Below are 86165 nucleotides of genomic sequence, written 5' to 3'. Positions count from 1 at the left end.
GTGGTGGAGGTGGTGCGGCCTCCGTTGGGGTCGCGGCTCCAGTTGCGGATCTCTTCGTCGCGTTCGCCGCAGACGGCAGCGAGGTCTTGGAGATCGCGGGGTTGAGCGGAACCGCCGAGGATGAGGCGCAGGGTGGCGGCGTCCCACATGGCTGCAGCGGCTTGTTCGCCCCAGCGTTCGCGGGCTTGTGCCAGGGATTGGATGACGACGTGGGTGGAGATGCCGGTGCCGCCGCCGTCTGCCATGAGGGATGGCAGGGAGGGTACGGCGCAGAGGTTGGCGATCTCGTCGAGGACGAGGGCAAGTGGTGGTTCGAGGCGACCGCCGGGGTTGTGGGCGGCTAGTTGGCGGGCTGATTCGGTGATGTCTTCAAGGAGCGCGGCAATGAAGGCCGAGGTGGCCGACGCGCCTGCGCCGGTGCCGAGGAGGTAGATGGTGCCGTGCTCGCGGATGAAGCTCGCGGGGTCGAAGCCTTCGCCAGGTGGTGGGTCGAAGGATCGGCGCACGGCGGGATCTGCGAGTGCGGATAGCGCGGAGCGGACGCCGGCCCAGATGGCGTCGCGGGTGCGGCCGTCCATGCGGACGATGCCGTCGAGAGTGTCGCCCCAGCCTTCGGCGGCGTCGTTGGAACGGTTGAGGATGCCGACGGCTTCGATGGCCGAGGCAGGTTCGAGGCCCCAGCGGTAGAGCTGGCCGATGCCGCTGTCGTCGAGGGCGGCGGCGTGGAGGAGGCCACGCAGGGCCATTTCGGTTTGGCCATGCCAGAAGGCCGCGTCGCTGACGTTGCCTTTGGCGAAGCCGGCGCCGGCTGCGAGCCCGCTGGCGCGGACGATCGCGGTGGTCGGGTTCTCGCAGCCGCGGACGGGTGACCAGCGGATGCCTTCGACCCGGCCGAGGCCCTGTGGGTCGAAGACCGCGACTGGGCCGATCGCACGCCGCAGCTCCAGAGTCGCGGCCAGGTTGTCCGGCCGCGTCGACGTGGTGACTACCGCACCGGGTGCGTCGATGATCGCGCCGATGATCTGGTGGAGTCCTTTGCCGGATCGCGGTGGACCGACATCGATCCTGGAGTCTTCGACCGATGCCCAGCACTCGCGGCGGCGTGCGTGACCGAGGAGAGTTCCTACCGCGTACGGCGAAGTGGTCCGGGCCTGTGGTCTGGCGGATCGGCCGCGGCGGATGACTTGTGCCCGGCCAACGGCGGCCTCGATGTCGCTCCGGCTGGCGAGTCCAGGGCGGGCGGCCACGACGCGGGCGCGGTTGGTTGTCGTCGCCTTCCGGTTCTGCCACATCCGGGTTCCGGCGTACGCGAGGGCCAGCGGCGTAGCAAGCAGAACGGCGAAGATGCTCCAGTACGTCAAGGGGCCGAACTGTGCGGCCGACATTCCAAAGGCGGATGCGGGATCGCCCGCGTGAACAGGGACTCGCAAAGCATCGATCCACGGCGAGGAGACCCAGTGACCAGTGGTGCCGAGGCTCGCGAGCCCGCCGGCCAAGTAGAGAACGCCGGCGAAGGCGAAGGTGACTCCCCCGGCGATGAAGATGGTGTCGGTCAGGTCATGGCCGGAGCGTTGGTTCATCGGGTTCACATCCGGGCGTCGGTGTCGAACAGCTCGACCTCGCGAGCGTGGCGGATCAGCTGGACAACGAACGAGCGACTCGGCAACCGCCACAGTGCCCGGCCCTTTGGGAGCTTGGCGATCGTGGCGATCTCGACATCGGTCAGACCGAGAAGGCTAGCCGTCCGCCCCAGCTGGTCAGACTCCTGACGCAGCATGATCCGAGTGGAACAGTCGGCGAGAAGCCCTTCGGCCAGGGCGCGTGCTTCGGAACCCATGTCGCCTACAGCCGCAAGATCGGACAGGCGATGGACGATGAGGATGTTCGAGACGCCCCAGGCGCGTGAGAGCTTCCACTGCTCTTGCATCCGGCGCAGAAGTGCTTGGTCTCGCATGACGCGCCAGCCTTCGTCGTACACGATGTAGCGGTTGCCGCCTACCGGGTCGGCGACGGCTGCCTCGAGCCAGGAAGACGCGCAGGCAAGGGTCAGCCGGAGGGCCTGGTCATCACCGCCGGTGCTCAGCCACGATGAGTCCAAGGTGACCATCGGCAGGGTTGGATCGAACTCGGTGGTCGACGGCCCGTCGAACATGCCGGACAGGTCACCGTGGACCAGTCGCCGGATCGCGTGTGCGACCTCGCGGCCGTCGTTGACCAAGCTCGAGGTCCTCAGCCCGGCTCGTTCGGCATGACGCGGATCGGGTGTGAAGAGAGCAACGACGACGTCCGGGATCGTCGGACTCGGGTTCTGCGCCGAGACGACCTCGAGTGCGAGATCCAGCGCGGTGTGCTCGACTGCGACCAACGGCCGGCCCAACGTGGATTCAGCCAGGGTGCCGAGCAGCGCCCGTCGGCGCGACCAGACGATCCGGTTCCATTCGTCGGCATCGACGGTGCTTGGCCGTCGGCCTGCGTCGAGCGGGTTGAGCCTGGTCGGCAGCCCGGGACCGAGCTTGATCGTTGCCCCGCCCATCGCCTCAGCGACCGATGTCCACTCCCCCTTCGGGTCACACGGGACGTAGGCCTTGTGGCCGAGGGCAAGCGAACGAGTGATCAGCGCCTTTGCGGTCGATGACTTACCGCTGCCAATGACTCCGGCCAGCAGGACGTTGGGGTTGGTGATGAGGCGGTCCTGGTAGAGCACCCACGGGTCGTAGACGAATGACCCGCCGCTGAAGACGTCCGATCCGATATAGGTGCCTTGGGCCCCAATACCACCTTCGGCAAGGAACGGATACGCCGCCTGCAGGATCCGGGTAGTCGCCCGATGCTTGTCGACCAGGAGCCGCCGGGCGTTGCCACGGCCGGATACTGCCTCCATAGCTTCGGGTGCCGTGCGTCGCTGCGACGGGCCGTCCACGCGGGTACGGCGGTTGGCTCGCCGGGTCGCCCGGTCGGTTCCGTCTGGTTCGTAGTACGCGGATTGCTTCTTCATCAGAGTCCGATCCCGAACGGTAGGGCCGCGGCCATGAATCCATCGAGCTGCTGCCCAACCAGGCGCCGTACGTCGATGAAGGACTGCGTGGCGGCGATCTCGATCTCCATGCACGCGTCGTCGAGTGCTTCCTCGGTGTCGCCGGACACCACGACGAGACCGAGCCAGCGCACATCCCCGTGGCCGGCGGCCAGGTCCCGCTCGCGCTGGGCGACGTCGGCATCGAGCTGGCGGTCTTCCTCGGTCTCCAGCTGCCCGATCCTGGAACGCGTCATCCGATCAGTGACTCGCTCCACCTGGTGCCGGCGCGCATCGCGAAGTGCCTTCGCCATCGGAATCGGCTGCAGCACCAAGCTGAACGTCCGCCGAATGCCAGGCCGCAACAGCAGCGGCCCAAGGAACGACGGCGCCGCTCGGACCCGCGGCCACTCGGCGACGACATACACACGGTGGAGCGACGAATCCGTGCGGAGCTGGTCCCAGCTCTCGTCGACGGCCAGCGGGCCGGCGTCCGAGGCTTCTATCGCGGCCGAGGATGGGATCGTGCGAGTCGCCGCCGGATCGAACGCAACCCGCAGACTCATCGCCAACTCCTTGGCATTGAGCCAGACGCCGGCGACACCTGCGGCGGCAAGTGCGGTCTGGAAGGCTCGTGCCTCCGACTCGAGTACCGCAGTCGCTCCGAGGATCCCTCCGCCATGCTTTCGGACCTCGCGTGAGACCGCATCCAGGTTGATCGCGAAGCTGAACAGAGTCTCGTGTCGAGCCGCGGCCGGTGCAGCCTGCTGCAGAAGGTCGGTATAGATCGCTCCCGCCGGTGTTGCCGGGTCAACGTGTCTCTGGTTGGCCCAGGCTGTGAGCTCATCGCCCGGGTCCGGCAGGGTCCGCTCCAAGATCTGAGCGCGGGCAATCCGGTTGCTCTGACACAGCCCCGCGATCAACTGCCCGTACGCCGTGACCCGGCGATCCTGCTCGTCGGAATTCTGCAGCAGATGGGCGGGCCCCTCGATCTTCGCGACCGCGATCAGCCGCCGACGCCGAGGATCGTGCACCAGCCCGACGCCCGAGTTCGTCGCCAACATCCGCAGTACGCCGCTCTCACCGGGCAACTGCAGCCGACCGTGTTCGCGTGGCGCGAGCACATCGGCCCGGAAGGACTTCTTCCGCAGCAGGTGCATGAACCGGAGCGCCAGCCAGCGGTGCAGCGGAACCTCTTCCGCTCGCAGGAACGCCACCGCGATGCAGCTCGATGCCAGGGCCAAGCAGGACACCATCGCCACCGGTTCCAGCTGGTTGATCAGCGCCAAGGTGACGATGAGGACCGCGGCCAGAACAAGGATCACCTGGATCGGCCGAAGCCCCAGCAGTACAGCGCTGCGGTCTGGCCGTGGAAAGCGTGTTGCCAGTGAGGTGCTCATCGTCGGTCGCCTCCTTCGGACTCGCCTGCTGTGTCTGACACCTGTGTCGGCTCACCCGGCGCGACCGAGACCTGGCTGCTGGCGACAGCAGTCGCAGAGCTGCCGCCCTCAGAGGAGGGCGGAGCCGTCGCCGCGTTCGGGACGCTGGACGCGTTCTCCACAACGACAACGTCGGGTCCGCCAGCAGGCGTGAAGTCAGAGTGACCGTCGTCGGAGGAGGTCTTGTCCGGGTTGTCGTCATCGCGTCCGACAACCGGTGCAGGGCCTCCGTCGCTGGATCCGCCGAAGTGATGGGCTGCGAACTGCTGAGCCTGATCGGCTCGCTGCTTCAGCGCGGATGCACCAGCGGATCCGTGCTGCACCAACTGAATCGCCGTACCAGCGTGGTCACCCGCCCAGTGAACGAACGAGTACGTCGCAATGGGCGCGAAGGCCGCCATGGCGAACAGAAGGATGCCGGCGAGGAAGGTTCCGATGCTCGGGTCGCCGTCGTCGCCCACGTTGCCGATCGCCGAGAGGCCGAGCGTAAAGATCATGGCCATCGCGATCTTGGAGAACAACAGCGCCGCGACGATCTCGATCCACCGCCGCAGCCAGTGCCGGGTCGCTGACCAGGTCCAGCTGGCCATCGCGACCGGCGCGAACACCACAAAGGCGATCAGTGCAACCTCACGCAGGAGCATGACCAGATAGAGCCCGATGACGGCCAGGAGGCCGAGGACCACCGCGATGATGAGTGATCCGCCGAACGTGGGGATGGCCTGCAGAGCGGTGAGGTTGACCATCCGCTTGAGTGCCGTCATGGTCGCCGTACTGCCGCCAAGGATCCCGACCGAAAGTTGGTCGACAACACGGCCAAGCCCAGCGACAACAGCCACTGCAAACGGTACGCCGGCCGTCCCGATGACTGCTCCGATTACGGCTTGGCCCAGTCGGCCCGGTTCTCGCAGTATGGCGGCCGACAGACACTGGAAGATGAACATGCCGACCAGCAGCGGCAGCGTGATCACGACCATTAGGTCGAGGTTGCTGCGCCACCATTCCTGGTCGAACCGTGGCGACGTACTCTCGCTGAAGGACGTGAAGACATAGGCCGTCAGGTCGGTCAGCCCGCGGGCCATCCAGTCGACGAACGAGGCCCACATCGAGTCCGCCGCGCTCTGGGCGGCGCCTGAGGCTACACAGACGCTTGGATTCATGAGGCATTCGATCCAGCTCACGTGTCAGCCGATCTGGATGCCGCTGAAGAAGCGGACGAGGGCGTTGGCCGAGCTGATCAAGATCGTGGCGCCGAGGGCGACGAGGAAGCCGAACTTGCCCTTGCTGGCGTAGCCGGCGTTGCCGTTGATGCTCCCCAGCGCCCAGGCTGCAGCAGACACGATGAGAACTGCCACGCAGACCACCAGGCCGAAGGGCTGCAGCGCTCCGACCATGTGACGGAGTGCCTCCAGGCCAGGTAGGCCGTCGGTGTTGGGTGTGACGCCGGGGTCCTGCAGGAAGATGATGTGGCTGAACACGAGAGGTCCTTTGATCAGGTCGAGTAGATCGGCGGCGCCCAACCGAGGTAGGCCGCGTGCCACTTGGATTCGACGAGGCTGAAGTCCACGAGGTAGACACCGCCTTCGCCCGGGAAGTCGTCGCCGATGTCGTTCGAGACGACGCGTCCGTCGCCGACGTACACGGCGACATGGCCGAACACGCCGCCGGTGTCCCAGAACACGAGGGCACCGACCGGCGGCTTCCGATCACGATGTGCGTTGCCGGAGACAACCATCTGCCGCCATTGCTCGGCGGCCGAGTAGTAGCCCGAGTGCGGCCGACCCCAGATGTTGGCCGCCAGGCGGGCGCACAGCTGGTAGTAGCCGTGGCTACCCACCAGCCGCAATGCCCGCGCAACAGCCTCATCGGCGCCCGGTAGCGAACCGGAGTCGCTTCCGACCGGCTCCCGGCAACCAGCTGGCAGCGACGCTGTCGGCGTCGAGGCGCAGGTGTCGCTGCTGCTGGCCGCCACAGCCAGCGGCGCGACCAGTCCGATGCCGCTGGTCAACAGCGCACCGGCCAAGACGAGTTTGATGATCACGTCGTCGTCTGGGCCGAGGCGGACCAGAACTTGCAGGTGTAGACGCAGACCACGCTGACAGCCGCGATGCGCTCGACCGTCCTCGTCTCAGCGCCCAGGACCACGCTCTGCTTGCCGCGCACCACGTAGGCCTGCCAGCCTGGCGGCAGACCACGATTCTCCTTGAGCTTCGCCAGCTCCGGTGTGGTCTCCGCGGTGATGTCCGTGACAGTTGCGCGGGCCTTCCAGGCTTCGAGCTGCTGCCACTCTCCCGGCCCAGGCAGCATGCTCCGGGCCACTTCACCGCTCGTGCTTGCGGCGCCTGCGAACATGTTGATACCGCCTACCCAGTCGGAGTAGCTGTGCCTGCTTGCGTCGTAGGTCCAGATCGCCCGCGCGAACGCCATGGCATACGCATGCGAGTCGGCGGTAACGGGCACACGCCACTGCTCGAGCGGCGCCCGAGTCACCTGCACGTTGTCGCCCGGCACCGCCGGGCCGACTGGGTTCGCCGTCGACCGCTCGCCACAGCCGGCGAGGAGTAGTACCAGGACGGTGCCGAGCACGAGTGCTACAGGAATCACGATCTTGGACCGGATCGAGTGGTTCACGTTGTTTCCTCTCTTGGGGACTTCGGTACGCCGCAGCCACGCGAACCCGGCCGCGGCCAGGGACGGCGGCAGGATGCGCAGCGCGGTGAGGACATGCAGGTAGAACCTGAGCTGCGCGCGGTAGTACCGAACGAGCCAGTTGTGACGGGGTACGGCGGTGGAGTTGTGCGTCATGACGGGCATCAACGGATCAGCCCGGGAGACTTTTTTGGTCAGGCGGCTCGGAGCTGCCCCAGACCGACCTGTCGGCGGTGGCCGAGGCGCCCGCCTCGCCCGAAAAACCGCAGGTCACGGCCGGAAGCAGCCCAGATCCAGCGCCGCACAGCGGAATCTTGAAAAACTTCCGACGGAGGCTGCCCATCCGCCAGCCGAGCCAACGCCGACGGCCTGCCTGCTCCTCCGCGCAACAGCCAACTGAGCGCTTCCGCCTGCTCGCCCGTCGCACCCACTCGCCGCAGGCGCAGGACCATCGCTGCGCGGTAGTACGGCGGCCCGTCCGCCGCCGTACGGATCAGATTCCGAGCCGTCGTCGCGGGAAGGCCCTTACGCTCCAACTCGTCGACGATCTGATCCAGGTGATGCCCCAGCCAGGGCACCTCCACCTCACGCTCCGGAGGCTCAGTCCTCAGCGAGAGCCGGTGCCTCCGCACCAGTTCGGTGCGCAGAATGTCGGTCAGGCGCCACCTCACCAGCGTCCCGAGGTAGCCCCACGAGACGCCGCGCTTCGGCGGATTCACCGCCAGCTCACGACACCGCTCCCAAGCAATCACCCGAGCCAGCTGCCGAGCCTCGTCGTACCCGAGCACCTCCCGGAATCTGCCCGACAGCGGCGCCACGATCCGCTCCTCGATCCCCTCGGCAAGCCGCCTGGACGGACCTTCCGCCCAGTCAGAATCAGCCGCGTCGGCGATGAGTACCTCCAACTCCTCGTTCATCGAGTCACTCCATCCCGGGGGAAGGAGGAGCGGATCGCTCCGGCTCCTCTCGTCGTACTGCCGTGCCACCAATCTGCTGGCGGCGGCTCGAACTCAGAACCTGGATTACGAGATCAAGGAGTCCTGGAATTGCCTGGTTCCTCATCCAGGACCTCCCCGCTCCAGCCCGCCTGCTTCCGGTCCGCGGAGCGCCCTGATCTCGACCGCAAGGGGGTCAGCACCTCCCGCGACACGACGGCGACCTCGAGGTCCAGTCGCTCGGACAGCCGCGCGATCTGTTCTGCAACCAGGGCCGACGGCAACTGCCTAACGAACGGCGCCACAGCCCGCAGAGCGTTGACCTGACCGCTCAGGTGGTCCAGAACCGGCGCCCACTTCCCGAGCTCGACATCGATCGCGAACTCCGCCAACGGCACACCGGAGTCCAAGCAGCCCTGGAGCCGTGCGGGTGACCGCTGGAACAACTTCGCAACGTCATGGCCATCCGGTAGCGCAGCCGCCTGGACTGCCCCGAACACCCCATCCAGCGCCTTCAGGCTGCGTACCGCGCCCAGTCGGCCGCCCAGATCGGGATCGAAAGCAACCACGATCTTGTTGGCTGGCGACACCTGTCTGATCGCCAATGCGTGCTGGCGTGTGACCGCCGTACCGCAAACTGCGATCCCTGCCCAGCGACTGCCGAGTTGATCTACGGCGAGGGCATCCATCACACCCTCGACCAGGACAGGGGTCGCACCCCGCAGCAACTTTCCGCACCGCGCTATCAGCCCAACTGTGGCCTCGGACTTGCGGTAGACCTCCGTCATCGGACTGTTCAGGTATCGCACCAATCCGCCACGAGCACGCCCGACGAACCCCGTTACTTCCATGTCTGCGTTCTCGGCGGCGAACATGATCCGATCGCGAAAGCGGTCGACGAGGTACCCGTTCATCGTCGGTGTCGCGAGGCCAGCCGCCACGAGGCTCTCGTCGGTGAAGCCCGCCTTGCGGAGGTGATCGGTCAGGCCAGTCCAGCTCGCCGGCGCGTACCCGATTCCCCACGCCGGGTCGTCCAGGGCTGCGCCCAGACCGCGATCGCGTAGATGCGTTGAGGCCCAACCGTCCGGCATCCTGTGCAGCTGCCGCTGATAGAACTCCCAAGCCTGCCGATGCATCTCGAGCGTTATGTTCCGCATGGCTCATCCCAGCCCTGGTCCCTGCGCCGGCGGATCGAGATCCTCGGCGTGCAGAGCCTCGTGCTTGCCCTCGCTGACCTTGTACGTGATCAGTGGCCGGGGGCCTGACAGCAGGTCCTGCAGTTCCGCTATCGCCCCTCCACGGACGACCGCATCCGCTATGCCTATCGACATCTCGACGGCACGCACACGGTCGAAGAAGAGCGCGAGGTCGAACACATAGCCCGCGGCCTCGTGACGGGCGAGCTCATCTCCGCTCAAGACGACGATCACCTTGTCGGTCCGGCTGAACCGCCGTACCAGGCGCGCCTGAGCCGTCGAAAGCCCGCCTTCACAGACAGGGATTCCAGCCCATTGCCCGCCGGACTCGCGGCTCAGCGCAGTCACCGCGATCGCGTCCATAGGATCGTTCACGATGACCGGGACCGCCTCGCCCGCCAGCAGGTCCAGTTGCTCCTCGATACCCGCCAGGACGTTGGATGGCCGATGAATGGCGCTGACTGGACTGACGGATTTCGGCCGTCCATCCTGACCAATGCCGATAAATCCGACCGGCGACAACCGATGGTCACGCACCACGAGCATCAACTGATCCCGATGGCGGTCAACCGCATCGCCGCCTGCCGTCCACTCCACAAGTCCTGCCTGGACCAACGTCGAGTGACTGAATCCCTGAGCAAGCAGATGGTCGGTGAGACTCGTCCAACTGCCCGGTGCGTAGCCAACCTTCCAGTCCGTGTTGACCGTCAACACCGACTCGGCCCCACGAGCTCGCAGGTACTCCGACTGCCAACCATCCGCCGTACGCAGCAACTCACGCCGGTAGAACCGCGCCGCCGCTGCATTTGCCTCAAGCAACCGTTGCCGCTCCTCGAGCGACAACATGTACCCCGGCTCACTCACGAAACCTCCATCGTTGCTGTCGTGCATGACAGCTACGAAGGTGGTTTCGTCGTACCGACTTCAGAACCTGGATCACGAAATCCAGGACCTAAGGAGTGTCCAGCCCCCGATGCAACTCGGCGTCCTCCTCGACACGCTCAAGGGAGTCGTGCCTCGAAGCCCGTGTACGCCGGACAGGTCCTGCCGGCCTGGTTGCCGAGTCATCGTCGAGCCAGTCGAACTGCAATCCCTCAGACCGAGCCAGCTGTGCCCCAGCCGAGTCGATCGCAGCGTCCAGAAGTTCAATCAGGCGCGCAATCCGCCAGCTGGCCGGTCGATCAGACGTTGTCTCTGGCTGCACACCACCAACGAAATCCATATCTCGAACATCGCGACCGGCCGCCGCGGCCGGAACCTGGATTGCCAGTTCCAGGACCATGCCGGCATCACAGCGAGAGCCCAAGATCCTGCTCAGCGGAACGCTCCTGCACATCGGTTTCAACCCGAGTCGAACGAACCCGCATCGGTACAGCCTTCGACTCCATGTGCCGCTCGGCGGCACCCGCCAGCCGCCCGGCGGCCGTGACAACACGGCCGCCTATGGCATCGATCAGCCGAGCCGGCGGTCTGCTTCCAACAACCGACGCGACAGCAGCCAGCCGCTCGGACGTCGACCGGTCAACTACACAGCCGTACCTCGCAAGTACGGCGTACGCGACAGAATCAGCCTCCAACTCCACCAGACCGCAGCATCCCGAGCCACTCGGCAACTTGTGCATCCGCAAGTGAGCGAGCTCATGCGCAATCCGCCCAGCCGCACCACGAGGATCCAGACCGGGACTCAGCACAATCTGCCGACGCCGCCGATCCACCCGCGAAACGATCCCATCAGCCGACTCACCCCATCGAACCCCGTACCCAAGCTCACCGGCAACCTTCGCCAACGCATACATGACCTCGACCGCGCTCACGGCCGGCGGCAGAACGACATCTCGACCATCGGTCTGAGAGATATCCCAGACCGTCGCCACGTCGTGTCGCCTGCTCGCCCCACGGCCACCCGCAGCCTTCTCCATCGGAGTCAGCACCCGGATCCCCGCCTCACCGCGAGCCACCATGCGCCCCCTCTCCTGCCACGGCTCCCGGCCATCGACCCACGTTGCCTCAGGCATCTGCAGCCGGATCAGAACCACATTCCTGAACGACTGCCCCCGCAACACCGACGCCGCATCCAACCAACGAACCCACTGCCCCGCCGACAGCCGCCCACCCACCTCGGCCTCGAACACCCTCCGAAGGTCGTCACTACTCACCCGTAACCGGCTCATCACGCCTCCCGTAGTCCTCGTCGGAGGACTCAACGGATCGCAAGGCAAGGATTGGGCCGGTACACCACCCGCAACCGCTTGCCGGAGGGATGGTCGGCGAAGTAGCCCTGCCATATTCGCGTCCTCGCGAAACTCGTCGGGAAGAATCTCAGCTGGGTCTGTGTCATCACCATCCGGACTGAGCGTTCCGAGGTCGGCTCTGGGCTCGTCCCATGCCCGTGACAGCAAGGTGAAACTTCGTCAGGCCGAACGTGGATCGCGTCCGGCGAGCGCCCCCTCAAGTCCCGCTGGGCCTAGCCGACCTACAAATCTTCGCGACCGACAGCCTGGCCATATCGGCTATGGGGCAGCCGTCCGCTCGCCATAGCTCCGCAGCGCTCGAGCTGTGTTGATCGACTTCTCTCGACGGCGAATCAGCAAAAGATCGCGGGATCCGGGTCAGCCGAAACCGGCCAGCTTCAAGCACCGCCGACGGCCCGAATCCGCGGTTCGGTCGAAATAGTCAGGGCTAGTGGGTCGAAGGCACCTCCAAGGGCGGGAGGGAACGAGCCGTTCAGCATCGACCCCGACACGATCCGGGAGCGTAAGGCACACCCCGCCTCCCCAGATGGCAGACCAAGCCAAGGCCGGCGACGCCTGATCCGACTCCGGCCATGTCTTCACGACGGACCCCGGCGAGCCGATATACCCCGAGACGGGCCAGCCAGCGCCTCGAAGACGACGCCCCAGGGATCATCCTTATGAATGGAACCTCACCTAACGTGGTTACGTCAGATCTCTTCGTGACTAGTCCATCCCACTATCTGTGGAGGCTCCGCTTGGCAGAAATCTCGGTCGACAAAGTGATTGCTATCGTCCGCGCTTCGACTCGAAGCGGCCGAGTGGCAGCCGCTTATCGCCGACTTGCAGCGTGGCCGCTCGCTTTTCTTGTTGCGTGGTTCTCGACGCTGATCGTCGTAGCCATCATCGAGGCGATCGTGTCAGCCATCTCCGATCACAAGGTCGTATGGGACGAGGCGAGCGGGGTGCCGACCGGCAGACTCGCTCTTCCGGTGGCCATCGCAGCCGTGGTGTTGGGACGTCGACGTATCAGGGCTGCCGCGGATGCGTTGGCAGAACCGATCTTCCCCCGGCCGGCCCGGTCCGAGTGGCCAAGCTACGCGCGCGCATCCGGAGTCGTACATGCCATCATCGGTCTGCTCGCCTTCCCGATTACATGGACAGCCGTCTCTCTCGTTGTGTACAACACCGTGCGGCTTTGGAGCGATGGTCCCCCACTCAGCGACCTAGTCCTCACTGCTCCACTTGTCGTGCTGGGTCTGCCGTTGCTGATCTGGGCCTACTTTCTTGGCCGGAGCGACCGACTGAGCCAGCTTCAATCCGCTACACCACCAGCACTCCGGCGGGCTCACAGGCTGCGTGACCACGCCCAGGCGCTCGAGGACGCGATGCAAGAGGCAACGCTCATGGCGGATGAACTACAAGAAACCATCGACGCGGAGAAGCGCCTCATCGCCGATCTCCTGAGCGAATCGACCGAGGCTCGCCGGATCGTCGAAATCGAATCAGGTCAGCTGAATGCACTCCTCGCCCACCAAGAGCGACAACAGCGCCACTCAACCCGCCGCGAACGCTGGATCAACATCGCCGTCGCAGCAGTGAGCCTCTTCATCGGCTACCTGCTGAACCTAGCCAGCCCCGCCTTCTTCACCGGGTTGTTCCGTCACTGACGGTGTCAACCCGTACCGCAGAGACGAACGATCGCCAGCCTCTACGCGACGAGAAGGCTTAACGCAAGACACCTCAGGACCGCGCGTTCTGAACTTCGGGTACGGTCCACCCGATGCCCAAGGGGCGGAGATTCACGACGTCCGCGTGGTCGGCGGCTCAGCGCGCTCATCGCCGCCACTTCGGTGCTGGGACATCGCTTCAGATGGTTGTGCGGTTTCAGCCGGACGTGGTCCGATTCGACGTGTGACCTGACGCTGAATCGTGCGGTACTTCGTGAAGACGAGCGGAACATCAGCCGTGCTATCAACCAGAACATGCGAACTCTTCTGCCCGCAGGACGGTCCCTTTCACTGGGGGCTGCGCTTAGGACAACGAGCAGCGACAATGCTGGCATGGCCGATGGGAAGCAAGGTTCGCCGCCGTCGGCACGCCGACGTACGAAAGCGACCGGGGCCGCATCTGCATCAGGTAGCTCCAGGATGGGCGAAGCTGGCCAAAAGTCCACAGTGCAGCTACGTCGAGAGATGACGCCGGAGGATCTCTGGGCCAATCTTCGGCAAGGCGCGCGCAATGTTGCCGGTGTGACTTGGCAGATTAACGTTTGTGCATACCTGCTGGTTGCGTCGCGCAGTGAACACCTGTCATTCGTCGACCTGATCCCGGAAGGCTATGAGGACGCCGACTGCAGCACTGCCGACGGCAAGCGCGCCTTCGTCCAAATGAAGGAGCTCGACGGTGGCCGAGGCGAGATGGGTCCAGCCAGGTTGGCCGACGCCTTGGCCCATGCAGAGGCAAGCGCCAGGGGCAGCGAAATCATCGTGGTCACCGACGGCTCGCTCGGGTCCGATCTTTCTTTTACCGGCTGGGATTCTTGCCTCGGCGGCCAGTCCGGGGAGGGAATCCGCAGAGTCCTGGGTGGCCTAACGAAGAGAGGCTACGCCGCGGATGTCGCCGAGGACGTCCTCGCGCGAGCCCGCGTCATCCGACTGCCCTATCGAGTCCGCCAAGCCAGCGAGGTCATGTTGGCAGATGCACTGAGCCTCCATCCATCTGTCTCAGGCATAGTGGTCAGCAAGCTCACAGATGTGTTGGCACATGTGGCAGCCGATCAACGACGCAGTAGCAGCCAGACCGCGGCTCGGGTCCGGACCAGCGATATCGATGCGATCGTCGCCGAGGTTCACGAAACCGTCGATATCACTGCCCTAGATCAGGCCGTGGCCTCCGGGGTCTGCGCGCCGGTCAGTTTTCTCATGCCTGACGAGATTGCGGCTCAGAGCTTCTACCTAGGTGTTGACGGGCATCCCGGTCATGTAGCAGCCGACTTAGATGTCCTTCGCCCTGACGAACTGCTTGCCTGCAACGCGGGCTTCGAGGAGGAAGGAAGCGTCCTTCTGGTAGGGCCGTCAGGTGCAGGCAAGTCTGTCTTGCTCTGGCGCGCTGCTCGAGATCTCGTTCCTGCCGCTCGGGTTCTGCGAGTCAGTCGGGTCCAGGACGAGGACGACGCGCGGATACTCGCCCGATATATCCGTCTGCTGCGCCCCAGTGAGGCATCGCCAGTGATGTTGGTAGCCGATGATCTAGGCCGGCCGCGGTCCTCAGGCTGGCCTCTTGCCGCGGCTCTGCTCCGCGAGATCCCCTTTGTATTGCTACTCAGTGCCGCACGCGCCGAGGATTTCTCACCCGCGCTACTTGTCGGTGCCACCCGTGTCGTTGAACCGCGTCTCGATCTGCCGCTCGCCCGGGCGCTCAGCGCCCGGCTCCGAGGGCAAGGCATCCCGTTACGCATGAATACCGAGGAGGCATTCCAGCGATCCGACAGCCTATTGATGGAGTATCTGGCGCTACTGACTACCGGACAGCGGTTACGGCAGGTCCTTGCCGCTCAGGTCGCCGCCCTCCAGGGTCCGGGGCGAGAGATCCAGCGTGAAGCAGCGAGACTGGTGACCACTGCGCATACCCTCGGCCTAACGTTGAGCGCGGACGTCCTTGGCAGGGTGCTGGTTGGTGAGCTGGGCCCCATCTCTGCGGTCGCTCAAGTTGGGGATGCGCTCGGTGTACTTCGCGATGAGCACATCGCAGTCAGCGACGGCGCCGCCTGGCGGGGGCTCCACGAGCTCCGGTCCGCGGCGATCACCGAGTTGCTTCACGAAAACCCACCACCGCGCCTCGGCAGCACACTCGCACGCGTCGCGGCGCTGATCGAACCGGCAAATGCAGGGTGGATGCTACGTCGGGTTGCCGAGCGCCATCCCGAATGTGTCGATGAGGTCGTTTTGGCACTCAGGAATTCTTTCAGCACGAGGGGTGTCAGCCCTGCGGATCTGGCGTCGTTCCTTGAGGGTGCCGAGCGTGCAGACAATGCCCTTTACGCAAAAGCGACACTGCCAGTACTTGAGCAGGCGCGGCCCCGCGGACTTCCGTTAGAAACACTCGCAACATTTGTTTATCCGCGACTGAACCAAGGACTAGGCTTCGAAGGCACCGGCTCCGAGCTATTCGATAACATGGTTGGTCAGGTCAAGAAGATTGCCGACAATCTCCCTTTACGGTCCGACTACGAGACCACATTGCGGAGCGCGTGCTCAGGGAGCGCAACCGAGCGACCACAAAGCATCCTCGGAGAAACAGAGCCACTTGAGATTCTGCGGTTCGTCGAGGCTGGCTTGCCACATCTCAAGATGCCGATCGACTTTCTGCGTTCCCTGTTCATGCGCATCCCCACGCCGCACAACGTCTGGACTGCGACGATCTGGTCGCGACTGTGTGCAGCGTGCGAAGGCCAACTGACACCAGCCGAGCGCATCGAGATCCTAGGCTCGTTACAGGATCGGGTCGCCCTTCTTTGTACGGCGGATCCGTCTATCCTCGACGCTGTCATCGACGAGACCACTTACTCGGTAAAGCTGACACGACTGCTGCCCCTCGACGCGGGCGTACCTCCGCTGCCCCTTCTGCCGTGGGACATACCACGCGCCACCGATGTCGAGGCTCTCAACCGATCCACAGTCGCGTGCCTCGAGCGACTCAAGGACGCATGCTCCGAGCTGAATCGGTTCGAGATTGTCACTGTCACTGCATCAGGATCTCGTTATCAAATGCGGGGATTCGAACCCGGGCATAAAGATATGCTCCGCAAGACATTTCCGGGCCGCGTATCAGTGCGACAGTCTGTGGGATACCAGGCAGCTGTACGCCGCGCGATCTCTTCACAGACCTGGACTGAGGTAATTAACGTCCAGATCGCAGTGGCTGCCGACCTTGCAGCTGCGGCCAGCGACCTTCCGCTCAGGCTGAAACCACATGATAATGCCGCCCGGCGAGTTAGCTGGCGAGCCCGCATCGACGACGTCCGCTCCCGACTCGGCGCGCTGCACCCGCCGCCGATTCCCACAGGCTCCGGGCCGACCTCGGCACAGGCGCTCAGTGACAATATCGACCGAACTCAGGACGAGACGACGCGCCTGCTCCATACAGTTCTCGACGCGTTAGACCATGCTTGCCCGCAGGACCCCGCCAAAGCCACGCGTCATCTGGCCATCGCGATCACCTTGCGGGAAGCGGCGGACCAGGTTGATCGGCTCCGACGCGGTGGCCGGACGCTCGTGCAGGGCCAAGGCTCTGTTCTTCCAGATAACCTCAGCCAGGCGATGCGGAGGAGTGCCGACCTAGCGGTAGCTCTCCATCGCCGGCCTGCGTTGGCGAGCCGCATCAGCGGTGCAGATCCCCTCAAGTCCGCGATCGAGATCTGGGCGGAGGTTGTGAGCGCGGTGCGAGGCGAAACGGCATCCATGTTGCGGGACCTGCTCGCGCCCATCATTGCAGCCTCGTGCCACATCGCTGAGGATCCTGCCCCTGCACCGTGGGCGCTCAGTCCGCAAAGCTGGGTCGTCATGGTGCCGGCGAACGCTCTCGATGAGACTCTGACCGTGCTAGAGACGCTGTCTGATGCCGTGCGCGATCAAGTTGGAGCGCATCTGGTTGTCCTCTGCGTCGCCGAGAGAAGTGGCTTGGCCGCAGGAAACACCGCATCCGCACCACCATCGCATCTCGCAGAGTTGATATCCCTTGGAGTCGGTTACCAACTCAGCTCCACCGATCGACAAAGTGCGTTACCCCTGCCCCCGGAAATGGCGCGGGCTTGGTCCCATGCAGTTGGGCTGTCAGTATTGGACAACATCGCTTCTCCGCTGGCCGATGTAGAGCAGTTAGTGAGTCGATCTCATGAAGCCGCGCGCCGGAGGATGCGCAAATTCGCTGACCCTGGCAATGTCGGCGGGTCGGAGCAGACCGACACGCCGACAGTTGAGCGGCCGCCACACAGGTTGAGCGAAGTCAATGTCGCAGTCTCACTCCTCCAAGATCATGTGGCAGCCGAAGAGCATGGAACGGCGTCTGCCTACCTCTCCGAGGTGATTCTCAGTCCTGTAACTGGCGAACCACTCGCTCAAGACGCAGCGAAACTCTTGGACGCACTAACAGCGCTCCACTTGCACCGACTGCGTGACGCGGCGAGCGAGCAGGTTGAGGCTCGACAAGCAGCGGAAGGTGGCGCGTGACACCAGCCTCGTCAGTCCATCCAGCGACGGACATCGCAAACGTCTCATCGGATCAAGGTGCCGACGTTCCGGCGCGACGAGCGTCATGCACAGAGGTCTGAGCTACTTTGCGGTCTTCGCGGCCTCAACTTTGCGGCTGTGCTGTTGAATCACTTGATCTGCTGTCAGGCAGTGGCTCGCCAGGGCCGCGGATACCGCACTGGACCGCTCCCAACCTCTGTCGCAAGCGATTTCGTCGGCGAACGCCTGAACATCTGCTTTCAACGTAGCGAGGTCGTCCGGCGTGACAACTCTGCTACCTACGGGTGCGCTCGCCAGCTTATGAAGCCGTGCAGATCTTGCGAGTAGAACAGGCACGCACTCTGTTGTGTCCGGGTTGGCTGCCGAGTTCCAACTGACCGCACCGGACAGCTGATCGGTCTCGGACTTGATGATGTCGCTGTCGTCACGCGAAGTGCCAGTCTTGAGCTCGATCACCGCGGACCGATGTGGGGTGAGACCCCAGCAGCCATCTGGTCCTTTCCCCTGCTCCTTCTCCGGCCGCGTGGCGTCGAACCCGAGTAGTTGCCCAAGGCGCTTTACTGCCGCCTCCGCCGCGTCAACCCGATCGTCCTCTGGCGAGAACGCCAAATCGTCAAGCATCGACTGAACACCCAGGCGCAGCTGCGTGCCGTTGTCGAAGTGTTCGCTGAGGTAATCTACACACGCGACCGCCTGCTGCTGATGCCCCCGTACCGGCCTTGGCGCGAGAGGCAGAGCAGGCATAAGCACGCTCGTGTTCGCCTGCTTTGCCGCCTTGATTGTCTTCTGCGCGTCTTCAGGCGAAACCTCGTGCTGATAGGCGGCCACTTCCTCCAGTCGCCATCCCCGCTCCGCTGAGTCGACTTGATCAAGCGCATTGCGCAGAGTTGTTGCCGCAGCGGCGGGATCGCCCGCCGCTGCGAGGTCCCAGGCCTTTCGGCGCGCTTCAGATACCGCTGAGACATGTCCGTCCGGGTCATACTCCACTCCGGCGGTCGCCCTGCTGCTCGCGACTCTCCAGTCTTCGTCACGCCCCAGGAACAGCGATAACACCTCCCGAACCGAATCGAGGCCTTCGCCAGCGATCTGTGCGGCAACCTCTTTGCTGAGATCAATCTGTGCACGGGTCGCGGGAGAAAAGAGCCTTAGGTCCTCCCTGTCGACTAGCGACAGAGCAAGGTCGCTGCCAAGGAGCAGCACAGCGCAGTGGTCCTCTGCGTCGCGGATGCCGCGCCCCATACCTTGCTCAAGTCGTTGGACCTTGCGGATCCGATAGGTGTCACTTCCGATCAACGCTCCTGCCTCGCGCTGCTCGCCTGGATCGAGCGGTGTTGGAACACCATCGACGACCAACAGCCGGCAGGCGTCATGTGGCAGGTCGACTCCGTCATACTTGTTGACAAGGACCACGATGCCTAGGTGTTCACCGGCGGCCATTCGATCGACGACGGCCTTCATATCACCGACGTGGAGTGTCTCTGCCGCATACGGACTCCAGAGCTCTGATGCCCTGTCGCTCGGCACCAGGACCACAACGTTCACGGGCTCTGCGTCTCGCTCTCCGTCGCCAGTGCGGTCGCCCATTGCGAACTCCCAAGCCAGTCGGCGGATCCTGTCGCTCGTAAGGTTTGGGTTCAGCGCACCGGGAGCCATTATCAGTCGATCGCCTAGGTCCGTTGCGCGCTCAGGCGTGATCGGCCGGCGAACCGACTCGGGGTCAGCTGCCAGGTCGGTCACAAGGACGCCGTCGTCGGCTAGCGTTGCAGTCAAGTAGATGCGTCGTGTAGCCAGGTGGAATGCTGGTATCTCTTGGATGGGAGGGCACGGCGTACGCAACTGCAGGAGCCGATCCGAGATCGTCGCGACTGCTAGCCCCAAATAGTCCGCTAGCAGTGGCCAGGAGAAGAATATCCCCTTGAGCGCACTATTCCCGGCTGATGCCTCGATCTCAGCCGTGACTTCGGAGTGCTTCTTCGACCAAGCCCAGAAGGGGATGCGGAGTGGCGTAGCCCGGTCGCCACTCAGAATAGCTGTGCCATTCTTGTAGCTCTGCCGCATGAGCTCGTCGCCGAAGATTGACAGAGCCTTCTTATATGCCGGATGTTCTGCTGGCACATTAACGGTGAACTGTTTGCGCGCCGCCGCCAACGCCGCGTGCGCGTCGTCAACGACCACGGTTCCAATCCTTCGGGCGTTAGAGTCACCCGCGAGCCCGAAGATGCTACGGCCGTTGACGACCTTCTCGAAGGTACAGACAAGAATCGCGAGGCCCGAGATGAAGTCCGCGCCCCGAGGATCTGTCGTGACCGGGATCCCGAGCGCGTTCGCCTCGTCCACAACCTGGTCCACTAGGTAGGTATCTGGGACTACGTAGGCCGCAGGACCTACTCCCTCGCTCAGGCTGGACTGGGCCACGAGGAGGCCGACTACGGTCTTCCCTCCACCTGTGTTCTGCTTGATCACGAGATCGCGCTCGTGGCGCCGCTCGAACCAGCCCTTCAGGACCTGGTCCTGCTCGACTCGCAACCGAGGCCACGGCCTATGGCCCAGACTCGCAAATATGTCTCTTGGCTCAATCAGCGCGGACTTCGCACCAGCCTTGATCTTGCTCAGGTCCAAGGGCACGTTCCACGCTCCAGCGATGCCGGTCAATGAGTTGGGCGCCAAGTCGAGCCGAAGCAAAGGGCTCCTCCGACTTGGGCCGCTGCAGTATCAGAGCAGCGGGATGCCGACTTGATACAACGTCTTGAACTAGATGGCCGGAGTCGCTGCCGCCGCATCAGGAGAGACACCTGTCGGTCCTGTCATTCACACTGATGTGATGATCAGGGAACCGAGCCGACTCGCACGCCTACCTAGGGCCGCGGAAGTCGCGCCTGCGGACCGGCAGTTGGGCTGCAACCTAGACCGCGGTCGCCGTCGCTGCCGGACCGGCTGAGCAGCACTGCCCAATTTGTAGCTGCATCACTTCTGTCGTGGAGCCATGCCAGCGTCGGAGCAGTCGACCACAACAACCCGCACCAATATGCACGGCTGACTGCAGTACCTGGCCCGAGGGCGCTCGGTCAGAAGCGAGACAGCCGCAAGCCAAGCCATCCCAGACGGCAACAAAAAGTTTCGAGGTACGAGTCGCTGTCCCAGTGAGGCTGTTGGTCACCGCGGCCGCAACGGACGTCAGCTCGATCATTCGGTGAGTCTGGCGGCGACCACCGACAGAACGACTGATTGAACAACGCTAGCGATTGCCTCACCGAAGCCATCCGCCGAAGGATCAGGTTCAGCGGTCGCCCGAGCAGCGCCACCTGTCTGAACGGGCGCCTGGCCGCGCCAGACGCCGCCGACCGATCCCGATCTTCCAGCCGGAAGCCCATCCGCCACTCCCACAGGACTCGTTGCGTACGGGCGATTCGTCGTTTCCCATCTCTGCAGATCGAACGCCAGGTTCGGTGTCCATCAAATGCGGCGATCTGATGACACCCCGGACGCCTTACCGCGCAGGCTTTGTCTCTAGCTGAGGACCGCGACAAAACCCGTGGAAACGCCACCAGCATCGTGACCTTACCAAGGCGGTCACCGCCGATGCCCTCATTCTGGGATGTCAGAGCGGGCTCACCGGCTTGCTCTATCGACGGGACGTCGACACCGCGGAACCCGGAGCAACTAACAACGCATAGGCGGAGTTAGGCGCTGTCCCCGATTCTTTCGGACCGCCGGCGTCAGAAGATCATCTGCTGATGTTTGTGGACATAGCGAGCGACAGCAGTGAGGATCAATCCGAAGACTGAAGCCGCGACACCAGGCCGATGTCGCTGGCCGATCTGTGCAACTACCCTGATGGGATGGCGGTTCCCTCGGACTACGAACTAGCGGCATGGCGTGACATCCAACGTTTCAAGGGCCGACCACTGTCACGAGGGACGCGGAATGTCAGCGAGCAAGTGGCCAGCGGCGCCGCCAGTCTCGGCAAGCGTGCTATGAGGTACCTCGAGGGCCACCCACGGGCCCAGTCGGCCGTCTCGCGAGGGCAGGACGTCGCCGCCAAAGGCGTTCACGTAGTCGGCACAGGCGCTCGCCTGGCCGCCGATGCCCTCCCCGACTGGAGCGGCACTGCTTTAGAGTCTGCACGACGGACGGTGGGTCGGATTTCGCGAGTTGGACTCTCGCCCAAACGGGTGGTGGCGATGCACAAGAAGCGCGGGCACGACGTTGAATCACTTTTGGACCTGCGCCGCCTCGATCTTGAGCAGATCGACATTGTTCGCGGACGTGGAGCAAGCTGGTACTACCCAGCTGCCGCGGCACTCTCCGGAGCGGGTGCAGGGATGGTGATCTCCGGGGGCGAGCTTGTCGCCGCAGCCTCCGGCGGCGCCGCAGCAGCGCCTTCGGGCGCAGCCATCGCCGGCGCCTTTACCGGCGACGCTGCATTCGTTCTCGGCCTTGCGTCTCGTTCCGTGGGCCACGTCTCGCTGCTCTACGGCTACGATCCCGAAGCGCCTGCCGAGAAGCTCTTCGTGATGTCAGTCGTCAACGCCGGCACGGCAACGTCAGCCACCGCCAAGACCGCCGCAATGTCCGACATCTCGCGGCTCACCCAAGCACTCGTCCGCGGCAAGTCGTGGGATGTCCTGAACGAGACAGTCGTCGCGAGAGTCTCCACGCAACTCGCGAAGGCATTCGGCATCCGCCTCACCAAGCAGGGCCTCGGCAAGGTCGTACCCGCAGTCGGGATCGTCGTTGGAGGCACTCTCAACTGGGCCACCTTGGAGGCGATCGTTGACGCCGCCGACGTTGCATACAGGCGGCGGTTCCTTCTTGAAAAGTACCCACACCTCGCTGACGAGGAAGCATCCGGATCGTTGCCTGATGCCGTCTCCGCCGATGCGCACGACGCCCAGGAGGCGATCAGCGTACTCGGCGAAGTCGCAGAGGCAGGCGGACCCGACATCCCTTGAGCCCGGGCCATGGCATCACTGACCCCGTGGCTTCCGCAAGGATCAGGTTGAAGCTCTCTTGGAAGGAGTGCAGCAGCGATCCCGGCCGAGACGAGTACGGCGCGGGCTCGCCTACGCCACCACAGCCCACCGAGCCCAAGGCGCCACCGCATCGTAAAACCGGCTCGCACGAGGCGGCTGGGGCTCGCTTGCCATCATCGGACAGCTCGGAATCTGCACCGATCTCCTGAGCCTTGCGTACGGCCACAGTGAGAAGCTCGGTCCACTCTTCGTTCTAGGCGTGGCTCTGTTCACAGCATCGTGGTGGTTCGCCTTCGCGTTGCGCTCGACGGGCTCCAAGCCGGGGAGTCTGAGTCGCGCCGAGCCACTAGCCTCCTAGCAGGGCGAGTACCTGGCGTGGAACGATTCTCGCCTTCCCATCGGTATCGCCGATCAACATTCCTGCCAGGGAGCCGTCCTCCATGAGCACCGGGCCTCCAGAGAACCCTTTCTCGGTCGCCATATCGGCCTCGATCATCGGTCCTGATTGATTGATGCCGGTGAACTGTCCATTCACGACGCTGGGCGGTGCGTAAGGCCATTTGGCCCCGCCACCTAGATCCGGGTAGCCATGGCAGACCAACTCCAGACCGCCTCCGCCATTGCTCCCAACCACATCTCCAAGGTCCGCGACCTCGTACCGCTCCATCAATTTAACCGTCACACTGGCAAACTGCGGTCCGACGAAACCCATCATGTCTGCAAGCCGCCGGCCCTCGCCTTCGATGAAGGCGAAGGCCGGTTCACGACGTCCCCCCGTTCCCAGGAAGAGTGGCACCTCAATCGACTCGGTTGGAGAGAGGCAAGCGAGGATGGTCTCAGGCCAACCACGCCAGTTTGCAGTGTGGCGAGGTTGAGCGTTGGTCGGGACGTGAGCGGACGTATACAAACCAGCTTGGCCATCGACTCGGCGCCCGAGGAACCCCGTACCAATGTGGAAGTCCCCGCGGCCGTTCGCCGCTGCCACTGGGATCGCCAATCGGCTGCCATACTCCATGCATCCCCCTGGGATCAGCCCATGCCGTACATCCGTCAAGTCCACTTGGACCTACAGGTTACGAGATCGCTCGACGGTAGTCGCCGGCCGACTGAAACTGTTCCGATCGAGAAAGAGCCGAGCCCTCTACCACTCTTCCTCAGACGTCGAGATCTAGGAGTGTGGTTATGGTGCGTATCGCTCCTCGAAGGCAGATGACGCAGGATGGGCTGGCCGGAAGACCGAGCGCGCGCATGTCGTGGTTTCAGGAGAGGTCTCTGCCCTGAGGCCTTGATCAGAACTGCAGCAGTCTGATCAAGATTCCTCGGACTGGACGGTCACGCGATCCACTCGATCACGAGTGCCAACACGGATCCCTCAGTCCGGGAGATCGTCGGCTTCCTAGCCGATGGTCGAAAGGGAACCCAGACCTCGCGCCTAGTAGGCGAGCACTGTCCGACATCTCGCCCACAGCCGACCGCACGAACGACGGTACGGCGTCGCCCTCAAATCGTCCGACCGCAGGTAGTTCGCAAACCACCGTATTTACTCTAGGGTTGTGCACTCTGCGTAAGCGTGATCCGTTGGGGGTGGGGGAACTGACTACAGCCGGTCAGGCTGGACCGCCCATGCTGAGTCCACCGGTACTCCACGACATGCCGAAGCCGAAGACGCCTGCCCTGTCAGGCAGCAAGATCGCCCCTCCTCCCGTCAGCCCACAAGGCCGCATCTATCTCTATACGGACGATGACTGGGAAGAGTTCGTCCGCGAGTGGGTATCCACGCTCGCTGAGGCATACGCTCAGATCAAGAGATTCGGCGGCAGCGGCGACCGGGGTGCCGACGTTGCCGCACTCAAGACGACGCAGGGCCTCGAAGGCCCCTGGGATTGTTTCCAGTGCAAGCACTATGTCAAGCCACTCAGCTTCGGTGACGCCGCCCCGGAGATGCTCAAGGTGTTTCGTGCAGCCTGTGCGGGTTTCTGGACTCTGCCGGACACCTATCAGTTTCTTGCGCCCAAAGGATGCAGCACGCAACTCAACCAGCTGCTGAGTCAGCCGACCAGACTCAAGCAGCGCTTCCTCGACGAGCTGGCTGATCCGGACAAAGCACTCGGCAGTGACGTGGACGCGACGGAAATCGCCACGGTCATCGCATCGGCAACCTCGGCAGACTTCACGATGTTCAAATCCGTCGAGCTCGTCGACGCCATTGCACAGCTTGAGGGGACGCCGTACTACCTGCGCAATTTCGAGCCCGTGATGCCGGCTAGACCTGATCACGAGCCGCCACCCAACGAGGTAACTGCGGCGGAAGCTCGGTACGTCGCGCAACTGCTCGGGGTCTACAACGAACGCTTCTCGGACAAGCCGATCGACGCCAGCAACGTGACCGAGCACGTGAACGCGGGTCCCCATTTCAAGCGCCAACGAGAGGCGTTCTTCAAGGCCGAAGCGCTCCGTGTGTATGCACGGGACTCGGTGCACCCGGATACCTTCAGCCGCCTCCAGGATGACATCTACCACGGTGTCGTCGACCTCGCTGACGATGTCCATCCGAACGGCTGGACCAGGATGACGAAGGTCTTGGTGCACGTCGGGACACTCGACCTTCAGCAGCACACGCTGATTCAGGTCTCGGACCTGCAAGACCGAACCGGAATCTGCCACCACCTAGCCAACGCCAACCGTCTCATCTGGATCCAGGAATGACTATCAGCCCGCTGAACAGCTCGCTCGAGGTAGGTGTCCGCGTGCTGATGATCCTCACGGCGGCATATCCGGAGCGCCTCGACCTGAACCGGCTGGTCCTGCTGGACCATGGAGTTCTCCACAGTGCGGATCTCGGAGGACCGAGCAGTCTGCACCCTCCCTTGCCGATTCGATCGGGAGAGCTCGGCGCACGGCGCGCCATGGTCGAGGCAGGACTTCACGTCATGGTTCGACGTGCACTCGTCGAGATGCGCGCAGGAAGCTCCGGGATCGAATTTCTGGCCAGCGAGGACGCTTACAGCTTCGTCAGTGCGCTGGCTTCGACCTACGCCGTCACCCTGAACCAACGTGTGGTCTGGGTCCTCGACCGTTTCCCAGACCTTACGGAGGACGTCCTCAGAGCCGAGATGCGGTCGATCTTCTCGAGTTGGTCCGAGGAGTTCGCTCAGATCGACCTAGGCAGCGAGGGATGGGCAACATGACTGGACGCATCACTCTGACCCACCTCACCTTTACTGGCGCCGATGTGCCACCCGCGAGCGTGGAGTTCGGCCCTGCGGTCACCGTAGTCCGGGGTCCCTCAGACACGGGGAAGTCATTCATCGCCGACGCAATAGACTTCATGCTGGGCGGGTCGACACCTCTCGACGACATCCCTGAACGCGCAGGCTACAGCTCCGTCCTTCTAGGCCTGACACTGCCCGGCGAAGCCCACGTCACACTGGTGCGCCCGGTCAACGGCGGCCGTTTCTCTGTGTACGAAGGCGACGTGCGAACTCCGCCCGCCGAACCTGCAGGACTCGTGCTCGGGGAGAAACACGTCACCGGCAAGCGTGGAAGTCTGTCCGCGTATCTACTCGCTGCGCTGGACCTCTCCGGTCAGCGCGTCCGCAGGAACGTATACAACCAAACCAACGAACTCAGCTTCCGCAACATCGCCCACTTCTGCGTGATCGACGAGACCAGCATGCAGGCCACCCGGTCCCCAGTTCTCACTGCCGTGACAACCAGCAAAACGGTCGACATCTCGGTCTTGAAACTGCTCCTGGAGGGCCAGGACGACTCCAATCTTGTGGCGGTTCCCACCGACAAGGAACGGCGTCAGACGTCCGCGGCCCAGGAAACGGTCGTAAACAAACTGGTCGCCGATCTCGAAGCCCAACTCGAGGACGTTCCCAGCCCCACCGAGCTGAGAGCCCAACGCGACCGGCTCTCGTCATCCGCCAGCATATTCACCGACTCAATCAGCAGTATCTCGGCCGAGCGGGATCAGCTGAGTCGGCGGATTGCTGCGACGGAACGTCTGCGATTGGAAGAGTTGGAGCGCCTGACCGACATCACCGCGCTCACCGCACGCTTCCAATTGCTGGACGACCAGTACAGCTCCGATCTCCAGCGGTTGGAGATGATCTCGGAGGCGGGAAACCTCCTTGGATACTTCCGCTCTGGACCGTGTGCCTTCTGCGGCGCTGAGGTCGAACACCAGCACTACAACGAGGATCTTCTCGAAGGAACAACAGCATTCCGAGACTCGGTGCTCGCCGAGCAAGCCAAGACGACGAGCCTTCAGGCTGACCTCAGGGCGACGCTGGGTGATCTCGCAGCCGAACACGGGACACTGTCTCAGCGGATCGAGGCCATGCAACGAGCGATCGACGCGGCGCGGGTTCAACTCACAGACTTCGACTCCGCGATGGCTCCTGACCGGGACGGCTTGGCCGACCTTCTTAACAAGCGCGCCGAGGTCGAACACCTGCTGAGCCTCTACGACCAGATCGACAGCTTGGAGAGGCTACGTCGACAGTTGGCCGACGACGAGGTGAGGGAGACCGCTACGGCTGCCGAGGGCATGCAACTGGTCACCGTGGGCGCGTTCTCAGCCGCGATCGCCGAACGGCTAACCGCTTGGGGCGTACCAGACGCAGGCGACACCCGATACGACCGAAGCGAGCAGGACATCGTCTCCGGGGACCAGTTACGCGCGTCCCACGGAAAGGGGGTTCGAGCTGTCTTGCACGCGGCATTTACCTTGGCGCTCGCCCAGTACTGCTACGACCGAGACCTCCCGCATCCAGGATTCGTCGTGCTCGATTCACCGCTGGTCACCTATCGGCCGCCAGACCAAGGCGGCGATGCCGACGGCACGCTTCCGAGAAGCGTCATCGACCGGTTCTACGACGACATTCAGAACGGAGTCGACGGTCAAGTCATCGTCCTCGAGAACATCGAGCCACCCAACGGACTGGGTCCGGGCGCGGTCGAAATCACCTTCACCAAGAACCGGTCGAGAGACCGCTACGGGTTCTTCCCGCCATCAAGCTAGTGCGGGACCGACCGTGTTCCGGTAGCCGGCGGCTCGATCGCCATGTAGGCAGCGCCGCCCACCTCCGCAACACACCTCTTTACGCACCTCAATCAGCGAGAGAGGATGGGCAGCGATGAGGATCTACGAGTACCTGAAAGCTGCAGGATCTCTTGCCAGCAAGCGATCCTGCACATCAGCGGCAACTCGTGATCGGTCTCGGCTGTAAATCAGCGGGTTCGGGGTTCGAGTCCCTGGCGGCGCACAAACACCGAGGCCCGGGCACACATCGCAATGTGCACCGGGCCTTCGTGTGTCCTCCACGCACTCAAAACGCACTCAATTGATCCGGCGGCGTCGACCCCGGGCCACCTGCCCGCCTTGACCTGATCGTGACTGTGCGTCATGTCACAGCGATGCTCGTCGTTCCCCACGTTCCAGATTCTCGACCTCCGAGACCGTTGAGCACCCCAACCATCACCCGGTTGGAGGCATGACATGGCACGACCGACCATCCCACTCGGTTCCTGGGGAACCATCTCGACCTGGCCGACCAAGACCGACGCCAAGGGCAAGGCCGTCCAGCACAAAGCGCAGGCGAAGTTCCGTGACCTCGACGGGCACGTCCGTCCCGTCAGCGCCTACGGCCCCACCAAGGCCGCCGCCGAGCGCTCACTCCTGAAGAAGCTCCAGGACCGCACCAGAACCGGCCACTCGACCGAGCTGACCGCGATGCACAAGGTCGGCGACCTCCTCGACCTGTGGAGCGAGAAGTTCAAGAAGCTTGTCGACCTCGGCAAGCGCTCCCCAACTTCCTACGACACCTACGAGCGCGTGACGCGCCTCCACATCCGCCCCGCGATCGCCGAACTCCGCATCGGCGAGGCCACCACCCAGCGCCTCGACAAGGTCATCACCAGCCACCCACAACCCACCCCAGACCTCCACGAACCCCACTTCGAGCAGACCCGTCCAAGACGTCCTAGAAGCAGTCCTCAACAACCCCCGCGTAGAGCTCTCAGCCCACGAAGTCATGCGCCAAGAACTAGACAACGCCACCCGCCTAGACCGCCTAATCCCCATCCACGAACACCTCTGCCAGCTAGACGCGCGTGCCCGCCTGGCCAGAGCCATCACCGTTAGCAGTCTTGACTCGAGCAGCCAAGCAGCGCTGCGCGCCTCTCCCGCCTACGGAGCCCTCGTAGCCGAACTCCGACGCGCAGAGAACGCCGGGCTCGAAATGGCAGATGTCCTCAGAGAGGCAGTCGAGCACTCAGATCTCGACAGCGCGAACGACCTCGCTGCGGTCCTCCATACTCGGGTTGAACGGCTCATCAGCAGGAAGGCCCGCAGATCGGGCGAAGGCCCTACACGCCTAGCCGGTCTGGTGGTTGCCGCAGGCCCCACCGAGCATCCGTCCATGCACTTGCGTTTGCTCGAACTCGAGGCCGAAATTGTCCAGCGCATCGACTGGCTAGCCACCACGGCGAAGCTAGGAAGGCCGCTCTGGTACGACGCGTTCGCGAGCGTGGTAGCCGGCCAACCCAACTCGACGCGAGAAGTACGGCTCCGCGAAGTCGTCGCCTATCGCGAGCGCTATGGGATCAACAGCACATCGCCCTTTGGGCGCGAACCGACGGAAACGCAGTCACACAGCGCCATCACTACAGGAGACTGTCCGTAGCTCTAGCCCAGTCTGTTCCTCGCCACGACGTATCAGCGGATACGTCCGACCTCGCCGACTCTCACAGTCGTCGCCGCACCATGGGGACTCCGAGTGCTTGATGCAAGCTGGTGAGGTTCCGCCTCTAGGAAGACTCGTTCGCCCCAAGATGGTTGGCCGTTGCTTGCTCTTGCCAGCGTCGTCTTGATCCGATCTCGCCCGACACTGGAGGCTCGCCACCTCCGGATCTCAGGCTTACCGGCTCCCAGGCTCCTCCGAGGCATCGGTCGCGAGCGATCCGCAATTCGAGACTCACGACTCACGATGCGTACGGTAGCGAAATCGCGATCAAGGCATGAGCAGATGGGCCGCGCTCCTTAGGGGAAGGCGACGCGGTTGACTGTGGTCTGCCGTATCCGCATTTCGGCCAGGTGCGATGGGCCGGACAGCAGCAAGGATGATTCCAAAATCAGCTTGAGAGGACGAATTGCGCTCCGCAAGAATGAGAACCTCGGCATACCCACAGAGATGTCAAGCGAGACTGCAAACTAGCCTACCTGTCGCCGCCATGTACCCGATCGTCGTGCGCGCGCGTTCGAACGCACCCACGGGCACGAGGTGCATGCCGAGGGCGGATGGCAAGTACTGTTGAGATTCTCACCGATTTCTTCGCTCGACTCGAGCCAACACAGACTTTTTGCAGGTTCATGCAAAACCGTTGACTATCCGGCGTAGCCCACTTCAGGCTGACTGGTGAACTCCAGTGACAGAGCGCCCACCTCACACGGGAGACGCCCTCCGGGTGGGACCCACCGAAACTCGTCAATCGGGGGTCGATGCGATGCGTTATTATATTCTCGGGCCGTTGGAAGTAATGGACTCCCAGGGCCGACCACTACCCATCAAAGCGCGGCGACTACGCGCGCTTCTGGCTATTCTCCTCCTCCGGACCAATCAGGTCGTACCACTCGATCAGATCATCGACGGGATATGGCCGGGAAAACCACCACGGTCAGCCGTCGAAAACGTGCGGACCTATGTTTCCCAGCTGCGAGCCATCCTGACCAGTTCGGGCGCACAGCACCGATTGCGGGGGCATCCGGCAGGCTATCGGCTATTAGCCGACCACGAGGAGCTTGATCTCCTCCGCTTCTCCACCCTCGCCGACGCCGGGCGGCAGGCACTGCGGTCGAGCTCTTACAACGATGCCCGATCGCTACTCGGCGAGGCGCTACAGATGTGGCGGAGCATGCCGCTGCCGGAGATCGAACTCGGTGCCGGGATGCGAGCCCGGGTGTCAGCACTCGAAGAAGAACGATGGCAGGTCCAACGGGACTGGATCGACGCCCGTCTGGCGCTCGGTGAACGAGCAGAGCTCCTGCCCCTGCTCGAAGAACTGGTCGGTGACCGGCCGCTCGACGAGTCACTGTGGTACTCGTTGATCACCGTCCTGCACGCTGTGGGGCGGACAGGTGACGCACTCGCGGCCTATCAGCGAGCGCTGCACACGGTGCAGAATGAGCTGGGTGTCCAGCCAGGTCTCGCACTGCGCAGTGCACAGGCCGGCATCCTCGACGGCAGCCTGCGAATTCCACGCCCCGGCCTCGAGGCGGGCGCACCGGTCACACCACATCAGTTGCTGCCAGTTGGTCCAGCCATTGCCGGGCGCTCCTCCGAACTGGAGCAATTAACCGCGCTAATCAGCGCCGAACGCCCGAGCGGTCGAGTCCCGATCGCAGTGTTGTCCGGCCCGCCTGGCATCGGGAAGACGGCGACCGCTACCAGCGCGGCCATGGCGACACGCGATGTGTACGAGGACGGCGAGATCCATATTGATCTCGCCGGCTCAACCAAGACTCCCAAGAGACCGGGAGATGCGATAGGCGAGATCCTGCAAGCATTCGGCATCACTCCCGAGGCGATCCCACAGAGTGCAGACAGGCGACGAGCGCTCTATCGGTCGGTTCTGGCTGAGCGAAGAGCTCTGATCATCCTGGATGACGCGGCCAGCAGTCCACAGGTTGCCGATCTGCTACCGGGTGCTGGGCCTAGCTGCGTGCTGATCACCAGCCGCGATTGGCTCGCCGGGATCAACGCGGATCTCCGCCTCGATCTGAGACCACTCAATGAGGACGAGTCACTACAGATGCTCGCGCAGCTGATCGGTGACGATCGCATCGATGCGGAACGCGCCGCCGCACGCGACATCGTCGTGCGCTGCGCCATGCTTCCAGCAGCGATTCGGGTTGCCGGCGCTCGGCTGTCCGCCAGACCAGCGCACACCATGCGGTTCCTAGCGGATCGCCTGAAGGACACCGACCGCGTTCTCGATGAGTTGAGTGTCGGTGAAATGTCGATCCGGCGGCTGCTCGACTCCGGATTCGAGCGGATGGACCCGTTGACCCGCCGATGCTTCGGAGCACTGGCCTTTCTGCCCCCGGAGCGGATCGTCCCCGCGGCAGTCGCCGACGCGATGCTGCAGCCGACTCAGGTCGCCGACCGGCTGCTGGAACGACTCGTGCACAACGGCCTGCTGCGCTCACGCCATTCCGTCGACGGCGTACTCACCTATGAACTGCCGCCGATCCTGCATGCCTACGCCCGCATCTGCCTGGCTGCGGAAGCGGACGACGACATCCGCCGCAACGCCGGATAGGGGCCACGATGGACTTGCCATCTGCCTGGTATAACGTGCTGCCTGACCTCGGGTTCGACCTACCGCCTGACCGTCCGTCCCCCGACCGGGACCGAACCTCCTTGAGAGTCCAAGTCCCGCCGGCGCTAATCAGGCAAGAGCTGAGCCGCAAACGCTGGATCGAGATTCCGCCAGAGGTCGCCGACCGGTACGCCCAGTGGCGGCCAACGCCGTTACGCAGGGCCGAAACGTTCGAGCGCAGGATCGGAACACGAAGCCGGATCTACTACAAGTACGAAGGCGGCAACCTGTCCGGCAGTCACAAATTGAACACCGCCATCGCGCAGATCTACTACTACCAGCGCGCCGGTGCCCGTCGGCTGACCGTCGGAACCGGTGCGGGTCAGTGGGGTACCGCCGTCGCCGCTGCGTGCGCGGTCTTCGGCCTGCACTGCACGGTCTACATGGTCGGATCCAGCTATCGGGCGAAGCCTGGAAGGCGTTCGCTGATGGAGTTCCTCGGTGCCGAGGTGATCCCGAGTCCGAGCGACCGGACTGACAGCGGACGTCATGCTGCCACCAGCGACCCGGGCGGCAGCGGCAGCCTCTCCATCGCGTTGGCCGAGGCCGTCGAGGACGCCAGATCCAGCGGTGACTACTTCTGCACCGGCAGCGGGGAGACCTACTCGCTGCTTCACCAGACGGTCATCGGTTTGGAGGCGATGGAACAACTCGACCGGCTGGGCACGGTGCCCGACACCGTCGTCGCATCGATCGGCGGCGGCAGCAATCTCGGCGGGATCGCGCTGCCTTTTCTCGGCACGACGCTGCGAGGGGGCCGGCCGGTCCGTGTCATCGCGGCCGAACCCTCGGCATGCCCGAAGCTGACGCAGGGCCGGTACGAGTATGACTTCACCGACGCCTCCAGATTGACGCCGTTACAGCTGATGTACACGCTTGGACACGACTTCGCGGCCCCCCCGGACCATACCGGCGGGTTGCGATACCACGGCGCGGCCAAGCTCATCAGTGCGCTCTACCACCGGCGCCTGATGGAGGCGGTGGCCTGCTCGCAAGCGGAGGCTTTCGCGACCGCCGCCGACTTCGCCGAAGCCGAAGGACTGCTGCCCGCACCGGAGAGCGCCTTCGCAATCCACGCCACTGCCGAGGCAGCCTTGCAGGCGGACGCGGCCGGTCGGCCGGGTGTGCTACTGGTCTGCGTCAGCGGTCACGGCCTGTACGACCTGACGGCGTACCAGGCCTTCCGCGAAGGTGCCATGGGTCGTCCGAGCAGCGAAAGCAATCCTGTACACCCCCTGTAGGAGCAATCCGAAGAATCACCAGACATGACGGCGAACCCGTGCCTACTCCACGAACTGCTGGACCTGGCCGCGGACCAGGCGCCAGAACGGATCGCTGTCAGCGGCGGCGGTCGCGTCATCACCTACGCGGAACTGCGCGGTCACAGCGACCGCCTCGCCCGAAGTCTGGCAGCGGACGGCCTGCGCCGCGGCGATCACGTGGTCCTGGCCCTCGCCGAAGCGATCGAACTAGCGCCAGTGCTGTTCGCGTTGTCGCGCATCGGAGCAGTCTTCGTCGTCATCCAGGAGGAGATTCCGGCACGGCTCGCCGAACACGTCCTGGCCGACGCCGCTCCCGTGCTGGTCGTGACTCGCGATCCGCGTCTTCAGGAGCTCGCGCGTAGAGTGGGAATCCGGGTCGCAGATCCCGACCGACTCGGCGATGCCGCGCTCGGAACAGGTACGCCGCAGCCACCGATCGCGGTCGATCCTGCCTGCATGATCTACACCTCGGGAAGTACGGCGCTGCCGCGCGCGGTCGTCTGCACACATCAGCAGATGGTCTTCGCCACCCATTCCATCCAGTCGCAGCTTCGGTATCGTCGCGACGACATCGTCTTCTGTGCGCTGCCACTCTCCTTCGACTACGGCCTGTACCAGCTCCTGCTCGCCGTTTCGGCGGGCGCGGAGCTGGCCTCCGCACCGACCACTGCCGCCGGCCCTGCGCTCCTGCGCCGATTGCGCGAGACGCGTGCGACCGTGCTGCCGGCAGTACCTTCGCTGGCGGCGAACCTCGCCATGCTGCTGGCCAGGTCCGACGAGGTTCCCTCGGACCTTCGCCTGCTCACGAACACCGGAGCGGCGCTGCCGGCTCCGACATTGGCGGCACTCAGAACGCGGCTGCCGCAACTGCGCATCCAGGTGATGTACGGACTCACCGAATGCAAACGCGCGGCGATCATGCCGCCGGACGGCGATCTGGACCGTCCGGGATCGTGCGGCTGCGCGCTACCGGGGACCGAGTTGATCATCGTCGACGAGGCGGGCCACCAGGTACCGGCCGGCGTCACCGGAGAGATCGTCGTCCGCGGTCCGCACGTCATGTCGGGCTACTGGCACGCACCGGCCGCGACCGCCGAACGGTTCCGGGTTGTCGACGGGCTCTTCCGGCAACTCCACACCGGGGATTTCGGTCGGCTCGACGAAGACGGCTTCCTGTACTTCCACGGCCGCCGGGACGATCTGTACAAGGAACACGGCTTCCGCGTGAGCGCGATCGAGGTCGTCGCGGCAGCGCTCGCCGTCGCGGGCGTGGAAGCTGCCGAGGTGGTCCCGCCGGTGCAGGATTCCGACGGCGCGGTACTGGTCGTCGCCGGTCGATGCACCGCTGCCGAAGTGCTGCGAGGCATGCGGGACTTCCTCGAGGCGCCGAAGATCCCCGACCGGTGCCTCGTACTGCCGGAACTGCCGCTCACGGCCCACGGCAAGGTCGCCCGCGCGGCTCTGGTGACTCTGGTGCGAAGCCATGTCACGTGACCGGACGATGACCGCGCGGTCCGCGGCGGAGCCGTCTCTCGACGGCACCCGCTTTCCCACCCCCGCCTACGTCTACGACCTCCGGCAGGTGCGCCGCTCCCATCGCCGGCTCAGCTCGACGCTGCCGCATCCCAGCGTGCTCTGCTATTCGCTGAAGGCCAACCCGCACCCGATCCTCGTCGCCGCGCTGGCCGAGCTCGGCTGCTGGGCCGAGGTCAGCTCGATCGGGGAAGTCGTGATCGCGATCGCGGCCGGCGTACCGCCGAACCGCATCCTCTTCACCGGTCCGGGCAAGAGCACCGACGACGTGACTTCCGCCGTCCGCGCGGGAGTGCGGACCTTCTCCGTGGATTCACCGACAGCTCTGGCTCAGGTCGGACGTGCCGTCCAGGGCCCCGACGTCGACTGCCTGCTCAGACTGAACGCCACCCAGGGCCTCAGCGGGCAAGGTCTGGCCATGGCGGGCGAGACCTCGCAGTTCGGCGCAGATGCCGAATGGGTGATCAGAAGGCCGGAGCGGTTCCGGACCGGAGTGACCGGACTGCATCTCTATCTCGGCAGCAACCTCGCTTCCGAGGCGGCGTTGCTGGCGCAGTTCCAGTTGGCGATCGACACCGCACGCGCGGTGTCCGATGTGCTCGGCGGTCCACTGCGGATCCTCAACCTCGGCGGCGGCTTCGGCGCGCCGTACGCGCGGGCCGGCGACTGTCCGGCCTATCCGGATCTGGCCGACCACCTGGCATCGACGCTCGACCAGACGTTCCCTGGCTGGAGACGTGGCCGGCCACAGGTCTTCTTCGAGTCCGGACGCCACCTGGTCGCAGCAGCGGGCCAGTTGCTCACCAAGGTCGCCGACGTGAAGTACTCGTCCGGGAGGCCCGTCGTCGTACTGGAGTCGGGGATCAACCATCTCGGCGGTATGTCCGGGTTACGCCGGCTCCCACAGCTCGTTCCCGACCTACTGGCCGACGATCGCGACGGCGTCCTCGACGACGCGATGGTCACCGGTCCGCTCTGCAGCCCACTGGATACCTGGGCGACCCACACCAGGCTGCCGGCCCTCCGTCCCGGCGACACGGTCCGGATTCCCAACGTCGGCGCCTACGGCCTCTCGGCCAGCCTGATCGCCTTCCTCGGCCATCCGGCGCCATACGAGGTCGTGGTCGACGGAGCCGAGCTGATCGACATCAGCCGGCTCGTCGTCGAACGCACCGTCCAGCAGTTCCCCATCGCCGATCAGGAAGGTCAGGTGACATGACGCTACATGCCGACCTCGACGCCGTACTGCGAAAGCACTTGAAGTACGTCGACGGCGAGGCTCTGGACCCGGACCGGCCGTTGCGCGATCTGGGCCTGGACTCGATGCGAGCCATCGACTTGTTGTTCGCCTTGGAGGACACGTTCCACGTGGTCATCCCGGACGAACTCCTGACCGACCATACGTTCGCCACCGGACGCTCGCTGCAGGTGACCGTCGACCGGCTCCGGCGCCAGGCCACGCAGCCGACGGACGGCTGAGCCCGTGATCGCCGAACGCTACCGCGACGCTGTCGCCACCGTGACGGCCGTTGCGGAAGTGCATGCCGCCGGCAACGATCGGCACGCCGTCTTCCCGAAGGAAGCACTGCACGAACTGCGGGAGACCAAGCTGCTGGGGCTGCTGGTTCCGGCCGAGTACGGCGGGCCTGGCGGCGAGCTGGACGACCTGGTCGACATCACCATCGAACTCGGTCGGCACGATCTGTCGGTCGCGATGATCTTCGCGATGCACTGCCAGCAGGTCCGGACGCTGGCCTGTTGCGCCGGCCCGCGACTGCGGGCCCAGGTGCTGCCCGCGGTGGCCGAAGGCGAGCTGTACCTGGCGTCGGTGACCACTGAGCCGTCCACGGGCGCGCAGCTCCTCGTATCGGGCTCGACGACGAGTCTCGTGGCCGGCCAGGTGGTCGTGGACCGGATGGCGCCGATCGTGACCGGCGGCTCCCATGCGGACGCTTTCCTGATCACCGTCCGCAGCCCGGACGGTTCACCGAACCAGGTCGACCTCGTCTATGCGACTGCGGATCAACTGACGGCCGAGGTCACCGGCACCTGGGACGCACTGGGTATGCGAGCCACCGAGAGCGTGCCGATGCATCTGGCCGGAGCGGTGCCGGCCACGCAGATCGTCAGTTCCCACCAGGACTACCGCTCCATCGTCGCGACCGTCTTCGCTCCGGTAGCACATCTCGGGTGGGCCGCGGCCTGGCTCGGTACGGCGCTCGGCGCGTACAGCCGGGTCATCGGACATATTCGCGGCCCCGCGGGACGTCGCGGCTTCGACCCGGGCTCGGATCTGCTGAAGACCCGGCTCGCGACCTGCAGGGCCAATCTGGACGTCACGCACGCGCTGCTCCGGCATACGGCGCGGGCCATCGCGACCGACTCCGACATAGCGCGAACCGGGGTCCAGCTCCTGGTCAACACGCTGAAGACCGAGTCCGCGGTGCGCTGTTTCGAGGTGGTGCACGAACTGGTCGAACTGGCCGGTCTGCGGCACGGCTACCTGCCGGACTCGCCACTCCGGCTCGAACGGTCGTTCCGCGATCTGCGCTCGGCGTCACTGAATTTCGGCAACGACCGGCTGCGCTTGGTCAACGGTTCGCTGGCCCTCATGGACACCAGGTCGGATCTTGTCTGACACCGCGCTCCGGGTCAGGCAGGCCCTGGCCGCGTCGGCCACGCCCGATCTGCGGTCGCTCTGGCGTGTCCTGGCCGAGGCCGGCATACTCGAGGAACTCCGGCCGCTGGTGTCCGACGGAGGCATGTCCGGATCGGCCGTACTGGACGACGTCCTTGCCGAACTCGACGCACAGCTGCCGACGGGCCAGATGCTGGCGTTCTGCGTGCACCTCGCACTGGCTCTGCCGCTGCTGGAACGGCAGGCGACTGCCAGTCCGCTTGCACAGCAGGTGTTCCAGCGCGTTCTGACCGGCCGATGCCTGGTCGCCGTGGCGGCGACCGATGCCGAGGTTTCCGGATCGACGTTGGCCAGTGCGGTGACCGGTTTGACCACGACCGAGTCGGAGCTGCGAATCGTCGGCAGCAAGGACTGGATCACCAACGCGAGTCAGTGCGATTACCTGCTCGTTCTGAGCCGCCATCGACCGGCCGTCCACTTCTCCAGCTTCCGATGGGTGTTGTTGCCGGCCAGATCGGCCGGCGTCGAGATCGTCCCCCTTGCCCGCCAGACGTTCCCGGGAGCGGCCCTCGGCCGGGTCGACCTCGATGCAGTGGTCACGGAAGAGCAGCTGGTCGGTCGGTCGGGACGCGGACTGGCCGAGCTCGCTCGGCAGATGCAGACCGAGCGCCTGGTCGGCGCGATCTGGGCGCACGCCCTGTGCCGACGGGTCCTCGCCGACACCCATCGGTTCTTGGTACGCCGCAGGGCTGGCGCAGGGCCGTTGTGGGACAACCAGGTGATCAGACAGCGATTCGCCCGTTGCCTCGTCGAGTTGCGCAGACTTCAGGCGCTCCGGCGGCTGGAACCCACCCAGCCGCCAGGCACCTCGGGCATGGTGCTCAAGGTGGCCTGCGCGGATGCGGTGCAGCTGATCATCGCGGAGTGTTGCGACCTGCGCGGTGCCGACGCGTACCACGACAACGGAACGGCCCTGCTCCGATCCCAGTCGACCATGTTCGGCGTCGCCGGCGGCGCGACCGGCGCTCTCCTGGCGGGAATCGCCGAGAACGCGGACGAGCTCTTGGTGGCGCGATGACCGGCGACACCGCAGCAGATCGGCCCAGCACGGTGTCCGGGCTCAGCTGTTTCACGTCGGCGCTCCGGGACTACCTCGCCGTCGAATGGGCGGCGGACGAGTTGCTGGCCAGATCCATCGAGCTGACTCTCGTGACGGATCTGGTACCGGGACGACTCGCGTTCTCACATCACCGTCCGTCGCTGGACCGGCTCCCGGACGGCAGCCACCTGGCATACGCCGCAGCAGCCGATCCGGAAGCTCTGACCGCACTGGCAGCGGCCGAGGTCGCGACGTACGGCCGGGCAATCATCCCGGTCGATGCCGCAGAACTTCCTTGGTCCGTCCACGCTGGCCGGTCCCCTGCGCCGCATTGGCTGCTGATCGAGTCCTGCGGTCCGCGCAGCTGGCAGGTCAACGACTCGTTCTCCGCGCTCCTTCCGCACGGGCACCAGCTCCCCTACCGCGGCGAGGTACGGGTCCGCGACCTTCGTGCCGCTCTTCGTCCGTTCTCGGCGTGGTTGCCGGAGCACCGGCTGCGGATCAGGTTCGCCTTCGGCGCACCGGTCACTCCGCCGGCGGACGGCCCACTCTGGCTGCGCCGATCCTCCGAACAACCGGCCAAGCCCGCCATACTGCCGACCGGTCAGCTGGTCCTGCACCCCACGGACGTCCTGCAGTGTCTGCGCGCCCACCTCATGGCGGATTGCCGCGCGGAGTCCGGACTACTGGAGGACCTCTGGGCGGCCGCCAGCCACAAGAGCTTCGCCTATCGCTGGTACTCGGCCCACGACGCCGGCACGAACCAGGCAGCCTTGGCAGCGGCCATCCGCTGCTGGGACAACGTGCCCCGGGTACTGCGGTTCGCCGCCGAATCCGCCAGCCGCGGCAGGCCACGTTGCGACCTGGTCAGCACACTCTTCGAGCAACTCGAGCGCACCGAAGCGGATGTCCGGGGACGGCGATGACGATGCCCACTCTCTACGACTGGTTCCGGTCGAGTGCCGAACGGTTTCCCGACCTGGTCGCGCTCGAGGTCGGCGAGCAGCGGCTGACGTACGCGCAGCTCCAGCAGATCGTCAAGGCCGTCGGCGCCGATGGCCTGGCCTCCGTCGCACCCCGACGTGTCGGGTTGGTGGCCAGGCCCACCATCGCCACGTACGCGGGGTACCTGGCCGCGCAGCGCCTTGGCGCGGCCGTCGTTCCACTGTCGGCCGGCGCTCCGGCCGCCTACGTCGAAACTCTGGCCGAGCTGGCCGACCTCGATGCCGTCATCGACGCCGGCCCGGAACCCGCACCCGCACGATCAGTCGCAAAGCTCGTCTTGAGCGGCCTGACCCTGCACCGGTCCGGCCGACGGCAGCGCGCCAACGGATCCCCCGAGCCCGACGATCTCGCCTACATCTTGTTCACGTCCGGCTCGACCGGAAGCCCCAAAGGCGTCCCGATCCGGCATCGCCACCTCACGGAGTACATCCCCTACTGTGTCAGGCGATTCGACGTACAGCCTGGTGATCGCTTCGCGCAGACCTTCGAGCTGTCCTTCGATCCGTCGGTCTTCGCGATGTTCGTCGCCTGGGCCGGTGGCGCGACCGTCGTGGTACCGGACCGCGACGACATTCTGGCGCCGGACACGTTCGTGTCGCGGCGAGCGATCACGCACTGGTTCTCGGTCCCGTCGGTGATCTCGCTGGCCCACCGCTTCGGCGCCTTGCGGCCGGTCAGTATGCCGGGTCTGCGCTGGAGCCTGTTCGCGGGTGAGCAGTTCACCGTCCAGCAGGCCGGCACCTGGGCCGCGGCGGCGCCCGGCTCGGTCATCGAGAATCTCTACGGTCCGACGGAGACGTCGATCACGTGCACCGGCTACCAGCTCCCCTCGGACCGGGACCGCTGGCCCCGGACGTCGAACCACAGCGTGCCCATCGGACAGCCGCATCCCCATCTCGAAGCGACCGTTCTCGGCGACGCCGGACCGTCGGCACGAGGCGAACTGTGTATCCGTGGCTCGCAACGTTTCGACGGCTACCTCACACCGACCGAGAACCAGGGCCGCTTCGTGCGGATCACACCGGGCCGGATCGAGCGGCTCGCCCAGGCGCCGACGGCTCAGGACTGGTACCGGACCGGTGATCTCGTCGGCTGGGAGAACGGCGAGCTCGTGCACCTGGGCCGCTTGGACGACCAGCTGAAAGTCCGCGGGCACCGCGTCGAACCAGGCCAGATCGAAGGCACGCTGCGCGGCCTGACCGGCATCGAGAACGCGGTGGTTGTCGAGAGCAACGGAGCGCTGCACGGGTTCTACACCGGCCACTCGCGAGACCCGGCCGCGCTGCTCACCGAGCTCCGCCGGCTGCTACCGCCGTACCTGGTGCCGATCTCCGTCCGGCGGCTGATCAGCTTCCCGACCACCGCGAACGGGAAGATCGACCGGCATCGGCTCCGCGCGCTGGCATAGCGGCCCTGTAGTTCTGCTGTACCGGCGCGCAGCAGGCTGTGAACAACGACCAGCGCAGCCGGCCACCGGAGGAGGGATCGCGTGGTGCTCACCGAACACGAGGTTCATCAGGGGATCGCCGAACTGCTGAAGGGTTTCGACCATCCGAGCGCCGACCTGGAGATCACCGGCCGGACCGCGCTGGCCGACGGCGGCCTGGAGCTGACCTCGCTCGATCTGATTCGGGTGATCGTGGGACTCGAGGAACACTTCGGCGTCGAACTGAACGACGACCTGATCTTCGACTCCAGCTTCGACTCGGTCTCCGACCTGGTCACGGTCCTGCTGTCGGGTTCGTCCGAGGCCGAACTCGACCGGCGCTGACCGGGACCGGCGGACGCCATGTGCGGAATCGCGGGTGTCGCCGACCTGGATCGCGGCGACGCCCCGGATCTCGGTGCGCTGCACCGGATGGCCGCCACCTTGGACCACCGCGGCCCGGACTCGGCCGGATCGATCGGCATCGATCACGTCGGGCTGGCCAGTCGCCGACTCGCGATAGTCGGCCTCGAACATGGTGACCAGCCGATCCGGACCGACGGCGGCGTGGTGCTGTGCTGCAACGGCGAGATCTTCAATCACCGGGAGCTCCGGCTCGAGCTGGCCCGAGCCGGCCACCGCTTCACGACGGACACCGACGTCGAGGTGATCGCTCACCTGTACGAGGATCTCGGCCTGGACTTCGTCCATCGGCTGAACGGGCAGTTCGCGATCGCGCTGTACGACGGCCGGCGCCGCCGGCTGGTGCTGGCCCGGGACCGGGTCGGCATCGCGCCGTTGCACTACACCGTCGCCGGCGGCCGTTTGATCTTCGCCTCCGAGATCAAGGCTGTCCTGGCCCACCCCGGGGTCCGGCGCGAAGTGGATCCAACAGGCCTGGACATGATCCTGACCCTGCCCGGACTGGTCAGCCCGCGGACGATGTTCGCCGGTATCTCGAGCCTCCCGCCGGGCCACCTGCTCGTCCTCGACGACCACGGCCTCGTCCGCCGTCAGTACTGGGACCTCGACTATCCGGACGCCGGCGAACTCACCGCTGTCGACGACGCCGCGGTCCGCGGCCATCTGGAAGGTCTGGAGGAGTCGCTCGCGGAGGCGATCCGGCTGCGGACCCACGCGGACGTGCCGCACGCGTTCTATCTCAGCGGCGGCCTGGACTCTTCGTTGTTACTGGGAATGGCGGCCCGGTCGAACGGTCACGATCGGCCGCGCACCTTCTCCACCGTGTTCGACGACGCCCGATCCGAACGGCGTTTCCAGCAGCTGCTGGCTGACGAGCTGAAGACCGAACACACCGAACTCGAGCTCACCGCCGACGGCATCCTCGACAACCTCGTCAGTACGGTCGATCATGCCGAGTGCCCGCTGAAGGGGACGCACAACGTCGCTTCCTACCTGCTCTCCGGCGTAGCGCACGCGCACGGGTTCAAGGTGGTGCTGACGGGTGAAGGCGCCGACGAGCTCTTCGGCGGCTATCTGGGCTACCAGTTCGACCGCAAACGATCGACGGCCGGGGCCGGCGATCGGGTACCGGACGCCGAGGAACAGGCCCGGGACCGGCTGTGGGGAAACCCCCGACTGGCCTACGGGCCGAACATCGCGGGCCTCTACCGCAGCCGGCGCGAACTATACTCGCGGAGTCTGGTCGAACAACTTGCCGACTTCGACTGCCTGGTCCAGCCGCTGGTCGATCACGACAGGCTGCGCGGACGGCACATCTTCCATCAGCGGTCCTACCTGGACTTCAAGCTCCGGCTGGCCGATCACCTCCTGAGCGACGAAGGCGACCGGATGGCGATGGCGCACTCGGTCGAGACCCGGTTCCCGTTTCTCGATCCCCATGTCATCGACCGCGCCCGAGCGATCCCACCTGACCTGATGCTGCGCAACTCGACGGCGAAGTACCCGCTGCGCCGGATCGCGGACAGGTACCTGCCACCCTCGATCGTCGGCCGGCGGAAGTTCTCGTTCCAGTCGTTCACCGGGCGGGAACTGGTCCGCCTCGACAAGAGCTGGGTCAGCAGCTACCTGAGCCCGCGCCGGATCGAACGCGAGGGGTTCTTCGACCCCGGCACTGTCGCGACACTACGGGCCAAGTACGCGGATCGTGAGTTCAGCCTCGCCGATGTGTTCGCCGAGGACGACCTGTTGACCACAGTGGTCACCCACGGGATCTTCCTCGAGTGTTTCCAGCTCCCCGGCCGCGGCTGACGGCGTACAACTCAGCCGGCGCGCGCGAACAGCCTGCAGAGGCCGTCGAACGTCCAGAGGTCGGCGGCGGTCGCTCCTGGCGGAAGACCGACTCCGAGGCGTTCTTCCGCGCGATCAATGACCTGCACCAGTCGGAAGGAGTCGAATCCGGGGAGGTCCCGGAGGGAACCGGCGGGCGTCGGATCGTCGGGGCCGAGGACGAGCACCTCGCGCAGGATCCGCGCGAGCTCGACCGCGACGACCGCCCGATCAGCGCCGGGCTGCGGTACCCAGGAAACGTTCTCCACGGCATCGATCGCGAACTCGGCATCGGCTCGCAACTGGCGTCCCAGCTCGGCGATCACCTCCGGATCGGCGCGGCCGGTGCGCTCGGCCCGCCGCTGGGCGACGAAGCTCTGCAGCATCAACCCTTGCCACGCCTCGACCCGGTCATCGGCCCGGGCAACCGGCAGGCCTACGCATCCGAGCCAGCGGCTGTGCAGCGCGCGTTCCCGAGCGAGCAGCCAGATGTCCAGCACCAGCTCGTCGAGGCCGTCCGCTGTCGCCGATCGCTGCAGAGCCTGGGCAAGGTAGCCGTCGATGACCGGCCCCGCGACCCTCGCGGCGGCGGCGTTCCCAGCCAGAACCTCGGCGCTGGTCAGCGGCGGCGGGTACTCGGCGAACTCGAGGCCCGCTGCCACGGTGGGACCACTCAGTACGTCGTCCAGCTCGGACGGTCCGATCTCCCGGACCACTGGCAGACTCGGTCCCCACGGGGTCACGTTGTGGTAGCCGTCGATCATCAAGAGTTCGTCGTCGGCCACTTCGATCAGCACGCTGTGGTCGAGATGACGACGGCCGGCGTACGGAAGCCACGGCATCAGGAACGCGTCCCCGACCAGGTAGATCAGGCCGGACGACGGCGCCAGCGCGCGGATGTCGCGGCTGGTGGACACCGGCCGCGGCTTGTCCGTCACCAGCCCGAGTAGCCGGCGTCCGTCGTCGAGCCGCTCCTCGATGCCGGCCGCGACGACCACCGAGCCGGCCACCACCGCGGGCAGGCGCCAGTTGGTTCCCAGCGCGAGGTGTGCGTCCGGCCCGAACCGATGGACGGCCGCCAGCGCGAGCGAGGTCTGCAAGCAATCGAGCAGCTTCAGATCCGGTACGTCGACCAGCCGTGCCCAACGGTCGGCCTGCCCATCCGAGCCATTCATGCGGCCAGCGTCGTCGCGGCCCATACAGGTCAGCTACAGCCGCACGCGGACGAACGTCGCCGTGTAGCGCACCTATAGCCGCGGCGTATCCGGTGGTCCAACAGTGGCGATGACGCGAATCCCTCGGAGGGCCTGTGACGAGCACAGTCGAAGTGACGGATCTCTGCCGGTCCTTCAAGACCTCGACCGGCCTCCTCTGGCGCAGCCACCGGACCACCGAGGCCGTCCGCGATCTCAGTTTTTCGGTCGAACGCGGCGAGCTCTTCGGACTGCTCGGCCCCAACGGCGCCGGCAAGACGACCACGATCAAGATGCTGATCACCCTGCTCCTGCCCACCAGCGGGGTCGCGCGGGTCCTCGGTATCGACGTCGCCCGCGATCCACAGGCGGTCCGCTCCCGGATCGGTTACGTGTTCGGCGGCGAACGTGGCCTGTACGAACGACTGTCGGCGGCGGACAATCTGCGCTACTTCGCCGAGCTGTACGGCGTGAGTCCGCGCAGCCAACGGACCCGGATCGCCGAATTGCTGGAACTCGTCGATCTGAGCGGGCGGGAGAAGGAGCGGGTGGAGGGCTTCTCCCGCGGAATGCGGCAGCGCCTGCACATCGCCCGCGGCTTGCTGCACGACCCGGAGGTGCTCTTCCTCGACGAACCGACGATCGGCATCGACCCGGTCGGCGCGCGCCAGCTGCGCGAGCTGGTGGTTCGGCTCCGCGAGGCCGGCAAGACCATCCTGCTGACGACCCACTACATGCTGGAAGCCGACCTGCTCTGCGATCGGATCGCGGTCATCGACAAAGGACAGCTGCTGGCCCTGGGCACGCCCACGGAGCTGAAGTCCTCCGTCGACATCGGCCAGGTGATCGAGGTCGAGACCTTCGGCCTGCCGCAGACAGCGATCGACCGGATCGAGACCCTGGACGGCGTCCGCACCGTCACCGCGAGCGTCCGCGGGCATCTGCAGCTGCTCGTGGTCCAGGGACATCCCGGCGCGGAGGTCACCGGGTCGGTGCTGGCCGCCGTCGACGACCAGGTGGTCCATCGGGTACTGACCCGGGAGCCGACGCTCGAGGACGCGTACGTCGCATTGGTCGGCGGCTCGTGAACCGCGTCGTCCGTGCCGCACGCCTGGTCGGCGTGGTCTGGTATCTCCAGCTCCGCATGTTCGCGGTCTCCGCGTTCGAGGCCCTCATGCAACTGATCTGGCCGATGATCTTCGCGACCAGCGCGTTCCTCATCTTCCGCGTGAACGGCGACCGCGAGCTGCTGATCTTCGCCGGTCTGGGCGCTTCGGCGATGGGGATCTGGTCGGCGATGGCGACCGCGGCCAGCAACCTGCTGCAGGAAGAACGGTGGTCCGGGACGCTCGAGCTACTCGTCGCGGCACCGGCGCCGCTCGCGCTGGTGCTGGCGCCGGTCGCGCTGGCGATGGCCACGATGGGCCTGCTCAGTATGGTCGTCACGCTGCTCTGGGCCCGGTTCGCCTTCGGAATCAGCATTCCCGTCGCCGACATCAGCGGCTTCCTGGTGAGCATCCTGGTCACGATCGCGGCGATGGCGATGCTCGGCTTCCTGCTGTCGGTCTCGGTGATCCGCTATCGCACGTCCTGGGCACTGGGCAACGCGCTGGAGTTCCCGGGCTGGCTGCTCGGCGGATTCTTCGTCCCGCTCGCGATCCTGCCCGACTGGGTCAAACCGCTGTCCTACGTGTTCGCGCCGACCTGGGGACTGGCCGGGATGCGGGACGCGGCCGCCGGGCGCAGCCCCTGGCTGCAGTGCGCGATCTGCGTCGCCCTGGGGGTCGCGTACGGCGTCATCGGTCTGCTCCTCAGTAAGCGGCTACTCACCTCCGCCCGCCGCAATGCCACCCTGTCCCTCACCTGACTGGTCGTGCCATGTCCGCTGCCCGGATCGTGTTCATCGGTGGTCTGCTCAGCTACCGCGCCCTGTTCAACTGGCTCAACCCCTGGATCTTCATCCCGACGCTGGTGCTGCTGCCGATCTTCCAGATCCTGCTGTTCGCCTTCATGGGCCGGCAGGCCAACCTCGAGTCGGATCAGTTCTTCGTCATCGGCAACGCGGTGCAGTCGGCCTCGACGCCCTGCCTGTGGGGTATGACCAGTGCCATCGCCGGTGAACGCTCGTCGAGGACTCTCGGGCTGCTGCTCGCGAGTCCCGCACCCCGGGTGGCGACCTTCGTCGGCCGGGCGATCCCGGTGATCGCGAACGCCTGGATCGTCTCGTTGATCAGCTTCGCGGTCGGGGCCTGGCTGCTTCGGGTCGACCTGCCGCCCAGCCGCTGGCCGGCCATCGCCGTACTGGTCCTGGTGGGATCCGTGTCCTGCACCGGGCTGGCCCTCGTCCTGGCCGCGATCAGCCTGCGGGTCCGCGACACGGCGACCCTGGCGAACTCGATGTACGGCGTCCTGCTGATCTTCTGCGGTGTCAACGTGCCCCTGGCCGCGCTGCCCGGATGGATGCCGGCTGTCTCTGCCTGGCTGCCGTTGACCAGGACCATCGAGGCCACCCGCGAGGTCGCGGCAGGTGCCTCCCTCGGGCACGTCGGCGGACTCGTGCTGCACGAGCTCGCACTGACGAGCGGCTATCTCCTGCTGGGGATCTGCATCCTGCGCTATTTCGAGGCGAGCAGCCGGGCCAAGGCCACTCTCGAGGTCGTCTAGGACCGGACCCGGCTTCCTGTACCCGGCATGTAGCCGGATCCGCGACCGTTTCAGCATGGTCAGCCAAACCAAGCTACCGATCCTCGCCGTCCACGGCGGCCGGCCCGTCCGTGATCCCAGCCGGCCCTGGCCGCGCTGGCCGCAACCGAGCCCCGACGTCCAGGCGAACCTGGCCGAAGTCGTCGGCAGCGACCGCTGGACGCTGACCAGCCAATGGGGCTCGTCGGGTTTGTTCGAACGCCGCTTCGCGGAGATGTTCGCGGCCTACACGGGCACTCGGCACTGTGTGCCCGTCGACCACGGATCCAGCGCGCTCGTCGTGGCGCTGGAGTCGCTGAAACTGTCGTTCGGCGACCGCGTTCTGGTGCCGGCGCTGACCTGGGTCGCGTCGGCGACCGCCGCGCTGCGGGCCGGCCTGGTCCCGATCCTGGTCGACGTCGACAGCGAGCTCGGCTGTATGGGACCCGAGCACCTCGACGCGGAGGTCGGGGCGAAAGCCGCAGTGGTCGTGCACTGGTCGGCCGTGATGGCCGATGCTCCGGGCCTGGTGGCCGCCGCCGACCGGCGCGGTATCGAGATCGTCGAGGACTGCGCCCAGGCGCACGGCGCGGAGTGGCTCGGCCGGCCGGCCGGATCCTGGGGCCGACTGGGCTGCTTCAGCATGCAGCAGGGCAAGGTTCTCACTTGCGGCGAAGGTGGCGCCGTCGTGACCGACGACGACGATCTCGCGACCGCTCTCCAGGAGCTGCGGGCCGACTCCCGCCGGTACCGGGCCGACAGCACGGATCCCGCGCTCGAGGAGAGCGCCGGGATCCTCGGCTCCAACTTCTGCCTGAGCGAGTTCGGAGCCGCGGTGCTGTGCGCCCAGCTCCCGCTGCTCGATGCCCAGCACGCACGGCGCAACCACAACTTCCGGCTGCTGGACGAGCTGCTGACCGACGTCCCCGGCGTCCGGCTGATCCGTCCGCGTCCGGAACAGACGAAGATGTCGATCTACGAGCTCGCGATCGTCTTCGACCCGCTGCCGCCGGCCGTCACGGCCGAACATCTCGCGGATGCCCTGACCGCCGAGCTGCACCGGCCGTTCTACCAGGGCGATCCGCCGTTGCACCGCAGCCGGCTGCTGCAGCCTTGGACCAAACCCACCCTGCAGCCGCTGACGCGGGACTTCGTCGAGTGCAACAAGGATCGCAAGTTCACGGCGACCGAGGACCTCTACGACCGCTGCGTCGTGACGCACCACAGCACGTTGCTGGGAGACGCGCAGGACATGCACGACATCGCCTCGGCGATCGCCCGGGTGGCGTCGCCGATCAGTTGGAGATGAGGAGAACGCCGCGATGCGAATCTGTTTGACAGGTGGCGCCGGCTTCATCGGCAGCCATGTACTCGATGCTCTGTGTGCCGGCGGGCACGAAACTCTGATCATCGACGATCTGCGGGCAGGTCGTCGCGAGAACCTCGAGCAGCACGAGAGCCATGGCTGTCACACCCTGGCGGAGCTCGACATCTGTACGCCGGTCGCCGGGCAGCGGCTGCTCGACTTCGGACCGGCCGGGGTGATCCATCTGGCCGCGCAGCCGTCCGTCATGCGGTCCGTCGCGATGCCCCTACTCGACTGCGAGGTGAATCTGGCCGGCTCGTTGCGCGTCTTCGACGCGGCGCGGCAGGTCGGCGCCAAGGTCGTCGCCGCCAGCAGTGGCGGCACGATCTACGGATCGCACCGCGAACCCGTCGGCGCCTCCGCTGAGCACTTCAGTCGGCGCAGTGACAGCCCTTACGCCCTGACCAAGCGGGTGATGGTCGAGTACCTGGAGCTGTACGAACGTCTCTACGACCTCGAGTGGGTGGCACTCGCGCTCGGCAACGCCTACGGTCCGCGCCAGCGAGCAGCCGCAGGGTACGGAGTGGTGGCCATCTTCGCTGACGCGATGCTGACCGGACGGCCGGTCCAGGTCTACGGTGATGGCCTCTCGACGAGGGACTACATCCACGTCCGCGACGTGGCCGGCGCCTTCGTCCACGCGGTCTCCGCCGGCCAGGGCATCTACAACATCGGCTCCGGTACGTCGCGGACGACGCGACAGGTTCTCGACGCGGTCGCGCGATCGGCCGGGCTGGCCGAGCCGGCCGTCGACTGGCAGCCGGAGCGACTCGGCGACGTCCGCTTCGTCACCCTCGACATCACCGGCTGCGTCGAGCTCGGCTGGTCGCCGCAGATCGGCTTTCCCGAGGGTGTCGACGACGTCGTCCAGGCCACCCTGGCCGGCCGCCAACTGCTGGAGGACCCCCGATGACGCAGAGCAGCCACCGGCGCCGGTTCGTCACTACCATCCGCAGTACCGAGGAGCGCTGGGATGTCTTCCGGAACGCGGACGATCTCGTCGACCGGTACACCAGCACACTGATCGAGGACCTCGACCGGCTTCGGGCCGACCCGGGTCTGATCGACGCACTCGAGCTGATCTGGGCCAAACTCAGTACCGGGCACGACGTCTACCTGGCCGGGAACGGCGGCAGCGCCTCGACGGCCACCCACATCGCCGCTGATCTCAGCCAGGCGCTGACGGACTGTCCGGAGACCGAGCGGTGCGGCCGTGCGCTCCCGCTGACCGGCAGCCTCGCGTGGATGACAGCGATCGCCAACGACGTGAGCTACGACCGGATCTTCGCCCAGCAGCTACAGCAGTCCGCCCGGCCGGGTGACGCCCTCGTGGTCCTGAGTGTGAGTGGCACATCGACGAACGTCGTCGAAGCCTGCCGGACCGCGTCCGCCCTCAACCTGGAGATCGTCGCTCTCCTCGGGTCACCGGGCGCGGTCGCGGAGTACGCCGCCATCGGGGTCATCACCAAGGATCCTTCGTTCGGCCGGACCGAAGACATCCATCTCAGCATCGGCCACCTGATGACCACCTTCGTCCGCGGCCGGCACCAGGTCGTACACACCACCACCGGCCAGGGCGCATGACCGTCCGGACGCGGAACAGCCCGCTGGTCCTCGATTGCCGGCCGGACCTGCGCGCGTTGTGTCCCGTCTGCAGGGCCGACCCGACGGATGCCACCGGCGCGGTCTTCCTCGACCGCGACGGAGTCCTGGTCGAGAACCGCGACGACTACATCACGTCCGTCGATCAACTGGTTCCGTTCACCGGTATCACCCGGATCCTGACCGATCTGGTCCGGGCCGGCTTCGGCCTGGTCATCGTGACCAATCAGTCCGCCGTCGGCCGCGGCCGACTGACACTACGGCAAACAGTGGAGATCCACGAACACCTGGTCGACCTGCTGGCGCGATCGTCGGTCCCGGTCCACACCCTGATCTGCCCGCACGCTCCGGTCGACGGATGCGACTGCCGCAAACCCGCCGCCGGCCTGATCCGTACGGCGGCGCGGCGGCTGCCCTTGTCACTCGAGCGTTCGGTTCTGATCGGCGACAGTCTCACCGATCTCGAAGCAGCGCGAGCGGTCGGCGTTCCCGGCGTCCTGGTCCGCACCGGACGCGGGCGCGGACAGGAGCGGCAACTCGGCGCGGCGCCGGGGAGCGTCACCGTGGTCGACGACCTGGCCGCCGCCGGTGCGATGATTCTGGCCGGGACATGAAGGCAGTCATCACCGCCGCGGGCTCGGGCAGCCGCTGGTTCCCGGTCGCGGCCGTGCTGAACAAGGCGATGCTTCCGGTCGGGGCCGTTCCGGTCCTCCAGCACCTGGTCGCCGAACTCGCCGGCGCCGGCCTCACGGACATCGCTGTGGTGCTCCGGCCGGACGACGACCTCGTCCCGCGGTACTTCAGCGAGGATCTCGATTTGCGGGAGTCCTTCGTCCGGACCGGGCGTCTGGACCGGTACGAACCGGTCGCGGCTTTCCACCGGAGTCTGCGCGGGCTGAGCCTGACGTGGATCAGGCAACAGCCTGCGCCGTACGGCTCGGCCTGTGCCCTGCTGGCGGCGCGCGACTGGATCGGCGACGACGTCTGGATGGCCGTGTCGTCCGATGATCTCGTCCTGCGTGCGGAAGGCAACGATCTTGCCGATCTCGCCGCGGCGGCCGCGGCAGTGCCCTCGTCGACCGCTGTTCAGGTGGTCCGGGTGCCGCCGGAGCGCGTATCGGCCTGCGGCATCGTCGAGGTACGGCAGGCCGCCGGCCGGCTCGAGCTCGAGCGGCTGATCGAGAAACCCGAGCCGGGCCGCACCGATTCGGATCTGTGTTTCGTGTCCAGGATGGTGCTCGGACCCGGATTCCTCGGCACCCTCGATCAACTGCCCGCCGACCCGCGGACCGGTGAGTTCGTGGCCGCACAGGCGATCGACCGCTATGCCAGGGACCACGTCGTCGCGGTTCACCAGCTCGCGGGACGGCATTTCGACTGCGGCAGCGTCAGCGGCTGGCTCGACGCCAATCTGGCGGTCCGGGCATAACGTTGCGTTGGGCAACGGTCCGGCTGCCGCTCGCCGAGATGGCGAACGGCAGCTCGTCGAACTCGGCCAGCGCGGCCCGGACCGCTGCCTGGCGCTGCGCGGGGCAGATCAGCAGGAAGTACCCGTGCCCGCCGGCGCCGAGGAGCTTCCCGCCGTACGCCCCCGCCGTCAGCGCCTCGCGATAGATCTGGTCCACGAAGGAGTTGTGCACCCGCTCGGACAGTTGTTTCTTCTGCTGCCAGCTCTCGTCCAGCAAACAGCCGACCGCCTTCAGATCCCCGGCCAGCAGCGCCTCGCGTCCCCGGACGGCCAACTGCTTCAGAGCGTGCAGTGCCTCGAAGCGGCCGGCGCCGCCGGCGCGGACGTCGGCCAGGATCGCACCGGCACGCCGGGAGCCGCCGGTCGAGACGACCAGGATCTGCTCGCGCGCCGCCGCCAGGAAGTCGGCGCCGATATCGACCGGTTCGCGCGCGACCTCGACGCCAGGCCCGAACCGGAACCAGTTCACGCCGCCGAACGCCGCGGCGTATTGATCCTGCCGGCCGATCGGCTCGGACAGGCGATCGATCTCGACATGACACGCGCGGTCGGCGAGCCAGGCCGCCGACGCCGAGCCGCCCCGGTATCTCAGCAGAGCGTTCAGCAGGCCGACCGTGAAACTGCTCGACCCGCCGAGCCCGGCACCGGCCCGGACCGACGAGCTCCAGGTGATCTCGATCCCGCGGCCGCCACCGGCCACCGCGAGACACTCCCGGACGATACCGGCCGGCAGCGCGTCGGCCGACGCGTAGACCTGCACGGCTCCGCGGTTGATCAGCGTGATGCCGTCGTAGTCCGTGGGACGGACCACCACGTCGACGTACTGGTCGATGGCGATGCTCAGGACGTGACCGCCGAAACTGCGGCTGTACCAGTCCAGGTCCGTGCCGCCGCCGAAGAGACTGATCCGCAACGGGGTGCGGCTGGTGACCTCCGTACTCATGCGCCGATCGACGCCATCGCCTTGGACAGCGGAGCGCCCAGGTCGCCGGATCGCTGCACCGTCACCTCATCCAGCTCCAGCCAGTCGGCGAGCAGCCGCAGTTCGGCGGCCAGCGCTCGGCTGACCTCGGCCCGGTCGATCTCCGGCTCGCCGTGCGCCGACGGGACCACCAGCGCCGACCGGCGCCGGTCCGCCTTCACATCGACCCTCGCGACCAGCCGGTCGCCGAGCAGGAACGGGAGCACGTAATAGCCGTGCACCCGTTGCGCCGCGGGCGTGTAGATGCTGATCCGGTAATGGAAATCGAAGAGCTCCTCGGTGCGGTCCCGGTTCCAGATCAGGGAATCGAAGGGTGAGAGCAAGGCTCGGGCCTGCGGCTCGGCGGGCTCCGGCACCTCGGGCGCCAGGTAGGTCCTGCGCTTCGAGCCCTCGAGCACGGCAGGCACCAGGGCGCCGGATTCAAGCAGCTCGGAAATACGCTGCCTGGTGTCCGACACTGGCAAATGGAAATACTCGCGCAATTGTTTCTCGGTGGCTATTCCCTGGGCCGCGACGGACAGCTTCAGCAATTCCCGCTGGGCGGTCTCACGATCTGGCGCCGGGCCCTTCACGACGGCGGCCGGAAGCACCCGCTCGGTCAGGTCGTACACCCGCTCGAAACCCCGGCGTCCGGCGACGGTGATCTCACCGGCGAAGAAGAGCCATTCCAGCGCGATCTTCGCGTCGTTCCAGTTCCACATTCGTCCCCCCTCGCCGGCCGGCCCGGCCGGCGAATTCGACTCGGCCTCGGCCGCGGTGAGCGGGCCGTGGTCGTCGACGAGGGTCCGCACCTCGTCCAGCAACCGCGGTCGTTCGGCCGAGATCCGCGTCATGCCCTCGATGATCGCGGACGGCCCGACGTGCAGCGCGGGATCCGAACTCTGTCGCCAGTTCCGGATGTCGCGGTCCCACACATGCGCCCGAGCGGCCTCCATCCGCCACCTGAACAAAGGGAACAACGCCAGGCGCGCCAGCGACGCGCGGTGCACCCAGTACTCGAACAGAGCCCGGTCCGCACTCCAGGCGAGGTCGTCCAGTTCGTTGCGACTATAGGCGCCGAGCCGCGCGAACAGCGGCAGGTAGTGCGAGCGGCAGAGCACGTTGACCGAGTCGAGTTGCAGGACGGAGATCTGGTCGAGCATCGCTCGCAACTGCCCGGCCGGGACCCGCGCTCCGTACCGGTCGGCGCCGAAGCCCTGGGCGGCCAGAGCGAGCCGCCTCGCAGTCCCGGCGGATATCGCCTGCATCCTGCCATCACCCCGATCGGCCGGTTCGCATTTCACGCCGACATTACTCCGTTGCTCGAAACAGCGTCAAGGAAAGCCGTCGACCGGCATTCTCCATAGCATTTCTGTATCCCGCCTGTATTTTCTGCGTCATGATTTCAGCGTGACCAGATTGCAGGTGAACGGAACCCGGCAGCTGGACGCCGCGCTCCGTCTGGACGGCGGGAAACACTCGTTCGCGCACTGTTTGGCGACCGCGGCGCTGAGCAGCACCGGAACGCTGCACAACGTGCCCGGCCACATCGACGCGGCGGCCCTTCGAAAAGCCCTGGAGCTGATCTTCGAAGAGGTCGGCCACGAGTCGGGCGTGCTCCGGTTCGCGGCTCCGCGATCCCCTCGCCGGGTCGTGCTGCGGCGCGAGCTCACGGCCCGATCACGCTCGTTGTTCTGCCTGCTGCCCGCGTTGCTGCACCACGCCGGCGAGGTGGTCATCGAGGCGTCCCCGGTCGGCTGCCTCATCGGCGACCGGCCCTTCGACTGGTATGTCGACATCCTGCGCCGGTTCGGCGCGACCGTCGACGACGGCGACCGGACGACCACCATCGAGTGGCGGCGACGCACACCGGCCGACATCGACTTCCGCTATCCGCCGATGACAGGCACGGTGATCGCCGTCGCCGCGGCCGCGGTCGCGCCCGGTCGAAGCGTGCTGACGAACTGCTCCGTCGAACCGTCCTGCGCCGATCAGATCGACTGCGCGCGAGGCCAGGGAATCACGATCGCTGGCACCCTGCCCGAGGTTGTGATCGAGGGCAGCGAGCAGGCACCCGAGCGCGTCGGCTGGACCATTTCGAGCGACCGCATCCACGCGGTGACCTACGCGACCGCGGCGCTGCTGACTCGCGGCCGGGTCACGTTGCGGTCCATGGACGCGCTCCGCATCCCGAGGTTCCTGGCTGTCGTCGAAGAGATGGGCGCGGAGGTCTCGGAGTGCCCTGGAAGGCTGACCGTCGGCTATCCGCCGGGGTCGGGACCGCTCCGAGCCGTCCGGATCGAGGCCGGGTCCGAGCCACGGTTCAGCAGCGACTGGATTCCCTTCGTCGCGTTGCTGCTGGCGGCCCGCAGCAAAGGCAGCAGCGAAATCTCCGACGATGTCTTCCCGCGCCGGCTCCAGTTCCTTCGCAATCTCGGACCGCTCGGCATCCCGGCGCCGCCCGAACGCACGACGCCGTCCGGGTCCCGAAGCAGCACCACCTGGACGGTCGGTGGCGTACCCGACCTGACGCTTCGCGCCGCCAGCCTGGGCAGCTGCGACGACATCCGTGGTTCGGCGGCGCTCGCGCTGGCCGGACTGATCTCCGACGGCGTCTGCACCTTGGAGCAGACCTTCCACCTGCGCCGTGGATACACCGATCTGGCCCGCGACCTGCGGTCACTTGGCGCCGAGGCCGAGTACGTCGCCTGAGCACGCCAGGCGGCCGCGTCGGCGATCAGGTCGGCTCGCGCGGCGGGAGTGCCTCGTAGTGCCGAAACTCCCGGTAGACCTCGCTGTCCGGGAAGCCGTCCCGCCACGGCTTCTTGACCGCATAGTGCAGGATCCGGGCACGTCGCTCGATGTCGCACAGATCGCGCAGACTGGTCAGGTGCTCGGACGCGTAGCTGCGGTGCAGCCGGTGCAGCACGGAGAACGGGAACGCGTTCCAGCACGGATCCAGCGGCAGCCAGCGCTCGGAGAACAACGCGTTCAGGATGTCCTGGTCGTGCCAGATCAGATCGCGGTACCGCTCCTTGATCAGCCGCTGCGAGGTCGCGAAGAGGTCGGCCGACCGCATCCGCTCCAGGTTCATCACCATCACACCGGCATTGAAGTACTGGGTCTGCTCGGTCAGCCCGAAACTTCGCATCCCGGGCCAGACCTCGCTGCCGAGCAGGATCGGGTTGTACGGATCGCGGACCGCGGCCAGCAGCAGGTTGCCCAGATCGAGCGCCGTCAGCTCGTGCAGCACGTCGCGGATGATCAGATCGGAGTCCAGGTAGACGCACCGCCGATAGTCGGCCAGGATCTCCGGGAGCGCCAGCCGCAGGTAGAGCGTGCGCAGTCGCAGCGAGTCCCGCTCCGGGTGGATGATCGACCGCTCCGCGCGCCGGAACTCGATCCGGCAGCCGAGGCCTTCGTTCAGCGCCTCGATCCGCGCCGGAATGCTGGGGCCGCACTCGGCCTGGCTGACGACGACGATCTGCGGGAGCGCGCTGTCGCGCCGCCGGTACGCGGCCACGAGCGACTTCACTGTGACGACCCAAGGGTCCAGGTACTCCTCGTCGATCGTGAAGACCACTGGGGTCACCTGTGTGATGGCGCTGGGCGGGCTGTTCCACACCTCAGGCAGTCTCGTCATGCAGTGACAGTCACAGCTCGGGATACAGGCCGGACACAGGATCGCGATGTCGGCCGGCAGACCGCGACGCCGGACAAGCCCGGCTGTAGTCCGGCTGTATCGCGACCGAGCATCGTCGCGGTCATGCACCCCGATGACAGCCGGCCGCTGAGCCCCGGCCAGGAGCGGAAGTGGGAGGAGATCCTCGGACTGTCCGGCGCCGATCCCGGTGTGGCCCGGGCCCAGATCATCGCCTGCCGGCGGGTCCGCGGGCTGCTCGACATCGGCGTCCTCCGCGCCGCGGCGGACGAGTTGACCCAGCGCCACGAGCCCTTGCGTCTGACGTTCACCGCGGTCGGCACCGACCCCCGGATCCGGATCGCGCCGGAGCTGGACCCGCCGATCGACGTGGTCGATCTGTCCAGCCTGCCCGGACCGGCGCAGGACCGGCGGCTCGGCGAGTTGATGCACCGCGAGCAGACCCGCTACTTCGACTTCCGCCGCGGACCGCTCTGGCAGCTCGTCGTCGCGCGGCTGGGTCCGGACGAACATTTGCTGATCGCCTGTTTCGCCACTGTCATCAGCGACGGCTGGGCGGTTGCTCTGTTCATCAGCGAACTCCTGCGCGAGTGCGGCGTCCGGGCCGGGCTCCTGCCTCCGGTCCGGCCAACGGTCCCTACCTTCGAACAGATCGCCGCCGGGCAGACGGACAACCTCGCGGTCGATCCGGCCCGGCTGAGCTACTGGCGCGAGCATCTCACCGACATGCCACGCAGCCCATTGCTCCAGGCAACCAGTACGTCGTCGACCGATCCGGACAGCCGGCAGGCGATCCTGTTCTCCGTCCCGGAGGGGCACGGCGTCCAGCGGCTGGCCTGGTCCGCTCGCACCACGCCGTTCGTGTGTCTGCTCGCCGCGCACCACCTGCTGATCCTCCTGGTCACCGGTCGTTCCGACGCGGTCGTGAGCACCAGCGACTCGGGACGCCGGGCGCGCTGGCAGAAGTACGCCTTGATGTCCTTCGAGGAGGAGCACTACATCGCGGCAGCAGTGTCACCGCGCGACCGGCTGGTCGATGTCGTCCAAGCGGTGCACCGCACCATCAGCTCGGCGCTGAGCTCTCCGCTGCCCTACAGCGAACTCGCCGCCGCCGTCTATCCGCGGTACAGCATCGAGCGGCCGTGGCCGGATCACCAGCTGCGCGAGAGCGATATCAGCTCCTGGGCGCCGTCCGTACCGGAGCCGGACATGCCCGGCTTCGTGATCGAGGACGTCGACGTCCCGCCACTGCGTCCAGCCGGCGTCGCGCCGACCGCGTTCCCGAGCGCCGATCCGGTGATCCGTCGTGCCTGGGAGAACAAGGGCGCGCCGTGGTTCGTGGTCAACCTGAACCGGGACGGCGGTGCAGTCGTCTACAACGACCAATTGCACAGTCCGCCGACGGTCCAGGCGCTGACCGACCAGTACCTGTGGGTGGTGAGCGAACTGGTCCGGCATCCCGAAACGACTGTGGATCAACTGCGCCTCCGGTTCCACCGGCAGCGCCTGACCGGCGCCGGTTCCACGCGGCCGGCGAGATGACCGCGGATCCGGCGGTCGCGCTGATCGGGCTCGGCCCACGAGGTCTCACCGTTCTCGAACGTATCCTCAGTCGTTGCCTGGTACTCGGACCTGTGGCCGGACGGTTGCGCATCGAAGTGATCGACCCGACCTGCACCGGGACCGGAGTCCATGACGTGCAGTTGCCGGACTATCTGCTGCTGAACAGCAGCTGCGGCGAGATCTCACTCTTCCCCCATCACAGCGTCGCCGGGTCGGCCGTGTCGTGCGGCGGCCCGACGTTCTACGAATGGGCACGGAAGGCCGGGCTGGACGAACACGGCCGACGATCGGCCGGCACGGGGAGAACGGTCGCGACGACCGACTACCTTCCCCGTCGCGTCCTCGGCGCGTATCTGCGGTACTGCCTGGTGAAGCTGCTCGCACGGACCCCGTCGTACGTCCAGGTCACCTTGCATCGGACTCATGCCGACGACGTCTGGATGGAGCCTTCGGGACGCTTCACGATTCTCGGGCGGGACGGCCTCCGAACCACCGCCGACTATCTGGTGATCACCACCGGCCACACGGCGGACGAACCTCCGCCAGCAGCGCCGGGATCACATCGTCGCATCGGCCTTCAGCCCGAGCGGGGTCCCCGGACGCAGGCGATCGGCCGCGCCCAGACCGTCGCCGTCTCGGGCCTGGGACTCAGTGCGTACGACGTCGTCGCATCCCTTACCGTAGGTCGCGGTGGCCACTTCCAGCGCGGGCGCGATGGATTGCGCTACGTTCCGAACGGCCAGGAGCCGACGATCGTGATGTTCTCGCGCTCGGGTATCCCGTACCGCGCGAAGCCCAGGGGACGTGCCGGCTCGACGCCGGACACGCATCGCGCGCGGTTCCTCACGCCGGCCGCCTTGGCCGGCCTGCGTCAGGTCCATGGTCGCGCCCTGGACTTCCAGCAGTTGGTTCTTCCCTTGCTCTTCGACGAGATGCGCCTCGCTTACGGGATCCGTGCGAGCGAACTGGGCGGTGACAAGCCGACCGCCGCCATACTGCGCTCGTCCACCGATCCGGAGGCCTTGCGAGCCCTGCTCGCGCAAGTCGATGCGGCCCACGGTGGTTTCGATGCCCGCGCCGCATTCGAGCGGGAGCCCGGCCTCGGCCTCGAGCGAATCGACACCTACCAGCACTGGCTCACCAACGCGTTGGCCCTCGACCTGGCGGAGGCCGATCGGGGGACAGCCGCCAGTCCGCTCAAGGCCGCGCTGCAGGTCTGCGACGAACGGCTGCCGGTGATCAGAGCGGCCATCGACCACGGCGGCCTCACCCAGGCGTCGCTCGCCACGTTCTTCAGCCGAACCACCTACCAGCTGAATCGGGCCGTGGTCGGTCCGCAGTACGAACGCCAGGCCGAGCTCCTGGCGCTGTTCGCGGCCGGTGTCGTCCGGACGCCGTTCGGCCCGGCACCACAGGTGAGCTGGTCGGATCCGGACCAGCGCTGGGTGGTCCGAAGTACCCGCCTGGCCGCGCCCGTAACCGGCCAGGCGGACTGGCTCGTCGACGCGACGACACCGCCGCCGTCCGTCCTGCGCTCGACTTCGCGGCTGCTCCGGAACCTGCACGCGCACGGCCTGATCCGGCCCTTCCCCGGCCTCGGCGCGATCCCCGGAGTCGAGGTGGACGCCGACCAGCATCCGGTCGACACCCGTGGGCGGCCAGTGCAAGAGATCTGGGTTTTCGGTCCGCTCTGCGAGGGCAACACGTACTACAACCACGAGGTGCCGTCGGCCGGCGACTATTCGCGTCCACACACCGACGCCGATCGGTGTGTGGACGCAATCCTGGGGGCCGCGGCGCGCGTCTCGGGCTAGAAGGCTCGCGCCGACCGGGTCTGCGGCAGACCTGCCAGTTCGTGCGCGTGACCGCGGAGCTTGCCGAGCGCGGCCACGATGTCGGCAACGCCGTCCGCACCGGCCAGCAACAGCGGATGCGGCAGGGTCAAGCACGTACGGCGCGCCTCCTCCGCAACCGGTAGGCGCGCAGAACTGATCGCGTCGACCGTGGCCTGTGTCCGGAGCCGGGAGTCGGCCAGATCCGCTCGCAGCAAGGGATGGCGGTTGAGTGGAATGTAGACCGGGCTGGTCTGCGCGCCCAGTTCGGTGCTCAGCGCCGAAGCGATCGCGTCGATCGAGCTGCCACCGAACTCTGCGAGATCGAACCGCAGTACGGCGTTGTAGTACGTCCTGCGCGTCACCCGGGGATCGTCGTGCGCCAGGAGACTCAGTCCGGGAACACCGCGTAAGGCATCGACCAGCACCTTCACCGTCCGGGCCCGCTCCTCGTTCTCGGCGTCCAGCCGGACCAGACCGTCCAGCAGCAGCGCCGCCTGGAATTCGGTCAGGCAGAAGTTGCGGCCCTGGACAGCGCCGACCTCGACCAGCTCGAGCCGCCCTGGAATCGGCGCGGGACCGTACCGACGGCCGTCGAGCCGCAACTGTTCGAGCTTGCTGTGCAGTTCGGCGTCGTTCGTCACAACGGCACCGCCTTCACCGGCGGTGAGCAACTTGGACTGCTGCATGCTGAAACATCCGACGACGCCGTACGAGCCGACCGGCCGGTCTCGCCACCGGGCGCCGTGCGCCTGTGCAGAGTCCTCGATCAGCGGCAGGCCCTTCTCGGCGGACAAGGCGACGAACGCGTCGAGATCGGCCAGGTTGCAGAAGGGGTGGACCACCATGATCGCGGCGGTCCGCGGTGTGCACGCGGCGCGCGCGGCGTCGGCACTGATCGCCAGGGTCCGGGGATCGCAGTCCACCAGCACCGGTGTCGCGCCGGCGAACAGCACCGCGGACGCGCAGGCGACCCACGTGAGACCTGGAACCAGGACTTCGTCACCTGGGCCGATCCCCAGCGCTTGCAGAGCGATCGTCAGCGCTGTCGTGCCCGCGGTCGTCGGCGTGCAGTACGCCGTACCGGTGTAGCTCGCGTACGCCTTCGCGAAGCGCTGCTCGACGCTTTCCGTTCCTTGGTAGGGACCTGACACCGTCCAGCGGCCGGAACCGAGCACCTCTGCCAGCGCTCGGCCCGCGGTCTCCGTGGCCCGAGGCCAGAGCGGCCATGCGGTATCGCGGACGGGCCGGCCACCCAATACAGCCAACTCGTGTGTCATCACGGCCTCCTCGGCGGGTTAGTCGGTCAGGGCAGGCTCAACAGCCGGGCGCCCGAAGTGCTCCTGCTCGTCGCTCGTCTGCGCAGCAACTCGATGCTGCTGCGGACCAGTGCCAGGTCGATGTCCGCGAGGTCCAGGAAGACGCAGCCGCCGATCCCCGTCGGTACCACCAGGTTCAGCTCACCGTCGCGGTGATCGACAACGCCGGCCAGCGACGCCCACAGCGCGTCGGCGGACAGCTTGGACCACGTCAGCGGCAACCCACAGGTCTCCAGTAAGGCGAGCACCCGTTCGAGATCCGCGGGCCGGAGAATGCCCAACTGCGCAGCCAGCTGGCTGGACAGCGCGAGGTCCACGGCCACCGCTTCGCCGTGCAGGACCAGGTGATCCGACGCGCTCTCGACCTCGGGACTGAAGGTGTGCCCGAGATCCATCTTGCGGCGCAGCTTGTCGATGCTCTCGTACGGGCTGAGCGCCAGCTCTTCGAGCATGCCCTGGACAGCGCGGCGGATCAGCTCCGTGATCGCGCCGTCGTCCGGCCGGAACTGGCGCGCGGCGAGCGCGGCGCCGTGCGTCTCCAGATGCTCGAACAGCACGGGATCCGCCGCGATCGCGAGTTTGATCGCCTCGGCCAGGCCGTTGCGCAACTGCCGGTGCGGCAGTGTCCGCAGGAAGCCGGGGTCGAGCAGCGAGTACTCGGGCGGATGGAAGCTGCCGAGACCGCTCTTCCGGCCGTCGTGGTTGACGGCGTTCTTGGTCCCGATGCCCGCGTCGATCAGGCCGACCAGGGTGGTCGGCACCTTGATGTGCGGCACCCCGCGCCGATGGAGAGCGGCCGCGAGACCGCACAGGTCACTGCACACTCCCCCGCCAAAGGCGACGATCGGAGAGCGGCGAGGCAGCCGGGTCGCCGCGGCGCGGTCGCAGATCTCCGTCACCGCGGCCAGGTCCTTGGTCGCCTCGGTGCGGCGCACGACCATGAGCTCGTGCCGCTGGCCCGGACGAGCCGCGTGCAGATAGGCCCGCAGCCGTGCGCCATGGTGCCGCAGGACGGACGGTGTCATGACGATCAGGGCCGGCCGATCGGCCAGCGCCGCCGCGAGGACGGAGCTGTCCGGCGACAGCAGCCGCTCCGCGAGCACGACCCGTTGAACGTGGCCGCGCTGCGACGCGAGATCGAATCCGTGCTCGCCGACCTGCAACCGGCCGCTCTCGCGCCGGAACTGCGGATCCTGGGTCTCAACCATCGCCACCGACCGAGAGCTCGAAGACGAACAACCGGAGTACGTCGTCGGAGGTGTTGCTCAGACCGTGCAGCCCACCGGGCGGGTTCCGGATCAGATCGCCGGGTCCGACCTCGAAGGTCCGGTCCTCGCGCCGCATCAGTCCGCGGCCGGCCAGGATCAGGTAGAACTCCTCCTGGGCTGGGGTGTGCCGATGCGCTCCGATCGTGGTTCCCGGCGGGAGCTCCGCGACGTCGATGAAGTTGCAGCCGCCGGCCAGCTGGGCGCCGGTGACCACGGTCGTGGCCCGGATCGTGCCCTGGCCGGCGTGGGCGACCACAGGATCGAGCGGGATCGCGGACAGGTTCACCCGCTCGAACTCCGGCGCGCTCCCGGCGGTCATCGGCCGTCTCCGTCCGGAGGTCCGATCGGGCGGCCATCCGTGGACCGCTGTTTGAGGGTCCGGACCGGATCGTCCTCGCGGGACAGCCCACTCGCGTTCAGCACGAAGTCCTCCAGCGCCGACAGACCGGGCGCCGAGTGCGACGTGTTCGAGCACCGCCGGCAGATCTCGGCGCGCTCGCGCTCGCCGGCGGCGAGCTCCTCGCGGTGTTCTACGTTCTCGGGCGCCATCCAGATGTCGGTCAGGCTGGTGGTCAGGATGTTTCCCAGCACCTGGCTGCGATTGGCGTCCTCGTAGCAGAGCAGTACGTCGCCGTTGACGGTGACAATGAGCATCTCCGACGGCGCGAAACATGGTGTGCTCCGAGCGAGTGGGGACGGCAGCGGGACTTCGGTGACTGTCCCGCCGCGGTTCGTGAGTGTCAGGCCGCGGAAGTTCTGGACGATCTGGAACGGCCGGGCCGGGTACTCGCCGTCGACATGCCGGGTGACATAGAAGTAGTCGACACCCGCCGCCCGCAGCGCCTCGTAGCGCCGGTCGTCGAGGAGGTCGCCGTTGGTGAGCAGCAGCTGGAGCGCGTCCGGCAGCCGTTCCGCGACCTTGGCGATCAGCCGGGGAAGATCCGTGCGCAGCAACGGCTCGTTGTACAGGTGGTAGGAGATCCGGCCGGCGAACGAGACCTCGGCCAGCTGCGCGATGGTGGTGTCGAAGACGTCCGCGGACATTCGGGCCGGAACCGGCGGCCGAGGGTTCAGCGACACCGGGCAGTAGGAGCAACTGCGGTTGCAGCGCGAACAGACCTCGAGTTCGACCACCGACAGGCCAGGTAGTCCGGAGGCCGGCTGATCGACGAGTTCGACGGCGGACGCACTGGACGGGAAGTGGCTTGGATTCATGTTGTCTCCCGGGAACTGCTCAGCTCGCGTAACAACGGAAGCGCGGTGGAGGCGAGCTCGGCCAGCAGGCCAGGATCGCCTTGGTGGACTCCGGACGGACGCGGTATCGGAACGACCAGGTCGGTGATCCCGGCTCGCGCGTACTCGGTCGCCCGCTCGACGAACAGGTCGACCGATCGTGGCAACGGGTCGGCCATCTCGGTCAGGACCAGGATCCTGCGCAACGCGGCGGGGTCGCGGCCGATCGCCGTACACTCCCGCGACAGCTGCCGGGACTGCTCCTGGACCGCGGTGAGGAACAGCTCAGGTGTCCCGCCGGCGGCCAGATCGACCGGTCCGCAGCAGACCCACGCGTCGCCGTGCCGTGCCGCCAGCCGCATCCCCCGAGGACCGGCGGCGGCGATACACAACGGCACCCGGGGGCTCTGCACGCAACCAGGAAAGTTCCGCGCGTCCTTGACGGTGTAGTAGGAGCCGTTGTAGCTGGCCAGTGGCTCGCGCAACAGCAGGTCGGTGACCTCGACGAATTCCTCGAAGCGGTCGGCCCGCTGGCGAGCCGGCAGCACCGGCTCGATGACGTCCGCGTCGCCGGCGCCCGCCGAGCCGGCACCGAGCCCGAGCGCGAACCGGCCGCCGGAGATGTCGTCGATCGCGATCGCGTCCTTGGCGACCAGCACCGGATGCCGGAACGTCGGCGACGTGACCAGCACTCCGAGCGACAACCGGTCGGTCGCCGTGGCCGCGGCGCACAGCCACGGGAAGGTGGAGAACCACGGGCCGTCCCTCAGAGTGCGCCAGAACAGGTGGTCGATGGTCCACCCCGCGTCGAACCCGAGGTCCTCCACCATCCGCCACTGGTCCTGGGCAACCTGCCAGCCGACCTCTGGAAGAAGCAGCACACCGAGCCGCACGGCGATCACCTACTCCTGCGCCGAAGCACGATCGACGACGGTCAGTCCCATACCGGCGCAGAGCCTCGTCAGCGCTGTCCGGAGTTGTTCGTCCAATCGCTCGGGGTCGTCGCCGCAGCCCAGCGCATAGCCGGCCCGGCCACCGTCGCTCAACGGCGATCGCAGCTGCTGACCGGGGTGGCCTTGTTGGCACAGCAGCAGGACGTCGGGAAGACCGTCGAGAACTTCGGCGGGCGGGACGAAGCGCCGGACCCGGCCGGTCGCCACCAGGTACCGGACCTGCGCGTACGGGGCCGTCGGGGCGCCGGTGGCCGCTCGCGGGTCCTGTCCCAGGGCCTGCAACGCCTGCGCACGATAGAGGTCCGTGCCGGTCGCCAGCCGGGTCATGTCCGGGACCAGCGCGCCGCCGGGCCGGACGGCCGTCTCCAGCAGTGTCCAGCCGGACGGGCCCACCTTGAACTCGGCGTGCAGAATTCCGTCGGATAAGCCGAGGACAGCACCGAGCTGCGCCGCCTGCGCGGACGCGATCGCATGATCGGGCTGCACGCTCGCCACTCGGCCGGCGGTGCAGACGAAGCCCGGGCCGACGCCGTGCTCGGCCTCGGTGATCGAGACCGCGACCGGTTCGCCCTGACTGAGCACGGCCTCGACGCACACCTCGCGTCCCTCGACCAGCTCCTCGACCACCCCGATCCGCTGCCGGGACAAGGTTCGAACGATCGGCCACTCGCGCAGGGCAGCGGCCACGGTACTGACCGCGAGTACCCCCGAACCGCCGGTGGCGTCGGTCGGCTTCAGCACCGCATCGATCTTCCGGTCGCCGAAGAACTCCTGGAGATCGCGCTCCGACCGAACCGTTCGCCAGCGCGGCGTCACCATGCCTGCCTGCTCGCAGAGCTCCCGCTGCACGGCCTTCGACCGAGCCGCGGCAGCCGCCTGGACACCGGAGCCGGGAAGCCCGAGCTCAGCCGCGATCTCGGCCACCAGTTGCTGCGAGCCGTCGGCGAGCGTCGTGACGCCGTCACATCCCGCGGCCAGGTCCTTGATGCGTTCGTACGCCGCGGTGCCGTCGCGCGGATCGAGCGCGATGTAGGAGTCGGCGAGCTCCTGGTACTGCGAGGCCGAGGTCCCGTCGACCAGGATCACCTCCAGCCCCATCCGGCGCCAGAGCCCGAACGCTCCCGAGCGCATGGCTCCCGCCCCTACGACAAGAAGTTTCGGGCCCATGGATCGACCGTCGCCCGATGGGCTACAGCACCGATACGTCCGCAGTATTCGGTTCCCTGGGCAACGATCGGCCGGCGCGCGACGGTCCCGCGCGGGTACGCCGCTTGTACTTCCGGTGTAGCTGCGGCGGCGACCGTTGGGTCACCGATCCCCAGGGAGGTGAGCCGATGCAGACCGATCGATGGCTCGCCGTGGTCTACGACGAGGGCAGTGTGGCCCCGACCCGGATGCGGCAGGCGGCTCAGGAGCTGGGTCACCGAACCGTCTTCGTCGCCACGGATTCGGCGTACACACGGGAGATGCGACCGGTCCTGGAGCGGCTCGGCCCGATCGTCGACGAGGCCGGCGCCGCGCCGGACCAGGTCGCCGAACAGCTGCGCCAGTTCCGGCCGGTCGGCATCCTGACCTTCAGTGAGCGTCAGCTGCGAACGACGTCGCTGCTGGCCGAGTGGCTCGGTCTCGAGCACCATCCGACCGCTGCTCTCGACGCCATCACCCGCAAGGATGCACAGCGCGAATCCCTCGCCCGCGCCGGTGTCGACTCGGTGCGCTTCCATCCGATCCGATCCGTCGACGACGTCGCAACGGCCGTCCGGGTCGTCGGCCTGCCCGCCGTACTGAAGCCGATCACCGGCGTCGCGAGCCGCAACACCTTCGTGGTCGGCACTCCGGACGAGTGCCGGAGAGCCGCGGCCACGCTGCTGGCACCCGATCCGAACGGCGCCGGACTCCCCGAGCGCGAACTCCTCCTCGAGGAGCTCTTGACGGGCACACCGATCGACCAGCCGTGGGGCGACTACCTCGGTGTCGACTGCCTGTGCACGGAGGACACTGTCGAGCCCGTGCTCGTGACGAGCAAGTTCCGGCTCGCCGCTCCGTTCCGCGAACGCGGCGGGTACGCCGGGCAGTCGGCGTCGGACGACGCCACCGTGGAAGCCGCCGCGCAGCTCGCCTGCCGCGCGATCCGGGCCGTGGGTATCCGGACGGGTATCGCCGGCGCTGAGATCAAACTGACTCCCAGCGGCCCGCGAGTCATCGAGGTCAACGGTCGGCTCGGCGGCTGGGTCGACCAGCTGGCTCGGTCGACCGGGCACAGCGACCCGGTCGAGCTGGCTGTCCGCAGCGCACTGGGGCTGCCGTTGCCGGCAGTCATTCCCCGGCAGCAGGGACCCATCTCCTTCCAGTACCTGCTGATGCCGCCGCCGGACGCCGTCAGCGTCACCGCTGTTCACGACGTCGCGGCACTGCGTCGCGTCCGCAACGTCGAACGGGTGATCGTCCGCGCCCGCCGCGGGATGCCGGTGCGGTGGCAGCTGGGCAACGACAGCGGGGTCGCCGCCGCGATCGGGACCGCGCACAGCCTGGCCGAGCTGACGGCCACCATCGACCAGCTGGAAGCCGCCAACTGGATCACGTACGCATGAGCACTCCACATCGAGGTGAACCGGACATGCCCGAAAGTACCCACCCCACCACCCGATCCCGCCGACTCCTGGTCTTCGGGACCGGTGACGTGGCGACCAAGGCACTGGCCTTGCTCGCCCACAGTCCGACCCAGGCCCGGATCCGGGTGGTCGGACGCAACAGTGACAAAACGCTACGGACCGCGAACATGGCCCGGCTGTCGGCGAATCAGCTGGGACATCTCCCGGCCATCGACTGGGCGGTCACCGACATCGAGGACGAGTCCCGTACCGCCGACGTCATCGCGTCGTTCCGGCCCGACGTCATCTTCAACGCGATGTCCCTGCAGGCCTGGCATGTCATCACCCAACTGCCGCGCGAAGGCACGGCCCGGCTGATCAAGGCCGGCTACGGCCCCTGGCTCAGCATGCACCTGGCGCCGGCCCGGGCGCTGATGCTCGCGGTGCGGGCGTCCGGCGTCCGGCCGACCGTGGTGAACGCGGCCTTCCCGGACGCCGTCCATCCCGCACTCGCACCGGCCGGGCTGTCCCCGGACGCCGGGATCGGCAACGTCGCGAACTACGTTCCCGGGCTCCGCTCGCTGGTCGCCGGTGAGCTCGGGGTCGAGGCCGAGAAGGTCGAGATCCGCTTCATCGCGCATCACTACGTGAGCTTCTCGGTCTCGCGCCAGGGGCAGACGAACGGAGCGCCGTACCACCTCGGTATCCGCTGCGACGGCGAGGAACTGACCAAGCAGCTCGACCCGGCCGAGCTGTTCCGCCAGCTCTCGGTCCGAGAGCCTCGCACGGGTGGTCGCGACGGTCAGCTGATGACGGCCGCGTCGGCGGTCAGCGTCCTGCGTCCGCTGCTCAGCGGCGAGTCCGCTCTGGTGCACGTACCGGGATTCGGCGGCCGGGTCGGGGGCTGGACCGCCCAGGCCGACGGCGGCGAACTGCGTCTCGACCTTCCGGAGAACCTGAGCGAGGCGGCGGCACTCGAGATCAACAACTCCGGCCAGCGGTTCGACGGGATCGACCGGTTCGACGCGGACGGGACCGCGCACTTCACCGATGCGGCCCGCGAGGTCATGCGCGCGGAACTGGATTTCGACGCGGGGCCGTTGCGGCCCGAGGACTCCTTCGCCTACAGCGCGGAGCTGGGCAGCATCTTCACCGCGGCGCTGCGCCGGCAATGGCTGTCGGCACAGCTCCCCGACGATCTCCTGGTCCGGCTCTGAGCCGGTTACCGGCGACGGCGTGGCCGGGGTTCGGCCACTGCCGTCGCCACCCCCGCGAGAATCCGCCCGGAGTCATCCGCCAGCTGCCGAATGCCGGGCGTGCCGAATCCAGGCTCGTCGAGAAGCCCGGGACGCAGGCCGAAGACATCCAGGTCCTGGACGATCGCGGTCAGCCGGCGCAGGAGCTGGGCAACCATCGAACCCTGCGTCGTCCGAGCGCGCAGCGTCAGAAAATAGCAGTCGTAGATGGCCTGTAGCTGGCGCAGGTCGGACGATCCGTCCAGCCCACAGGCCTGGAGCAGCGAAGGCCCGTCCGGTACCAGCGCGGCAGCGACGCCGGCGTGCATCAACTGGTTGGTACGGACGGCTCGGGCCACCGGCCCGTCGGGCTCGCCCACCGTCATACTTCGGCGGAAGAGCGCACGCACCGGGCCGTAGTCCGGGGCCCAGGTCCCGCTGAACGCCGGGTGATGCAACCGCATGCTGGCCCGGATCACGGCGTGATAGATGTCCGGCGGGCACGATCCGGTGTAGAGCAGCATCACACTGCAGCCGTTGATGTGGCCGGCCAGTGTCGTTGACGCGGCCTCCGGGCTCACCCGGCCCGACTCCAGATCGGCGAGCGTCTGCGCGATCAGGCGCCACAACACGAAGCTGACCTGGTGTCCGGTGATCCAGCGGAACCAGTACACCAGGTCGTCCGGCGGCGCCTCCAGGCTGACCGAGCGCGGATTGTCCAGCACGGCTTCGAGCTGCCGGCAGACCCGAACCCGCTCGGTCCAGGAATTCTCGTCGGCGGGCTCGGTCGGATCACCCGGCGGCGGGAGTACCAGCGGTTCCAGCCCGTACTCGCGGCCACCGAAGTCCCATTGCCCACCGGCCGGGAGTTCGGCCAGGAAGACGGCCATCTCAGCCCTGGCCGGTCGTCGTCGGGATCCAGACCAGCTCGAGTTCCGTGCCGTCCGGGTCGTCGGCGTAGAAGCACCGGATGCCGTCGGAGTCCTCGACGATCGCCGTCGGCGGGTTCGCGGTCCGGCCGGCGAATCGGTCCGCGTCCGCGAGTTCGAGCCATCGCACCCGGAGCGTTTCCAGGTGCTCGGCGTCGCGCACCTGGAAACACAGGTGTTGGACGCCCTCGACCCGTGCGGCCGGGTCGCGCGGATCGAGATCCGTCCGCTCGAACAGGTGCAGGTGCTGGTTGCCGATCCGCACCTCGGTCAGGCGGCTGATCCCCGGCAGGCGCTCCCGGGTGAGGTCGGAGAACTCGGTCAGCGTCCAGGTCTGCTCCCCGCCGAGGAAAGCGACGTACCAGGCCACTGTGTCGTCCAGTCTGTGTGTCTGGATGGCGACATGGTGCAGGCCCACCACCAGAGCTTCGGTCGGCGATCGCTCGTCGGAGATGACAACCACAGGCTTCCTCCCTGCGCTGTACCAGTTGAGTCATCACCGATGCTCGACGGGCCGAGTACGCGACCGATACGCAGATCGCACACCCTTCGGCCGGGGTGGCTACAGCATCTGTCCCTCGGCGGCGAGTGGCCGTCCGCTCGTGAACCGCTCGGGCAGCAGCTCGGCGGGGATCGCGTCGGCGGCGCCGAGCGTGATCGCGTCGGCGATCATCCGGCCGACCGCGGGTGCGAGCATCATGCCGCGGCCGTTCATCCCGGTCGCCACCCAGAGTCCCGGCCGGGCCGGCAGCGGCCCGACGACCAACTGGTTGTCCGGTGTCACGTCGTACGCGCCGACCCGGACGCGCGGGAACGCGATCGACGAGACCTCCGGCAGGAAGCGGCGCAGTACGTCGGCGATCTTCGACCGGCAGTTCCGGTCGGCGACCGATCCGGAATCCTCGTAGGTCAGGTCACACGCCAGGATCCTGCCGTCGGCCAGGTGTTTGACCACGAACCGCTGGTCCTGAAGGATCAGCAACGGACGGACCAGTTGTCCCTCGTGCGGCTCGCTGAGGAACATCGAACGGGGCGCGGCATGTACCGGCAGCGGCACGTCCTGGGTCGCGACCAGGCCGGCCGTGTCCAGGCCGGCGGCGACGACGACGAGCGGAGCCGTGTAGGTGCGGCGATCATCGAGTACCACCGTCCAGTCCGGACCGTCGGCCGTGATCCGGTCCACCGTGCCCTTCACGAACGCAAGCCCGGAGCGTACGGCGGCGTCCGCGAAGGCCTGTGCGACGACATCGGGCCGATCGAAGTAGCCGTCGGCCCCGTTGAAGGTACCTCCGACGATCTCGTCGGCGACCAGTCCGTCGACGAGCGCCGCCACCCCCGTGGTGTCGAGCACCGAAGTGTCGACCCCCAGACTCCGCTGCAACTCCACCGCCTGTTCCAGCTCACGCAGGGTGGATTCCTCGGTCGCCGCGAACAGGTAGCCGCCGGCGTCGAACGAAGGGTCGACGGCCGGGCTCAGGCGGCTGTCGATATCGCCGTAGAAGCGCGACGACTCGACGGCCATCGCGATCGTGACCGGCGTCGTCCACTGGGTCCGGACGCCACCGGCCTGAACGCTGGTGGCGCCCGCGCCGATGGTGTTCTGCTCCACGCAGAGACAGTGGATGCCCTGCAGACCGAGATGCCACGCGATGGACATTCCCACCACGCCTGCGCCGATGATGATTACCTCGGCGGATCGGGCATTGTGCACGGTCGCCGCCTTCCTCGATGGGTTGTCACCTCACGCTCGCCGCGCGACCTACGCCGCCGATACACGCGGCCGCGGACCGCTCTGTAGGTCATCTGTATGGCGGCGATGGCGTCGGCAGGTACTTCTGGTGGAGGCCGGGCTGCTCGCTCGGGAGTCCGGGACCAGGAGGCTGTCCGTGCGCTACGGCATCGTCGTACTGCCAACGCAGCGGTGGTCGAGTGCGGTCGACAGTTGGCGGTTCGCGGACGAAGCGGGTTTCGAGCACGCCTGGACGCTCGACCATCTGATGTGGCGGGATCATCGGGCTGGTCCCTGGTTCTCGGCGTTGCCCGTCCTGTCGGCCGCGGCGGTCTCCACGCGGCGGGTCCACCTCGGCACGCTGGTCGCGAGCCCGAACTTTCGGCACCCTGTGACACTGGCGAAAGAGATGATGACGCTGGACGACGTGTCCGGCGGGCGCGCCATCTGCGGGATCGGGTCCGGTGCCTACGGGTACGACGCCGAGGTCCTGGGTATGGCGCCGTTGTCGCCGCGGGTCCGGGCCGAGCGCCTGGTCGAGTTCACCGACCTCCTGGACCGCTTGCTGCGACACGCAGTCACCACGTACCGCGGCAGCCACTACGAGGCCGTCGAAGCCCATCTACGTCCAGGGTGCGTCCAGCGGCCCCGGCTACCACTGGCTGTCGCGGCCAGCGGACCGAGTGGACTTCGCGCCACCGCGTCGTACGCCGATATCTGGGTCACCAACGGACCCTCGCGGAAATTCCGGCCACAGCGCTTCGAGGAGTCGGTCCGTGCCCTGCCCAACCGGCTGGAGGCGCTGAGCGAGGCCTGCCGGACGGTGCAGCGTGACCCGTCCACGATCAGACGTCTGGTCCTGGCCGGCCAGCAGTTCGGCGGCGCGCTGGACTCGCCGGCAGCTCTGGCGGAACTGTCCGGCAGTCTCGCCGAGATCGGAGTGACCGATCTGGTCGTGTTCTGGCCCGGAGCGGACGACGCCGCGTCGAGCCGCCGGCTCGCGACCCTGGAAGGGCTGGCCGCGACACTGTCCGCCGAGCTGCGCGACGGAGCATCGGCGTGAACGGCGCCGAGGCCCTGGTGGAGACTCTGCGGCTCGCGGGTCTGCAGGTGTGCTTCACCAACCCGGGCAGCTCGGAACTGGAACTGCTCGCCGCCGGGCTCAGCAGCGAACTGCACACCGTGCTGTGTCTGGAGGAAGGTATCGCGACCGGTGCGGCCGACGGTTTCGCCCGGATGTCGGGTGTGCCTGCCGCGACGCTCCTCCATCAAGGCCCCGGCCTGGCCAACGGACTGGCCAACCTGCACAACGCCAAACGCGCGCTCTCGCCGGTCGTCAACCTCGTCGGCGCGAGCGCCACGACCCACCACGAGCTCGACGGGCCGCTGGAGTGTGACATCGAGATCCTGGCCGGACCGATGTCCGGATGGGTCCGTACGGTTCGCGACGCGCGACTGATCACGGCGGACACCCGCGCCGCGATCGTCGCGGCCCACCTGCCGACGCCAGGCGTCGCCACGCTGATCGTTCCGTCCGACCTAGCGGCCGCGCCGAGCGGTGGTGCGGTCTGGGACGCGCCCGGCCTCCGCCTGCCCGCGCCGTCATCGAACGGAGTCGACGAGCTCATCCCGCTGCTTCACAACGGCTCTGGCGACGACGTCACCGTGCTCCTCGGCGGAACGGCGCTCGATCGGCACGGTCTGTCCGTTGCGGCTCAGGTCTGTCGCACACTGGGCTGGCGGCCGGTCGCCGAGGCCTTCCCACGGTTACTCGCCGGTGGACCGGATTCCCTGTTCCTGACTCGCTTGGCCGCCGATCCGGCTGTCGCTCGCCGCCAGCTCGCGGGCACCCGGCATCTCGTCCTCGCCGGCGCCCGGCTGCCTGTGACGGCGTTCGCCCAGCAAGGCGCACCGGGCACGCTCGCCCCGGCCGACTGCCGGATCTGGTCACTCGCGGCTCCGAACGAGGACGCCACCGCCGCACTGCTCCAGCTGGCCGACGCCAGTCGCCGGTCGTCCAGTCAGTACGACGCTCCGACCAGATCCGCACGCCGCCCTCCCCTGGCGTTGCCGACCGTTGCCAAACCGCTGACGACCGAGTTGCTGGCCACCGTAGTGGCGATGATGCTGCCGGAGAACGCCGTAGTCGTCGACGAGACCAACAGCTCCGGTCCGGAGTTCGCGGCCGCGTTACGCGAGGCGCCACCCCACGATCTCTTGACCGGCTGTGGATTCGCCATCGGCCAAGGTCTACCGCTGGCCGTCGGTGCGGCGATCGCCGTACCTGACCGTCGGGTCGTCTGTCTGGAGTCCGACGGCAGCGCCATGTATGCACTCGCGGCCTTCTGGAGCCAGGCACACGAGGATCTGAACGTCACGACCATCATCCTGAACAACCGCGGCTACGGCATTCTGCGCCGCATCGCGCCGGCGCCGACCACTGGGTTCTTCGACCTGTCCGCCCCGGAGATCGACTATGTGTCAGTGGCGGCCGGTCTAGGGGTGCCGGGCGCACGCGTCCGGACGACAGCCGAGCTCAGGACCCAGTTAGGCCGCGCGCTGACCCATCCGGGTCCTTACCTCATCGACGCCGAACTGCTAACAATCTCCTGACGGAAGCCGCCTGGAGTGTCGCTACACCACGCCCCGAGTTGACCAGGGCAAGGTGTCAACATGGTTCTGCGAACGAAGAAGACCTGGTTCGGGGTCTCACTGAACGCTCCGGACGCACAGGAACTCGGCCGCTTTTACCAGCGTCTGCTCGGCTGGGAGGTGTTCGCCGACGAACCGGGATGGATGACGCTGGCACCCAGCAAGAACGCTGGCTACAACCTGTCCTTCCAGACGGAGCAGCGGTTCGAGCGGCCGGTGTGGCCGAGCGCGGACGGAAAACAGCAGATGCAGGTCCACCTCGATCTCGAGGTCGATGACCTCGACACGGCTGTCGCGCACGCGGTTGAAGCAGGTGCGGAACTCAGCGACCACCAGCCGCAGGACGACGTCCGCGTCATGCTCGATCCGGCCGGACATCCCTTCTGCCTCTACACGGACTGACCCATAGCCGCCGTGTAGTTCTGCTGTAGGCGGGCCCGGCACCCTGGGGTGGAAACTCGTCTGGAAGGGGTCGGCACCTTGCTCGATCAGCAAGAGGTCCGCGGCGCGCAGATCGCGGTCGAGGTGGTCGCCTTGATGGCGTCCCCCGTCCATTCGTACGACGGGAATCCCCAGGACGGACCGCTGCCGGATCCTCGTCCCGTGGGCCGACAATCGATCGAGGTCCGCGCGGGACTCGGCATCGTCGGCGACCGATACTTCGGTGCGGACGTGCGTCGTCGTACTGCGGTAACTCTAATGGACGCTGCGTCGCTCGACCATGTGCAGGAAGAGCTGCACCTGACCGAACCGATCGACCCGTTGCGGACCCGACGCAACATCACGCTACGCGGCTATGCAATGGACAGACTCGCAGCCGGTCGCGGCCCAGGCAACGACCGTCGTCTCGGAAAACAGTTCAGTCTCGACACTGGATCGGGTCCGGTCGCCTTCCAGGCACTCGCGCCGGCGAGTCCCTGTGCCTGGATGGACGTTGGTCTCCATCCAGGTGCCTTCCAGGCGCTCCGCAGCCGCGGCGGTATTCGGGCACTTCCCTTAAGCTCGGGAACCGTCAGCATCGGGGCCGGGCAACTCCAGATCTTCGGAAGCTGACGAGCGGCGTTGTAGTGAGGCGTCTCCACCATGACCACGATCGACCGTGGTGTAGCCGCCGTCATGGTAAATCAAAGGTTCGTAGTCGGATCGTCCCGCATGATCGACAACACAGGCGACAACCAACCGATGATCGCCAACAGGCCAACGATTCTCAACGACGACACGAAGGTGCCCAGGCGCCTCATCAAGCACGGGTTCACCGGTTGGCAACCTTGACCACCTCGTAGGCTCCGAGAACCGATCGGCTCCCAACTGAGCGAAGCATCTCGCGATCGACGCCTGCCCAGCGGCGAGAAAATTTACGACCAGACTCTCGACCGACCCGATTGTTGGCCAACTCGACGCACCGGTGGTGATGGTGAACGCGATCAGCGGCGGCTGCAGGCTCACCGATACCAAGGAACTTGCGGTGAACCCCACTGGTCCGGATCCTGCATCGGCTGTAATCACCACTACCCCTGCCGGATGCCTACGAAAGGCCGATCGAAACACTTCCGCATCGACAGCATGCTCCTCACCGCGTCGCGATCCATCAGTGTCAGCACGGGGTCCAGGATGCGACGTCGTCATTACACATCCCAGATTCCGATGCATGCGTTACCTCCCGCGAAACAACGTGCGATCCCCTTGCTCTGTGTCATAGTTCAGGAGCTACATACTCTCCGCATACAGGCCCGAGGCTCTGCTCAGTCCAACGCTCCAGGTAGGGCGCTGTCTGCCATAGGCCGCCTCATCCGTCATCACGGCTTCGGCTCCCGGTACGCCGCTCGCGCCCTGCTCCTGGCTACCCACCGCTCAGCGCAGACCGAGGACTCGTTGAGGTCGTCGTCGTCGTGGTTCATGGCGGGTCAGCGGGCCAGGTGAGGCGGATGGCGCCAGCGTCGAAGTGTGCCGCCATGGAGTCCTGTTGAGGAGGAATCGGCAGGCGGCAAACACCGGTTGAGGTGGTGCGGTCATCGGGATCGCTCGCGCTGCGGATCCCTTCGTCGCGTTCACCTCTGACAGCTGCTAGGTCTTGGAGATCTCGGGATTGACGCAGAGGCCGAGGATGAGACGATCAGGTGTGACCGCTCAACGGACAACGAGGTCATCCCTTGCGATCCGACCGATCTGAACCAGACAACGGCTGCGTCTGTTCTGGACGATAGACAAACGATCCGCCGCTGAAGACATCCGACCCGATCGGGTCTGGACCGGGTCGAACTGTCGGTTCGTATCGACGCTGCCGGGGCTACTTCTTGGCGGTGGTTGAGAGGGTGTGCAGGTAGCCGGGGAACGTCAGCGACGGATCGGTGGCGCGCAGTTTCAAGTACTCGTCGAACTTCATTTGCTCGCGGAGCGGGTGGCCTGCCCGGACAGCGGCGATCTGGCGGTCCTCGTTCTTCTTGATGGCTTCAGCCAGGTCGAACAGTTCATCCAGGCGATCGCCCGGGATGAAGAGGACACCGTCCTCATCACCCAGCACGACGTCCTCGCGGGTCACTTGACAGTCTCCGACAGTTGCCGTCGAGAACGGATCGGCGGGGGCCGGGCCGAGGCGCCAGGGGTAGGTCGGCACTTCGCCGAGACTGAAGACCGGCAGACCGACCTTCCTCAGGCCCGCCGTGTCACGATGCACGCCCCAGATGACAGCTCCTGACAGCTGGGCATACTCGGCCTCGATCGCCAGGAGGTCTCCGAAGCAGCCTTCGTCGCGGCGGCCAGCGTTGTCGATGACCAGTACGTCGCCTGGCCCGGCCAAGCCGATCGCCTCGAAGACGACGTCCAAGCTGCCCGAGTGCTGAACTGGGAGTACCCGGCCGGCAACGCGCTCACCGATGGCTGCCTTCAGCGGCACCGCCCGGACAGGCACTCCCAATCGCTGACAGGCATCCGCCACGTTCGCCGTACTGAAATCCTTGAACCTCTCCAACATCTCCGGCTTCCCCTTTCGGTGAAATCACTGATTCGTGTTGATAGACAGGGCACAGCAGGTTCCTGTGACATCGTCGTCACGGCCGCGGGGCCCCGCATTCGGTGTGAGCCAGCAGGGTCATCGCCTGATGTGCCAGCGGGACGGGACCCAGGTGGTTGGGGTTTTCGGACCAGAAGCGGATGACTGTGTCGATGGTGTTCACAGTGGTACCGGCCATCAACGCTGCGGTGAACGCAGTGCGGTGGGGATCGGCATCGGGCAGGCGGCGGACGAGTTCAGCCGCGACCCTCGTACGAAACCGGGTGTTGAGCTCGCTGAGGTAGGCGCTGATCGACGGCGTCTGGGCGGCCAGGGCGATGGTCACACGGACGCGGTCGGGGCGGGCTTCCACTTCGTGCAGGACCCGCTCGACAAGGGCTCGCAAGAGCTCGGGAACCGTGATGCGGGGTTGTTCGCGCAGCCAGGTGGTGGCGTCGCGGAAGCAGTCCTCGAAGAACTCGAGGACGAGCGATTCCTTGGTCGGGAAGTAGCGGTAGAGCGTGGTCGGCCCGACCTCCGCGGCCTCGGCGATCTGCTCGACCGTCGTCCGGCTGAACCCGTACTCGGTGAACAGCTCGACAGCCTTGTCCGCGAGCACCCGGCGAGTCCGTGCCCGCTTCACCTCACGCAGCCCCATCAGCACCTCCCGCCAACAGGTCTACCGCAGGTCAGCGCGGTGATCCTGGGTGTACGACTCCTAGTGGGTCGTCGAGAGCAGACGGAGCTCGCGGCCGCGTTCGACGGCGGTACGGCGATCTGTCGCGCCGAGCTTGGCGTAGATCCAGCGGATGTGGGTGTTGACGGTTGGGGGGAGCCACTGCCGCGGTGGTGCTCGCACGGACCGGCCACGACGTCACGGTCTTCGAACATGCCTCCGAGATCTCTGAGGTGGGGGCCGGTATCGCTTGCTGGCCGAACTCGTCCGACAGACCAAGAAGCCACGAAGCGGGCTAGACGACTGGGATCAGCTTGCCGGCCAGCCAGAGTGCGAGTTGGTCGTGGTGGTGGGGCGTTCCTTGGATGCCGGAGGCGCCCAGTGGGACGACCCACGAGCTGGCGTCGCGGTCCGCGAGGTCCCAGGCGTAGCGTGCGGCGGAGGCCTGGAGACAGAGATCGGTGCAGCCGGGGATGCTCGTGGTGGACCATACGCAGTCGCGGTCGCCGCTGAGGGCCAAGTCGATCGGGTCTTCGGTCTGGGTGAAGAGGGGCGTACGCAGCGGGTGGAGCGGGGTGAGCTGGTGGGTTTCGCCCCAGGGTGAGCGCGGCTTGGCGGCGGCTACTTCTTCCAGCCCGGCCCTGACGATCGGTAGGACATCGAGAACGGTGGAGGCGAGGAGGTTCTCCAAGGCGTAAGTGGTGCGGGTGTGGACGTCCAGGAGCGGCGCGAAGAGTTCCGGCCAGTCGGGCTTCTCCAGAGTGTTGAAGTGGTCAGCCAAGCGGACGATGACGGCTTTGCGGAGGGCGACGTACGTCGAGGCGGTGGTACTGGTGGCGTCCATCCGCCGATCCCAGGCCAACAGCTCGTTGCGGAGGGCAACGGGTTCGGCGCTCAGGCCGAGTAGGCCGGGGAGGAGGTCGAGAATGCTGCCGACCGAGCCGAGGTAGGTGTCGGTGTGGATGGCCGGCATCTGGTCGACCGACCAGTCGGAACGCTGCAGCAGCAGCTCGCGGATGCGCCGGGTCCGATGCGGTGGCGCGAACTCGACGCCGAGCGGCGCGGCGATCTCGCGGGCGTTCCCCATCGAAATCGGCCCGATAACCTCTTCGCTCGGCATCGGCAGCCAGCCGTCCCACGCGTAGGCAGCCTCCCAGGCCGGGACGACGCGGAGCATGTTCGCCTGGTGCCGGCGCGGGACTGCACCGGCGACCCGATGCAGCAGCCCGCCGTCGGTGTCAGCGGCCATCACGACGTTGACCGGCTCGACCCAATCCTCCAGGGCAGCGTCGACCTCAGCGACGCTCGTTGCCTGCAGCAACCGCGGAATCACTTCGAAGCCGAGCCGGTGCAGAACGCGCGGCGGATGGCGCAGGCTGATCGTCTGGTCAGCACGGTCGACAATGATCGGGCCACGCTCGGTCTCGATCACCTCGATCGTCACCGCGTCCGCTCCGGCCACCTCGACGACCTCGGTGTGCAATGCGGCGGGCGCCCAGCCGGACGGACCGAGCGCTTCGACGGATGAGCCGGTCCGCCGGAGCTGCTCGGCGTACAGGTCCTGGTAGTCGGCAGCAGAGTTGGTGATCGCCCACGCCACCTTGCCGGTGTGAGCGAAGTGCGCGAGCCCGGGAACCCCCGGCACGGCCAGACCCAGTACGTCGTACTCCGGGCAAGTAAGCCGGATCTGCTGGTACACGCCGGGGTGCTCGACGTAGCGGTGCGGGTCACCGGCGATGATCGGCTGCCCGGTCGAGGTCGAGGAGCCGGGGATCAGCCAACCGTTGCTGCCGGACGCTGTCGGCCCTTCCGCCGTGAAGAGCTCGAGGTACTCCTCGCCCAGCCGCTCCGCGACATGCGTTCGCCACAGTTTCCCAGGGAAGCCCGCGAACAGGACGTGCAGAACGAGCCAGATCCCCAGCGGCGTCCACGGCTCCCACTCGCCCGGTGTCAGCCCCGTCTCCACGAACTCCGGAGCCTCGGCTGAGGGAAGAGCTGAGTTGACCCCGTCGACATATGCCGTCACCCACTCGGCCGTCGAGGAGTCCAACGCCTCGAAGCACTGCCGAGCGGTGTCGGCGAGCCGTGCCTGGCGGGCGAACGTGTCCCACGGTACGGCGTCCGGGCCGAGGAAGGCAGCGGTCGTCCCGTTGAACTGATGCCTCGCGTACTCGAGCTGCCAGGCACGGTCATGAGCTGTGGTCGCGCCCTGGAGGCGGACAAGGCTGAGCGGGTCGCCGGCCTGCACATGGGGTACGCCATACGCGTCGCGGTGTACCTGAGGATTCACTCCACGTCTCGTTTCAGTTGGGTTCAGACCACGTAGGGACAGACAGCAGCCGGTACTGCGTTACTTCGGAAAAGCCCATCCGGCGGTAGACCGGCTCCCCCATCGCACTGGCGGTCAGCGCGGCGACCTGCCCTCCCCTGGCTTCGCCGGCCCGCACGGCCGCGGCAGTCAGGGCGGTGCCGATCCCGCTACCTCTGAAGTCAGGGTGCGTTCCGACCAGGTAGATCCCCGTGACGCCATGGCTGACCCACGCCATGGACGTCCCGACGATGCGACCGCCGGCCCGTGCGGCGAATAGATCGACTCTTTCCGCGCGCAGCAGCGCGGCTTCGTGCGCGACCATCAGCCGGACGTCCGGCGCTCGCAGCGAAGCGGCGAAACTGTGAGCGAGCACGAACTCTGTCAGTTCCGCAGGGCCGCGCACCCGATCGATCGCGATTCCGGCCGGGGCCTGGACGGAAGCCGCCAGCGAAGCATCCATCACCAGGACCGGAAGCCGTTCCAGCTCCGCCGCTCCGCGCCGTAGAAGCTCGTCGGCCGTCTCCGGCGCACTGTCCGGACCCACCCACCAGACCCAAGGAAGCCCAGCGAAGTTCTGCCGAGCGTCGGTCAGTGCACGATCGATGTCGCAGTCATTGATCCGGAGTACGCCGTTCAGCGGGGCATACTGAACCTCGCTTCGGTACATGACCAGGCCGCGCTCGCTGTCCGCAGCCTGGCCACGATCCCACGAGAGCAAGAAGGCCCGATTCGCCGCGAGCTGCGCCGCGAGCCCTGCAATGCGTCTCGCCGTGTGCATGCTTCCTTGAATATCAGCCGCAGCTGCAGGGAGGGGAGGAATTCGATTCCTATCCACTGCCAGCGCACGACTCCTAGCCTGCGTCGACCGGCGCAGACCCGATGTCGTTTGCATCAACAGAAGTGGGAGCCAGAAATGTCCGACTCACAAAGTAGCGGCGCGTCCGTTTGTCTCAGCTTCGACCTGGACGCCATCTCGTTCTGGGTGGGCATGCTCGGTCTGTCCTCGCCGACCTACATCTCGCGAGGCGAGTTCGCCGCCACCGTCGCAGCACCGCGGATTCTGGATCTGCTCGACCGCGAAGAGGTCAAGTCCACCTGGTTCATTCCAGGCATGGACGCTGAGGCCTACCCGGACGTCTGCAAGCGAATCCGCGACTCGGGCCACGAGATCGGCCATCATGGTTACGCGCACGAGGTCCCGACGAATCTCGACGAACCGGCCGAGCGTCGGATGATCGAGCGCGGTCTCGAGGCGCTCGATCAGGTCCTCGGTGTCACCCCGACCGGCTATCGGTCGCCGGCAGCCGATCTTTCGCCCAATACGACCTCGTTGCTGGTCGAGTACGGCTTCCGGTACGACAGCAGTTTGTGGGGCAGCGACTACGGCATGTACCGCTGCCGCACCGCCGACGTCGTCGATCCCGAACTTCCGGTCCAGTTCGGCGACGAGCTCGACCTGGTAGAAGTACCGCTGGGAACGATCATTGACTTCGTCCTCCTCGAGTTCGTCATGACCCCCGGCTTGTTGCTCCCCGCCAGCACCGATGTCGTTGCACTCGGCAAACGCTGGATCGACGACCTGGAGTTCCTGGTCGACCAGGTGCCAGGTGGAACGCTGACCGGAGTCTGGCACCCCGCCGCGATCGGCCGCGCGAGCAAACTGCGCACCGTCGAGAACTTCATCCGACGCGGCAAGGAGCTCGGAGTCCCCTTCAAGACCATGTCCGAAGCGGCCGAAGAATGGAAGAGCGCCCACTGAGCGAGCCGGAACAGCGGGGCCGGCGATCGTCTGCCTGGGACGGGGAAGGCGATACAGGTCGCCCGCAAATGGTCCCTGCCCATCACCACCGCCGACCGCAGTTCCCCATCAAGTCCATCACCCGCCTCTGCCCGTAAGGCCCGGCTGGGGCGAGTGGATCGGCACCGGCCTCGTGCCCGGGTTGCGGACCGTGGTGGTGAGCAGGTGGTTGCCTCGGGCATCGATGATGCAGCGGGCCGGGTCCTGGGTGCCGCTCGCGACGGCGAAGACTCTGATCTCGAGATCCTCGACCAGCGCGCCTGGCACCTGGTCGAGGGACTTGGCGACCGTGACATCCAGGCCGGGCCGGCCGCCGAGGAACCCGACCACGGCGGCGTGGTCGCAGGATGATCCACTTGATGCCCGCGACGATCAGCGCAATCAGTCCCGCGATCTCGCCTACCATCACCATCATCTTGAGGACCGGGTGATTGTTGAGCTTCTCAAGACGTTGGAACACCGTTACACGCCGGTTGCCCGGAGGTGGTTGCACCTCCGGGCTGTCCGGGGCGGTCAAGACAGCACCATGTTCATCAGCACCGCCTCGACGGCGCCGCTACCGAAGTTGTTCGCCAGTCGCAGCTCCAGCGTGTCCTCGTACCCACACCCGGTCAGGGTGCCGCCGATGCCGGTCGCATCGTCGGTCCCCACCGGCACCGACGGCGTCTCCGTCGGTGCAGCCGCCGGCGCCTGCACGGTAGTTGTCACCGTGACGGTCGCCGGCGGCTGACCACTGCTCTCAGTTTGCTCCCCCACATCTGCGCGAAACTACGCAGCTACTGTGCGTGAATCCATGGATCAATCATTTGAACCGAGAGTAGTCACCGATTCGTGATCAGCTGGTGAAGTACCAGGTGTGCCAAACGATGATCCCCCGCCAGTCGAACTTGTTCTGGCGTACTTCGAACTTGACGATCTTGCCTTGCGGGAAGGCCTTGGACTTGGCCTGTCCGGGCTCCACGGTGATCTCTTCGGTCGCGCCGTTGTCGAAGTGAGCGACGAACTCGGCCCAGTTCGTTCCACCCTTGGCAGACTGGGCGATATAGGCCCAGCTCTTGCCGGTGCCCGGGCACTGGTCGATCTGGAACGTGGTGGTCCCCCAGTAACTGCGGACCCAAGGCCCCTGCGGGCAGCCGGTGACCTGGGCGGATGCCTGGGTGGTCAGGAAACCTACGGACATGCAGAGCGTCAGCAGCAGGGCCAGGCCTGCACGCAGGAACGTGCGGCTGAACTGATTCTTCATAGTCATCTCCAGTCAGGCGGTTGGGACGAACACCTGATTGACCGTGCCGGCACGACGTCCGTGACGTGATCATCCAGGGTTTCTCATTCCCTGCTTGACTCCCGCTGCACCTTGATTGCCTTAGGCACCGAATTCCGGGGTGACTCAGCGGAACTCGACGATCGGATCGAGGGCCGCGATGAAGTCGTCGGCCAGTCCGGAGGGTGCTCGGACCAGAAGCGGATGACGGTGTCGATGGTGCTCACGGTGGTACCCGCCATCAACGCCGCGGTGAACTCGGTGACCCGACGATCGTGGCCGGAGAGACGGTGGACGAGTTCGTCCGCGACAGCCTGGCGAAACCGGCTGCTGAGCTCGTTGAGGTACGCACTGATCGAAGGTGTCCGGGCAGCCAGGTCGATGGTCATGCGGACGCGGTCCGGGTGCGCTTCCACGGCGCGCACAACGTGTTCGCAGAACAACTCCGCCGCCTTGTCCGCGATTACCCGGCGAGTCCTGCTCGCTTCACCTCACGCAGCCCCATCAGCACCTCCGCCGATAGGTCTACTGCAGATCGGCGGCACGATCCTGGGTGTCAAATTCCCAGGATCAGTGGGTTGTCGAGAGCAGACCGAGTTCGCGACCGCGTTGAACGGCGGTACGGCGATCTGTCGCGCCAAGCTTGGCGTAGACCCTGCGGATATGGGTGTTGACGGTGTTCAGCGAAACCAATAGTTCGGCGGCGATTTCCGGGCGAGTGAGGTTGGTCGGCAGGTAGCGGAGCACGCGAAGTTCACTGGGACTGAGCGGGTCGACGAGCGTCCGGGCCGGCGGGGCCGCCGTACCGCTGCGGACCGCGTCCAGGATGTCCACCACGAGCGCCGCGTGTTTGGTCTTCCAGGTCGGCAGAACCTCCAGAACTCGCCACGCGCCCGTCATCGCGAACGGCAGGATCAACCGGTCCCGCTCCGCGAGGTCGAGCGCGCGCTCGATGGCTGCGGTGGCCGCAGGCTGATCACCAAGGTCACAACAAGCGAGAGCCATCAGCAGTCTGCCTTCGAGGTCCGTGTCCGTCTCGAGAACGCGCCGGGCTGCGGCGGCATCGCCCGAAGCGAGGTAGATCGCCGCAGCAGCCTTCGGTACGTCGCCGGCCGCGGCAAGCGTCGTACGCGCCTCATCCAAAAGACCGGCGCGCGCTTGCGTGGCAACCGTCCAGGCCGTCACCTGCTCCGCGAACAACTGCTCATCGCCCGCCGCAGCGAACTCGGTCAGCGCCTCCTGATGACGCCCGCGAGCGGCCGCGATCAACCCCGCGACGACGTGGGTCAGGGTCTGGATACCGGGTTCGCTGACCATCTGGTTGGCACGGTGCAGCCACCGTTCCGCGTGGTCGAACTCGCCGGTCCACGCCAGGATCCAGGCGAGCGTTGCGTACGCCGGCGCGATGACCGGTTCGTCGTCCCAATCATGCTGATTCGCCAGCGCGATCACAGCCTCGGCGCGTTGACGGGCGAGCGGCAGGGACTGGCGGGTGGCGACAAAACTCAGATAGGCAAGCGCAACCGTCTCGAGGTACGTCCGGTTCAGGTCGTGGGCCAGCGCCGCACCCTCCGACAAGTGCCGCTCGGCGCCGGCCGATCGCTGCTCTGACCATGCCTCGGTCGCTCCGAGGTTCAGGAGCTGGATAGCCCGCAGATCGGCGTTCGGCAGGCTGTGATCCGGTGCGACGACGCGGTCGTAGTGGCCTTGCAACCTGGCGAGCTCCAAGTCCAGCACAGCAATGATCGCTGGGTACTCGCCAGTGGACCGAGCGATCTCCAGGTACGCCGACGCCTCGTCGAGCCGCAGTCGACTCAGCTCGTCGATGGCATGCACCAGTGCGAGCGAGTCGCCCTGAGCCGGGAAGGCGCGGAGGAGCGCCCGTACCGTCTCCGCCTCCCCGTCGAGGTTCAGGCTGAGCGCGTGCTCGGTCAGCAGTCGCGCAGCATCCGCCCAGTCACCCGCGGCCTGCAACTGCCGGATCGCAGCGGCGGGTTGCCCATGTTCCGTCAGCCACTGGGCAGCGAGCCGGTGCAATGCCGGGATACGGTCCGACTGCCGACGCCGAAGCTCCAAGCGCAGCAGTCCCGCGAACAGCTGGTGATACCGAAACCACGTGTGATCAGCATCCAGTGAGACCACGAACGCGTTGGCCTCCTCGAGCTCCAGCAGGATCTTCTCGGCCCCGGACCGACCCGTGAGCAGATCGGCCAGCTCACCATTGACCTTCTCCAGCAACGAGGTGCGCAGCAAGAGGTCCTGTACGTCGGGATGCTGCCGCACCAGCATCTCGGCCACCAGATACTCGGCGACGGACCGATCGCTGCCGGAGAACTCGGCGACGAACCGCTCCGGATCGGGATGCCCCGCCAGCGACAGCAGGGCTAGCCGCAGCCCGGCCGCCCAGCCCTCGGTGCGTCGATGCAGCACCTCGACAGCCTGCCCGGACAGCGTCAGACCTGCTGCAGCAACCAGCTCGCGGGTCTCCGCGACTGTGAACCGCAACTGCGGACCGCGGATCTCGGCCAGCTCACCGGCCAGCCGGAGCTTGTGCAGGTGCAACGGCAGCTCGCCACGGGTGGCGACGATCGCGTGCGCCGCGGGGGGAAGCCAGCTCAGCAACGAAGCGAGTTCATCTGGTACGTCGAGCTCGTGGACGTCGTCGATGATCAGCACAAACGGGCCGTCGATCGAGCCGAGCTCGGACAGAACCTTCGTGCGCTCGTCACTGCCCGGTACCGCGACCGGGGGTTCCGATCCGCAGGCTGCGTGGACTCCGCTGAGGACGTCGTACCAGAACTGTTGCTCAGGGCCAACCGTCACGAAGGCGACGCGGCGGTCCTGGCGCTCCACCCAAAGGCGGAGCAGCGACGTCTTGCCGCTACCGGCCGGCGCCGAGACGACCGTCACCCTCCTCGTCGCCGCGCGGTCCAGCGCAACTACCAGGTCATGGCGGTCGATCAGCCGGGACACAGAACCAGTGTAGTTGCCCAATCACCTGATTCCGGTGATGTCTGCTCACCTGCTTGGTGACGATCCTGGCTCTATGACCACTACTGAACTGCCGGCCTACGCGCCGGTCCCAGAGTCCTCAACAGCCCCCGCCGTCAACGAGCACGGCTACTACGTCGGTCGGGTGGAGAAGAATCTCTACTGGGTAACCGATGGCGGTTACCAGGCGGCCTTCCTGACGACACCGGACGGCGTCGTCCTGTTCGACGCGCCGCCTTCCATCGGCCACAACCTGCAGCGCGCCATCGACGAGATCGCGGTGGCGAACGACGTACCGAACACGGTGACCCACCTCGTCTACTCGCACCACCACGCCGATCACATCGGGGCATCGTCACTGTTCGGCGCGGACGTCGTACGGATCGGCCACGCCGAGACGAAGCGGCTGCTGCTCCGCGCCGACGACCCGGCCCGGCCCGCGCCCGACGTCACCTTCGACACCAAGTACACGTTGCAGGTCGGCGGCGAGACCATCAACCTGGCCTGGCTCGGTTCCAACCACACCCCCGACAACATCTACATCCACCTGCCCGACCACAAGACGCTGATCCTGATCGACGTGGTGATTCCCGGATGGGCCTCGTTCGCCGCCTT

The 86165-nt window shown here is 66.6% G+C and carries 73 protein-coding genes (1 of these 73 only partly in view); 37 read left to right on the top strand and 36 right to left on the bottom strand.

All coding sequences use genetic code 11. The features are described from left to right. The 11 genes from E1261_RS01445 to E1261_RS01395 all read right to left on the bottom strand — a co-directional run. The coding region (locus E1261_RS01445) for a type IV secretory system conjugative DNA transfer family protein (RefSeq protein WP_132400470.1) at positions 1–1580 on the bottom strand (1580 nt) is incomplete at its 3' end. Between the two features lie 5 nt (positions 1581–1585). Next, a complete protein-coding gene (locus tag E1261_RS01440; protein ID WP_165952303.1) occupies positions 1586–2995 on the bottom strand; it encodes an ATP-binding protein in 1410 nt (469 codons plus the stop codon). After that, on the bottom strand, positions 2995–4413 hold the full coding sequence (locus tag E1261_RS01435) for an SCO6880 family protein (RefSeq protein ID WP_132400467.1): 1419 nt from the start codon (positions 4411–4413) through the stop codon (positions 2995–2997). The genes E1261_RS01440 and E1261_RS01435 overlap by 1 nt, the downstream gene beginning before the upstream one ends. Continuing rightward, positions 4410–5612 (bottom strand): TrbL/VirB6 family protein, encoded by a 1203-nt coding sequence (locus tag E1261_RS01430; RefSeq protein WP_132400464.1) that lies wholly within the window; start codon positions 5610–5612, stop codon positions 4410–4412. The genes E1261_RS01435 and E1261_RS01430 overlap by 4 nt, the downstream gene beginning before the upstream one ends. 24 nt (positions 5613–5636) lie before the next feature. Next, a complete protein-coding gene (locus E1261_RS01425; protein ID WP_238175939.1) occupies positions 5637–5930 on the bottom strand; it encodes a DUF6112 family protein in 294 nt (97 codons plus the stop codon). A 14-nt stretch (positions 5931–5944) separates the two neighbouring features. Next, complete coding sequence (locus tag E1261_RS01420; protein WP_132400461.1) at positions 5945–6493, bottom strand: CHAP domain-containing protein; 549 nt, start codon at positions 6491–6493, stop codon at positions 5945–5947. Further along, a complete protein-coding gene (locus tag E1261_RS01415; RefSeq protein ID WP_132400458.1) occupies positions 6490–7257 on the bottom strand; it encodes a hypothetical protein in 768 nt (255 codons plus the stop codon). The genes E1261_RS01420 and E1261_RS01415 overlap by 4 nt, the downstream gene beginning before the upstream one ends. Before the next feature lie 38 nt (positions 7258–7295). Next, the gene (locus tag E1261_RS01410; RefSeq protein WP_132400455.1) at positions 7296–8018 is read right to left on the bottom strand and encodes a hypothetical protein; all 723 of its coding nucleotides are present in this window, start codon (positions 8016–8018) and stop codon (positions 7296–7298) included. 113 nt (positions 8019–8131) lie between these two features. Next, positions 8132–9193, bottom strand: a complete 1062-nt coding sequence (locus E1261_RS01405) for a toprim domain-containing protein (protein WP_132400452.1) — start codon at positions 9191–9193, stop codon at positions 8132–8134. Positions 9194–9196: 3 nt separating this feature from the next. Continuing rightward, positions 9197–10096: a hypothetical protein gene (locus E1261_RS01400; protein ID WP_165952302.1), complete on the bottom strand. Its 900-nt coding sequence runs from the start codon at positions 10094–10096 to the stop codon at positions 9197–9199. A 425-nt stretch (positions 10097–10521) separates the two neighbouring features. After that, positions 10522–11403: a hypothetical protein gene (locus E1261_RS01395; protein ID WP_132400445.1), complete on the bottom strand. Its 882-nt coding sequence runs from the start codon at positions 11401–11403 to the stop codon at positions 10522–10524. Positions 11404–12221: 818 nt separating this feature from the next. Between E1261_RS01395 and E1261_RS01390 the strand changes: the two genes are divergently transcribed. Both E1261_RS01390 and E1261_RS01385 read left to right on the top strand, forming a co-directional pair. After that, entirely contained in the window at positions 12222–13133 is a 912-nt protein-coding gene (locus tag E1261_RS01390; protein WP_132400442.1) for a hypothetical protein, read from the top strand. Positions 13134–13658: 525 nt separating this feature from the next. Further along, on the top strand, positions 13659–17693 hold the full coding sequence (locus E1261_RS01385; protein WP_132400439.1) for a P-loop NTPase family protein: 4035 nt from the start codon (positions 13659–13661) through the stop codon (positions 17691–17693). Positions 17694–17795: 102 nt separating this feature from the next. On the opposite strand, the gene E1261_RS01380 is transcribed toward E1261_RS01385, so the two are convergent. Then, positions 17796–20333, bottom strand: a complete 2538-nt coding sequence (locus E1261_RS01380) for a DEAD/DEAH box helicase (protein WP_238175938.1) — start codon at positions 20331–20333, stop codon at positions 17796–17798. Positions 20334–21895: 1562 nt separating this feature from the next. On the opposite strand from E1261_RS01380, the gene E1261_RS01375 reads away from it, so the two are divergent. Next, positions 21896–22666 carry an EcsC family protein gene (locus tag E1261_RS01375; protein WP_238175940.1) on the top strand — a complete coding sequence of 257 codons (771 nt, stop codon included), beginning with the start codon at positions 21896–21898 and terminating at the stop codon, positions 22664–22666. A 367-nt stretch (positions 22667–23033) separates the two neighbouring features. Here E1261_RS01375 and E1261_RS01370 read toward each other — a convergent pair whose 3' ends face one another. Continuing rightward, a complete protein-coding gene (locus tag E1261_RS01370) occupies positions 23034–23483 on the bottom strand; it encodes a serine protease family protein (RefSeq protein WP_132400430.1) in 450 nt (149 codons plus the stop codon). An 854-nt stretch (positions 23484–24337) separates the two neighbouring features. Here E1261_RS01370 and E1261_RS01365 point away from each other — a divergent pair. The 15 genes from E1261_RS01365 to asnB all read left to right on the top strand — a co-directional run bounded on the left by E1261_RS01365 (position 24338) and on the right by asnB (position 43269). Then, positions 24338–25393, top strand: coding sequence for an ABC-three component system protein (locus E1261_RS01365; RefSeq protein WP_132400427.1), 1056 nt, complete (start codon positions 24338–24340; stop codon positions 25391–25393). Continuing rightward, positions 25390–25875 (top strand): ABC-three component system middle component 2, encoded by a 486-nt coding sequence (locus tag E1261_RS01360; protein ID WP_132400424.1) that lies wholly within the window; start codon positions 25390–25392, stop codon positions 25873–25875. Before E1261_RS01365 ends, E1261_RS01360 begins: the two co-directional genes overlap by 4 nt. Next, on the top strand, positions 25872–27716 hold the full coding sequence (locus E1261_RS01355; RefSeq protein ID WP_132400421.1) for an SMC family protein: 1845 nt from the start codon (positions 25872–25874) through the stop codon (positions 27714–27716). Before E1261_RS01360 ends, E1261_RS01355 begins: the two co-directional genes overlap by 4 nt. A gap of 477 nt (positions 27717–28193) precedes the next feature. Continuing rightward, a complete protein-coding gene (locus E1261_RS01350; protein ID WP_132400418.1) occupies positions 28194–28838 on the top strand; it encodes a hypothetical protein in 645 nt (214 codons plus the stop codon). 1322 nt (positions 28839–30160) lie between these two features. Beyond that, on the top strand, positions 30161–32014 hold the full coding sequence (locus tag E1261_RS01345) for an AfsR/SARP family transcriptional regulator (RefSeq protein WP_132400415.1): 1854 nt from the start codon (positions 30161–30163) through the stop codon (positions 32012–32014). 8 nt (positions 32015–32022) lie between these two features. After that, on the top strand, positions 32023–33315 hold the full coding sequence (locus E1261_RS01340) for a TrpB-like pyridoxal phosphate-dependent enzyme (protein WP_132400412.1): 1293 nt from the start codon (positions 32023–32025) through the stop codon (positions 33313–33315). A gap of 24 nt (positions 33316–33339) precedes the next feature. Next, the gene (locus tag E1261_RS01335) at positions 33340–34830 is read left to right on the top strand and encodes a class I adenylate-forming enzyme family protein (RefSeq protein WP_132400409.1); all 1491 of its coding nucleotides are present in this window, start codon (positions 33340–33342) and stop codon (positions 34828–34830) included. Further along, positions 34820–36088 carry a type III PLP-dependent enzyme domain-containing protein gene (locus E1261_RS01330; RefSeq protein ID WP_202874240.1) on the top strand — a complete coding sequence of 423 codons (1269 nt, stop codon included), beginning with the start codon at positions 34820–34822 and terminating at the stop codon, positions 36086–36088. Before E1261_RS01335 ends, E1261_RS01330 begins: the two co-directional genes overlap by 11 nt. Further along, positions 36085–36348: a phosphopantetheine-binding protein gene (locus tag E1261_RS01325; RefSeq protein WP_132400406.1), complete on the top strand. Its 264-nt coding sequence runs from the start codon at positions 36085–36087 to the stop codon at positions 36346–36348. Before E1261_RS01330 ends, E1261_RS01325 begins: the two co-directional genes overlap by 4 nt. 4 nt (positions 36349–36352) lie before the next feature. After that, on the top strand, positions 36353–37507 hold the full coding sequence (locus E1261_RS01320) for an acyl-CoA dehydrogenase family protein (protein ID WP_132400403.1): 1155 nt from the start codon (positions 36353–36355) through the stop codon (positions 37505–37507). Beyond that, positions 37500–38585 (top strand): acyl-CoA dehydrogenase family protein, encoded by a 1086-nt coding sequence (locus E1261_RS01315; protein WP_132400400.1) that lies wholly within the window; start codon positions 37500–37502, stop codon positions 38583–38585. Before E1261_RS01320 ends, E1261_RS01315 begins: the two co-directional genes overlap by 8 nt. Further along, a complete protein-coding gene (locus E1261_RS01310) occupies positions 38582–39532 on the top strand; it encodes a hypothetical protein (protein ID WP_132400397.1) in 951 nt (316 codons plus the stop codon). The genes E1261_RS01315 and E1261_RS01310 overlap by 4 nt, the downstream gene beginning before the upstream one ends. After that, positions 39529–41019, top strand: coding sequence for an AMP-binding protein (locus E1261_RS01305; RefSeq protein WP_202874239.1), 1491 nt, complete (start codon positions 39529–39531; stop codon positions 41017–41019). The genes E1261_RS01310 and E1261_RS01305 overlap by 4 nt, the downstream gene beginning before the upstream one ends. Positions 41020–41100: 81 nt before the next feature. Then, the gene (locus tag E1261_RS01300) at positions 41101–41382 is read left to right on the top strand and encodes an acyl carrier protein (RefSeq protein ID WP_132400394.1); all 282 of its coding nucleotides are present in this window, start codon (positions 41101–41103) and stop codon (positions 41380–41382) included. 18 nt (positions 41383–41400) lie between these two features. Continuing rightward, positions 41401–43269, top strand: a complete 1869-nt coding sequence (gene asnB, locus E1261_RS01295; RefSeq protein WP_132400391.1) for an asparagine synthase (glutamine-hydrolyzing) — start codon at positions 41401–41403, stop codon at positions 43267–43269. A gap of 11 nt (positions 43270–43280) precedes the next feature. On the opposite strand, the gene E1261_RS01290 is transcribed toward asnB, so the two are convergent. After that, positions 43281–44462, bottom strand: a complete 1182-nt coding sequence (locus tag E1261_RS01290; protein ID WP_132400388.1) for an acyl carrier protein — start codon at positions 44460–44462, stop codon at positions 43281–43283. A 134-nt stretch (positions 44463–44596) separates the two neighbouring features. On the opposite strand from E1261_RS01290, the gene E1261_RS01285 reads away from it, so the two are divergent. The 8 genes from E1261_RS01285 to E1261_RS01250 are packed head-to-tail and all read left to right on the top strand — an operon-like array spanning position 44597 to position 51559. Then, complete coding sequence (locus tag E1261_RS01285; protein WP_132400385.1) at positions 44597–45568, top strand: ABC transporter ATP-binding protein; 972 nt, start codon at positions 44597–44599, stop codon at positions 45566–45568. Further along, positions 45565–46347 carry an ABC transporter permease gene (locus tag E1261_RS01280; RefSeq protein WP_132400382.1) on the top strand — a complete coding sequence of 261 codons (783 nt, stop codon included), beginning with the start codon at positions 45565–45567 and terminating at the stop codon, positions 46345–46347. Before E1261_RS01285 ends, E1261_RS01280 begins: the two co-directional genes overlap by 4 nt. A gap of 11 nt (positions 46348–46358) precedes the next feature. Next, entirely contained in the window at positions 46359–47144 is a 786-nt protein-coding gene (locus E1261_RS01275) for an ABC transporter permease (protein ID WP_132400379.1), read from the top strand. Between the two features lie 55 nt (positions 47145–47199). Beyond that, positions 47200–48471, top strand: a complete 1272-nt coding sequence (locus tag E1261_RS01270; protein WP_132400376.1) for a DegT/DnrJ/EryC1/StrS family aminotransferase — start codon at positions 47200–47202, stop codon at positions 48469–48471. A gap of 13 nt (positions 48472–48484) precedes the next feature. After that, positions 48485–49441: an NAD-dependent epimerase/dehydratase family protein gene (locus tag E1261_RS01265; protein ID WP_132400373.1), complete on the top strand. Its 957-nt coding sequence runs from the start codon at positions 48485–48487 to the stop codon at positions 49439–49441. Continuing rightward, positions 49438–50112, top strand: coding sequence for a D-sedoheptulose-7-phosphate isomerase (locus E1261_RS01260; protein WP_132400370.1), 675 nt, complete (start codon positions 49438–49440; stop codon positions 50110–50112). Before E1261_RS01265 ends, E1261_RS01260 begins: the two co-directional genes overlap by 4 nt. Beyond that, entirely contained in the window at positions 50109–50744 is a 636-nt protein-coding gene (locus E1261_RS01255) for a D-glycero-alpha-D-manno-heptose-1,7-bisphosphate 7-phosphatase (RefSeq protein WP_132400368.1), read from the top strand. The genes E1261_RS01260 and E1261_RS01255 overlap by 4 nt, the downstream gene beginning before the upstream one ends. Next, complete coding sequence (locus E1261_RS01250; RefSeq protein ID WP_132400365.1) at positions 50741–51559, top strand: sugar phosphate nucleotidyltransferase; 819 nt, start codon at positions 50741–50743, stop codon at positions 51557–51559. Before E1261_RS01255 ends, E1261_RS01250 begins: the two co-directional genes overlap by 4 nt. Here the strand turns inward: E1261_RS01250 and E1261_RS01245 are convergent. Both E1261_RS01245 and E1261_RS01240 read right to left on the bottom strand, forming a co-directional pair. Next, positions 51519–52541, bottom strand: a complete 1023-nt coding sequence (locus E1261_RS01245; protein ID WP_132400362.1) for a GHMP family kinase ATP-binding protein — start codon at positions 52539–52541, stop codon at positions 51519–51521. The genes E1261_RS01250 and E1261_RS01245 overlap by 41 nt on opposite strands. Then, positions 52538–53827 (bottom strand): winged helix-turn-helix domain-containing protein, encoded by a 1290-nt coding sequence (locus E1261_RS01240; RefSeq protein ID WP_132400359.1) that lies wholly within the window; start codon positions 53825–53827, stop codon positions 52538–52540. The genes E1261_RS01245 and E1261_RS01240 overlap by 4 nt, the downstream gene beginning before the upstream one ends. Before the next feature lie 142 nt (positions 53828–53969). Here E1261_RS01240 and E1261_RS01235 point away from each other — a divergent pair, with 142 nt between their 5' ends. Continuing rightward, on the top strand, positions 53970–55271 hold the full coding sequence (locus E1261_RS01235; protein WP_165952301.1) for a hypothetical protein: 1302 nt from the start codon (positions 53970–53972) through the stop codon (positions 55269–55271). Between the two features lie 25 nt (positions 55272–55296). On the opposite strand, the gene E1261_RS01230 is transcribed toward E1261_RS01235, so the two are convergent. Beyond that, positions 55297–56202 (bottom strand): glycosyltransferase family 8 protein, encoded by a 906-nt coding sequence (locus E1261_RS01230; RefSeq protein WP_132400353.1) that lies wholly within the window; start codon positions 56200–56202, stop codon positions 55297–55299. A gap of 3 nt (positions 56203–56205) precedes the next feature. Between E1261_RS01230 and E1261_RS01225 the strand changes: the two genes are divergently transcribed. Both E1261_RS01225 and E1261_RS01220 read left to right on the top strand, forming a co-directional pair. Continuing rightward, complete coding sequence (locus E1261_RS01225; protein ID WP_132400350.1) at positions 56206–57762, top strand: condensation domain-containing protein; 1557 nt, start codon at positions 56206–56208, stop codon at positions 57760–57762. Next, positions 57759–59597, top strand: coding sequence for an FAD/NAD(P)-binding protein (locus E1261_RS01220; RefSeq protein WP_132400347.1), 1839 nt, complete (start codon positions 57759–57761; stop codon positions 59595–59597). The genes E1261_RS01225 and E1261_RS01220 overlap by 4 nt, the downstream gene beginning before the upstream one ends. Here E1261_RS01220 and E1261_RS01215 read toward each other — a convergent pair. From E1261_RS01215 to E1261_RS01190, 6 genes are read right to left on the bottom strand one after another with little or no spacing between them, the layout of a single operon-like run. After that, complete coding sequence (locus tag E1261_RS01215) at positions 59594–60895, bottom strand: DegT/DnrJ/EryC1/StrS aminotransferase family protein (protein WP_132400345.1); 1302 nt, start codon at positions 60893–60895, stop codon at positions 59594–59596. The genes E1261_RS01220 and E1261_RS01215 overlap by 4 nt on opposite strands. A gap of 26 nt (positions 60896–60921) precedes the next feature. Beyond that, a complete protein-coding gene (locus E1261_RS01210) occupies positions 60922–62142 on the bottom strand; it encodes a sedoheptulose 7-phosphate cyclase (protein WP_132400342.1) in 1221 nt (406 codons plus the stop codon). Next, positions 62135–62521: a cupin domain-containing protein gene (locus E1261_RS01205; RefSeq protein ID WP_132400339.1), complete on the bottom strand. Its 387-nt coding sequence runs from the start codon at positions 62519–62521 to the stop codon at positions 62135–62137. The genes E1261_RS01210 and E1261_RS01205 overlap by 8 nt, the downstream gene beginning before the upstream one ends. After that, positions 62518–63417 carry a radical SAM/SPASM domain-containing protein gene (locus E1261_RS01200; RefSeq protein WP_132400336.1) on the bottom strand — a complete coding sequence of 300 codons (900 nt, stop codon included), beginning with the start codon at positions 63415–63417 and terminating at the stop codon, positions 62518–62520. The genes E1261_RS01205 and E1261_RS01200 overlap by 4 nt, the downstream gene beginning before the upstream one ends. After that, positions 63414–64328: an LLM class flavin-dependent oxidoreductase gene (locus E1261_RS01195; RefSeq protein ID WP_132400333.1), complete on the bottom strand. Its 915-nt coding sequence runs from the start codon at positions 64326–64328 to the stop codon at positions 63414–63416. The genes E1261_RS01200 and E1261_RS01195 overlap by 4 nt, the downstream gene beginning before the upstream one ends. Before the next feature lie 9 nt (positions 64329–64337). Beyond that, a complete protein-coding gene (locus tag E1261_RS01190) occupies positions 64338–65519 on the bottom strand; it encodes an ATP-grasp domain-containing protein (RefSeq protein WP_238175937.1) in 1182 nt (393 codons plus the stop codon). Positions 65520–65722: 203 nt separating this feature from the next. Here E1261_RS01190 and E1261_RS01185 point away from each other — a divergent pair, with 203 nt between their 5' ends. Together E1261_RS01185 and E1261_RS01180 are read left to right on the top strand one after the other, a co-directional pair. Then, on the top strand, positions 65723–66979 hold the full coding sequence (locus tag E1261_RS01185) for an ATP-grasp domain-containing protein (RefSeq protein WP_132400327.1): 1257 nt from the start codon (positions 65723–65725) through the stop codon (positions 66977–66979). A gap of 26 nt (positions 66980–67005) precedes the next feature. After that, the gene (locus E1261_RS01180) at positions 67006–68196 is read left to right on the top strand and encodes a hypothetical protein (RefSeq protein ID WP_132400324.1); all 1191 of its coding nucleotides are present in this window, start codon (positions 67006–67008) and stop codon (positions 68194–68196) included. A 5-nt stretch (positions 68197–68201) separates the two neighbouring features. On the opposite strand, the gene E1261_RS01175 is transcribed toward E1261_RS01180, so the two are convergent. The 3 genes from E1261_RS01175 to E1261_RS01165 form a co-directional block, all read right to left on the bottom strand. Next, the gene (locus tag E1261_RS01175; protein ID WP_132400321.1) at positions 68202–69104 is read right to left on the bottom strand and encodes a hypothetical protein; all 903 of its coding nucleotides are present in this window, start codon (positions 69102–69104) and stop codon (positions 68202–68204) included. A gap of 1 nt (position 69105) precedes the next feature. Next, positions 69106–69606 carry a VOC family protein gene (locus E1261_RS01170; protein ID WP_132400318.1) on the bottom strand — a complete coding sequence of 167 codons (501 nt, stop codon included), beginning with the start codon at positions 69604–69606 and terminating at the stop codon, positions 69106–69108. A gap of 99 nt (positions 69607–69705) precedes the next feature. Continuing rightward, positions 69706–70854: an NAD(P)/FAD-dependent oxidoreductase gene (locus E1261_RS01165; RefSeq protein ID WP_132400315.1), complete on the bottom strand. Its 1149-nt coding sequence runs from the start codon at positions 70852–70854 to the stop codon at positions 69706–69708. A gap of 127 nt (positions 70855–70981) precedes the next feature. On the opposite strand from E1261_RS01165, the gene E1261_RS01160 reads away from it, so the two are divergent. Genes E1261_RS01160 through E1261_RS01145 form a run of 4 tightly spaced genes read left to right on the top strand, consistent with a single transcriptional unit; the run spans position 70982 to position 74577 of the window. Further along, positions 70982–71935, top strand: a complete 954-nt coding sequence (locus E1261_RS01160) for an LLM class flavin-dependent oxidoreductase (protein WP_202874238.1) — start codon at positions 70982–70984, stop codon at positions 71933–71935. Beyond that, entirely contained in the window at positions 71932–73485 is a 1554-nt protein-coding gene (locus E1261_RS01155) for an acetolactate synthase large subunit (protein ID WP_165952300.1), read from the top strand. Before E1261_RS01160 ends, E1261_RS01155 begins: the two co-directional genes overlap by 4 nt. A gap of 60 nt (positions 73486–73545) precedes the next feature. After that, a complete protein-coding gene (locus E1261_RS01150) occupies positions 73546–73926 on the top strand; it encodes a VOC family protein (protein ID WP_132400309.1) in 381 nt (126 codons plus the stop codon). Between the two features lie 48 nt (positions 73927–73974). Continuing rightward, complete coding sequence (locus E1261_RS01145) at positions 73975–74577, top strand: MOSC domain-containing protein (RefSeq protein WP_238175936.1); 603 nt, start codon at positions 73975–73977, stop codon at positions 74575–74577. Here the strand turns inward: E1261_RS01145 and E1261_RS01140 are convergent. The 6 genes from E1261_RS01140 to E1261_RS01120 all read right to left on the bottom strand — a co-directional run bounded on the left by E1261_RS01140 (position 74521) and on the right by E1261_RS01120 (position 80278). Next, positions 74521–75150 carry a flavin reductase family protein gene (locus E1261_RS01140; RefSeq protein ID WP_132400307.1) on the bottom strand — a complete coding sequence of 210 codons (630 nt, stop codon included), beginning with the start codon at positions 75148–75150 and terminating at the stop codon, positions 74521–74523. The two genes, E1261_RS01145 and E1261_RS01140, sit on opposite strands and share 57 nt — an antisense overlap. 661 nt (positions 75151–75811) lie before the next feature. Continuing rightward, positions 75812–76495: an RraA family protein gene (locus E1261_RS01135; protein ID WP_132400304.1), complete on the bottom strand. Its 684-nt coding sequence runs from the start codon at positions 76493–76495 to the stop codon at positions 75812–75814. 76 nt (positions 76496–76571) lie between these two features. Continuing rightward, positions 76572–77171 carry a TetR/AcrR family transcriptional regulator gene (locus E1261_RS01130; protein WP_132400301.1) on the bottom strand — a complete coding sequence of 200 codons (600 nt, stop codon included), beginning with the start codon at positions 77169–77171 and terminating at the stop codon, positions 76572–76574. Between the two features lie 60 nt (positions 77172–77231). Then, the gene (locus E1261_RS45040; protein ID WP_165952299.1) at positions 77232–77372 is read right to left on the bottom strand and encodes a hypothetical protein; all 141 of its coding nucleotides are present in this window, start codon (positions 77370–77372) and stop codon (positions 77232–77234) included. Positions 77373–77484: 112 nt separating this feature from the next. Then, complete coding sequence (locus E1261_RS01125) at positions 77485–79479, bottom strand: penicillin acylase family protein (RefSeq protein ID WP_132400298.1); 1995 nt, start codon at positions 79477–79479, stop codon at positions 77485–77487. Between the two features lie 13 nt (positions 79480–79492). Continuing rightward, a complete protein-coding gene (locus E1261_RS01120) occupies positions 79493–80278 on the bottom strand; it encodes a GNAT family N-acetyltransferase (RefSeq protein ID WP_165952298.1) in 786 nt (261 codons plus the stop codon). Between the two features lie 135 nt (positions 80279–80413). Between E1261_RS01120 and E1261_RS01115 the strand changes: the two genes are divergently transcribed. Then, positions 80414–81259, top strand: a complete 846-nt coding sequence (locus E1261_RS01115) for a polysaccharide deacetylase family protein (RefSeq protein ID WP_132400292.1) — start codon at positions 80414–80416, stop codon at positions 81257–81259. A 117-nt stretch (positions 81260–81376) separates the two neighbouring features. Here E1261_RS01115 and E1261_RS01110 read toward each other — a convergent pair whose 3' ends face one another. The 4 genes from E1261_RS01110 to E1261_RS01095 form a co-directional block, all read right to left on the bottom strand. Then, positions 81377–81628, bottom strand: a complete 252-nt coding sequence (locus E1261_RS01110) for a hypothetical protein (RefSeq protein ID WP_132400289.1) — start codon at positions 81626–81628, stop codon at positions 81377–81379. 183 nt (positions 81629–81811) lie between these two features. Further along, the gene (locus E1261_RS01105) at positions 81812–82054 is read right to left on the bottom strand and encodes a hypothetical protein (RefSeq protein ID WP_132400286.1); all 243 of its coding nucleotides are present in this window, start codon (positions 82052–82054) and stop codon (positions 81812–81814) included. Positions 82055–82133: 79 nt separating this feature from the next. Next, positions 82134–82541, bottom strand: coding sequence for a hypothetical protein (locus E1261_RS01100; RefSeq protein WP_132400283.1), 408 nt, complete (start codon positions 82539–82541; stop codon positions 82134–82136). Positions 82542–83129: 588 nt separating this feature from the next. Further along, positions 83130–85532 carry a winged helix-turn-helix domain-containing protein gene (locus E1261_RS01095; protein ID WP_132400280.1) on the bottom strand — a complete coding sequence of 801 codons (2403 nt, stop codon included), beginning with the start codon at positions 85530–85532 and terminating at the stop codon, positions 83130–83132. A 73-nt stretch (positions 85533–85605) separates the two neighbouring features. Between E1261_RS01095 and E1261_RS01090 the strand changes: the two genes are divergently transcribed. Next, on the top strand, positions 85606–86165 hold the 5' portion of the coding sequence (locus E1261_RS01090; RefSeq protein WP_202874237.1) for an MBL fold metallo-hydrolase. It continues 391 nt past the right edge of the window; only the first 560 of its 951 coding nucleotides appear in the window; its start codon is at positions 85606–85608; the stop codon falls past the right edge of the window.

Source organism: Kribbella albertanoniae, from assembly GCF_004348455.1.
Lineage (GTDB): Bacteria > Actinomycetota > Actinomycetes > Propionibacteriales > Kribbellaceae > Kribbella > Kribbella albertanoniae.
Note: the sequence above shows the minus strand (reverse complement) of the source record. Positions and strands in the feature narration are given on the sequence as shown.

Bases quoted from the DNA above. Each gene is read 5' to 3' on its own strand.
- E1261_RS01440 (WP_165952303.1), bottom strand. From the start codon at position 2,995: ATGAAGAAGCAATCCGCGTACTACGAACCAGACGGAACCGACCGGGCG.
- E1261_RS01435 (WP_132400467.1), bottom strand. From the start codon at position 4,413: ATGAGCACCTCACTGGCAACACGCTTTCCACGGCCAGACCGCAGCGCT.
- E1261_RS01430 (WP_132400464.1), bottom strand. From the start codon at position 5,612: ATGAATCCAAGCGTCTGTGTAGCCTCAGGCGCCGCCCAGAGCGCGGCG.
- E1261_RS01415 (WP_132400458.1), bottom strand. From the start codon at position 7,257: ATGACGCACAACTCCACCGCCGTACCCCGTCACAACTGGCTCGTTCGG.
- E1261_RS01410 (WP_132400455.1), bottom strand. From the start codon at position 8,018: ATGAACGAGGAGTTGGAGGTACTCATCGCCGACGCGGCTGATTCTGAC.
- E1261_RS01405 (WP_132400452.1), bottom strand. From the start codon at position 9,193: ATGCGGAACATAACGCTCGAGATGCATCGGCAGGCTTGGGAGTTCTAT.
- E1261_RS01395 (WP_132400445.1), bottom strand. From the start codon at position 11,403: ATGAGCCGGTTACGGGTGAGTAGTGACGACCTTCGGAGGGTGTTCGAG.
- E1261_RS01385 (WP_132400439.1), top strand. From the start codon at position 13,659: ATGACGCCGGAGGATCTCTGGGCCAATCTTCGGCAAGGCGCGCGCAAT.
- E1261_RS01375 (WP_238175940.1), top strand. From the start codon at position 21,896: ATGCACAAGAAGCGCGGGCACGACGTTGAATCACTTTTGGACCTGCGC.
- E1261_RS01365 (WP_132400427.1), top strand. From the start codon at position 24,338: ATGCCGAAGCCGAAGACGCCTGCCCTGTCAGGCAGCAAGATCGCCCCT.
- E1261_RS01360 (WP_132400424.1), top strand. From the start codon at position 25,390: ATGACTATCAGCCCGCTGAACAGCTCGCTCGAGGTAGGTGTCCGCGTG.
- E1261_RS01355 (WP_132400421.1), top strand. From the start codon at position 25,872: ATGACTGGACGCATCACTCTGACCCACCTCACCTTTACTGGCGCCGAT.
- E1261_RS01350 (WP_132400418.1), top strand. From the start codon at position 28,194: ATGGCACGACCGACCATCCCACTCGGTTCCTGGGGAACCATCTCGACC.
- E1261_RS01340 (WP_132400412.1), top strand. From the start codon at position 32,023: ATGGACTTGCCATCTGCCTGGTATAACGTGCTGCCTGACCTCGGGTTC.
- E1261_RS01335 (WP_132400409.1), top strand. From the start codon at position 33,340: ATGACGGCGAACCCGTGCCTACTCCACGAACTGCTGGACCTGGCCGCG.
- E1261_RS01330 (WP_202874240.1), top strand. From the start codon at position 34,820: ATGTCACGTGACCGGACGATGACCGCGCGGTCCGCGGCGGAGCCGTCT.
- E1261_RS01325 (WP_132400406.1), top strand. From the start codon at position 36,085: ATGACGCTACATGCCGACCTCGACGCCGTACTGCGAAAGCACTTGAAG.
- E1261_RS01310 (WP_132400397.1), top strand. From the start codon at position 38,582: ATGACCGGCGACACCGCAGCAGATCGGCCCAGCACGGTGTCCGGGCTC.
- E1261_RS01305 (WP_202874239.1), top strand. From the start codon at position 39,529: ATGACGATGCCCACTCTCTACGACTGGTTCCGGTCGAGTGCCGAACGG.
- asnB (WP_132400391.1), top strand. From the start codon at position 41,401: ATGTGCGGAATCGCGGGTGTCGCCGACCTGGATCGCGGCGACGCCCCG.
- E1261_RS01290 (WP_132400388.1), bottom strand. From the start codon at position 44,462: ATGAATGGCTCGGATGGGCAGGCCGACCGTTGGGCACGGCTGGTCGAC.
- E1261_RS01275 (WP_132400379.1), top strand. From the start codon at position 46,359: ATGTCCGCTGCCCGGATCGTGTTCATCGGTGGTCTGCTCAGCTACCGC.
- E1261_RS01270 (WP_132400376.1), top strand. From the start codon at position 47,200: ATGGTCAGCCAAACCAAGCTACCGATCCTCGCCGTCCACGGCGGCCGG.
- E1261_RS01265 (WP_132400373.1), top strand. From the start codon at position 48,485: ATGCGAATCTGTTTGACAGGTGGCGCCGGCTTCATCGGCAGCCATGTA.
- E1261_RS01260 (WP_132400370.1), top strand. From the start codon at position 49,438: ATGACGCAGAGCAGCCACCGGCGCCGGTTCGTCACTACCATCCGCAGT.
- E1261_RS01255 (WP_132400368.1), top strand. From the start codon at position 50,109: ATGACCGTCCGGACGCGGAACAGCCCGCTGGTCCTCGATTGCCGGCCG.
- E1261_RS01250 (WP_132400365.1), top strand. From the start codon at position 50,741: ATGAAGGCAGTCATCACCGCCGCGGGCTCGGGCAGCCGCTGGTTCCCG.
- E1261_RS01245 (WP_132400362.1), bottom strand. From the start codon at position 52,541: ATGAGTACGGAGGTCACCAGCCGCACCCCGTTGCGGATCAGTCTCTTC.
- E1261_RS01240 (WP_132400359.1), bottom strand. From the start codon at position 53,827: ATGCAGGCGATATCCGCCGGGACTGCGAGGCGGCTCGCTCTGGCCGCC.
- E1261_RS01230 (WP_132400353.1), bottom strand. From the start codon at position 56,202: ATGACGAGACTGCCTGAGGTGTGGAACAGCCCGCCCAGCGCCATCACA.
- E1261_RS01220 (WP_132400347.1), top strand. From the start codon at position 57,759: ATGACCGCGGATCCGGCGGTCGCGCTGATCGGGCTCGGCCCACGAGGT.
- E1261_RS01215 (WP_132400345.1), bottom strand. From the start codon at position 60,895: ATGACACACGAGTTGGCTGTATTGGGTGGCCGGCCCGTCCGCGATACC.
- E1261_RS01210 (WP_132400342.1), bottom strand. From the start codon at position 62,142: ATGGTTGAGACCCAGGATCCGCAGTTCCGGCGCGAGAGCGGCCGGTTG.
- E1261_RS01205 (WP_132400339.1), bottom strand. From the start codon at position 62,521: ATGACCGCCGGGAGCGCGCCGGAGTTCGAGCGGGTGAACCTGTCCGCG.
- E1261_RS01200 (WP_132400336.1), bottom strand. From the start codon at position 63,417: ATGAATCCAAGCCACTTCCCGTCCAGTGCGTCCGCCGTCGAACTCGTC.
- E1261_RS01190 (WP_238175937.1), bottom strand. From the start codon at position 65,519: ATGCGCTCGGGAGCGTTCGGGCTCTGGCGCCGGATGGGGCTGGAGGTG.
- E1261_RS01185 (WP_132400327.1), top strand. From the start codon at position 65,723: ATGCAGACCGATCGATGGCTCGCCGTGGTCTACGACGAGGGCAGTGTG.
- E1261_RS01180 (WP_132400324.1), top strand. From the start codon at position 67,006: ATGCCCGAAAGTACCCACCCCACCACCCGATCCCGCCGACTCCTGGTC.
- E1261_RS01175 (WP_132400321.1), bottom strand. From the start codon at position 69,104: ATGGCCGTCTTCCTGGCCGAACTCCCGGCCGGTGGGCAATGGGACTTC.
- E1261_RS01150 (WP_132400309.1), top strand. From the start codon at position 73,546: ATGGTTCTGCGAACGAAGAAGACCTGGTTCGGGGTCTCACTGAACGCT.
- E1261_RS01140 (WP_132400307.1), bottom strand. From the start codon at position 75,150: ATGACGACGTCGCATCCTGGACCCCGTGCTGACACTGATGGATCGCGA.
- E1261_RS01135 (WP_132400304.1), bottom strand. From the start codon at position 76,495: ATGTTGGAGAGGTTCAAGGATTTCAGTACGGCGAACGTGGCGGATGCC.
- E1261_RS01130 (WP_132400301.1), bottom strand. From the start codon at position 77,171: ATGGGGCTGCGTGAGGTGAAGCGGGCACGGACTCGCCGGGTGCTCGCG.
- E1261_RS01120 (WP_165952298.1), bottom strand. From the start codon at position 80,278: ATGCACACGGCGAGACGCATTGCAGGGCTCGCGGCGCAGCTCGCGGCG.
- E1261_RS01115 (WP_132400292.1), top strand. From the start codon at position 80,414: ATGTCCGACTCACAAAGTAGCGGCGCGTCCGTTTGTCTCAGCTTCGAC.
- E1261_RS01100 (WP_132400283.1), bottom strand. From the start codon at position 82,541: ATGAAGAATCAGTTCAGCCGCACGTTCCTGCGTGCAGGCCTGGCCCTG.